This window comes from Bacillus sp. FSL R5-0654, from assembly GCF_038008745.1.
Classification (GTDB): Bacteria; Bacillota; Bacilli; order Bacillales; family Bacillaceae; genus Bacillus; species Bacillus safensis.
In genome coordinates this window covers 918,930-1,034,272 of record NZ_JBBOZV010000001.1, presented here as the reverse complement: position 1 = coordinate 1,034,272, position 115,343 = coordinate 918,930, and the positions used below count along the sequence as shown (strand labels likewise).

The 115,343-nt window shown below is 41.3% G+C and carries 107 protein-coding genes, 17 tRNA genes and 3 rRNA genes (2 of these 127 cut by a window edge); 39 read left to right on the top strand and 88 right to left on the bottom strand.

What is annotated here, in order from left to right; all coding sequences use genetic code 11:
* Positions 1 to 481, bottom strand: partial view of an enoyl-CoA hydratase gene (locus tag NSS76_RS05035; RefSeq protein WP_133744027.1) — the 5' portion only. 293 nt of this gene lie to the left of the window's left edge; the window shows 481 of its 774 coding nt (coding positions 1–481); its start codon is at positions 479 to 481; its stop codon lies off the left edge, out of view.
* Positions 482 to 662: 181 nt separating this feature from the next.
* On the opposite strand from NSS76_RS05035, the gene NSS76_RS05030 reads away from it, so the two are divergent.
* From NSS76_RS05030 to NSS76_RS05020, 3 genes are all read left to right on the top strand, one after another.
* Positions 663 to 989: a potassium:proton antiporter gene (locus tag NSS76_RS05030; RefSeq protein WP_224426399.1), complete on the top strand. Its 327-nt coding sequence runs from the start codon at positions 663 to 665 to the stop codon at positions 987 to 989.
* 64 nt (positions 990 to 1,053) lie between these two features.
* Entirely contained in the window at positions 1,054 to 1,551 is a 498-nt protein-coding gene (locus NSS76_RS05025; protein ID WP_024425442.1) for a cation:proton antiporter regulatory subunit, read from the top strand.
* 3 nt (positions 1,552 to 1,554) lie between these two features.
* Positions 1,555 to 2,778 (top strand): cation:proton antiporter, encoded by a 1,224-nt coding sequence (locus tag NSS76_RS05020; RefSeq protein WP_034282218.1) that lies wholly within the window; start codon positions 1,555 to 1,557, stop codon positions 2,776 to 2,778.
* A 37-nt stretch (positions 2,779 to 2,815) separates the two neighbouring features.
* Here the strand turns inward: NSS76_RS05020 and NSS76_RS05015 are convergent, their stop codons facing one another.
* From NSS76_RS05015 to NSS76_RS04995, 5 genes are all read right to left on the bottom strand, one after another.
* On the bottom strand, positions 2,816 to 4,090 hold the full coding sequence (locus NSS76_RS05015) for a lysine N(6)-hydroxylase/L-ornithine N(5)-oxygenase family protein (protein WP_151039236.1): 1,275 nt from the start codon (positions 4,088 to 4,090) through the stop codon (positions 2,816 to 2,818).
* A 75-nt stretch (positions 4,091 to 4,165) separates the two neighbouring features.
* Entirely contained in the window at positions 4,166 to 5,665 is a 1,500-nt protein-coding gene (locus tag NSS76_RS05010; protein ID WP_103132125.1) for a coproporphyrinogen III oxidase, read from the bottom strand.
* A gap of 113 nt (positions 5,666 to 5,778) precedes the next feature.
* Positions 5,779 to 6,645, bottom strand: a complete 867-nt coding sequence (locus NSS76_RS05005) for a Cof-type HAD-IIB family hydrolase (RefSeq protein ID WP_341081081.1) — start codon at positions 6,643 to 6,645, stop codon at positions 5,779 to 5,781.
* 451 nt (positions 6,646 to 7,096) lie between these two features.
* Positions 7,097 to 7,453 carry a YlbF family regulator gene (locus NSS76_RS05000; protein WP_151039235.1) on the bottom strand — a complete coding sequence of 119 codons (357 nt, stop codon included), beginning with the start codon at positions 7,451 to 7,453 and terminating at the stop codon, positions 7,097 to 7,099.
* 121 nt (positions 7,454 to 7,574) lie between these two features.
* Complete coding sequence (locus NSS76_RS04995; RefSeq protein ID WP_151039234.1) at positions 7,575 to 8,708, bottom strand: DUF445 domain-containing protein; 1,134 nt, start codon at positions 8,706 to 8,708, stop codon at positions 7,575 to 7,577.
* Between the two features lie 213 nt (positions 8,709 to 8,921).
* On the opposite strand from NSS76_RS04995, the gene NSS76_RS04990 reads away from it, so the two are divergent.
* The 7 genes from NSS76_RS04990 (at position 8,922) to NSS76_RS04960 (ending at position 15,201) form a co-directional block, all read left to right on the top strand.
* The gene (locus NSS76_RS04990; RefSeq protein ID WP_151039233.1) at positions 8,922 to 10,034 is read left to right on the top strand and encodes a YheC/YheD family protein; all 1,113 of its coding nucleotides are present in this window, start codon (positions 8,922 to 8,924) and stop codon (positions 10,032 to 10,034) included.
* A complete protein-coding gene (locus tag NSS76_RS04985) occupies positions 9,991 to 11,349 on the top strand; it encodes a YheC/YheD family endospore coat-associated protein (protein ID WP_151039232.1) in 1,359 nt (452 codons plus the stop codon). The genes NSS76_RS04990 and NSS76_RS04985 overlap by 44 nt, the downstream gene beginning before the upstream one ends.
* Before the next feature lie 152 nt (positions 11,350 to 11,501).
* Entirely contained in the window at positions 11,502 to 11,711 is a 210-nt protein-coding gene (locus tag NSS76_RS04980; RefSeq protein ID WP_151039230.1) for a YheE family protein, read from the top strand.
* A 20-nt stretch (positions 11,712 to 11,731) separates the two neighbouring features.
* Positions 11,732 to 12,607 carry a helix-turn-helix domain-containing protein gene (locus tag NSS76_RS04975; RefSeq protein ID WP_024426580.1) on the top strand — a complete coding sequence of 292 codons (876 nt, stop codon included), beginning with the start codon at positions 11,732 to 11,734 and terminating at the stop codon, positions 12,605 to 12,607.
* Positions 12,608 to 12,751: 144 nt separating this feature from the next.
* The gene (locus tag NSS76_RS04970) at positions 12,752 to 13,858 is read left to right on the top strand and encodes an ABC transporter ATP-binding protein (RefSeq protein ID WP_212048195.1); all 1,107 of its coding nucleotides are present in this window, start codon (positions 12,752 to 12,754) and stop codon (positions 13,856 to 13,858) included.
* Positions 13,859 to 14,094: 236 nt separating this feature from the next.
* The gene (locus NSS76_RS04965) at positions 14,095 to 14,298 is read left to right on the top strand and encodes an alpha/beta-type small acid-soluble spore protein (RefSeq protein WP_024425744.1); all 204 of its coding nucleotides are present in this window, start codon (positions 14,095 to 14,097) and stop codon (positions 14,296 to 14,298) included.
* Positions 14,299 to 14,583: 285 nt separating this feature from the next.
* Positions 14,584 to 15,201, top strand: a complete 618-nt coding sequence (locus NSS76_RS04960) for an NAD(P)-dependent oxidoreductase (RefSeq protein WP_073204529.1) — start codon at positions 14,584 to 14,586, stop codon at positions 15,199 to 15,201.
* A gap of 117 nt (positions 15,202 to 15,318) precedes the next feature.
* On the opposite strand, the gene NSS76_RS04955 is transcribed toward NSS76_RS04960, so the two are convergent.
* Positions 15,319 to 17,334, bottom strand: a complete 2,016-nt coding sequence (locus NSS76_RS04955) for an ABC transporter ATP-binding protein (protein ID WP_111927066.1) — start codon at positions 17,332 to 17,334, stop codon at positions 15,319 to 15,321.
* Entirely contained in the window at positions 17,331 to 19,088 is a 1,758-nt protein-coding gene (locus NSS76_RS04950) for an ABC transporter ATP-binding protein (protein ID WP_034282232.1), read from the bottom strand. The genes NSS76_RS04955 and NSS76_RS04950 overlap by 4 nt, the downstream gene beginning before the upstream one ends.
* A 556-nt stretch (positions 19,089 to 19,644) precedes the next feature.
* Here NSS76_RS04950 and NSS76_RS04945 point away from each other — a divergent pair.
* Positions 19,645 to 20,151, top strand: coding sequence for a universal stress protein (locus NSS76_RS04945; protein ID WP_024425740.1), 507 nt, complete (start codon positions 19,645 to 19,647; stop codon positions 20,149 to 20,151).
* A gap of 46 nt (positions 20,152 to 20,197) precedes the next feature.
* Here NSS76_RS04945 and dat read toward each other — a convergent pair whose 3' ends face one another.
* Positions 20,198 to 21,055 carry a D-amino-acid transaminase gene (dat, locus tag NSS76_RS04940; protein ID WP_185854207.1) on the bottom strand — a complete coding sequence of 286 codons (858 nt, stop codon included), beginning with the start codon at positions 21,053 to 21,055 and terminating at the stop codon, positions 20,198 to 20,200.
* A gap of 296 nt (positions 21,056 to 21,351) precedes the next feature.
* On the opposite strand from dat, the gene NSS76_RS04935 reads away from it, so the two are divergent.
* Positions 21,352 to 22,206 (top strand): polysaccharide deacetylase family protein, encoded by an 855-nt coding sequence (locus NSS76_RS04935; RefSeq protein WP_024425738.1) that lies wholly within the window; start codon positions 21,352 to 21,354, stop codon positions 22,204 to 22,206.
* A 40-nt stretch (positions 22,207 to 22,246) separates the two neighbouring features.
* On the opposite strand, the gene NSS76_RS04930 is transcribed toward NSS76_RS04935, so the two are convergent.
* The 3 genes from NSS76_RS04930 to NSS76_RS04920 form a co-directional block, all read right to left on the bottom strand.
* Positions 22,247 to 22,978, bottom strand: coding sequence for an NAD-dependent protein deacylase (locus NSS76_RS04930; RefSeq protein WP_372714003.1), 732 nt, complete (start codon positions 22,976 to 22,978; stop codon positions 22,247 to 22,249).
* A 29-nt stretch (positions 22,979 to 23,007) separates the two neighbouring features.
* Positions 23,008 to 24,096 carry a mechanosensitive ion channel family protein gene (locus NSS76_RS04925; protein WP_151039224.1) on the bottom strand — a complete coding sequence of 363 codons (1,089 nt, stop codon included), beginning with the start codon at positions 24,094 to 24,096 and terminating at the stop codon, positions 23,008 to 23,010.
* A gap of 164 nt (positions 24,097 to 24,260) precedes the next feature.
* A complete protein-coding gene (locus NSS76_RS04920) occupies positions 24,261 to 24,362 on the bottom strand; it encodes a YhdX family protein (RefSeq protein WP_017360338.1) in 102 nt (33 codons plus the stop codon).
* 305 nt (positions 24,363 to 24,667) lie between these two features.
* Between NSS76_RS04920 and NSS76_RS04915 the strand changes: the two genes are divergently transcribed.
* The 3 genes from NSS76_RS04915 to crcB (NSS76_RS04905) are packed head-to-tail and all read left to right on the top strand — an operon-like array spanning position 24,668 to position 26,148.
* On the top strand, positions 24,668 to 25,384 hold the full coding sequence (locus NSS76_RS04915) for a glycerophosphodiester phosphodiesterase (RefSeq protein WP_073204510.1): 717 nt from the start codon (positions 24,668 to 24,670) through the stop codon (positions 25,382 to 25,384).
* A gap of 5 nt (positions 25,385 to 25,389) precedes the next feature.
* A complete protein-coding gene (gene crcB / locus NSS76_RS04910; protein WP_044333773.1) occupies positions 25,390 to 25,785 on the top strand; it encodes a fluoride efflux transporter CrcB in 396 nt (131 codons plus the stop codon).
* Complete coding sequence (crcB, locus tag NSS76_RS04905; protein ID WP_044333775.1) at positions 25,786 to 26,148, top strand: fluoride efflux transporter CrcB; 363 nt, start codon at positions 25,786 to 25,788, stop codon at positions 26,146 to 26,148.
* Here the strand turns inward: crcB (NSS76_RS04905) and NSS76_RS04900 are convergent.
* Together NSS76_RS04900 and NSS76_RS04895 are read right to left on the bottom strand one after the other, a co-directional pair.
* A complete protein-coding gene (locus NSS76_RS04900; RefSeq protein WP_024425732.1) occupies positions 26,145 to 26,537 on the bottom strand; it encodes a hypothetical protein in 393 nt (130 codons plus the stop codon). The two genes, crcB (NSS76_RS04905) and NSS76_RS04900, sit on opposite strands and share 4 nt — an antisense overlap.
* A gap of 89 nt (positions 26,538 to 26,626) precedes the next feature.
* Positions 26,627 to 28,009, bottom strand: a complete 1,383-nt coding sequence (locus NSS76_RS04895) for a hemolysin family protein (RefSeq protein ID WP_341081055.1) — start codon at positions 28,007 to 28,009, stop codon at positions 26,627 to 26,629.
* 337 nt (positions 28,010 to 28,346) lie between these two features.
* Between NSS76_RS04895 and NSS76_RS04890 the strand changes: the two genes are divergently transcribed.
* Both NSS76_RS04890 and NSS76_RS04885 read left to right on the top strand, forming a co-directional pair.
* On the top strand, positions 28,347 to 28,787 hold the full coding sequence (locus tag NSS76_RS04890) for a MerR family transcriptional regulator (protein ID WP_073204506.1): 441 nt from the start codon (positions 28,347 to 28,349) through the stop codon (positions 28,785 to 28,787).
* Positions 28,788 to 28,845: 58 nt separating this feature from the next.
* Positions 28,846 to 30,177, top strand: coding sequence for a hemolysin family protein (locus NSS76_RS04885; RefSeq protein ID WP_151039222.1), 1,332 nt, complete (start codon positions 28,846 to 28,848; stop codon positions 30,175 to 30,177).
* Positions 30,178 to 30,423: 246 nt separating this feature from the next.
* Here NSS76_RS04885 and NSS76_RS04880 read toward each other — a convergent pair whose 3' ends face one another.
* Positions 30,424 to 31,026, bottom strand: coding sequence for a lysophospholipid acyltransferase family protein (locus NSS76_RS04880; protein WP_270125582.1), 603 nt, complete (start codon positions 31,024 to 31,026; stop codon positions 30,424 to 30,426).
* 371 nt (positions 31,027 to 31,397) lie between these two features.
* On the opposite strand from NSS76_RS04880, the gene NSS76_RS04875 reads away from it, so the two are divergent.
* The 3 genes from NSS76_RS04875 to NSS76_RS04865 are packed head-to-tail and all read left to right on the top strand — an operon-like array spanning position 31,398 to position 33,218.
* A complete protein-coding gene (locus NSS76_RS04875) occupies positions 31,398 to 31,889 on the top strand; it encodes a sigma-70 family RNA polymerase sigma factor (protein ID WP_024425287.1) in 492 nt (163 codons plus the stop codon).
* On the top strand, positions 31,882 to 32,940 hold the full coding sequence (locus NSS76_RS04870) for an anti-sigma factor (RefSeq protein ID WP_024426591.1): 1,059 nt from the start codon (positions 31,882 to 31,884) through the stop codon (positions 32,938 to 32,940). The genes NSS76_RS04875 and NSS76_RS04870 overlap by 8 nt, the downstream gene beginning before the upstream one ends.
* Positions 32,928 to 33,218: a hypothetical protein gene (locus tag NSS76_RS04865; protein ID WP_024425288.1), complete on the top strand. Its 291-nt coding sequence runs from the start codon at positions 32,928 to 32,930 to the stop codon at positions 33,216 to 33,218. Before NSS76_RS04870 ends, NSS76_RS04865 begins: the two co-directional genes overlap by 13 nt.
* Positions 33,219 to 33,282: 64 nt before the next feature.
* Here NSS76_RS04865 and NSS76_RS04860 read toward each other — a convergent pair whose 3' ends face one another.
* Entirely contained in the window at positions 33,283 to 34,683 is a 1,401-nt protein-coding gene (locus NSS76_RS04860; RefSeq protein WP_044333781.1) for an amino acid permease, read from the bottom strand.
* Positions 34,684 to 35,135: 452 nt separating this feature from the next.
* A complete protein-coding gene (locus NSS76_RS04855; RefSeq protein ID WP_024426592.1) occupies positions 35,136 to 35,966 on the bottom strand; it encodes a C40 family peptidase in 831 nt (276 codons plus the stop codon).
* Between the two features lie 353 nt (positions 35,967 to 36,319).
* Here NSS76_RS04855 and NSS76_RS04850 point away from each other — a divergent pair, with 353 nt between their 5' ends.
* Positions 36,320 to 37,684 carry an alkaline phosphatase gene (locus tag NSS76_RS04850; protein WP_024425291.1) on the top strand — a complete coding sequence of 455 codons (1,365 nt, stop codon included), beginning with the start codon at positions 36,320 to 36,322 and terminating at the stop codon, positions 37,682 to 37,684.
* 47 nt (positions 37,685 to 37,731) lie between these two features.
* Here NSS76_RS04850 and NSS76_RS04845 read toward each other — a convergent pair whose 3' ends face one another.
* Positions 37,732 to 39,153, bottom strand: a complete 1,422-nt coding sequence (locus tag NSS76_RS04845) for a SpoVR family protein (protein ID WP_370880851.1) — start codon at positions 39,151 to 39,153, stop codon at positions 37,732 to 37,734.
* 67 nt (positions 39,154 to 39,220) lie between these two features.
* The gene (locus tag NSS76_RS04840) at positions 39,221 to 40,420 is read right to left on the bottom strand and encodes a globin domain-containing protein (RefSeq protein WP_024425293.1); all 1,200 of its coding nucleotides are present in this window, start codon (positions 40,418 to 40,420) and stop codon (positions 39,221 to 39,223) included.
* A 183-nt stretch (positions 40,421 to 40,603) separates the two neighbouring features.
* Here NSS76_RS04840 and NSS76_RS04835 point away from each other — a divergent pair, with 183 nt between their 5' ends.
* The gene (locus NSS76_RS04835; protein ID WP_024425294.1) at positions 40,604 to 41,035 is read left to right on the top strand and encodes an Rrf2 family transcriptional regulator; all 432 of its coding nucleotides are present in this window, start codon (positions 40,604 to 40,606) and stop codon (positions 41,033 to 41,035) included.
* Between the two features lie 159 nt (positions 41,036 to 41,194).
* The gene (locus NSS76_RS04830; protein ID WP_024425295.1) at positions 41,195 to 42,670 is read left to right on the top strand and encodes a catalase; all 1,476 of its coding nucleotides are present in this window, start codon (positions 41,195 to 41,197) and stop codon (positions 42,668 to 42,670) included.
* A gap of 111 nt (positions 42,671 to 42,781) precedes the next feature.
* On the opposite strand, the gene NSS76_RS04825 is transcribed toward NSS76_RS04830, so the two are convergent.
* A complete protein-coding gene (locus NSS76_RS04825; protein WP_374756292.1) occupies positions 42,782 to 43,102 on the bottom strand; it encodes a YqzG/YhdC family protein in 321 nt (106 codons plus the stop codon).
* Positions 43,103 to 43,293: 191 nt separating this feature from the next.
* Between NSS76_RS04825 and NSS76_RS04820 the strand changes: the two genes are divergently transcribed.
* Positions 43,294 to 43,542, top strand: coding sequence for a YhdB family protein (locus tag NSS76_RS04820; RefSeq protein ID WP_024425297.1), 249 nt, complete (start codon positions 43,294 to 43,296; stop codon positions 43,540 to 43,542).
* A gap of 413 nt (positions 43,543 to 43,955) precedes the next feature.
* Here NSS76_RS04820 and NSS76_RS04815 read toward each other — a convergent pair whose 3' ends face one another.
* From NSS76_RS04815 to NSS76_RS04750, 14 genes are all read right to left on the bottom strand, one after another.
* Complete coding sequence (locus NSS76_RS04815; protein ID WP_024425298.1) at positions 43,956 to 44,606, bottom strand: response regulator; 651 nt, start codon at positions 44,604 to 44,606, stop codon at positions 43,956 to 43,958.
* A complete protein-coding gene (locus tag NSS76_RS04810; protein ID WP_341081033.1) occupies positions 44,603 to 45,748 on the bottom strand; it encodes a GAF domain-containing sensor histidine kinase in 1,146 nt (381 codons plus the stop codon). Before NSS76_RS04810 ends, NSS76_RS04815 begins: the two co-directional genes overlap by 4 nt.
* 155 nt (positions 45,749 to 45,903) lie before the next feature.
* Positions 45,904 to 47,649 (bottom strand): phospho-sugar mutase, encoded by a 1,746-nt coding sequence (locus NSS76_RS04805; protein ID WP_341081030.1) that lies wholly within the window; start codon positions 47,647 to 47,649, stop codon positions 45,904 to 45,906.
* A 194-nt stretch (positions 47,650 to 47,843) separates the two neighbouring features.
* Positions 47,844 to 49,505 carry a glycerol-3-phosphate dehydrogenase gene (gene glpD, locus NSS76_RS04800; RefSeq protein ID WP_024426602.1) on the bottom strand — a complete coding sequence of 554 codons (1,662 nt, stop codon included), beginning with the start codon at positions 49,503 to 49,505 and terminating at the stop codon, positions 47,844 to 47,846.
* A gap of 139 nt (positions 49,506 to 49,644) precedes the next feature.
* A complete protein-coding gene (gene glpK / locus NSS76_RS04795) occupies positions 49,645 to 51,141 on the bottom strand; it encodes a glycerol kinase GlpK (protein WP_024425302.1) in 1,497 nt (498 codons plus the stop codon).
* Between the two features lie 15 nt (positions 51,142 to 51,156).
* Positions 51,157 to 51,972 carry an MIP/aquaporin family protein gene (locus NSS76_RS04790; protein ID WP_024425303.1) on the bottom strand — a complete coding sequence of 272 codons (816 nt, stop codon included), beginning with the start codon at positions 51,970 to 51,972 and terminating at the stop codon, positions 51,157 to 51,159.
* Positions 51,973 to 52,187: 215 nt separating this feature from the next.
* Positions 52,188 to 52,745 (bottom strand): glycerol-3-phosphate responsive antiterminator, encoded by a 558-nt coding sequence (locus NSS76_RS04785; protein ID WP_024425304.1) that lies wholly within the window; start codon positions 52,743 to 52,745, stop codon positions 52,188 to 52,190.
* Between the two features lie 159 nt (positions 52,746 to 52,904).
* Positions 52,905 to 54,245, bottom strand: a complete 1,341-nt coding sequence (locus NSS76_RS04780; RefSeq protein WP_341081027.1) for an aspartate aminotransferase family protein — start codon at positions 54,243 to 54,245, stop codon at positions 52,905 to 52,907.
* A 255-nt stretch (positions 54,246 to 54,500) separates the two neighbouring features.
* A complete protein-coding gene (locus NSS76_RS04775) occupies positions 54,501 to 56,093 on the bottom strand; it encodes a PucR family transcriptional regulator (RefSeq protein ID WP_341081025.1) in 1,593 nt (530 codons plus the stop codon).
* A gap of 33 nt (positions 56,094 to 56,126) precedes the next feature.
* Positions 56,127 to 57,044, bottom strand: a complete 918-nt coding sequence (locus NSS76_RS04770; RefSeq protein WP_341081020.1) for an AEC family transporter — start codon at positions 57,042 to 57,044, stop codon at positions 56,127 to 56,129.
* Positions 57,045 to 57,123: 79 nt separating this feature from the next.
* Complete coding sequence (locus tag NSS76_RS04765; protein ID WP_122632197.1) at positions 57,124 to 57,540, bottom strand: VOC family protein; 417 nt, start codon at positions 57,538 to 57,540, stop codon at positions 57,124 to 57,126.
* Between the two features lie 199 nt (positions 57,541 to 57,739).
* On the bottom strand, positions 57,740 to 59,278 hold the full coding sequence (locus NSS76_RS04760; protein WP_012009394.1) for a bifunctional GNAT family N-acetyltransferase/carbon-nitrogen hydrolase family protein: 1,539 nt from the start codon (positions 59,276 to 59,278) through the stop codon (positions 57,740 to 57,742).
* Positions 59,279 to 59,293: 15 nt separating this feature from the next.
* Positions 59,294 to 59,959, bottom strand: coding sequence for an HAD family hydrolase (locus tag NSS76_RS04755; protein WP_024425309.1), 666 nt, complete (start codon positions 59,957 to 59,959; stop codon positions 59,294 to 59,296).
* Positions 59,960 to 60,270: 311 nt separating this feature from the next.
* Positions 60,271 to 60,618, bottom strand: a complete 348-nt coding sequence (locus NSS76_RS04750; protein WP_024425310.1) for a DUF5365 family protein — start codon at positions 60,616 to 60,618, stop codon at positions 60,271 to 60,273.
* A gap of 109 nt (positions 60,619 to 60,727) precedes the next feature.
* Here NSS76_RS04750 and NSS76_RS04745 point away from each other — a divergent pair, with 109 nt between their 5' ends.
* The gene (locus NSS76_RS04745; RefSeq protein WP_341081012.1) at positions 60,728 to 61,636 is read left to right on the top strand and encodes an RluA family pseudouridine synthase; all 909 of its coding nucleotides are present in this window, start codon (positions 60,728 to 60,730) and stop codon (positions 61,634 to 61,636) included.
* 37 nt (positions 61,637 to 61,673) lie between these two features.
* On the opposite strand, the gene NSS76_RS04740 is transcribed toward NSS76_RS04745, so the two are convergent.
* The 3 genes from NSS76_RS04740 to NSS76_RS04730 all read right to left on the bottom strand — a co-directional run bounded on the left by NSS76_RS04740 (position 61,674) and on the right by NSS76_RS04730 (position 68,657).
* A complete protein-coding gene (locus NSS76_RS04740; RefSeq protein WP_041089565.1) occupies positions 61,674 to 62,240 on the bottom strand; it encodes a class D sortase in 567 nt (188 codons plus the stop codon).
* A 46-nt stretch (positions 62,241 to 62,286) separates the two neighbouring features.
* The gene (locus NSS76_RS04735; protein WP_341081011.1) at positions 62,287 to 65,190 is read right to left on the bottom strand and encodes a 5'-nucleotidase C-terminal domain-containing protein; all 2,904 of its coding nucleotides are present in this window, start codon (positions 65,188 to 65,190) and stop codon (positions 62,287 to 62,289) included.
* Between the two features lie 86 nt (positions 65,191 to 65,276).
* Positions 65,277 to 68,657 carry a CheR family methyltransferase gene (locus tag NSS76_RS04730; RefSeq protein WP_341081008.1) on the bottom strand — a complete coding sequence of 1,127 codons (3,381 nt, stop codon included), beginning with the start codon at positions 68,655 to 68,657 and terminating at the stop codon, positions 65,277 to 65,279.
* A 144-nt stretch (positions 68,658 to 68,801) separates the two neighbouring features.
* On the opposite strand from NSS76_RS04730, the gene NSS76_RS04725 reads away from it, so the two are divergent.
* Positions 68,802 to 69,446, top strand: a complete 645-nt coding sequence (locus tag NSS76_RS04725; protein ID WP_041089559.1) for a spore coat protein — start codon at positions 68,802 to 68,804, stop codon at positions 69,444 to 69,446.
* Between the two features lie 24 nt (positions 69,447 to 69,470).
* On the opposite strand, the gene NSS76_RS04720 is transcribed toward NSS76_RS04725, so the two are convergent.
* On the bottom strand, positions 69,471 to 70,343 hold the full coding sequence (locus NSS76_RS04720; RefSeq protein ID WP_332284738.1) for a hypothetical protein: 873 nt from the start codon (positions 70,341 to 70,343) through the stop codon (positions 69,471 to 69,473).
* Positions 70,344 to 70,499: 156 nt separating this feature from the next.
* Positions 70,500 to 71,006, bottom strand: a complete 507-nt coding sequence (locus NSS76_RS04715) for a YhcN/YlaJ family sporulation lipoprotein (protein ID WP_034623898.1) — start codon at positions 71,004 to 71,006, stop codon at positions 70,500 to 70,502.
* A 151-nt stretch (positions 71,007 to 71,157) separates the two neighbouring features.
* On the opposite strand from NSS76_RS04715, the gene NSS76_RS04710 reads away from it, so the two are divergent.
* The gene (locus tag NSS76_RS04710; protein ID WP_341081004.1) at positions 71,158 to 71,556 is read left to right on the top strand and encodes a spore coat protein; all 399 of its coding nucleotides are present in this window, start codon (positions 71,158 to 71,160) and stop codon (positions 71,554 to 71,556) included.
* 34 nt (positions 71,557 to 71,590) lie between these two features.
* On the opposite strand, the gene NSS76_RS04705 is transcribed toward NSS76_RS04710, so the two are convergent.
* On the bottom strand, positions 71,591 to 71,971 hold the full coding sequence (locus NSS76_RS04705; protein WP_024426614.1) for a hypothetical protein: 381 nt from the start codon (positions 71,969 to 71,971) through the stop codon (positions 71,591 to 71,593).
* A gap of 96 nt (positions 71,972 to 72,067) precedes the next feature.
* On the opposite strand from NSS76_RS04705, the gene NSS76_RS04700 reads away from it, so the two are divergent.
* Both NSS76_RS04700 and cspB read left to right on the top strand, forming a co-directional pair.
* Positions 72,068 to 73,159, top strand: a complete 1,092-nt coding sequence (locus NSS76_RS04700) for a GGDEF domain-containing protein (protein WP_149125824.1) — start codon at positions 72,068 to 72,070, stop codon at positions 73,157 to 73,159.
* A gap of 211 nt (positions 73,160 to 73,370) precedes the next feature.
* On the top strand, positions 73,371 to 73,571 hold the full coding sequence (cspB, locus tag NSS76_RS04695; protein WP_008349061.1) for a cold shock-like protein CspB: 201 nt from the start codon (positions 73,371 to 73,373) through the stop codon (positions 73,569 to 73,571).
* 113 nt (positions 73,572 to 73,684) lie between these two features.
* On the opposite strand, the gene NSS76_RS04690 is transcribed toward cspB, so the two are convergent.
* The 9 genes from NSS76_RS04690 to queG all read right to left on the bottom strand — a co-directional run bounded on the left by NSS76_RS04690 (position 73,685) and on the right by queG (position 83,528).
* On the bottom strand, positions 73,685 to 74,044 hold the full coding sequence (locus NSS76_RS04690) for a hypothetical protein (protein ID WP_025093303.1): 360 nt from the start codon (positions 74,042 to 74,044) through the stop codon (positions 73,685 to 73,687).
* A gap of 13 nt (positions 74,045 to 74,057) precedes the next feature.
* On the bottom strand, positions 74,058 to 74,582 hold the full coding sequence (locus NSS76_RS04685; protein ID WP_024425322.1) for an NAD(P)H-dependent oxidoreductase: 525 nt from the start codon (positions 74,580 to 74,582) through the stop codon (positions 74,058 to 74,060).
* A 17-nt stretch (positions 74,583 to 74,599) separates the two neighbouring features.
* Positions 74,600 to 76,219 (bottom strand): DHA2 family efflux MFS transporter permease subunit, encoded by a 1,620-nt coding sequence (locus NSS76_RS04680; RefSeq protein ID WP_024426617.1) that lies wholly within the window; start codon positions 76,217 to 76,219, stop codon positions 74,600 to 74,602.
* A 39-nt stretch (positions 76,220 to 76,258) separates the two neighbouring features.
* Complete coding sequence (locus tag NSS76_RS04675) at positions 76,259 to 76,891, bottom strand: HlyD family efflux transporter periplasmic adaptor subunit (RefSeq protein WP_024425324.1); 633 nt, start codon at positions 76,889 to 76,891, stop codon at positions 76,259 to 76,261.
* A 364-nt stretch (positions 76,892 to 77,255) separates the two neighbouring features.
* Positions 77,256 to 78,419, bottom strand: a complete 1,164-nt coding sequence (yhbH, locus tag NSS76_RS04670; protein ID WP_341080994.1) for a sporulation protein YhbH — start codon at positions 78,417 to 78,419, stop codon at positions 77,256 to 77,258.
* Between the two features lie 139 nt (positions 78,420 to 78,558).
* Complete coding sequence (locus tag NSS76_RS04665) at positions 78,559 to 80,454, bottom strand: PrkA family serine protein kinase (protein ID WP_341080992.1); 1,896 nt, start codon at positions 80,452 to 80,454, stop codon at positions 78,559 to 78,561.
* A gap of 444 nt (positions 80,455 to 80,898) precedes the next feature.
* Complete coding sequence (gene trmL, locus NSS76_RS04660) at positions 80,899 to 81,372, bottom strand: tRNA (uridine(34)/cytosine(34)/5-carboxymethylaminomethyluridine(34)-2'-O)-methyltransferase TrmL (protein ID WP_034282301.1); 474 nt, start codon at positions 81,370 to 81,372, stop codon at positions 80,899 to 80,901.
* Positions 81,373 to 81,415: 43 nt separating this feature from the next.
* Positions 81,416 to 82,318 carry an amidase domain-containing protein gene (locus NSS76_RS04655; RefSeq protein WP_073204454.1) on the bottom strand — a complete coding sequence of 301 codons (903 nt, stop codon included), beginning with the start codon at positions 82,316 to 82,318 and terminating at the stop codon, positions 81,416 to 81,418.
* A 61-nt stretch (positions 82,319 to 82,379) separates the two neighbouring features.
* A complete protein-coding gene (queG, locus tag NSS76_RS04650; RefSeq protein WP_024427417.1) occupies positions 82,380 to 83,528 on the bottom strand; it encodes a tRNA epoxyqueuosine(34) reductase QueG in 1,149 nt (382 codons plus the stop codon).
* A gap of 83 nt (positions 83,529 to 83,611) precedes the next feature.
* Here queG and NSS76_RS04645 point away from each other — a divergent pair, with 83 nt between their 5' ends.
* Entirely contained in the window at positions 83,612 to 84,208 is a 597-nt protein-coding gene (locus tag NSS76_RS04645; RefSeq protein WP_225315577.1) for a hypothetical protein, read from the top strand.
* 98 nt (positions 84,209 to 84,306) lie between these two features.
* Here the strand turns inward: NSS76_RS04645 and NSS76_RS04640 are convergent.
* The 12 genes from NSS76_RS04640 to NSS76_RS04585 all read right to left on the bottom strand — a co-directional run bounded on the left by NSS76_RS04640 (position 84,307) and on the right by NSS76_RS04585 (position 93,550).
* A tRNA-Gly gene (locus NSS76_RS04640) sits at positions 84,307 to 84,380 on the bottom strand.
* A 127-nt stretch (positions 84,381 to 84,507) separates the two neighbouring features.
* A complete protein-coding gene (locus NSS76_RS04635; protein WP_073204448.1) occupies positions 84,508 to 85,164 on the bottom strand; it encodes a hypothetical protein in 657 nt (218 codons plus the stop codon).
* 79 nt (positions 85,165 to 85,243) lie between these two features.
* Positions 85,244 to 85,525, bottom strand: coding sequence for a hypothetical protein (locus NSS76_RS04630; RefSeq protein ID WP_024425332.1), 282 nt, complete (start codon positions 85,523 to 85,525; stop codon positions 85,244 to 85,246).
* On the bottom strand, positions 85,522 to 86,427 hold the full coding sequence (locus NSS76_RS04625) for a PqqD family protein (RefSeq protein WP_044333672.1): 906 nt from the start codon (positions 86,425 to 86,427) through the stop codon (positions 85,522 to 85,524). Before NSS76_RS04625 ends, NSS76_RS04630 begins: the two co-directional genes overlap by 4 nt.
* The gene (locus NSS76_RS04620) at positions 86,411 to 87,877 is read right to left on the bottom strand and encodes a hypothetical protein (RefSeq protein WP_073204446.1); all 1,467 of its coding nucleotides are present in this window, start codon (positions 87,875 to 87,877) and stop codon (positions 86,411 to 86,413) included. The genes NSS76_RS04625 and NSS76_RS04620 overlap by 17 nt, the downstream gene beginning before the upstream one ends.
* Positions 87,855 to 88,601 (bottom strand): ABC transporter ATP-binding protein, encoded by a 747-nt coding sequence (locus NSS76_RS04615; protein WP_025093295.1) that lies wholly within the window; start codon positions 88,599 to 88,601, stop codon positions 87,855 to 87,857. Before NSS76_RS04615 ends, NSS76_RS04620 begins: the two co-directional genes overlap by 23 nt.
* A gap of 115 nt (positions 88,602 to 88,716) precedes the next feature.
* Entirely contained in the window at positions 88,717 to 88,929 is a 213-nt protein-coding gene (locus NSS76_RS04610) for a hypothetical protein (RefSeq protein ID WP_012009371.1), read from the bottom strand.
* Between the two features lie 540 nt (positions 88,930 to 89,469).
* Entirely contained in the window at positions 89,470 to 90,612 is a 1,143-nt protein-coding gene (gene ssuD, locus NSS76_RS04605) for an FMNH2-dependent alkanesulfonate monooxygenase (protein ID WP_103132154.1), read from the bottom strand.
* Positions 90,613 to 90,629: 17 nt separating this feature from the next.
* A complete protein-coding gene (locus NSS76_RS04600) occupies positions 90,630 to 91,460 on the bottom strand; it encodes an ABC transporter permease (RefSeq protein ID WP_073204440.1) in 831 nt (276 codons plus the stop codon).
* Positions 91,457 to 92,434, bottom strand: coding sequence for an aliphatic sulfonate ABC transporter substrate-binding protein (locus NSS76_RS04595; RefSeq protein ID WP_445662191.1), 978 nt, complete (start codon positions 92,432 to 92,434; stop codon positions 91,457 to 91,459). The genes NSS76_RS04600 and NSS76_RS04595 overlap by 4 nt, the downstream gene beginning before the upstream one ends.
* Positions 92,435 to 92,463: 29 nt before the next feature.
* Entirely contained in the window at positions 92,464 to 93,231 is a 768-nt protein-coding gene (locus NSS76_RS04590) for an ABC transporter ATP-binding protein (protein WP_024425340.1), read from the bottom strand.
* Positions 93,232 to 93,394: 163 nt separating this feature from the next.
* On the bottom strand, positions 93,395 to 93,550 hold the full coding sequence (locus NSS76_RS04585; RefSeq protein ID WP_029706872.1) for an FbpB family small basic protein: 156 nt from the start codon (positions 93,548 to 93,550) through the stop codon (positions 93,395 to 93,397).
* Between the two features lie 265 nt (positions 93,551 to 93,815).
* Between NSS76_RS04585 and NSS76_RS04580 the strand changes: the two genes are divergently transcribed.
* Entirely contained in the window at positions 93,816 to 95,111 is a 1,296-nt protein-coding gene (locus NSS76_RS04580; RefSeq protein ID WP_024425342.1) for a homocysteine synthase, read from the top strand.
* A gap of 41 nt (positions 95,112 to 95,152) precedes the next feature.
* On the opposite strand, the gene lepB is transcribed toward NSS76_RS04580, so the two are convergent.
* Both lepB and NSS76_RS04570 read right to left on the bottom strand, forming a co-directional pair.
* Positions 95,153 to 95,719: a signal peptidase I gene (gene lepB / locus NSS76_RS04575; RefSeq protein WP_024425343.1), complete on the bottom strand. Its 567-nt coding sequence runs from the start codon at positions 95,717 to 95,719 to the stop codon at positions 95,153 to 95,155.
* A gap of 155 nt (positions 95,720 to 95,874) precedes the next feature.
* The gene (locus tag NSS76_RS04570; protein ID WP_024427404.1) at positions 95,875 to 97,818 is read right to left on the bottom strand and encodes an LTA synthase family protein; all 1,944 of its coding nucleotides are present in this window, start codon (positions 97,816 to 97,818) and stop codon (positions 95,875 to 95,877) included.
* Between the two features lie 541 nt (positions 97,819 to 98,359).
* Here NSS76_RS04570 and NSS76_RS04565 point away from each other — a divergent pair.
* The 5 genes from NSS76_RS04565 to NSS76_RS04545 all read left to right on the top strand — a co-directional run bounded on the left by NSS76_RS04565 (position 98,360) and on the right by NSS76_RS04545 (position 101,152).
* A complete protein-coding gene (locus tag NSS76_RS04565) occupies positions 98,360 to 99,163 on the top strand; it encodes a DUF2262 domain-containing protein (RefSeq protein ID WP_341080971.1) in 804 nt (267 codons plus the stop codon).
* A gap of 18 nt (positions 99,164 to 99,181) precedes the next feature.
* Entirely contained in the window at positions 99,182 to 99,871 is a 690-nt protein-coding gene (locus NSS76_RS04560; RefSeq protein WP_341080968.1) for a DUF1963 domain-containing protein, read from the top strand.
* Between the two features lie 65 nt (positions 99,872 to 99,936).
* On the top strand, positions 99,937 to 100,206 hold the full coding sequence (locus NSS76_RS04555) for a hypothetical protein (protein WP_111927036.1): 270 nt from the start codon (positions 99,937 to 99,939) through the stop codon (positions 100,204 to 100,206).
* A 140-nt stretch (positions 100,207 to 100,346) separates the two neighbouring features.
* Positions 100,347 to 100,544 carry a hypothetical protein gene (locus NSS76_RS04550; protein ID WP_041109825.1) on the top strand — a complete coding sequence of 66 codons (198 nt, stop codon included), beginning with the start codon at positions 100,347 to 100,349 and terminating at the stop codon, positions 100,542 to 100,544.
* A 62-nt stretch (positions 100,545 to 100,606) separates the two neighbouring features.
* The gene (locus NSS76_RS04545) at positions 100,607 to 101,152 is read left to right on the top strand and encodes a histidine phosphatase family protein (RefSeq protein WP_341080962.1); all 546 of its coding nucleotides are present in this window, start codon (positions 100,607 to 100,609) and stop codon (positions 101,150 to 101,152) included.
* 30 nt (positions 101,153 to 101,182) lie between these two features.
* Here the strand turns inward: NSS76_RS04545 and NSS76_RS04540 are convergent, their stop codons facing one another.
* From NSS76_RS04540 to NSS76_RS04430, 23 genes are all read right to left on the bottom strand, one after another.
* Positions 101,183 to 101,887 carry a hypothetical protein gene (locus NSS76_RS04540; protein WP_341080960.1) on the bottom strand — a complete coding sequence of 235 codons (705 nt, stop codon included), beginning with the start codon at positions 101,885 to 101,887 and terminating at the stop codon, positions 101,183 to 101,185.
* Positions 101,888 to 101,903: 16 nt separating this feature from the next.
* On the bottom strand, positions 101,904 to 102,698 hold the full coding sequence (locus NSS76_RS04535) for a phosphotransferase (protein WP_044335930.1): 795 nt from the start codon (positions 102,696 to 102,698) through the stop codon (positions 101,904 to 101,906).
* A gap of 421 nt (positions 102,699 to 103,119) precedes the next feature.
* Positions 103,120 to 103,545 (bottom strand): hypothetical protein, encoded by a 426-nt coding sequence (locus NSS76_RS04530; RefSeq protein WP_044335991.1) that lies wholly within the window; start codon positions 103,543 to 103,545, stop codon positions 103,120 to 103,122.
* 414 nt (positions 103,546 to 103,959) lie between these two features.
* Positions 103,960 to 104,041 (bottom strand) — tRNA-Leu (locus tag NSS76_RS04525).
* Positions 104,042 to 104,078: 37 nt separating this feature from the next.
* Positions 104,079 to 104,167 (bottom strand) — tRNA-Leu (locus tag NSS76_RS04520).
* 14 nt (positions 104,168 to 104,181) lie between these two features.
* Positions 104,182 to 104,252, bottom strand: a tRNA-Cys gene (locus NSS76_RS04515).
* A gap of 5 nt (positions 104,253 to 104,257) precedes the next feature.
* Positions 104,258 to 104,332: transfer RNA gene (locus NSS76_RS04510), tRNA-Gly, on the bottom strand.
* Between the two features lie 7 nt (positions 104,333 to 104,339).
* Positions 104,340 to 104,411 (bottom strand) — tRNA-Gln (locus NSS76_RS04505).
* A 9-nt stretch (positions 104,412 to 104,420) separates the two neighbouring features.
* A tRNA-His gene (locus NSS76_RS04500) sits at positions 104,421 to 104,496 on the bottom strand.
* Between the two features lie 29 nt (positions 104,497 to 104,525).
* Positions 104,526 to 104,599: transfer RNA gene (locus NSS76_RS04495), tRNA-Trp, on the bottom strand.
* Between the two features lie 14 nt (positions 104,600 to 104,613).
* A tRNA-Tyr gene (locus tag NSS76_RS04490) sits at positions 104,614 to 104,698 on the bottom strand.
* A gap of 15 nt (positions 104,699 to 104,713) precedes the next feature.
* Positions 104,714 to 104,786 (bottom strand) — tRNA-Thr (locus tag NSS76_RS04485).
* Between the two features lie 6 nt (positions 104,787 to 104,792).
* Positions 104,793 to 104,868 (bottom strand) — tRNA-Phe (locus tag NSS76_RS04480).
* A gap of 18 nt (positions 104,869 to 104,886) precedes the next feature.
* Positions 104,887 to 104,963, bottom strand: a tRNA-Asp gene (locus NSS76_RS04475).
* 4 nt (positions 104,964 to 104,967) lie between these two features.
* A tRNA-Met gene (locus NSS76_RS04470) sits at positions 104,968 to 105,044 on the bottom strand.
* Between the two features lie 15 nt (positions 105,045 to 105,059).
* Positions 105,060 to 105,135 (bottom strand) — tRNA-Val (locus tag NSS76_RS04465).
* 33 nt (positions 105,136 to 105,168) lie between these two features.
* Positions 105,169 to 105,243 (bottom strand) — tRNA-Glu (locus NSS76_RS04460).
* Between the two features lie 17 nt (positions 105,244 to 105,260).
* Positions 105,261 to 105,351: transfer RNA gene (locus NSS76_RS04455), tRNA-Ser, on the bottom strand.
* Between the two features lie 4 nt (positions 105,352 to 105,355).
* Positions 105,356 to 105,430: transfer RNA gene (locus NSS76_RS04450), tRNA-Asn, on the bottom strand.
* A 9-nt stretch (positions 105,431 to 105,439) separates the two neighbouring features.
* Positions 105,440 to 105,555: ribosomal RNA gene (gene rrf, locus NSS76_RS04445) — 5S ribosomal RNA — on the bottom strand.
* Between the two features lie 109 nt (positions 105,556 to 105,664).
* Positions 105,665 to 108,595, bottom strand: a 23S ribosomal RNA gene (locus tag NSS76_RS04440).
* Positions 108,596 to 108,777: 182 nt separating this feature from the next.
* Positions 108,778 to 110,326, bottom strand: a 16S ribosomal RNA gene (locus tag NSS76_RS04435).
* The 16S, 23S and 5S rRNA genes sit together here with 16 tRNA genes alongside, the layout of an rRNA operon.
* A 316-nt stretch (positions 110,327 to 110,642) precedes the next feature.
* Positions 110,643 to 111,521: a nucleotidyltransferase-like protein gene (locus NSS76_RS04430; RefSeq protein WP_024425790.1), complete on the bottom strand. Its 879-nt coding sequence runs from the start codon at positions 111,519 to 111,521 to the stop codon at positions 110,643 to 110,645.
* Positions 111,522 to 111,710: 189 nt separating this feature from the next.
* Here NSS76_RS04430 and NSS76_RS04425 point away from each other — a divergent pair, with 189 nt between their 5' ends.
* Entirely contained in the window at positions 111,711 to 112,058 is a 348-nt protein-coding gene (locus NSS76_RS04425; RefSeq protein ID WP_024425201.1) for a YgzB family protein, read from the top strand.
* 35 nt (positions 112,059 to 112,093) lie between these two features.
* On the opposite strand, the gene perR is transcribed toward NSS76_RS04425, so the two are convergent.
* Together perR and bcp are read right to left on the bottom strand one after the other, a co-directional pair.
* Entirely contained in the window at positions 112,094 to 112,531 is a 438-nt protein-coding gene (gene perR / locus NSS76_RS04420; RefSeq protein WP_012009347.1) for a peroxide-responsive transcriptional repressor PerR, read from the bottom strand.
* Positions 112,532 to 112,688: 157 nt separating this feature from the next.
* Positions 112,689 to 113,156 (bottom strand): thioredoxin-dependent thiol peroxidase, encoded by a 468-nt coding sequence (gene bcp / locus NSS76_RS04415; RefSeq protein ID WP_024425791.1) that lies wholly within the window; start codon positions 113,154 to 113,156, stop codon positions 112,689 to 112,691.
* A 129-nt stretch (positions 113,157 to 113,285) separates the two neighbouring features.
* Between bcp and NSS76_RS04410 the strand changes: the two genes are divergently transcribed.
* Complete coding sequence (locus tag NSS76_RS04410; RefSeq protein WP_024425792.1) at positions 113,286 to 114,581, top strand: glutamate-1-semialdehyde 2,1-aminomutase; 1,296 nt, start codon at positions 113,286 to 113,288, stop codon at positions 114,579 to 114,581.
* A gap of 247 nt (positions 114,582 to 114,828) precedes the next feature.
* Positions 114,829 to 115,343 carry the beginning of an FUSC family protein gene (locus tag NSS76_RS04405; RefSeq protein ID WP_024425203.1) on the top strand. It continues 559 nt past the right edge of the window, so only the first 515 of its 1,074 coding nucleotides appear in the window; its start codon is at positions 114,829 to 114,831; its stop codon lies beyond the right edge, outside the window.

The following is a 115,343-nucleotide window of genomic DNA, read 5'->3' as shown; positions in this document are numbered from 1 at the left end:
AAATCAATTGTTTAGCGGTTTGCTCACTCACTCTTTTTGTGAGGAAAAAATGCCCCCCGCCATCTGGAATTAATCCTACTCCATTAAAATTCATGGCGAGTTTTGCATCCTGATGCATAAACAAGTAGTCACAGCTTAGAGCAAAGCTAAAAGCGAGGCCTGCTGCTGACCCGTGGACAAGCGCAATCGTCACTTTTTTCATACTAGCTAGAGAAAGTGTAATTCCCTCGATCAAATCCATCACACGATGGAAATCTTCTTCACTTTCCTGCTTGAGCATCATCCCAATATCTCCGCCTGCTGAAAATCCTTTTCCCGCTCCCTTGATGACAACGACTTTTGCACTGCTTTCCTCCGCTGCATCACATGCTTCTTTGAATTCAGCAAACATGTCCACATGAAAAGAATTATAAGCTTCAGACCTATTGAAAACGATTTCAAAAACATCCCCGTCTAACTGACAATTGATATATGTCATCATCCATCCCCCTCTTCTTTTAAAAGCTCATAACATACTTCCATTTCCATCATGTAAAACCTTTTTCTCTAAATAAAAAATTTCAAGATCAATTGATACTAAAATAAGCATAATGATTGAAACAAGAAATATATTTTTATATAGTAAAAAAAGAAAGAAAATAAATTTGAAAGGAGGAGGATGATTGATCAGATGTTCCATCATGATATTGGTTAGCTTCATCGTCATGTTTTCTCCTTTTTCAAATGTCGTTTTTGCTTCACAGGCAGAAGCGAGCACACCTAGCCTGATTTCTCCATCCATTTATGATGAAGAAATCAATGCTGTGAAGACACCTTCGTTTTCAAAAAAACATGCTTCATCCATTCTGTTGAAGGACAGATTATCAATGATGGATGCCAAGACTTTTCTACCAAAGCCTGCCCCATCAGCTGCATTGTCCATTGATCTATGTTTTTTGGAAATGAAGTGTGCAATCCCCGTTATGTATCAATCTAATTACCTCTACTGATTCATTTTATTTCATCCGCATTTACTATTTAAAAAACACAGACTATCAAATTCGGAGGGATAAAATGAACATTAAAGAGAATGATCTTCCTGGGATCGGAAAGAAATTTGAAATTGAAACGAGAAATAGAGAAAAGATGACGATTGTGATTCATGATGATGGCAGACGGGAAATTTATCGTTTTGACGACGATGATCCAGATGAAGTGCTGTCTACCATTTCACTCGATGATGCTGAATCCCGGCAAATCGCTGCTATTATCGGCGGTATGGTGTATAAACCGCAGGCACTAGAAACCATTGAAATGGCCTTCAACGACTTGATCATTGAATGGTTTAAGGTGGAAAAAGGTGCAAAAGCGGTTGGACATACACTCGGTGATTTAGATGTGAGACAAAATTATGAAGTCACCGTGATTGCGATCATTAAACATACAAATGAAAAATTACTCAACCCTGGTGCCGATTCAATTATTCAAGCAAATGATACGATGGTCATTTCGGGCGAAAGAAAACACTTGAAACGATTGGTACGTGATTTTCTTTCTAGAGGGGGAGAGTGATGAATGGATCATTTAGTCTTTGAAGTTGGGACGGCGCTAATTCTTATCGCCATCGCCAGCTTAATCGCCAATAAAATTAAATTTTCTATCATCCCTTTTCTCATTGTCCTCGGAATGATTGTTGGGCCGCATGCTCCAACTATCGGGATCATTGATTTGAAATTTATCGAAAGCACGGAGATCATTTCGTTTTTTGGCAGAATGGGCGTCCTGTTCCTTCTTTTCTATCTTGGACTTGAGTTCTCTGTCGGAAAACTCATTAAATCGGGTAAATCTATTGCAGTCGGCGGATCTATTTATATTTTGATCAACTTCAGCTTAGGACTGCTCTACGGTTTTATCACAGGGTTTGGATTCCTTGAGGTTCTCATTATGGCAGGGGTGATCACCATTTCATCCAGCGCCATTGTGGCCAAGGTCCTTGTCGATTTGAAACGGACGGCAAACCCTGAAACAGAGTTAATTTTAGGGATTATTATGTTTGAGGATATTTTCCTTGCCGTATATTTATCCGTCGTATCAGGTCTTGTTCTTGGAGATGCCACTACTGTTGGCGGTGCCTTATTATCGATTTTAATCGCTTTTGGTTATATGATGCTTTTCTTTATCATTGCGCGGAAGCTGCCAAAACTATTAAATAAGTTGTTTGATATCCGTTCGAACGAAGTGTTCATCATTGTGATTTTTGCCGCTTTGTTCTTTGTCGCTGGTTTTTCAGAAACAATTCATGTAGCAGAGGCTATTGGGGCTCTCTTACTTGGTCTTGTTTTCTCAGAAACAGAGCACTCAGACCGCATCGAGCATCTCGTGGTTCCGTTTAGAGATTTCTTTGGAGCGATGTTCTTTTTCAGCTTTGGTCTCAGTATCGATCCGTTTACATTGGGTGATGCCTTCTGGCTTGCGATCGGCGCTGTGATTCTTACCTTAATTGGGAACTTCACTGCCGGAATGTTCGCTGGACGCAGAGCTGGATTTTCTCATAAAGCCTCTTCTAATATTGGATTAACCATCGTATCGAGAGGAGAGTTTTCAATCATTGTTGCCGAGCTTGGCATCGCCGGCGGACTTGCCGCTACTTTGAAGCCCTTTGCTGCATTGTATGTCTTAATCCTTGCGATCTTAGGACCGCTCGTAACGAAAGAATCTAAGAAAATCTATCAAATCCTAAACAAAATCTTCAAATGGAAACCTGAAAAACCAAAAGTAAAAAAAGAAACGACAATCTAATGAAAAAGGGCCCTATGCTTGGGCCCTTTTTTATGTTTTATTCAAATTGCTGAAATGCAGTTTCTTGCTTGACTGGCGCTTCCTCGGCCCCGCGAATGGTTCGAATGACTTTCTGGTTGCGGTAAATCGATAGTTTCAAATTTGTCGCCGCTGTTCCATGAGAATGATCAAGATTCGTGAATGTAAAGAAATGATTTGAACGCTTGTCTTTGAACACAAGCCTGAAGTCGTCTGTCACTTTAAAATGCTCATCACTTTCCCATTCAATCAAAGGTTCATATGCGCTAAACCATTTAGGAATATTCGGTGTATACCCTGTAGCCAATACAGCATGATCTACAGTTATAATTTTTTCTTTCTTCAGCTGCCACTGTTTGAGATGCAGCTCCAAAGGCTGATGCTCTCCTCTTTGAATCGCTTCAAGCTCGGTCATTGGCTGAATGAGCACAGATGGCTCTTCACCTGAAACAGAGCGATGATATAGCTCCTGATAAATGCGCGAAAGCGTTGATGCATCGATGCCATTTCTTAATCCTGTCAGCCTAGGCAATGTGTTCATACGTTCTTCATAAGGAAGCGAATGAAAATACTCGACATACTTTGGTGTAAAAAGTTCTTGGCCCAGCTCTGCCGTCTCCAGCTCTCTAAATTCACTAGAACGCGTAAACCATGAAAGCTGCTGTCCTTTCTTTTGATGCTGAAGCAGGTCTAAGAAAATTTCAGCTGCACTCTGCCCTGAGCCGATTACCGCCACCGACTCAGCTTCGTGAAGTGCTTTCTGCTGATCTAAATAACGGCTGCTATGGGTCACATATGGGTATGCTGCTTCAGGCACATCGACTGGAATCATTGGTTTGCTTCCTGTACCTAACACGACATGCTTTGCACGATACTCAGAAAGCGATCCATCGTTCAGCCGTCTGACTTTCACAAGGTAGCCATCTTGGCAGTCCGTCACTTCTTCTACCTTCATCCCGAACTGACAGCTGTCTAATTCTCCTGCCACCCATGATAAATACTCATTGAATTCTCTCCGAGGGATATCAAACTGTTCAAATGTATAGAACCGGTGAAGTCTATTTGATTCATGTAAATAATTTAAAAATGTATACCTGCTTCTTGGATTCGCCATTGTGACAAGGTCTGCTAAAAAGGAAACTTGCAAATCCGTTCCTTTGATCAGCATACCAGGATGCCAAGCAAACTCAGACTCTTGTTCAAAAAAACAGCATGAGACATCCTCAAACTCCTCTAACAAAGCGGCCAATCCTAAATTGGCGGGCCCAATCCCAATTCCGATCACATCTATCATATGTACACCTGCTTTACCTTTTTATCACTTATATACCCTTTTACAAATGAAAAAAACACTGCGTCATCGCAGTGTTTAAACGTGAGAAACAAATAATGATTCAAGGAATTGAATTTTCTCTTCTGTATAGTGTTCATACCGGTCATTATACGATTTTGGATCTTTTGGATTGGCATACTGCGTAATTTTTCCTGATCTTGGATCAATGAATTTACTTGCTGCACCGCATCCAATGCCAATGATTGTCTGTACTTCTTCCATGATAATGATATTATACAAACTTTCCTGTCCATCTAATGAATACCCGACATTTTCGAGATTTCCCAAAATATTTTTTTGTCTATATAAATAATACGGGTGATATTGATGTGCTTTCGTCCAAGAGACCGCTTCATCCATCATACGCGTGATTTCTTCTCGGTCTGCTACTTGGTATTTCTCCTTATTGCGCGTCATTTCAGATGCTCTTTTAAAGGAGAGTGTATGCACGGTTAAAGATTCAGGCTTGAGCTCTTCAGTCTGCTGCAAGGAGTGCTGAAATTCTTTGAGCCCTTCTCCCGGCAATCCAATGATTAAGTCCATATTGATATTATTCATGCCGTACTGTCTTGATAAGTGATACTTTTCAATCGTTTCTTCCACACTATGATGCCTGCCAATAGCCTTTAGTGTTTCATTCTCATACGATTGCGGGTTAATGCTAATCCGGTCAATATTGTAGCGGTTTAGCACCTCTAGCTTATCAGGCGAAATCGTATCAGGACGCCCTGCTTCGACAGTCACTTCCCGTATATGCTTCACGTCTGGGAACGAGCGATACATTTCTTCATACAGCAAGTCCATTTCTTCCGCTGTGATGCTCGTTGGCGTGCCTCCGCCAAAGTAAACGGTCGTCACTTTGATCCCATGTTCTTTTAGCCATGCGCCCATTTTTTGCATTTCATAATGCAGACCAAACAAAAACGTTCCCACTCTGCCAGCTTGTCCTTTAATGGCGTAAGCAGGGAACGTGCAGTAAGCACATTTTGTGGGGCAGAAAGGAATGCCAATATAAATACTCACTTCCTGCTGAAGGTCATACAGATCTGGAATGGCTTTAAGCTGACGGTCGACGATTTCCTGCATCAAATTGATTTTTTCATCATGAATCAAGTAATCACGCTTTAATGCCGCATGTGCATTTTCCTTTGACATGCCTTCTCTCAGCATCTTATGGAGCAATTTCGTCGGACGTATTCCTGTGAGAATCCCCCACTTTTGTGTCATTCCTGTGTGCTCCTGAAGCAAGTGTAAATAAACAGACAGCACTGTGTTTTTGATTTGTTTCCAGCGCTCCTTATCGTTCAAGCTCTCTGGGACATCCCGCGAAAAACGACTGGTGATGTCTGATCCATCGATATGACCAGATGCTTCCACCATGCCATTTTCTTCCTTCCAGCTAAATACCATGATCAAACCATCATCCAGTTCACTTGGTTCAAACATCACTTCACTATCTTCTTCAAATAAATTGGCTATATTGACAAGCGGGCGATGAAATCGTTCATCTGACAGCCCTTTAATTAAAATTCGCATCATATCACCTTTATCTTCAAACTTGTTTCATTTTACAAAATTCATGTAGGAAAAGCAATGAAGGGAACAGACGAAGGCCCTGTCATTTCTTGATTGACAGGGCCTTCACTGTATTATCTCTTAATATCAAATTGATGTAAAAAACCTTCTCTTTGCTGCATTCTAAAGTATTCCTTGATCATATAAGCCACACCCTGTTCATCATGCGAGCGTGTCACCCAATCGGCTTTACGCTTGACATCATTGGGGGCATTTCCCATAGCAACGCCTAAACCAGCCAATTCAAGCATTGGAATGTCATCTGTTCCATGACCAATGACAACCGTATCTTCTAAAGTAAAACCGAGTGCAGAGGTTAAAAGAGAAAGTCCCGCTTCCTTCGAAACCCCTTTGCATGCAATATTCATTTTCTCATCACTGATCCTAATAAGATCAACAGATGGGAATGCTTGTTGAATGGTCCTGTGAATCTCAGGCTGAAGCTCCGCGGTCGAATATACTTCAATCACTGGTGTACTGACTGGTTCATCCATCAGCATATCACTTAACGATTCAACAAATTGGACGGGATAGAAAATGGGATCAGACGGATGAATGAGCGTCTTTCCCATCAGCTGAGACTGCGTTTTTTTCCGGTTGCCGATCGAGAATTTTTCATGCAGCAAGCGGACATTACAATCGAAGCTTTCAAGGATTTGCACAAGATTAAATGTCTTTTCTTCCGTTAATTTTTTCACATGAAGCGGCTCATCGAGTTTATCGGCGATAAATGCACCACTATGCGTCACAAGGGTTGATGTTGGAATCTTCAACGCCTTGGCAATTTTTTGAGCGGAACGAAAATGCCGGTTGGTGACAATCGTCACGTAAACCCCTTTTTTCTTTACATATTCCACAGCTTCTTTTGTAGCAGAATGGATTTTACCATTGGAACGGAGTAACGTCCCATCTATATTGAGTGCAAGTAGTTTTTTTGACACTGAGGCATCCCCCTTCTTGATGACTGTACTTACGATGAGGATATGCCCTAGCTTGGTGCTTTAGAACATGCAGTTGAAAGAGCCCCAGGTTATGAATAGATGGATAAATAAAAAAAGCCTACCCCTAGGCTTTTTTTTATGTATGGTTTGGATGCGTTACAATGGAGTGATGAAGCTCCCCATGATCCCCTTATCATTTACACACCAAAGCATTGCTTATATCAGATCCCCTTATGATGCTTTGCGTTTCTCCCAGAAGCGCTTCTCTCTCATTTGGCTCAACGCCATAAATCCCAAGTGAAACGCACCCAATTGTCCCTTGAGAGCGCCTTTTGAAAGCACTTTCAATATAAGTATTATCGCAGAATTTATGTGCTTCGACAACCTTTTTTTAAAAGATATTGAGGAGAAAAGATAAAACAAAAAAGGGCGAATGACATCGCCCTTTCCATTAGTTTTCTTCTGGATTCCCATAAAGCTCTTCAAGTGGCTTCATGATAATTTTATTTAATTCACCGATAAGAATACTCACACGTTGTTCTGCTTCCATCAACTGAGAGATTTTGTCGTGCTGCTGAACAAGAGCAACTGTTTTTTGAGCTTGCTCCACTTCTTCTTGTGTGATCTCTTGACCAGTCATTTGTTTTTGTTGAAGGTTTACTTGAATGTCACGGAAGTTCTCAAACATTCTTTTAGAGGACTCATCCGCGTTTACCTCATCATAAAGATTTCTTAAAGTTGAATATTCTTCGCTATGACGCAATGCTTTTTCAAGGTCATATGCAACATCATAAAGATTTACAGACATGTTATGTCTCCTTTCTATCCGTTATCACCGATATGATCGGCGGACACCACTCCACTATAACAAACTATGGCTTTCGTTTCACATATATACAATGAATTCATTAAATTTTCTATAGCTTGTCTTAGAATATCGCCACAAAAACAGCCTGGATAGCACCAATCATCCCGCCTAAAAGACCGCCTAGAAATGTGATCATCTTCAGCTCCTTATTAGAGATGCTGACTACAAGCTCTTCCATTTTTTCAAGCGGGAAAAGTTCAATTTGTTCACGAATGATATCTTCAAATTGCAGCTTTGCAAGCAGACTCTCTAAAGCATTTGAAGCCGCTTCAATCCCCTTATCAATCAACACTGGCGCAAAATGTGTTTTAAGGTCATCCGCTACAGCACTGACATATGTTCCAACTGTTTTGTCTAATATCAGCTTTGTAGAGAAATGAGAAAGCAATTGATTTTTCACACTAAAAATAAGTTCCTTCACATTCCATTTTTCATCAAGCTCATGAAGAGAAAATAGCTTCACCTTGTCCCATTCTTGAACAAGTAAATCTGCTAAAAATCTTTTTGTTTCTGCATTTCTTAAGAACTTGATAATTTCTGGATGCACACGGTCAATTAAGCTTGAATTCCCTAGAAACATTTGGACCATACTGCCAAGCATTCCCCGTTCTTTTAAGAAATCATCAATCATATTGCCAAGCCTGGCTTTGCCTTCATCACTTTCAAAATAATGAATGCCTCTCTTTAAAATATAATCTGCTGCATCTGGAATTTTTGATGATATTTTGGTTTCCACTTCTACCGGGAGCAATTCAGATAAAGTTTGCTCGTTATATGTTTCAAGCAATGAAGCGAGCTTCTGGTCAGACCACTGATGGAGCCATCTATCTGCTTTGACATCAGCCTGTGAAAAGCCGAATTTTTCTAGCAGTGAGAATACGGTGATCTCCATATTTGCGCCTTTGTCAATATATCGATGGAATGTACGCAGGATCTCCTGCTTTGCCTCCGATGATTCAAATCGCCTTTGAATACCTTCTGGCGTGAGCAAATGCTCCATAACCATGACACCAACCTGCTTGGCTACTTCGTCTCTTCTTTTAGGAATAAGCCCTGGTGTAAATGGAAGCTGTTTTCCGAATAAGTAATATGGCTTATAAGGCCGAAAAAGCATTTTAATTGCAAGATGGTTTGTCGCTGCTCCTATGACTGCGCCGATAACAATCATAAAGATAAACGTTGTGAATATATTCAAAGTCGTCATCTACCTTTCAAACAACACCCGAGGTTTATTGTTTTGATCTATACGTATTATAGTTGTTGTCAAGTTCCCAAGCAAATGAAGCATGCAGCGAGACATATGATCAAGCGATCTGTCGTAATGATAAAGGAGCGTAAGCTTTATGTAAAATCATAAAAAAATGTTTTTTGATGGTAAAAAAAGAAGTTGAAAAGAAGGTGTTTTTTAATGACAACATTAGGTATTGCGAGCCTTTCTCCGCAGTATGAAGAGGCATTCACACGGCAGCTCGCCAAAGCTGCCTCTTCTTATCGTTTAGAGGTTGTTCGTTTTACACCATTTGATTTAAAGCCGGCTTCAAATTTGATACAAGGCCAAGCATATACGAATGGCCAAGGGTTTGCCGACGCACAATTTCCGATTCCCGACTTGATTTATGACCGATGTCTTTACCGGCATGACGCACAATCTAAAAAAGCAAAACCCATCATGGAATGGCTAAAAAAATATCCAAAAACAGTTTTTTTGAATACCGGCATTTCAAATAAAATGGTGCTATTTGAGCAGCTCCGTCTCCTCTCTGCTTTACAGCCATATTTACCTGGCTGCTTTTTATTAAAAGAGCCCTCAGACCTGATCAATATGGTAAGGGAGTACGGTGCTGGCGGTTATTGTAGAATGCAGCCTCTCTCCCCTCAGCATGCAGCATCTACTTACTTCATTTCCTTTGATGGCAAATCAACATTTACTGTTCAACTAAGTTCCAATCAAACCATTACATTTTCTCGTACGTCAGAGCTGGAGCGCTGGTGCAAAAAATATGCAGGTCGGTATTTCCTTCAATTTTTCAACACGAATGATCAAAAAGAAATTTTATTCAATGAAATCAAGATTTTCCTTATGAAAGATTCACAAAATCAATGGAAACGCATGGGAATTCACACAAAATCACCTGCAGAAAATTGTCTTTTAAGTTATACACAAAAATCAGCTCCTGTGATAGGCTTTGAACACTATCTAAATACATTGCAGCCACACATCAAGGAACTCCTTTTAGATGATATTGCATCCATTCAGGCATCAATCCCAGCTTATATAGATAAAACTTACTCTCCTTGCTTTGAATTCGCAGTAGACTTACTTCATACAAGTGAAGGCAGACTTTTCATATCAAATATCAGATCAAAGCCAGGGCGGTCCGCTTTTTTAAATGTTTATCCTGAGAAGGAACACGAATTGATTCGTATCATTCTTGAACATGCGCAATCGACAAAGTCTCAACCGAAGGAGGTTTCTTATGAACAGAAAGCGTTGCATCATCGCCCCACACCTTACAAGTGAAAAAACAATTCATCTTCCCGTCCATTATAAACAGAAAGATGCCATCTATTCTCTTGCTCTAGGGTCTCGTTTAGTAGATGGCTTCAACATTTCCTATCATCAGCATCCAAATAAAATTTTATTATCTGAAGATCTATACAGAGGTTTACTGATTCCTTACCAATCAAAAGCTGATGTGATCATCATTGACCATACACTTTTTATAGGGCCGTTGGTTGGCATTTTCACTGCAGGTTTTGAGCAAAGTACACAGCCATTAGGAACGAGATCAGAATTTTTTATCAAACTGCTGCACTCTTTCAGGCAGCATCCTGGTTTTGCCTATCTTTTTGGGTCACATTCTATTGATTGGGAAAAAGGAATTGTAGAAGGACTGTTGTACCACGAAGATTCATGGGTTAAAAAACAGCTTCCCCTTCCGTCAGTCATTTATGACCGGCTTCCAAATAGAAAAGCTGCTCAGTCGGCACTCATTCAAGAAACGAAGCGAAAGCTCACCCAAGACTATGATATCCCTTGGTTCAACCCTTACTTTTTTAATAAATGGGAGATTCATGAACAGCTATTAACAGATGAAAAAACATGGTCCTTTCTCCCACATTCTGTACAATTAGATCCCGTGGACGCTCTTAGTAAAATTGAAACACTCCTCCATCTGCATCAAGTTATATACTTAAAACCGACAAACGGAAGTCATGGAGACGGGATTTATCAGTTAAAAAAGGAAAACGACGGAATCACTGTATTCTCAAATTTCGGAAATTCTATTCCATATGATTCAATAGATCAGTTTGTTCAAAGGCTGCGAAAGGATCATGCAATTCATGATTTTATTGCACAACAAGGCATTGAGCTTCTTCAAATAGACAATCAACCGATGGATTTCAGAGTTCATACGAATAAAAATAAAGAAGGTGATTGGACAGTCACAGCAGCAGCAGCAAAGGTTTCTGGAGATCATACCATTACGACTCACCAGTTACACGGGGGGACGGTGAAAACACTTTATGCTGTCTTTCCAGAAGAAAAGAAACGTTTGCAGATTTTACAGCAGCTTTCTCATACTGCCATCATGCTTAGCCAGGTGATAGATAAAAAAATGACCGGGCATATTGGTGAAATCGGTTTTGACTTAGGCATTGATCAAACAGGTGCAATTTGGATGTTCGAAGCAAATTCTCGCCCTGGCCGAGAGATTTTCCAGCATGTCTCTTTGAAAAAATCAGAATGGCTGATTGGAAAAAGAATCATGGATTACGCATCTTACCTTTCAAAAACGGCACTCACCACTTCAGATCACGCGAACGTCTACTGACGCTTTTTTGTCACATGTCAGTGCTCATAAATCTATGCTTTTTCTATGCTCTTTTCATGAGATGAGATACAATAAAATCAAGTTCAAGGTTGTTTCCGTGTTGTCGTGTTTGTTTATTGTTTCATCAATAAAAGCAAGGAGGCAATGATGATATGATTTCTCATTTTCAATGGAAACCCCTTTTTAAGAAAGCACAATTGCCAGGCTGGAAAATATCCTTTTTCCACAATGGTGCGCACTATGAAGGCATCTACCACAAAACAGGTGACATTGAATGGGGCTCTCACCTTCCGCCTCATGAAGTTGAGCCAACTTTAAAAGAAGAAATCCACGAATTAATGCTGTACCATGTCTATGATTAAACTGTTTAAGGAGCCCCGCCATGTTAGAAAAATTAAAACTTGTTTACGGAGACCATATCATCAGCACACCTACTCATGACAAACAAATTCTTTGGTATCAAACAGACGAAGGCGAAATATTTGGAGTAAACAAATCGGAGCTTTCAGAAAGAGAAACACTTCTTCTCAACTCTTTTCTTACACCAATTGATCTATTTCAAAAAGCGCAGACCGAGGATGAACAAAAATGGTTCAGCTATCTTTTTGAAAACAAGCCACTAACTGTCCAACATCCCGTCCGTGTTTATTATTTTCAAATGATCCATCAAGAAGAACAAAGACAGCAAATAAAAGAGGCTGTGAATAACAGCCTCGAACATACTCATTTCATATGGACAGGCCCTGAAACAGCTATGCTGATTCAACCAAATGCCACATCAGAAAACAGTCAATTAGATCAGTTAAATGATTTGTCTCTGGCTATTACAAGTGATTTTTTAACAGACTCAGTCTTTATACAAGGACAGCTGCATTTGCCAAATGACCATTTACAGATGAGGTTATTAAATGAACAACAGCTATTTTTATACCATATGCAGCGAGAAAAGCTTAGATCAGGGGCTGCCACATTTTATCAATGCCTGCCTTCGTTCATTTGTTATGATGCATCCGCACTCTCTCATGCTATTTCAGATGCTTTTAAAGAAGCGGTCTTTGACCGGGATGTTTACCGAACTCTCATGACTTATATGCAATGTAATTTAAACGCATCCAAGGCAGCAAAAGCGTTATATGTTCACAGAAACAGTCTTCAATATCGAATTGATAAATTTATTGAGCGCACTGGGCTAGATATACGACATTTTCCAGAAGCATCCGCTGCTTATTTGATGATGACTCTACTCGATCTTTCATAAAGAATGAAGACATGAGCACCCTGCCCAAAAATGAAAATAGGATGTTGTGCACGTTGTCCATTTACAGACTCTTCCTCATTTTATACACTTTATTTACTAGTAAAGCGCTTTCAAAAAAAGAGGGACTGGGGAGGCTGACATCTAATGGCTGAAATGATGCTCAATCAAATTTATAAAGTATACGATAACAAAGTAACAGCAGTAGACAACTTTAATCTACATATAGAAGATAAAGAATTTATTGTGTTTGTTGGTCCATCAGGCTGCGGAAAATCAACAACCCTTCGCATGATTGCAGGTCTAGAAGAAATATCACAAGGAGACTTTCTGTTAGATGGAAAACGGATGAATGATGTAGCGCCGAAAGACCGGGATATTGCAATGGTTTTCCAAAACTATGCATTATATCCTCATATGAATGTATACGATAATATGGCTTTTGGATTAAAGCTTCGGAAGTTTCCGAAAGCAGAAATTGATGAGCGGGTTCGAAATGCCGCTAAAATATTAGGGCTTGAGCAATATTTAGACAGAAAACCAAAAGCACTGTCTGGCGGTCAAAGACAGCGTGTTGCACTTGGCAGAGCGATTGTACGTGATGCAAAGGTTTTCCTTTTGGATGAGCCGCTTTCTAATTTAGATGCAAAACTCCGTGTTCAGATGCGTGCTGAAATTTCTAAGCTTCATCAGCGTCTGCAAACAACATTTATCTATGTGACACATGATCAGACTGAAGCCATGACAATGGCAACACGCCTTGTTGTCATGAAAGATGGTTTTATTCAGCAGGTAGGAGCGCCGAAAGATGTATATGAAAACCCAGAGAATGTGTTTGTAGGTGGATTTATCGGCTCACCTGCGATGAACTTTTTTACAGGAAAGCTCTCTGACAGTGCCATTGCGGTTGGAAAAACTCATATTCGTGTACCAGAAGGAAAAATGAAAGTATTACGCAGCCAAGGCTATATTGGAAAGGATGTCATTTTAGGCATCAGACCAGAAGATTTTCACGATGAACCAGTATTTATAGAGGCGTCTGAAGGCACAAAAATTCATGCTGACGTAGAAGTAGCTGAATTAATGGGGGCAGAAACGATGCTTTATTCTTCTATCGATGGTCAATCGTTTATTGCACGTGTGGATTCTCGTACCGATGTACAGGCCGGACAGTCTATCCCTCTTGCGATTAATATGAACAAAGCCCATTTCTTTGATTCGGATACGGAGCTGCGCATCCGCTCAGCAGAATAAATAGATATATAAGCAGCACCATCACTCATCATTGGGTGATGGTTTTTTGTATGTTAACACAACATTTACCATGTTCTTTTTTCGTATGTTTTTTTCGGAAATAACCATAATACTTAGTACAAAGCAGTTACTGCATTGGGTTTCGCCAAGTGGCAAATGACTTGATCATTTCGCTGGTGCGATTCCAGCAAACCCAACCAAAAAAACAAATCATATACAAAAAGGAGAATCACATCATGGCTAATTCTAATAGTTCAAACCAATTACTAGTTCCTGGAGCAGAGCAAGCGATCGATCAAATGAAATACGAAATCGCTTCTGAATTTGGTGTAAATCTTGGAGCAGAAACAACATCTCGTGCTAACGGTTCAGTTGGTGGAGAAATTACAAAACGTCTTGTGTCTTTCGCTCAACAAAACCTTGGCGGAACAAAAGCTTAATTTCATATCTGGATCATAGAAGGCACCTCTTATGGTGTCTTCTTTTTTTGTTTTTATCCCTCACCAAACTCCTTTCAGCTCATATCATGTAGTAGAAAGGAGCGGATCTTCATGGACATTTTTTCTGGTATGAACTTTGAACTTTTACAATTTGTAGGGATCTCTCTATTATGTGAATATGCTCATAGTATTCGGTCCTTTCATCTTTATAAAAAAAGCATCACATAAAAGTTGTACCAATTTGGGTTCTTTTCACTTATAGTATGTAGTGGAGGGATCGAACAGATGAAAATAGCTCTTTTCGGTGCTCATGGACGTGTAGGACAAGCATTTCTTCGTTTCGTTCAAGTAGATGAACGTTACATGGTTCGTTCATTGATTCGGACAAACCGAGAAGAAATGCTTGCGGGTATGTTTCAAGTCACCGGCAATTCAAGAAATCGAGAAGATGTGCTTGAGACAATCAAAGGAGCAGATATTGTTGTAAGCTGTCTATCAACAGATGGTGATGATACATTATCTGTTTCAATGGAGCATATCGTACAAGCCATGAAGCAAACAAATACATCAAGAATTATTACAATTGGTACAGCAGGTATTTTAAAAGCAAGGCAGCAGCCGGAGCTTTACCGTTTTGAAACAAATGAATCAAAGCGGACCACTTCCCGAGCAGCTAAAGAGCATGCGAAAGCGTTTGAAATCCTTCAATCGACTGATCTAGATTGGACCATTATTTGTCCAACCTATTTACCAGATGGAGAAGTGACACGGTCATATCGCTATGAGAAAGATTTTCTCCCTATAGATGGAAAGAAAATTTCAGTTGAAGATACCGCACACTTTTTATATCAGCAGTTAAATTCGAAGGAGTTTGTACATCAACGCGTCGGCATCGCTTATTGATGATGATGCCTGTCCAAACAATATAACCAGTAAAAGTCGAGGACATAACCCTCGACTTTTTCATGCAAAGGAAAGAGCCTCTTCCAATTGAATGAGGCTCTTTTTTTCTACTATTCATCAGCTGTTTGCAACAGCACCTTTTTGCAGTTCATACATTTGTGCATACAGCCCTTCTTGCTGCATGAGTTGTTCATGACTGCCACGCTCGACGATTTCACCTTTTTCTAACACCAAGATCATATCGGCTTTTTTAATAGTGGATAATCGGTGAGCGATCACAAAAGTTGTTCGTCCTTCTTTAACTACATCAAGCGCCCGCTGAATGATCGCTTCTGTTTCTGTATCAATGTTCGCGGTGGCTTCATCTAAAATTAAAATCGCTGGATCGTACGCCAATGCGCGCGCAAATGAAATCAACTGACGTTCCCCTGAGGAAAGGGTGCTTCCCTTTTCAACGACTGGTTCATCAAAGCCTTCTGGCAGGTGCTTCAATAACTCTGCGGCACCTACTTGCTTTAATGAGGATTCAATCGTTTCTCTTTTGATGTCTTCATTCCCTAAGCTCACATTGGAGGCAATCGTTCCAGAAAATAAATACGGGTCTTGCAGCACAATGCCCATTTGTTTACGCAGCGTTTGACGCGACTGATCATAAATGCTTTCGCCATCTATGAGAATGTCTCCTTGCTGAATGTCATAAAAACGCAGCAGCAAGTTCATGATCGAGCTTTTCCCAGAACCAGTATGCCCCACAAGTGCAACCGTTTGACCTTTCTTCGCTTCAAACGTAATGTTCTTTAAGACATTTTTCCCTTCATTATAAGCAAAGGTGACATCTTTGAACTGAACGTGTCCCTCCAGCTTCTTCTGAACAGGTTCTTCCACTTCTGTTCCTGGTTCATCTAATAATCGGAAAACCCTTTCTGATGAAACCCTTGCTAATTCCAACCTAGAGAACTGATTCACAATGCCTGTAATCGGCTGGAACAATCGATTTAAATAATCGACAAACGCATAGAGCACACCAATAGACACAATGCCTGTCGCACTTAGCGAAGCACCACCAAAATACCAAATGAGCGCCACATATGCTAAATTTCGCAGCAAATTAACCAAGTTATGTGAAAGAAGTGAATTTAAATGCAGCATCTTTCGCTGATATCGAAAGTGATTGTTGTTCAGCTCATCAAATTCCTCCTGCGTCGCTTTTTCATGACGAAAGGCTTGAATGATTGTCATCCCTTGAATGGCTTCATTTAGTTTGGCATTGATTTCACTGATGATCGAACGAATGCGGTGATTGTACACCGATGCAAACTTTCTATAAGTCATCGACCATAGGAAAATAATCGGTACAGCGACCAAACAGATGAGTGCCAGCTTCACATTTAATAAAAACATGGCAATGTAAATCCCAATCATGTAAATAGCACTTGTCACGAAATTTGCAAGGACTGTTACATATAAATCACGAATGGTTTCCGTGTCATTTGTTATCCTTGCGACAACCTTTCCAGCCGGTAAATTATCAAAATAGCGGATCGGCAGCGTTTGGATGTGCTCAAATACGTCTACCCTCATTTTTTGAATAATTCGATTTGCAATCCTCTGGAGCAAATAATGCTGCCCATACTGAAAGAAAATCGCAACGATGAGCAGTCCTAGATAAAATAGAACAAGCTGCACCAAACCACTGATTTCTGGCTGATAAAAAGCGAAAATCTCCTCTTTTGATAAACGCTGTACCTCATATGTCTCACGCTCGTTCCCATTATCAATGGTGAGCTGATCTCCCGATATTTTTCTGTTTCCATCAAAACGAATCGGCTCATTCACAAAATAGTAACCGAACCCGACTTGCACTACATTGATTTGCTTTCCAGAATCCATTCCATTATTTAATCGATCGCTTCGTATATAGTTATTTCCCTGGTAATAAACGGTTTTGTCTGTCTTTTCATTGACCTCGACATACGGTTTTTCTACACCTAAAATATGATCATCAATCATTTTCTTCCCAATAAACGGCCCTGTCAGCTCAGCACCAACTGCAATCATCAGAAAGATTAAGGCAACAGACAATACTTTCTTATATAGGAGTGCGTAGGCAAGGAGTCTTCTTCCTGTTGTCATGCCTCATCCCCTCCTTCCAGCTGATTTGTTAGCTGCTGACGCAAAAATTGTTCTTTGTACCACCCATCCTGCTGGATGAGCTCGTTGTGGGTGCCCTTTTGGACAATGCGCCCTTCTTCCATAACAAGAATGAGATCGGCATGTTCAACAGCTGATAGGCGATGAGTTGTAATAAACGTCGTTTTGCCATGACGGTTTTGCCTTAGATTTTCTAGGATAGCGGTTTCTGTTTTTGCATCTACCGCAGACAATGAGTCATCCAGAATTAAAATGTCTGGATCAATTAATAAAGCACGTGCAATGGATATTCGCTGTTTTTGTCCGCCTGACAGCGCCACACCTTTTTCCCCAACCATAGTTTCCAGACCCTCTGGTAAAAGGCGTAAATCCTTTTCAAAGTAAGCATCTTTGATTGCTTGTGCTAACTCATCTTGTTTCGCGTCACGATGACCAAAGCGCATATTCTGTTCCACGCTTTTTGAGAAAAGTATATGATCCTGCGGTACATATCCGATCCATTGAAATAACTGATCTAATTCAATGTCTTGGATCGGAACACCTGATAGCAAGATTTGCCCATCACCTGCCGGGTACTGGCGCAGAAGCTGTTTGACAATGGTCGTTTTGCCGCTTCCCGTTTTGCCTGTAATCCCAATCGTCTGCCCCTTTCGAACGGTAAAGGACACATCAATGAGATTATCTTTAGATGAGGTTGGATATCTGAATGTCACATGATCAAACTCAATATCTCCAGGCTCTTGTAACGTTTTCGGCTGAGCAGCATCTGTTACGTCCGGCTTGTAGCTGAGTGTATGATTTAACCGGTCTAACGACGCATTTCCTCTTTGCATAATATTAATCAATTCGCCGATCGCAAACATTGGCCAGATCATCATGCCAAGATAGACGTTAAATGCAACAAGCTCCCCAATGGTTAAATCACTTTGGAACACGAGATAGGCTCCGTAGCCGATTCCGATTAAGTAGCTGATCCCCACAAGTAATTTCACTGTCGGCTCAAACAAAGAATCAATGATCGCCACTCGCATGTTTTTTTGAAATACATCATCTGTCATTTCTCGAAAGCGTTCGACATCTTGTTTCTCCTGCACAAAAGACCGAATGACCCGGACACCTGCCACTGATTCAAGAACGCGATCGTTCATATCACCAAATGCATCTTGAGCGACTGTAAAGCGCTCATGAATTTTGCTTCCATAAAACGCAATCAAGAGCGCCATCAGCGGCATAGGAATAATCGCCATTAAGGTTAATTTCCAGCTAATCGTCAGCCCCATCGTAAAGAAGATCATCAGCATATAAGCAGTGGAATCAACCAAGGTCAGAACGCCAAAGCCTGTTGTTAAGGCCACAGCATTCAAGTCGTTTGTACCTAATGCCATTAAGTTGCCGGTTTTTTTCTTTTCATAAAAGGTAGGCGTCATCTTAAGCAAGTGGCGCATCAGTTTCCCACGCATCACACGCTCCATGACATTTGCGCCGCCAAATAACTGATACATCCAAAAATATGTAAGTGTATAGACGACGACACCTAGTAAGCAAAAAATGGTCACATAAAACACAATACTGGATGTTGTAAATTGACCAGAACGAATGTCATCAACTGCCTGGCCAAGGTATCTTGGCGGCAGCATTTCAAGCACATTCACAATTAGCAGGAGCGTAATAGCAATCGTATAACGCCTCCACTCTTGTTTAAAGAACCAGCCTAATTTCGCAAATACTGAAAACATGTTTGTCTCTCCTTTTCAAGCTAGCCGCTTTCTAAATTTTCCTGCAAGTCACCTTGTTTCGTTTTTTGAGCTTTTGTCATTTGTCTTGATTTTGGCATGTTCACATGCTTTCACTCCTCTTCATTTACTTGTTGTTTTTCATCCCTTTATTTCGAAATGCGAAATGAATTCAACAAAAAAAGAGGCCACCAGCTGGCTGGTACGCCTCTTTTCGTCATGTAAAAAGGCGCATGTTGACAAATACGCAACATACGCCTTGATTCATCCGATCAATTGGAACAGACGAGTTCCTTTTCCATGACCAATGAAGGTGTAATTGTCACGTGAATCAACCCATTCATGCAGTTTGATTTCATTCTTCCAATGTTGCACATGACATTTCCTCCTTTTGGCTCTTGAATCTTTTTTTATCTTATAGTGGCTGTCACTATTTTGTCAATAAATATTTTTCAATAAATGAAATTTTCTAACAAAAATCATTCTCCTTCATGTGTATCTTTTTCTATTAACGGGTATACCATGAGTGTAAAGACTCCTTTTGAAAGGAATGAGGACATTGTTTCAAGCTGATCGGATGGTCGTAGCGTTTGATGGACATGAAGACAGTAAGAAAGCATTAAAAAAGGCAATCGCTTTAGCTAAAACCTTACATGCCAAGCTGACCGTTACCTATGCACATGATGGCAAAACAGACAGACAGGTGTTTGATGTGCCGCGCCCAATGACTGGCGGAGCTTATATCGGCGGCGGTACGGCAGATCTTCAAACACCCCCTGTATATGTACCTCATGACGAACAGCAAAGTCCCTTGATTTTTGAAGACCATACAGAAGAGGTCGTTGCGGAAGCAAGAATGCTTTTAAATGAGGAGCAGTTTGAGGCTGCCATTGAAATTGTAGAGGGAGAACCAGCGGAAGCGATTATCGAATATGCGGAGGAAATATCAGCAGACCTCATCGTCATGGGAGCACGTGACCAAAGCAGATTGAAAAAAATGCTGTTTGGCAGTGTGAGTGAAAAGTTATCAACAAAATCAGATATACCTGTGCTTATTGTGAAATAAATGCATCACAAAAGGCTGTAAACATTAGTTTACAGCCTTTTTTTATTTATGAAGAGATCGATGCTTCACTTTCATGGTTAATTTTTTGCTGGAAGCCTTCCTGTACGCGCTTTGTCAGCTTGCCCGGAACGCCTTCCCCTACTGGCTCGCCATCTATTTCAACAATCGGAATGACTTCAGCTGTCGTCGAGCTGATGAAGATTTCCTGAGCGCGCAGCAGTTCTTCTTTGCTTATACGAGTTTCTTCAACAGTACACCCTTCTTCCTCACATACCTCCAGCAGCTTTCTACGAGTAATGCCGTTTAAAATGAGATTGTTTGCAGGGTGAGTACGAATCACGCCATCAATCACGGCATATACATTCGAGGAGGTTCCCTCGGTCACAAAACCATCTCTCACAAGGATTGCTTCAAACGCACCAGCTTCAGATGCTTTCTGCTTTTCCATGATGTTATATAAAAGGTTTAAGCTTTTGATATCACATCTTAACCAGCGAAGATCCTCAGATAAAATGGCCTTTGCCCCATCTTTCTGCTCTTGAACAGGCTTTTTCACCTGGAACGTATATGCCGTGATTTGAGGAGTAAGAGAATCACTATATTGATGTTTACGAGGGGCGACACCCCGCGTGACTTGAATATACACACCGCCATCTGTTAATTGATTGTGAGCGACGAGCTGTTGTAACTTTTCTTCCATATCTGATACTGTACCTTGCAGATGAATGCCAATTTCCTTTGCACTCTTGAACAGACGCTCTGTATGTTCCTTTAACGTAAACAAAGTACCATTGTATACACGGATGACCTCATAGACTCCGTCACCAAATTGATAGCCTCTGTCCTCAATATCAACATGTGCATCCTTTTTTTCAATGAAATCTCCATTGTACAATATTTTCATATGGAATCTCCCCTTCGCTTTGCAATAATGGTTGAATCTGATGCTATCTTAGCGGATAAATGGGTTCGTTTCAATGATTATTCAGAATTATTTCACATCATATGAAATGGATAACCTTTCATTGTAACAAATATAGATTGATAACCAAAAAGATTCCAATTTTTTAGCATCTTCTATATTCATAGGCTCTTTTTTCCTGTATACTTACTCCATATAAACACGACAAAAAACAGCGAAAAAAGACAGAATCCACTACATGATTCGACACAAATTTTTGATTTATTGGAGCGATTGTAATGCAACGGGTTAAAAAAAAACAGACACCTTCAAACACAATGCTGCTCTCAAAGGCGATTGGTTTTGTCATCCTGACACTGATCCTCTTTTTTATTTGGGATATGTCCAAAACCAATATGCAGGCAGCAGATCAGCCGGCGAAATTATCTGCAAGCAGTCAATTTAGAGACACAAGCACTAGTATGAAAGCAAAAGATGCTTCTCGGAAAACATTAGATGCACATTTTAAGATCAATTCAGATAAACATATAACGGATCAAACGATCTTTTTAACCTTTGATGATGGTCCATCAGCGACTTCAAATCAGCTGTTAGATGTGCTAAAAGCGCATCAAGTGAAAGCCACATTCTTTATGCTCGGACCGCAGATTAAAGAACACCCGGCAGCTGTGAAAAGACTCCATCAAGAAGGTCATCAATTAGGGCTTCATGGGATCACCCATGATGTGAAACGCTTTTATCAAAAAAAAGATTCTCCTGTTAACGAGATGAAGGAAGATCAGCGCATTTTGGCTTCTGTCACAGGTGAGTATACCCATCTTGTGAGAACACCTTATGGCAGCACCCCAAATTTAACCGATCAGCAAAAAGCACGTTTAAAACAAAAAGGCTTTGTCTACTGGGACTGGACCATTGACAGTCTTGACTGGAAATATAAAAGCTCAAAATATGTACCAGAGGTATTAAATCAGCTGCAAGTGCTGGAGACAAAATATCCAAAAGAACCAAAAATCATCTTAATGCATGATCAGCCGGCGACTGCAAAATACTTAAGCAGCTTAATTACGCAGCTAAAGGCAAAGGGTTATACATTTGAAGTCCTTGATGAAACAATGAAGCCGCTGCAGCAATAAAGTAAAACCCGCACCTTTAGGATGCGGGTTTATTAATGATTTATAAAGCTTTCACGAGATCGCCAATCCGCTCATGAAAGACAAGATCAAAAAGCGGATCGAATTCTGTTTCACTCAAGTTCATCATCACCATGAAGATGGAAGGATCATGGGCTGCATCCTCTGGAATATATCTTGCTGGCGCTACTTCTAAAGAAGTCCCCATGACGAGCAGCATGTCCGTTTTCTGAAGTGATGTCTCCACTTGATCAAGATGTTTGACCATATCTCCAAAAAGAACAACATCTGTTTTTAGCACACGTCCACACGTACTGCCGTCTGAGGAAACCCTTTGACAGACCGGCACCTCTTCTTTTAATAAATAAGGCAGATCATATTCCGCCTGACACGATGGACAAGTGGCCGTTTGAATGGAGCCATGGAGTTCATATACATGCTGGCTTCCCGCCTTTTTATGAAGGCCGTCAATATTTTGGGTGAAAATATCCACATGCTTCCCTTGTTGCTCAAGGCTGGCTAAAAAGGTGTGCCCGCTGTTTGGCTCGTATTCTCCACTCATTTTCATCTGAAACAATTCCTTAAATTTCGGCCAGAATTGATGAGGATTTGATAAAAAGTAGGATCGGCTCATCGCCTCCATGCGGGAAGTATCTTCTGTCCACAGACCACCCGTTGATCTAAAATCAGGAATACCCGATTCTGTACTCATACCTGCACCTGAGAGTACTGTGATATGTGAAGCCTGCGATAATTTCTCTCTTAACACATCCACCTTTGTTTGGTCCACACACCATTCCTCCTTTATTCACCCAGCTGCTTCTCACCTTTTTGTTTCATATAAATGGCCTGACCAGGGAAAGCAAATTCTACCCCTTCCTCGTGGAAAATATCTATGATGCGATAGTTAATATCCTGCTTAATATCAAGGTTTTCAGACCAAGCTGTCGTGTTTGTGTAAAAGTTGAAAAACAAGTTCAAATAGCTGTCTGCCAGTACATCGAGATTTACCATGATTGTCTCCTTATGCACACCATCATGCTCGTGAAGCATCTGTTTGAGACGCTTAATACACTGATCAATGTTTTCCTTTGGTGTATTGTAGGAAACGCGAACAGAGAACGTAATCTGACGTTTATTCATTCTTGTCCAGTTTGTGATTGGCTCCTTTGAAAGCGTAGAATTCGGAACGGTCACGACGGCTTCAGCAGGTGTTCGAAACCTTGTACTTCGAAATGTAATGTCCTCCACAGTCCCAAGAACACTTGGTGTCTCCACAAAGTCGCCCATCGTAAAAGGCTTCTCTGTAATGATGACAATCCCTCCAAAAAAGTTAGCCACTGTATCCTGAGCGGCGAGCGCAAAGGCTAGACCACCTAGACCGAGACCTGCCACAAGTCCATTTACGTCATAATTAAATTCTTGTGCAATGACACTAATACTCAGTGCAATAATAATGAAGCGAAGTACCTTTGATAAAAATGGTGCTAAAATATCATCCATATCTAATTCAAATTTCGAATTGACCTTTTGAAACAAGAAAGAAGATGCAGCGGTTAAATTACAAAGCCCCCACGTCAGCATCAATATAATAGAAGATCTATACAATTTAATGATGACATCCATATGATGCTCAAAGTATGGTGCCTGTCTTAACGCAAAATATAAACCAAGTGCCACGAAAAACAGCCTCGCTGGTTTTTCAAATGCCACAACAATTTGGTTAATGACCTCCGTTTTAGACCGATTCGTCAGCCTAAACAGAAGCTGAAATAAATACTTCGTAAATACTTTCCGAAGCAATAAAAAAAGCAATAAAATACAAAGGCTAATACCAATTTGGATCGCAATATCTACTGTAAAATATGTATCCAGCCATTTTTGTGTAAACATGTCTGTCTCTCTCCTTTAAAACAATCCTCTCTAGTTTATAATATAACCTTCGTTCATGTCCTCTCTTAAATGTCTGACCTCTACATAAAAAGCCTCGGGACTGATCCCGAGGCATGAAGTTCAAATATGAAATTTTGGCTAGAGACATATCGACGGGCAGCAAACTACTTTTTCTTCTGAGCCTGATCAAGGAGAGTCGCTTTAAACATTTCAGCATCCGTTTCGGCCTTAATACGTTCTTCCACTCTAATTCTCCCTTTACCCAATCATCTCGCCTCCTTTTCATCATTATAAAACATCAGAATTTTCAGTCAACATGACGAAAGCACTAATATTTTGACGAACGCTGACGATTTGGACAAAATTGATCGAAGAAAAAATGATGTAGTTCAGATTTACTCAATAAGAGCTTGGGATATTCCTGCAACTTTTCACCTTTCATACACGATGCTTACTCACCATATGCCATGTTCCATTACATACAGCTCTCCCTCGTACCATATAGTAAAGAAGGAAAAACTGCAAAAATTTGATATGATAAGACCAGAACTTATGTCAGGAGCTGGAGCATGTGTATATTATCGCGCATAGAGGGTCTTCAAGCGCTGCCCCAGAAAATACAATCGCCGCATTTGATTTAGCCGTTCAGCAGGGTGCGGATTATATTGAGTTGGACGTCCAGCTGACAATGGATCAGCACGTAGCCGTCATCCATGATGATACTGTTGATCGAACGAGTAACGGAAGCGGTTTAGTGAAAGGTTATACACTTGATCGGCTGAAGAAACTGGATGCAGGAAGCTGGTTTCATTCTCAGTACGCCAACGAACGAATTCCCACCTTACAGGAAATTCTTGAAAGATACAGTCAGCGTGTCGGGATACTGATTGAGATCAAGCATCCAAAACGGCAGATTGGGATTGAAAAGGCAGTTGTCGACATCATCAACCGGTTTGCCTATTCTCGTCACATCATGGTTCAATCTTTTGATGCCAATGCACTTCAAAGAGTCAAAGCTTACGCCCCTTCTCTTCGAACAGCTTTTATTATAAAACCCTCTGCCTTCAAACTGACGAAAAGGAAATTAGCGGAGTACAGCTCCTTTGCGGATTGCCTTAATATGAAGAAAACGATGATCAACAGATGGTGGATTGATCGCATCCACTCATTTGGAATGGATGTCTTTATATGGACAGTGAAAGATCAAAAAACAGCCGACAGGATGAAAACATACCCCATTGATGGAGTGGTGACGGATCACCCGCCATTTTTTCTAAAGGAGAAATGATGTAAATGAAAGCATATCTCGCCGTATTTATCGGTGGATTGGTTGGTACTCTTTGCAGATATGAACTTAGCCAATCCGTTGTCAGCCAGACATTCCCCTATGCAACACTGATTGAAAACATGACAGGCAGTCTGCTTCTTGGCTTTTCAACAGGTTATTTTATGTTTCGGAAAGGAAAAAAATATCTTGCTGCTTTGATCGGAACAGGATTTTGCGGTGGTTTTACGACAATGTCCACTTTTTCTAAAGAAACGGTTCTCTTATTACAGGATGGACTGTTCACATCAAGTATCATGTACATTGTACTCTCAGTGATTGCTGGAGTGGGCGCTGCCTTATGTGGACTGATCACCGCTCAGCGCCTCTTTCAACAAGATGAGCAGCCGAAAGGAAGCAGATAAATGATTGTATTTTATACAGCTGTGGCCGGCGGGATGGGCAGTGCCCTTCGATTTTTCCTCAGTCAATCGATTCAGAAAACCAAGTTTCATACTCGTTTTCCGTATAGTATTATTCTCATCAACTTACTCGGCGCTGCCGGTTTAGGTTTACTGACAGGTGCAGTAACTGACAATGATCCGCTGCTTATGATCATTGGGACTGGTTTTTTCGGTGGTTTTACAACCTTCTCTACATTTAGTGTAGAAGCTGCGGCCATGCTGCATGAGCGGCAAATTGGACAACTTGCTGTCTACTTATTGGTCACAATCATCGGATCTTTATGTCTCTTTGCTGCGTTTTATCAAATAGGACAGCATCTTTAAATATTGGTGATGGCGGCTAAGCTGATGAGCAGCTGATCCATGAGCTGGCGCTTCATCAAAAAGAGTGTTTTTTCACTATAGCCAATTTCCATAGCACACTTTGCCATCCGCCAATCTCGAAAATATTTGTAATCGATGAGCTGCTGCTCTATTTCGTCCAACTCTTTTAATGCCGTTTCAATACAAGCAACGATGAGTTCATACTGATTTTTTTGCTCTTCTAACTTTTTCCGTGTCATGTGGTCGAGATGATGCGGGCTTCTTTTTTCAAGCTGCCTTTCGATATTTAAGATTGCTGCTTGATAATTTTTGAAATTCTTTAAATGAAACTCAATTCGTTTCATTGAGGTTTTTTTCTCCGTGATACTTGCTGTTTCATACCAAAGCATGTCCATCCCCCTCTATCGAACGTTTGTTCTTATTATATACCGAACATACATTCGTGCAAAAGAGACTAAATACCTAAAAAACCTTGAGCTTATTTTTCGCTCAAGGTCATTTCGTTTACTAGCAGCGGCTCCTTTATATCAAGTCCAGTGCGTGTACTGCTTTTTTCTGACGTTGTGACGCCTTTTTTCAAATCGATCTTTTTAACGTAGCGTCCATCCATTTCCAGCACTTTCATTCGAATATCATCAAGATAGACGGATTGTCCTTCTCTGATATCAATATTCTCTTTTAAGATGAGTCCGCCGATTGTATCAATTTCCTCATCATGATAAGAGATCTCGATCAAATCTTGAACTTCATCTAATCTCACTTTGCCATCTAAAACATAATGATGATCGGCTCTTTTTTGAATAACTGGCTGTTCATCTTCATCGAATTCATCTCGAATATCTCCGACAATCTCTTCTAAAATATCTTCCGTTGTGACAAGTCCAGACGTTCCGCCATATTCGTCAGTTAAGATCGCCATATGCATTCTATCACGCTGCATCTTGACGAGAAGCTCTTGAATAGGAATCGTGTCGATAACCTCAATCACTGGATATATATAATCTTGAATTTTCAGTTGATCTTTTTCACCTTGATACACAAGATCTGCAAAGAGCTGCTTTTTGTTCAGCATGCCGATGACATGGTCTTTATCTCCTGAAAACACAGGGAAACGTGTATACTTTTCCTGCGTCATGATGGCGAGGATATCATCTAACGGCATATCTTCTGGAATCGCACAAATTTCTCTCCGCGGTACCATGATCTCTCTGGCAATTCGATTATCGAAATCGAAAATCTTGTTCATATAATTATATTCTGATGGGTTGATTTCCCCATTTTTTAAGCTCTCAGATAATAAAATCTTCAATTCCTCTTCAGAATGGGAATGTTCTTTTTCAGACCCCATATCGATGCCCATCATTTTAGTTAGCAGACGTGCTGATCCGTTTAACACATAAATGAAAGGGAACATAAGGATATAAAATGCATGCAGCGGGCCTGACAGCCATAGCGTCATTTTTTCCGCCTTTTGAATGGCAAGCGTTTTTGGTGCAAGCTCACCTACAACTACATGCAAAAAGGTAATAATAGAGAACGCAAGTGTTGCTGAGATCAGGCTGATTGCTGAATCAGGAATGCTTGTCAAACCAAAACCTCGAACCAAAAGTTCTTTCACAGCCGGCTTACCAATCCACCCTAAACCAAGGGATGTCACTGTAATACCGAGCTGACAGGCTGACAAATATTCATCTAGCCTTGATGTCACCTTTTTCGCCATGATGGCCTTTTTGGACCCTTCGGCAACAAGCTGATTAATTCTTGAACTTCTCACCTTTACTATGGCAAATTCAGATGCAACAAAGAAAGCTGTTAAAGCAATCAAAACACCGACTATACTCAGATTAACAATATCGTCCATTTAACCTTGCTCTTTCTTAGAAGAACAAGGAGTCACCTCCTGATTGATGATGTTATGTTTTGCAAAACGGTTAACTGATTAAATAAGACGACTTTGAGGGCCCCACTTAACCACCTCCGGTTCACGTAAAATTCCGCCTCTCTACATATATATGAAACGGTATTCATTTTATCTTACCATAAATAATCTGAAAATTCCTGTATCATCATGCTGTTTTTGACATGACTGACTAAATCGAGGGAAATCCTCCTCTGTTTCTTCTTATTGGCAGGAAATATGAACAATTAACTTGTGTTTCAGACTAGAATTATATTAAACTATTTTCATAAACTATAACGTGACGGTTAGGAGGAGATGTTCAGATGGGGCTGAGAAAAAGTATCGTATTGGTGAACTAGCACAGATTGCACAGGTGACGAAACGAACTGTAGATTATTATACAAATCTAGGTTTGCTTTCGCCTGTTAGATCTTGCTCAAATTATCGTTATTACGATGAATATGCTTTAAAACGATTACAATTAATCGTTCTTTGCAAACAGCAGAGATTGGCTCTTTCTGACATCAAATCCAGATTAGATGAACAATTCCCTTCTCAAAAGGAAGATTATGATGAACTTGTCCATTTAACCTCTGATATCGATCGGATGAATGAGCATATGGACCGCATTTTGGCACGTTGTAAGCAGCTTCAGCCAGAACAACGTGAAAAACTAAAAGAGCAGCTTACTCCTGAAAAAATGACGGCTGTCCAATCATTTTTACTGCTGTTAAGTTAAAATTTTTACTAAACAGGAGGTGTTACCTTCGTTCTCAAAGTCAGAACGAAGGCCTTAATTGGACATAGTTAATTTACTCATAGTTGCTTTACTTATAGCTTTAACCGCGTTTTTCGTTGCATCAGAGTTTGCGATCATTCGCTTAAGAAGCTCAAGAATTGATCAGTTAATCGCAGAAGGTAATAAAACAGCAGTTGCTGTCAAGCATGTAACGACTCACCTTGATGAGTACCTATCAGCCTGTCAGCTTGGTATTACCATTACCGCCCTTGGTATTGGTTGGTTAGGGGAAGAAACAATTGCACATATGCTTGCGCCGCTCTTTGTAGAGCTGTCCATTCCTCAATCAGCTAGTTCTATTGTCACTTTTATTATTGCGTTTAGTATCATGACGTTTTTACACGTTGTCGTTGGAGAGCTTGCACCAAAAACACTCGCCATTCAAAAGGCGGAGCAAGTATCTCTTCTATTTGCTAGACCACTGATGATCTTTTACAAAGTGATGTTCCCGTTCATTTGGGTATTAAATGGTTCTGCTCGTTTGTTAACAAAAGCGTTTGGTCTTCAGCAAGTATCTGAGCATGACATGGCGCACTCTGAAGAAGAATTGCGGATTATTTTATCAGAGAGCTATAAGAGCGGCGAGATTAACCAGTCTGAATTCAAATATGTAAATAAAATTTTCGAATTTGATGACCGTCTGGCGAAAGAAATTATGATTCCTCGTACCGAAGTTGTCAGCTTTCCGTATGATATTACCATTGAGGAAATGCTGAAGGTAACAAAGGTAGAGAAATATACACGTTATCCAATTGAAGATGGCGACAAAGACAACATTATCGGTGTTCTCAATATTAAAGAGGTTCTCACTGCCTGCATTAGCGGTGAGTGCTCTACAAGCGATACGATCGAAAAGTTTGTCAATCCGATTATTCATGTGATTGAAACGGTTCCTGTTCATGATTTACTGCTCAAAATGCAGCGTGAACGTGTACACATGGCCATTTTATCAGATGAATATGGCGGTACAGCAGGTCTTGTGACCGTTGAAGACATCCTTGAAGAAATCGTTGGTGAAATTCGTGATGAGTTCGACATTGATGAAATCAATGAAGTACGTAAACTTGGAGAAGACCATTACATCTTTGATGGGAAGGTCCTTGTTGATCAAGTCAACCTGCTATTAGGTACACAGCTTGATAATGAAGAGGTCGACACAATCGGCGGCTGGTTCCTTACTCAGAAATATGAAGTCGAGAAAAATGACGCCATTCGTGAACAAGGCTATGAATTTATCATTAATGAAGTCGATGGACACCATGTGGCATACATCGAGGTAAAAAAGTTAAATGAACAATTATTAGAAGCAGCTGAAGAAGGCGCTTCGTAACAAAAAACGCCCACTTGCTTAAGCAAGTGGGCGTTTCACATTGTGGACAAAGGGCTAAAATGATTTTTATTTTAGCCCTTTGTCTTCTTTTTCAGCGTGATAGAAAACCTTTGAAGTCTAGGAAGGACGAGTACCGGAGCGGAGCGAATTGAGCATTCGTGAGCACCGGCACGCAGGACTGACACCGAATGCGAGGGTTTGTCTACACGCTGAAACGACCCTTGCCTAAGCAAGCGGTCGTTTTTCTTATGCCTTTTCCATTAATTGAGCTTCTAGCTCTTTGATTCTTGTGTTTAATACTTCTGTCATGGCACCTAATCTTTCTTTTGGCGACAGATGGTCAAATTCAGACAGCTCAATCGGTTCACCGATGATTAAGCGCATTTTCCCTTTTTTGAAAAGACTTTTCGCATTTGAAGGTCCTTTGTATGCGGCTGGAACAATTGGCGCTTTACCGAGCTGCGCAATGGTAACCGCCCCTCTTTTTAGAGGAACATCCTCTGTTGTACGTGTTCCGCTTGGAAAAATCCCAACGATCTTTCCCTCTTTTAATAATTTAATGGGCGTTTTAATACTGCTTGGCCCAGGATTCTCTCGATCAACAGGAAAGGCATGAATCTTTTTTAAAAATCCACCGATCCATTTATTTGCAAACAATTCTTTTTTCGCCATGTAGTGGATCTCAAACGGAAGAATTCCTGCGCCTAATGCAAGAACATCCACAAAACCCTCATGTGTACAAGCAATGACAAAACCCCGATCAGTTGGCAGATTCTCTTTTTGATATACTTTGATTCCACCTCGGAGACCAAATAATAGTTTGACGGTATAGCCTGAAAATTTATACATAGTGCACTTCCTTTGTTTGAAGAATGAAGGATTTGTCTCTATTATAACAAATTTTTTATTACCTGGTACTAAAAATTTGTATACAGTCCAATCCTCCCTATTTTTTTCGTTTAAAAATGAACGTTCTGCCTGTATTCAAGCACCAGGTTTTAGGGGAGAATAGAATAGGAATTGTGTCCAATTTTGTCGTTTTTCGATGTTTTTTCCTGATTTGTTCTATTGAAAATACTTTATAAATGATGCAAATTTCGCTATGATAAGGAGAAATGATTTTGATTCGGCGAAAGAAATGAGTAATGTACGGTAATGAGAAGTTTCGTGCAACTTTATGCCTTTCTTATGCGTGTATAACATAGAGGGGAGAAAAATCAGTGACGATCGATGAAATTTATCAAATGTATATGAACGATGTTTACAGGTTTCTGCTCTCCATGACAAAAGACAAACATTTGGCAGAAGACTTATTGCAGGAAACCTTTATGCGTGCGTATATACATATTCATTCCTACGACCATAGCAAAGTGAAACCTTGGTTATTTCAGGTGGCACGAAATGCTTTTATTGATTATGTCAGGAAACATAAAAAAGAAGTGACCATATCGGATGACCTCATTGGCGGTCTTTTACAAACGTCTGTACAAAGCCCTGCTGAACAGGTTGAAATAAAGGAAGTCCTTACCATGTATTTAGAGCAGCTTCCAGATAACTACAAGGAAGCGTTGACATTGTATTATTTAAAAGAACTAAATTACAAGGAAGCATCCAAGGTCATGAATATTACTGAAGCAAATTTCAAAAGTGTTTTATTTCGTGCAAGGCAGCGCCTAAAAGCACTTTACAACAGAGGTGTTAATGATGAATGAAGAGTTTAACAAGCGATGGGAACAATATAATAATGGTGAGATGAATGAGGAAGAAATGATAGCGTTTGAGGAAGAGCTTGAAGAAAACGAAAAACGCTTAAGCCAGGAACTGAACGACTCGGATTGGACAGATTTTTCCATCAGTCCTGAGAAGCAAAAAGCCATTCTACAATACGGAAAAAGAAAGTCATATTTACGTATTTCCGTACTTGCTGTCATATCGACACTCATTATTTTACCGCTTTGTACATTAGGAAGTTATTTATATTACGGCGTTGGCGGAGCCGAGAGCAAAGGCAATCACTTCATGGAAACAGCCGCTGTCACCGTCGCTTTGACCAAACCAAACGTGGCCATTGATATGAAGGATTTAAAAGGTCAGGTCAAGCTTTTTGGGATGAACACCGAATTGAAGCTGCAAAAGCAAATTGGCAATAAAACAGAAGCCATTGGCAGTGAACAAATCGAGATGTTTTTCGATAAATTAAAGCAGCCTACTATCTCTTATTATGGTGACAGCGCACGCGAAACGGAGGGTTTCTTTACCCATCCTTCGGCGCAGGCAGATGCCTCAAAAAAACAAACACTCACTACGTTAGACAAACTTCCTGAAGGAACAGTAAGTGAAGTGTATGTATCCTATGACAGAGCTTACACACCAAAGGATATTTATTCCTTTGCTAAAAAATATGATATGAAAGTGCTGTGGAATGCGATTAAAACAGAGGATTCATTAAGTGGAAATCAGCGGCCAATCGGCTTTCCTGGGAAGGACTCTGAATTTTTAAAAGAGCTTCAGCACACATCAAAAACTGAGGTAGATCAATTCAAAGATGCCCTTGCTTATGTTAATCAGCACCCGACATGGGCAACAACGATCTCTGGCAGACCTGATCTTGATCTGTCTAATCGTATACGCTATATCGATCAAAATGGCGTCACCGTTTATGGCTCTGTGGTCACTGGACCTTCTAAAGAAATTGAGAAATTTGTAAAGACAAAACGCATTAAAACGGCAAAAGTGAGCGAGGTGGAATTATGGAATTGGTAAGAATTTTTAAAGAGCATAATGTATTTGGCTGGATTTCTGTCGGCACAGCGATATTATCCCTGCTCATGCTAAACCTCGCCATTATCAGCAACGTGACATTTTATTCTTTTCAAATGCTTCCTTTTGCAATGGCCGCAGTTCCATTTGGCATTATTGAACTGTTCATTAAAAAAGGTCGTACGGGTCCAGGTTTCCTCGGTGTCGTACTGAATATCTTTGTTATTGTTTGTGTCTATGCCATCGTATCAATCGATGTCGATCTTCAGTTAGGTTTTTAATCAACACTCAAAAGCAAAAGCCCGTGTTACTTGACTAATGCCAAGCAGCACGGGCTTTTTTCATTTACTTTTTATTCAATTCTGAATGCTTTCTTGAATATAAGAAATACACAACCAGCCCAATGGCAAGCCAGATTAAGAAACGAACAAAGGTGATTGCACCAAGCTTATAAATGAGCAATCCGCAAGATAGAATAGCTAAGATTGGAATGAGCGGAACTGCTGGGCATCTGAAAGCTCGTGGTAAGTCCGGCTGCGTTTTTCTCATCACAATGACCGCCACTGAAATCAAAATGAATGCTGAAAGTGTCCCGATGTTCACTAGGCTTGCCAGCTCATCAAGTGGAATAAATCCACCCATTAATGCTGACAATGTACCGAAGAACAGTGTATTGATGTAAGGAGTTTTATGCTTTGGGTGAACTTTTGATAATACCTTTGGCACCAAGCCATCACGAGACATAGCAAACATCACGCGTGTCTGGCCGTACAGCATGACAAGCATTACGGTTGTCATCCCTAGAATCGCTCCGACATCCACAATACCAGCCACCCAGTTTTGTCCGGCTACTTGTAAAACGAGAGACACTGGATGTGATACTCCTTCAAAATTCATGAAAGGAACAATGCCCGTCATAATCGCACTAACAATGACATAAAGCAGTGTACAAATCAATAAGGAAGTAATAATCCCTCTAGGCAGGTTGCGTGATGGATTTTTTGTCTCCTCTGCCGCAGAAGCAACTGCATCAAACCCGATAAATGCAAAGAATACTAGGGCTGCTGCACTTAAGACCCCTGATGTCCCAAATGGTACGAATGGTGTCCAGTTTTCAGGTTTTACATATTTCACAGCGACTAAAATAAAGAGCAGAATCACAGCAATTTTCATAATAACCATGATGTTATTTACTCGTTTTGATTCTTTAATACCAAAGTACAGCAGGAAGGTGATGACCATTAAAATAATAAATGCTGGAAGATTAAAATATGTCACTTGCCCCTTTAAACCACCTGGTGCTGCTGTTAACTCAACTGGTATATGAATCCCTATCCCATTTAAAAATGACACAAAATAGCCTGACCAGCCCGCTGAAACGGCACTAGCGGCCAACATATATTCTAATATTAAATCCCAGCCAATGATAAACGCTAGAAATTCCCCCATTGATGCGTACGTAAATGTATACACAGACCCTGATACAGGCACTGTGGAAGCAAATTCCGCATATGACAGTGCTGCAAACAAACAAGCAAGACCTGCGATGACAAATGATAGCACAAGTCCTGGCCCCGCAGTGACGGCTCCTGTACCTGTTAGAACAAATATCCCTGTCCCGATTATGGCTCCAATGCCAAGCATGGTTAAATCAAATGAACCCAATTCCTTTTTTAATGCTTTTTCCCCTTGTGTTGCCGCAATGAGCTCTGAAATGCTCTTTTTTCTAAACAACGAATTGCTCATACCATCACTCCCAAAACTTAGTATCAGTCTAAAGACGCCACATTCATATAATTCACAATATTTTCTGAATATTTAGATTAAATTTAGCACAATAAATTGGTGGCGTAAAATTATTATATATGAAAATTAAAAAATGAAAACACTTTTTTTAAAAATAGAGTGAAAATTCTTATATATCAACGAAAATATTGTCAATAAAACGGTTAGATTTTCTTCAATCCTTATTCAATTGATAGTTTGTCTCCCTCTATTTATTATACAACATGGAAGATTATATTTTTTTCATATACTTATTATTCAACAAAAATAAGACCCTTTTTTTTAAAAGCGGGTCCACAATTATGTTATTTTAAAGTCTTTAGACTGATAGTGATCTATGAGAAAAGACCAGTTCCGCGGCACAAATGATATATGAAAAAAGAGACTGCTTCATAGCAGTCTCTTAAAATGAATTAGTTTACAAATGTTTTCGCTCCAAGATAAATAGGCTTCCAATAGCTTGATGTCATATCACTGATCGTTACACCGTCAGAAGCAGCATGGATAAACTTATTGTTCCCAAGGTAGACACCCATGTGAGATGGACCCGATTTATACGTTGTAAAGAAGACAAAATCTCCAGCCTTTGGTTTGGATACACTTTTCATCGATCCCCAGAAACCTTCAGTTGTTTGTCTTGAAATCTTTTTTTGTTTGTTAATGATATACCACATAAATCCGCTGCAATCAAAGCCCTTCGGTGTCGTTCCACCCCATCTATATGGAGTACCGTTTTGCGCTTTAGCATCTGCTATAAGCTTAGACGTGTTTAAGGAAGAAGTAGAGACTGTTTTTTCTTTCACAGGTTTCGTCTTTACTTTAGACGTCTTTTTCACCTTTAGCTTTTGCCCGATTTTAATGAGGTCTGTTTTAAGTTTATTTAACGATTTCAGCTCTTTCACAGTCATCCCGTATTTTTTGCCAATCTTAGATAATGTATCACCTTTGACAACTTTATGAGTGGCAGTTGCTGAAGCCGTTTTTACTTTTGTTGTTGTTTTTGATGTCTTCACTGCTTTTTTCGAAGAAGTGCCATTCACTTTTAAGGTTTGTCCAACATAAATCACGTTAGATTTCAGCTTATTGTCTGATTTAATTTTGCTCACGCTTGTTTTGTATCTTTTCGCTAGAACAGAAAGAGAGTCACCTTTTTGAACTTTTACTGATTGTGCTGAGGCAGCTCCGGCAAATAATGTCGTCCCAAGTAGAACTGCACTTGCAGCTGTGATCAATTGTTTTTTCATTTGTTCCTCCTGTATGTATCTATCTGATCCGAATTTTTATCTACTCCCTATTATAAGGATCAAATACCAGAAGAAATAGTCTTGACTTCCTACGACATTATGCTTATTAATTCGGCAAAATTTATTTTTTTTTAGGGTTCTTTTTATTTCATTTTTATTACACAATCATGACAAAATAATCGCATCTTGTCATGGATAAATGATACATTCATTTCTCTTTTTGGTTCATTCTATGTAAAGTGGACCTTTACAATTTTAAAGTGAACTTTACGGTGCTGTAAAAAGGAATCCACACTTCTGCTCTACCATTGTAAACGTAAGAGCGATACATAAACAATGAGGAGGCAAAATGAATGAGTGTGTTGAAAAGCTCGAAAACGAAAATCGCTGCAGTGGCAGCAGCATCTGTGCTATCGATTGGCATTTTTTCAGGGATTGAATTTGGACAAGCTGACAAAGCTGAGGCTAAAAAGAAGCCGAAAAATGACGTGCAAAATGTGATCGTGCTGATTGGAGATGGCATGGGAACACCTTATCTTTCAACTTACCGCTCATTTAAACACAACGGTGACCTTTCAAAGCAAACAGCGTTTGACCCTTACCTCACTGGCATGCACAAAACATACCCTGACGACTCTAAAAATAACATTACCGATTCAGCAGCAGCTGGTACAGCCATGGCAACTGGTAAAAAGACATACAACAATGCCATTGGTGTAAACAAAAACGGCAAAAAACTAAAAACCGTTTTAGAAGAAGCCAAACGAAAAGGAAAATCGACGGGTCTTGTCGTGACATCTGAATTAACAAATGCTACGCCTGCTGCGTATGCCGCTCACGATGTGTCTAGGAAAAACACTGCAGCCATCGCCGATGACTTCTTCGATGAGAAAATCGGAAAACAGCATACAGTCGATGTCATGCTTGGCGGAGGACTTGTCGACTTTGTCCGAAAGGATCGTGATCTGACGAAGGAATTCAGACAAGCCGGTTATGATTATGTCACCAATAAAGCCGCCTTACAAAAAAACAAAAATGAAAAAGTGTTAGGCATTTTTGCCGATGGAGGTCTCGATAAAGCCATTGATCGTGATCAAACGACCCCTTCCCTGCAAGACATGACATCCTCAGCCATCAAACAGCTGTCTAAAAACAAAAAAGGATTTTTCCTTATGGTCGAAGGCAGTCAAATTGACTGGGCTGGACATGATCATGATATTGTCAGTGCGATGAGTGAAATGAAGGATTTTGAAAAAGCATTTGAAGAAGCGATTCGTTTTGCGAAAAAGGATAAAAACACGTTAGTCATCACGACCGCGGATCATTCAACTGGCGGACTTTCCTTTGGAGCAGATGGTTCAGGCAGCTGGGATTACAAACCGGTAAAAGCAGCGAAAAAAACGCCTGACTTTATCGCAAACAAAATCGTCAGCGGCATGCCTGTCGAGTCAGCCCTGAAACAATATATCAATCTTGATTTCACAAAAGAAGAAATAGCATCTATTCAAAAGGCCGCTGAAACAAAGGATACTGTTAAAATTGATGATGCGATTGAAGAAGTGATCAATACAAGGTCACATACAGGCTGGACAACATCTGGTCATACCGGTGATGAAGTTCCATTCTTTGCGTATGGCCCAACAAGCCAGCAGCTAAAAGGTCTAATGGAAAATACCGATCAAGCAAAACACATTTTCAAACTCCTGAAAAACCAATAAAATGGACAAAAAAGATGTCTGCTAAGAGACATCTTTTTTGGTCTTTTTCATGCAAGATATTTCCTATGAACCCCTTTTCCATCATAAGAAAACATCACTTCTTTTCCTTCAAGAACGGACTCGATATGCACACTTCTTCCCCACAGCTGATATAAATACGGAAGGACTTTTTCTAAGTATTTCAGATCAAGTTCAATGCCTTCATACCAATGCTTGATATAAAGTTCGTTATTTTTTAAATAGTCGCCATCGATCACGGTCAAATACGGAAAGCCGCCATTCACTCTCATACTGACTAACTGATCACGAACCGCCTTCCATTCTTTATCAATGACTTTATAGTCCCTCCCCTGCTTTTGAAACAAGTACAAATCTTCTCTCATCACAAGGTCTTTCGTTAAGTAGTTTCGAATAAAGGAAATATCTGACTCAATTTCTCTGACTTCAAACATTTTACTGCGGCCAGATCCTTCTGTGACCCCTGCTTTTTTTAATTCTTCACACGGGTTGTTATAGCGCTCTTCGATATCTTCAAAAATCTTCAGCCCTAAATAGTAAGGATTGATGCCTGTTTTAGATGGCTGCACCACACCTGCATTTAATTTCGCAAACTCTATCGATTCACTTGAATCCAAATCAAGCTCCCGCATAATCCGCTGGTGCCAATACGATGCCCAGCCTTCATTCATAATCTTTGTTTCCAACTGCGGCCAAAAATAGAGCATTTCTTCTCTCAGCATGGTAAGGACATCCCGCTGCCACGGCTCCAGCTCGCGGGAATGCGCCTCAATAAAGAGTAAAAGATCCTTTTCCGGCTTTGGCGGAAACTGCTTAACAGTTTTCTTTTTCTCACGCGTTTTCGGCTCATCCATTCCCCACAAATCATCATATGGCGTTTGACGTTTTGGTTTATCATCTTCACTTTCTTCATCGTCCATATTCCAGCTTAATTTTGATCGAACAAGAGATGGATCAATATGCTCTTGGATAGCCAATACGGCATCTAAAAAGGACTCGACTTCTTTTGTTCCATGGATATGCTCATATTCTTTGATCCGCTCTGCCGCTGCTGACATACTTTCGACCATATCTCGTTTTGTGTTTTGGAAACGGCAATTATTTTTGAAGAAATCACAGTGTGCCAATACATGAGCCACAATTAATTTATTTTGAACGAGCGTATTGTTATCAAGTAGAAAGGCGTAGCAAGGATTTGAATTGATGACCAGTTCATAAATTTTGCTTAACCCTAAATCATAATGAAGCTTCATTTTATGAAATTGCTTTCCAAAGCTCCAGTGGCTGAATCGTGTTGGCATTCCATATGCACCGAACGTATAAATAATTTCCGCGGGACAGATTTCATACCTCATCGGATAAAAATCTAGACCAAATCCTTCTGCAATCTCTGTAATTTCATCAATCGCTCTTTGTAAAAGACGTTTTTCAGATACGCTCAAGGAAACCATCCCTCCTCATCGGACTTATCCCTACTATATGAGCGTATGTAAAAAAACATGATGTTCCGCCAATCGTTTAGACGACTTCTATTTCTTTCGTGGATTGCCCGCCGAATGCTTCGAAATGAATATGGTGTGCTGGAATTCCCAGCTCTTTTAGATGATGAATGATCTCCTGTGTAAACACCGGGGAACCGCATAGATAAAATTGGCCTTTCCCTTCTCCGATTACCGATTGAAGAAATGGACGGTCAATGCGGGAAGCCGCTTTCTCAACAAGTTCACCCTTTCCAGACTGCGGAAATTGTTCGTTACATAGGATGATGCGTCCATAGGAAGCTGAAGCTAGAACGCGTTCAAACTCATTTTCAAAAGCGATGACATCCTCTAATCGATCTGCATGAATCATCGTGAATGTCTGGCTGTTTTGTGCGGCAGTTTTCACTAAACCAATCATTGGAGTGACACCAGACCCAGCACTGATGAAATAAACAGGCTCTTTTATGTCATCTTGCAAACAGAACATTCCCTGCGGCATACTCACTTGAAGAACGTCCCCTTCTTCCATTTCATCATGCAAAAATGTAGACACATGACCGTCACGCTTCACTGTAATACGATAATAAGATGGATGATGCTCGTCTGATAAGCTGTATTGTCTGCTGCACATATAGGCTTCTCCTGGCATATCTGCCTGAACCGTAATGTATTGGCCTGCTTTATACATTGGCAGCTCTGATTCATCTTCTGGTACTAAATAAAAAGAGATAAGCGAAGGAGATTCTTGCTTCTTTTTCTTAATTACAAACGGCTTCACATCTGCCCATCCGCCTGTCTGTTTCACATTTTTATCCATCATTTCTGCTTCTATGGTCATGAAAATATTCGCAATGATGTCATATGCAGCTTTCCAAGCTAATAAAGTGGCATCTTCTTCTCTTAAACCAAACACCTCTTTCATCGCTTCAATCAGGTGATATCCGACAATTGGGTATTGTTCTTTTTTGACCATGACACTGACATGCTTATGGGCAATTTGTTTGACCGCAGGAAGTAATTCCTCTAATCGATCGATGTGCAGTGCAGCTTGATATAGTGTCGCAGCAAGTGCCTCTGGCTGACTTCCGTTCATCAGATTTGTTTTATTAAATTGATTGAGCAGCTCCGGGTGCTGGCGAATCATATTTTGATAAAAAACAGTGACAAGCTTGGTTCCCTCGGCTTTTAGTAGAGGAGCTGATTGCTTTATTGCATTCATTTGATCTTTAGATAACATCGTCATTCCTTCTTTCAAAAGAAGTATTTTAAATACATCTTTATCGTAATAGATGACAGTCTCTAAAAGCAATATTTATAATACATGTTTTAAATGTTGTCACATTTTACACTTTCTCGAACAGTTTTTGTCTAAAATGTGTTACGATGATACAAAACTCTATTAGGTTTAGAGGTCGTCAAAATGAAACTTACGAATTACACAGATTTCTCATTAAGGGTACTCATTTATTTAGCTTCGAGAGAAAATAATGAACTGTCAAATATTCAGCAGATCGCCGATGTTTATGGCATTTCTAAAAATCATCTGACGAAGGTGATTTATCATCTTGGAAAACGCGGGTATGTGGAAACAATTCGCGGAAGAAATGGCGGGATCAGGCTTGGAAAAAGCCCAGAAAGCATCAATATTGGAGAGGTTGTCCGTTATACAGAGGATGATTTAGTCATGGTTGAATGCTTTGATCCAAAGAAAAACAGCTGCATCATCTCCCCAATTTGTTCATTAAAGCATGTACTTCATGAAGCACTCACTGCTTATTTAAGCGTTCTAGACCGATACACACTAAACGATTTAACACAAAACAAAGATGCTCTTAGAGAGCTCCTGCTTTAAGGCGAAAGAATTTATTCTTTCGTCTTTTTCTTTACCTTCTTGTAATAATAATTTATTTAAAATTATTATAAATAAATATTGACTATCATGTTTGATTCAATATAATTAGGGTATATAGATTGCTAGAAAACACTTTTTTGTTTACAGGAGGAGAAAAGAATGACAAATTCAAATCATAAAAATTTGACAACGAACCAAGGCGTGCCTGTTGGCGATAACCAAAACTCAAGAACAGCTGGTCACCGCGGACCTACCTTTCTTGATGATTACCATTTGATTGAAAAACTCGCACACTTTGATCGTGAACGTATTCCAGAGCGCGTCGTTCATGCAAGAGGCGCCGGCGCTTACGGTGTGTTTGAAGTAGAAAACAGCATGGAGAAACATACAAAAGCAGCTTTCTTAAGTGAAGAAGGAAAACAAACAGACGTTTTTGTTCGCTTCTCTACCGTTATTCATCCGAAAGGTTCACCTGAAACATTGCGTGACCCGCGCGGATTTGCTGTCAAATTTTATACAGAAGAAGGCAACTATGATCTCGTTGGTAACAACTTGCCGATCTTCTTTATTCGTGATGCATTGAAATTCCCTGATATGGTTCACTCTCTCAAGCCAGATCCTGTAACCAATATTCAAGATCCTGACCGTTATTGGGATTTTATGACCTTAACGCCTGAATCCACTCATATGCTCACATGGCTTTTCTCTGACGAAGGAATCCCTGCAAGCTACGCTGAAATGCGCGGTTCTGGTGTGCATACATTTAGATGGGTGAACAAATACGGCGAAGCAAAATATGTGAAATATCACTGGAGACCTTCTGAAGGTATTCGCAACTTATCTATGGAAGAAGCAGCGGAAATTCAAGCAAACGATTTCCAGCATGCGACAAGAGATTTATATGACCGCATTGAAAAAGGCAACTTCCCAGCATGGGACTTATATGTTCAGCTTATGCCGCTTAGCGATTATGATGACCTTGATTATGATCCATGTGACCCAACAAAAACGTGGAGCGAGGAAGATTACCCGCTTCAAAAAGTAGGACGCATGACACTCAACCGCAATCCTGAGAACTTCTTTGCTGAAACAGAACAGTCTGCTTTCACGCCAAGTGCATTTGTTCCAGGAATTGAGGCATCTGAAGATAAACTACTTCAAGGCCGTCTGTTCTCATATCCTGATACGCAGCGCCACCGTCTTGGTGCGAACTACATGCGCATTCCGGTTAACTGCCCTTATGCACCTGTACACAATAACCAGCAGGATGGCTTTATGACAACGACTCGTCCAAGCGGTCATATTAACTATGAACCAAACCGTTATGCCGATCAGCCAAAAGAAAACCCTCACTACAAAGAAAGTGAGCCAGTTCTTCACGGTGACCGTATGGTGAGACAAAAAATTGAAAAACCGAACGATTTCAAACAAGCTGGAGAAAAATATCGAAGCTACTCTGAAGAAGAGAAACAAGCATTGATTAAAAACCTAACAGCTGATTTGAAAGATGTTAATGACCAAACAAAATTACTTGCAATCTGCAACTTCTATCGTGCCGATGAAGATTACGGCCAGCGATTAGCAGATTCACTTGGTGTGGATATTCGTGCTTATCTTCAAGGTAGCATGAAGTAATTCCATTTCGAAAAAAAATTGTTGGACAAAGGGCTAAAATGATCTTTATTTTAGCCCTTTGTCTTTTTTGACTGAACGCCTCAAGCACCCTTTACAAAAAAAGGGGCTTTTTTATAATCGAAACACGTTAATACTAATCAAATGACCGGTCACCGGATGAAAATAAATTTCTGCATGTGCGGCAAAGCGAGTTGAGCCTTCCTTTACAGTGACGCGAAACACATCTTTTGTCTGCTCATCATTCACTTCTGTACGGCCAATGTAATGATAATCGTTTAAAGCGGCACCTTTATATTCATCTTTCAGCGCTGTGTACGCAAGTCTTTCCCAATTTTCAAACGGCTGCACCGCTGCTTTTGATGCAGGATGAATCATCAAACTGCCAAGCAAAACGATTCCTGCTGCAATAAGCATCCACCATTTCGGCTGCATGATATCATTGAACTCACTTTCATATATGTTTTGTTTAGGTTTAGCTGGCCGGTCCTTTTTCATACATGAAGCAATTATTCAGCCTATAATTCCCGGTACACGATTGATGCGGACACCAACTTTTCCCCTGAAAAAGTCGATATGATCCGAGCAAACTAATGAGGACTTCTCAAGGGAAAGGAGAAGGTTTAATGAATGTGGCGGATTATGATAAAGCACTTTATTATACGCATCGCTCGCAATGGGATAATTTACTTATTCTTATGGTACGTACGCAAGATGATTTGCTCTCGAAACGTATTGAGCATTTCTTACATGCGTATCAATTTAACCGGAACGATGCAGATGTTGAAAAATGTTTATATGGGCTCCTGCAGTACATTGACCATGCTTCAGAGGCTGCTGCCGCTGAAGTTTATTCACAACCGATGTACACATAAAGAAAAAGGGCTAAAATGAATTTTTTTAGCCCTTCCCTTTTCCATACAATTAGCAGTGCGCTGTGATGGGAAACATAAAGTGGCTGACATGAAATAGACGGAAGCGTTAGAGATAATGTATGGACCGCAAGCTTATTAAAGCTCTAATTTGTCATCCTAACGAAAATCACTTACTAATTCATATGCCTCCACTTGATCCACATTCACCTTTGATTGACCAGCTCATCACCTCCTTTAAAATAAAAAAAGACTTGATGAGCATACTCTCATCAAGTCTTTTATTTGTTTTTCTATTAGAAATTAGGCTGTTCATGCTTTTCTTTTTACGCAAAAGGGCACGTCAAATAACCAACATCTGTGCTCTTTTTTATTCAATTCATTGAATTGAATGTGCGCTTAAAAGTTTTAGTCTGTCATAGCAGCTCTTTTGGCTGATTTTTTTGATAATCCACTGCATACAGAGCCGCTTGGGTTCGATCTGCCAGCTCTAATTTTGATAATACATGGGATACGTGCGTTTTGACAGTCTTTTCAGAAATAAACAGCGATGAGGCAATTTCTTTGTTGCTTTTGCCTTTTGCAATCTCAAATAAGACATCTCGCTCTCTATTGGTGAGCTCTTTCATCAATGCCCATTTCTGCTCTTTTGGCTCTGTCAGATGCTGCACAAGAAAGGTCGTGATATGACCATCTAACTGATAGGTGCCATTTTGCACTTCAATCATGGTCGAAAGCAGCTTTTCTGGTGCCACATCCTTTAATTGATAGGCCTTCGCCCCTGCTTGAATGGCGGGGATAACATAATCTTTATCCGCATAGCTTGTCAGGATCACAATGCGGGAGTCCGGCATTTCCAGCGTCATTTGTTTCGTTGCCTCAATGCCATTCATTACAGGCATAGACAAATCCATTAAGACAATGTCAGGCCGGGTTTCTCTGACAACCTCTAATGCCTCTTGCCCATTGGACGCCTCACCAACGATGTCCACATCAGACTGTGTCTGCAAGAAAAACACAAGCCCTTTTCTCACAATATGATGATCATCTGCAATGACAACCCTCATGACGATCCCTTCCTTTCTTGTGAAAATGGCACTTTTACATGAATCGTAGTTCCTTTACCTAACTCTGAATGGATACAAAATGTACCATCTGCTCTTCGGATGCGGTCAGACATCCCTTTTAGCCCAAGTGAAGGAAGGCTCATCTGCTCGTCATATTGAAAACCTTTTCCGTGGTCAATGATTTTCATCTCCAACATGTCTTTTGATTGCTCAAGCTTGACCTCGACTTCTTCTACTTCCGCATGTTTTTGACAGTTATTCAGCGCTTCTTGACATACCCGAAACAAAGTTTCATTGTGAGAATGATCCATTTCTATACAGCCTGATAAAGATAAAGTGCAGCGTAATCCTAAAAGCTGTGCATACTCTTCAATTGCTGTCGTAAACCCCTTTTCAAGGCCTCTTGGTCTCAGCTGCCAAATGAGTGACCGCATTTCAATCAGAGCGTCTTGTGACAAATGCTGAATAAAATCAATCATTTCCCCTAAATTCTGATCACTTGTCATTTGCCGTGCAGCCTTAGCCGTCAGACTCACAGAGAACAGCATTTGGTTGACAGAATCATGCAAGTCCTGTGCGAGCCGGTTTCTTTCTTCCAGAAGTGCGTGCTGCTGTTCATTTTGCACAAGCTTCATCCGCTGAATGGCGGTGCCAATTTGAAGTGCAATGCTTTCAAGCAAATTCAGCTCTTCTTGCGTAAACGTGACTTTTCCTTTTGCCGCCACATTTAATAAGCCGAACGTACGCTTACACGCTTTTAGCGGTACGGTCGCATGATGAGTAATTCCTTCTGTATCCCCAAGCTTTTCTTCTATTGCCGTTTCAATCCGTTTGCAATTAATAATATTTGTGGCTGATTGCAGTGAACCTTTTGTATATCGGTTGATGCAATAACAATCATTTTGACACATGAGCTGCTTTTGATGCTTTGCAAGTGCTTCAGGTAAGGAAACCTCTGCCATCAGTTCATATGACCCGTCTTTTTCTATAAAATAAATCCATGCTGAATGAAAGCCTGTGACATCCATCAGCATATGGAGCACTTCATGGAGCGTTTCTTTCATTTCCATGCCTTCATTAAGCTTTTCAGCAATTTCTTTTAACATTTTTAATGTTTCAACCTTCTCTTGGTATTCTCCCATACTGTTTACCCCCGGCATTTGCAGCCTTCACTTATTATTACGCTCATTATACCATGAGCCCCCTCGTCGCTCTTTCTCCAAAAGAATGATTTCTTCTCATCCTTTTGGCTGAGAAAAAGCCATCATGTATTCATACACGACGGCCTTGTCTTTCGTTATTTCGCTGTTTCTTCCACAATATCATAAACGACTTTCATCACTTCTTCTGACAAATGCTTTAGCTTTTCTTCACTATCTGTTAAAGACGTGCCTTTGACTGCAATATAAAATTTCACTTTAGGCTCAGTGCCAGAAGGTCTTAAGCAGAACCACGAACCATCCTCAAGGAAATATTTCAGCACATTTGATGCTGGCAGGTGAATGGTTTCCTCTTTCTTTTCAGCCACAAGTTGTCTTTGACTTGATTGATAATCCTCAATCACTGTGATGCGCTGCCCTGCGATGGCAGCTGGCGGATTTGTTCTAAAGGTATGAAGGATCGCTGAAATCTGCTCTGCTCCTTCTTTTCCTTTTAAGGTTAACGACTTTAATCCTTCCCGGTAAAATCCAAACTGCTTGAAAATATCGACAAGCGCATCGTACAAGGACTTGCCCTGCTTTTTATAGAAAGCAGCGACTTCAACGGCTAAAAGTGCCGCTTGCACCGCATCTTTATCTCGAGCAAAGTCACCAATCAAATAGCCATAGCTCTCTTCATAACCGAATTGAAACGTGTATTCTCCACTCTCTTCAAATTGCTTAATTTTTTCTCCAATAAATTTAAAGCCAGTGAGTGTGTCTATCGTGTCGGCACCAAAAGCTGATGCTACAGCGCGCCCAAGCTCACTTGTAACAATGGTTTTCATTACAACCGGACGAGGCGGCAATTGACCCAGCTTTTGTTTTTCAGACAATAAATAATGGAGCAGCAGAGCGCCTGTTTGGTTACCTGTTAAGACGGTAAATTCACCTTCGTGATCTCTGACCGCAATGCCTAACCTGTCAGCATCTGGGTCTGTGGCAATGAGGATATCGGCATTTTGTTTTTCGCCAAGCTTGATGGCGTACTCAAATGCGGCATGCTCCTCTGGATTCGGCGAGGTCACTGTTGAGAATTGTGGATCTGGTTTTTCCTGCTCAGGCACAACAGTGACATGCTGATATCCAAGAGCATGCAGCCCGTTTCTGACAGGGTGATTGGCTGTCCCATGAAGCGGAGTAAACACGACTTTGACATCGACCTCATGTGCCAGCTCAGGGTGCACACTAATGGTTTTTAATTTTTCAATATAAGCATGGTCGATTTCTTCTCCGATTATTTTGATCAGCCCTTGCTGTTTCAACGTTTCTTCAGAATCAACTGAAATCGACAGTTCATTTTCAATTGCATCTACTTCTTGAATGACTTGATCTGCTTCAGATGGAGGCAGCTGCCCGCCATCTTCACCATACACTTTATAGCCATTATATTCTGGTGGATTATGACTTGCTGTCACGACGATTCCAGCAAATGCATGCAGCTCTCGAACCGCAAAGGAGAGCTCTGGTGTCGGACGCAATTCATCAAATACATACGTTTGAATGCCTTGTGAAGCAAGGGTTTTGGCTGCTTCCATCGCAAATTCAGGCGATTTATGGCGTGAATCATATGCAATGGCGACGCCTCTATTTTTTGCATCCTCTCCATGTTTCGCAATATACGCAGCAAGACCTGCTGATGCTTTACGAACAGTGTACACATTCATTCGGTTCGTGCCTGCACCAATCTCACCGCGCATTCCTCCAGTGCCGAACTCAAGGTTTTTGTAGAAACAGTCTTCAAGTGCCTGGTGGTCATCTTGATGCGTCTCCAGCCATTCCTTTAGTTCAGTATCCAGGTGCTTCTCATTGATCCATCGCTCATAATTCGTCTTCCAACTCATGGTCGTCCTCCCCAGCTCTTATCATCAATAAAATAACATCTACTGTTATTTTATATGGAATCATCCTTTATGTCATGCTATATCATTAGCAGTTAGAAAAAATGTTGCACAAATAAAAAAAGCCGATACATGATCGGCTTTCAGATTGTTGACAAAGGGCTAAAATGATCTTGCTTTAACCCTTTGTCTTCTTTTTATTCAGCATCAAGCGGTACGACTGCTTCATGGAATAGTTGATCTAATTCTGTTTGATGTTTCTGTTTTGCTGCTTCATCCCAGCCAAAACGCTCTGCCATGTAGTCAACAACAGGCTGTGCGTATTTTTTTGCCCAGTTGATATTAAATAATAGGCTTCCTGTTCTTCTTAAAAAGAAATCAACAGGTGTTACAGCTAGTTCTTCTTCGATCGCATAGACAAGCTCTGCCAGCACATATGCTGGAATGTTTCGTTTGTCTGCTTCCCCTTGAAGCTGCTCTACTCGTTTGTAGACACTGCTGACGTTTGAACCATATTTTTCAGCTAGTTTTTGTGCAATCGGTTCTGTTAAACCAACAGATGCGCCTTCTGCTGTTTTCGCTTGAACAAAGGCTGCCATGTTTTTAGATCCGCCTACATGGCCGCCTGAGATTGGCATATGTTTTGTTTTACATGGTCCGTAATCTTTGCCCGTTTCCTGTTTCAATCCATCACGTACTAGATCGACAATATGCTCAGCCATTTTACGGTAGCCTGTTAATTTACCACCAGCAATGGTGATTAAGCCTGAAGATGATGTCCACACTTCATCCTTACGAGAAATTTCTGAAGGGTCTTTGCCCTCTTCATGAATGAGCGGACGAAGACCGGCCCAGTTCGATTCTACATCTTTTTCTGTAATATTGAGGTCAGGGAACATGTACTGAATCGCTTGGATGACATAGTCACGATCGGCTTTTGTCATACGCGGGTGTTCCAGCTGTTTTTTGTACACTGTATCTGTTGTTCCAACGTACGTTTTGCCTTCTCTTGGAATGGCAAAGACCATACGTTTATCAGGCGTGTCAAAGTAAATCGCTTGTTTTAATGGGAAGACCGATTGGTCAAATACTAAGTGAATTCCTTTTGTATGCTGTAAGTGTTTTCCTTCTTTTGAGTGGTCCTTGTCTCTCAGCTGATCTACCCATGGACCTGTCGCGTTGACGATCTTCTTCGCATACACATCATATGTTTTCTGCGTCATGACATCTTCAATGACAACACCAACCACTTTGCCTTTATCATAAATAAATTCTTTTACTTTCGCATAGTTGACCGCTTCCGCTCCGAATTTCACAGCCTCTTTCATGACTTCAATTGTGAGGCGTGCATCATCTGTACGGTATTCAACATAGTAGCCGCCGCCTTTTAAGCCGTCCTTTTTGACAAGCGGTTCTTTTTCAAGTGTTTCTTTCGCACTTAGCATGCTTCTGCGTTCGCTATGCTTTACGCCAGCTAAAAAGTCATACACTCTAAGTCCAATAGAGGTTGAAAACTTACCAAATGTCCCGCCTTTATGCATCGGAAGAAGCATCCATTCTGGCGTTGTCACATGAGGACCATTTTCGTATACAATGGCACGCTCTTTACCGACCTCTGCGACCATTTTCACTTCAAATTGTTTTAAATAACGAAGTCCGCCGTGCACTAGTTTCGTTGAGCGGCTAGACGTACCTGCTGCGAAATCCTGCATTTCTGCAAGACCGACACGCATTCCGCGTGAAGCCGCGTCAAGTGCTGTACCAGCGCCTGTTATACCCCCACCAATGATAAACACATCATATGGTTTTTTTGTCATTTCCTGCAGCATTTGTTCTCTTTCTAAGCTAGAAAAAGTCATCTCTTGTTCCTCCCATGTTGTACGGTAAAGAAAAAGAGACCGCAAACACCCAAAGCGTATTTCTACACTTCGGTGCCTGCGGTCTCTCCAGTTCTCCAACCGTTCTATTAACTTACTTGAAGTATACCATACTTTTGGTTTATTTGAAAGCTTGAGCTGCTTTTACAGCCTTTTTCCACCCGCTGTATAACGAGTCACGGCTGTCCTCTTCCATTTTAGGGTCAAAGCGCTTGTCAAGGTTCCATTGTTTTGCAATGTCTGAACGGTCGTTCCAGAAGCCAACTGCTATTCCCGCAAGATAGGCCGCACCGAGTGCCGTCGTTTCATTAATTTCTGGACGCTCTACTGGTACATCCAGCAAATCACTTTGGAAGCCCATTAAGAAATCATTCTTTACAGCTCCGCCATCCACACGCAAAGTTTTTAATGAGATGTTTGAATCCTTTTCCATCGCATCTAAAACATCCTTCGTTTGATAAGCAAGTGATTCTAACGTTGCACGGACAAAGTGCTCTTTAGAAGTACCGCGTGTTAATCCGAATACAGCGCCTCTGACATCACTGTCCCAGTATGGTGTGCCTAGACCAACAAATGCTGGAACGACATATACGCCATCTGTTGACTCAACGCGCTCCGCATAGGCTTCGCTGTCTTTTGAGTCTTTAAACATTCTCAGTCCATCGCGCAGCCACTGAATCGCTGAACCAGCTACGAAAATACTTCCTTCTAAAGCATATTCAACTTTACCGTCAATGCCCCATGCAATTGTCGTTAATAAACCATGATCCGACTTAATTGCTTTTTCCCCTGTATTCATCAACATGAAACATCCTGTGCCATACGTGTTCTTTGCCATTCCTTCTTCAAAGCAAGCCTGACCGAATAGTGCAGACTGCTGGTCTCCCGCGGCTCCTGCAATCGGGATATTTCTGCCGAAGAAGTGATAGTCTGTTGTTTCACCATAGATGTGTGAAGATGGTTTCACCTCTGGAAGCATAGAAGCAGGTACGCCAAGTATCTCAAGTAATTCTTCATCCCATTTCAGATCGTAAATGTTGAACATTAACGTTCTTGACGCGTTGGAGTAATCTGTGACGTGTGATTGACCACCTGTCATCTTCCAAATGAGCCATGTATCAATTGTGCCAAACAGCAAGTCGCCATTTTCTGCTTTCTCACGAGCACCTTCTACATTGTCTAAAATCCATTTTACTTTTGTCCCTGAGAAATAAGCATCAATGAGAAGACCTGTTTTATTTCTAAACGTTTCATTGTGTCCTTGCGCTTTTAACTCTTCACAAATGCCAGACGTTTGTCTAGACTGCCAAACAATTGCATTATAAACGGGTGCGCCTGTATGTTTATCCCAAACAACAGCTGTCTCACGCTGGTTCGTAATTCCGATACCGGCGATTTGATCTGCTTCAATGCCTGATTCAATTAAAGCAGTTGAAATGACGGATAGAACAGAGCTCCAAATTTCATTTGCATTATGTTCTACCCAGCCTGGGTTCGGAAAATATTGATTAAATTCCTTCTGAGCTGTATGTGCAATTTTGCCTTCTTGATCAAATAAGATCGCTCTTGAACTTGTTGTCCCTTGATCTAAAGCGAGAATATATTTTTCTTTTGCCATGGTGTTTTCCTCCCCTTACATACTTTCATTTACAGCATTTGTTTGATTTTTCGTAGAGACATAGAGTCCTAACAATACCACAACTAAAATAACGCTTACAATCCAAAAGGCTGGTGTGATGTTCGCTTTAAAAGCTGCATTGTAGAAAACACCGCCAAATGCGCCGCCTAAAATTGGACCAACGACTGGCACCCAAGCATACTTCCAATTCGATGGACCTTTACCTGGAATCGGCAGAATCGCATGTGCAATTCTCGGACCTAAATCACGTGCAGGATTAATTGCATAACCAGTGGTTCCACCTAAAGAAAGACCAATTGCGACAATTAAGAATCCAACAATCAGCGGATTGATTCCGTCTGCGAATTTATTTGCACCAATCGCTAAGATTCCTAGAACCAATACAAATGTACCGATGACTTCACTAAGTACGTTTGCAAAAGTATGCGGAATCGCAGGACCAGTTGAGAATACACCCAGCTTTGCACCTGGATCGTCTGTTGCTTTCCAGTGCGGTAAGTAATGTAAAAAGACAATAATAGCTCCTATTAATGCGCCAAGCATTTGGCCGGCAATATACATTGGTACATCAGCCCAAGGAAAACTTCCTTCTAGCGCAAGCCCAATTGTTAGTGCTGGATTCAAATGTGCTCCGCTGATTCCACCTGTTGCATAAGCTGCTATGGCTACTGCAAATCCCCATCCGAAAGCGATTACAATCCAGCCGGACTGATATGCGAGCGATTTCTTTAAATTGACTGCCGCACATACACCGCCTCCAAAAATAATGAGAAGCATTGTACCTACGACTTCACCCCAAAATGGTGTCATGAAAATTCCTCCTCTGGTTCAGTTGCCATCCCCTATGAATGTGTAAAAAAAGATAAAGAAAAAAGATCCACAACAAACATACTTTACATCAGGGTCATTTGTCACCTAGTAAAGCGCTGTTGTGGATCTCCATTTCTCCATCACATGATATTAACTTAGTGCTATAGTATCAGAGGATGAAAACGTTGTCAATCAATTTTCACATTTTATCTTTTTCACTTTTGGAACGCTTTCCAAAGGGCTGTATTCGATGTTGTCACAGCTGTAGCTCCTGCTTCAAGCGCTCTTTCTACGTCTTCTTTTGTACGGATAAACCCGCCTGCAAATATTGGAATCCCAGCTCGCTCGCGCACTTCTGTAATTAAATCCGGTACGACTCCTGGCAATACTTCAATAAAATCTGGGCGGTGTTTTCCTACGAACTCCATGCTTTTTTCCATCGCACTTGTATCAAGTAAAAACATTCGCTGAATGGCATATACCTTTTTTTGCTTGGCTTTTACTATGACAGAAGACCTAGTAGAAATAATTCCTGCCGGCTTCATTTCCTGACAAATAAATTCCGTTCCATACTCATCATGTTTGATCCCATGAATGAGATCGACATGGACAAACATTTTTTTATGATGGGCATTTGCCTCATTCATGATGCCCTTTAGCCGGCCTAAATGCACATCAAGTAAGACCCCATATGTAAATGGACTTTTTAAAAATTCCTCAAATTGCTTCATATTGCGAACAGCAGGTAGAATGGGTTGATCATGAAAACTCATATGCCGTCTCCTTCTAAAGTGTATTGGTTCAGTCTTCTCCTAACAGTAATAGAATCTCTTCTATTTTTCAATACACCTAGTGTATCCAATGCTGATTTTACCTAGTAGCATCTTAACGTATGTGCCTTTCCCATAGAAAAAAGCAGAGAAAGCTCTCTGCTATAACTGTGCCATACTTTCTTTTAACGTGTTGATAATAAATGAGGCGTCTTCATTTGTTATATTTAGCGGCGGTGCAAGCTGGGCAACGTTATTATAGCCGGCAACCGTATCACCATTTTTCCCGATGATCAGTCCGCGTTTTTTACATTCTGCAATCAATTGACCGACAACCTGTGGATCAGCCGGTTTTTTAGACTGTTGATCCTGAACAAGTTCAATACCAAACAGCAGGCCCTTCCCTCTGACATCGCCGACAAATGGATGCTCTTTTAACTCTTGCAAACGTTCAAGCATGTCTTGCCCCAGCGTGTCAGACCGTTCTACTAATTTCTCGTTTTCCATGATCTCTAGGTTGGCAAGGGCAACCGCACAAGAAGCAGGGTGACCGCCAAATGTATTTACATGGCGCAGCCTGTCATACGTATCTTCCCCTGCGTACGCTTCATAGATTTCTCGTTTCACGCACGTTGCAGAAAGAGGTAAATAGCCGCTTGTGATCCCTTTTGCCATTGTGATAATGTCCGGCTTTACTTCCTCATGCATAAAACCAAACCGCTTCCCTGTCCGGCCAAATCCGCAGATGACTTCATCCACAATGAGAAGTGCTCCATGAGCCTCACAGATGTCTTTGACCCTCTTCAAATACCCTTTCGGAGGCATTAAGATACCGCCGCCTGTAATAATCGGCTCCATAATGACCCCAGCAATGGTCTCACTTAGTTCCCACGTCATGGCTTGATCGATTGCCGCTGCACTTGCCAATGTATCTTGATCCTCAGGATGACGATACATATCAGGCGGTGCGACATGGATAAAGCCTTGACCTAATGGTTCATATTTATATTTACGCTGCGCCTGCCCCGTTGCAGCAAGAGCTGCTGCGGTATTACCGTGATACGACCGATACCTGGAGATGAACTTTGTTCTTGTGCTCTCTCCTTTTTGCGCATGATATTGTTTGGCGATCTTAAATGCGGCTTCATTGGCTTCAGAACCGCTGTTAGAAAAGAAGATGACATAGTCCCCGCCAAGCCATTCATTTAGCTTTTCAGCCAGCTGAATCGCTGGCACATGGCTTTGCGTCAGCGGATAGTAAGGCATTGTATTTAGCTGCTCATATGCCGCTTCTGCAAGCTCTTTTCTGCCATAACCGGCATTTACACACCAAAGACCTGACATCCCGTCTAAATAGCGATTCCCATGAATATCAGTCACCCATGCGCCTTCTGCCTTGTGAATGACCATGCTTTCATTTTCCTTGTTTGTCCCTTTCATATGATGCCAGATCAACTGATCATCTTTCGCCTGAAGATTTTGAGCCTGCTCATGTATTTTCATCTTCCCGACCCCCATGTATCCGTTTTCATCATTAAAGAAGCTTAAACCGCTTCAGCAGCACATTGCCCCTCTATTCATTATATGGCTGAAAAGGGAGGCATATGAAACTGAAACTAGGCCGCCCGTAAGAGAGAACCAACCATTACTTTCATTATAAAAAAGGGGCCGGGCCCATTACATTAGACAGATCGTCAACTGATTGAAAAGAATCGTAAGACACTCTACTCGGATGCTTAGCAAATCTAACATACTTCGTTAACGGTCATTTCCTTGCAGGAATTCATATGCAAGAATCGCAAATTCAAGCGCCTGTCGTTTCGGTGCCTGCATCATATCCTCGCCAAGCAATGCTTGCAGTTTATCTAGTCTATGATAAAGCGTCTGCCTGACAATATAGAGCTGGCTTGCAGTTTCCTTTTTAGAACCGTTTGTCTGTAAAAAGATATTCAGCGTTTGATAAAGTCTTCCGCTATTTTGCTTATCATATAAAATGACAGGCTCCAAATACTCTTTCACCATACATTCAAGCAGTCCGCTTTCCTTCATGACAGGCATGAGACGGAGCATATGCAAATCTTGATAAAATGGGCTTTCCACACGCTGGGGCATCACTTTCTTTAAATGCAGCACTTCTTTGGCTGCTTGAAAGCTTTTTCTCATATGCTGAAACTGTTCACAATATGGACCGATGCTAAAATTGATCACAGTTCCGCGGGGCTGCTCGCGCTCATACAATTGTTTGATATCACTCGCAGCCCTCTCTGCACGCTCTTTCCAATCCTCCTTCTTTCTCGTGTTCAATAAAATAAACAAGGTTTGTCCTTGATGCTCATAAGGAATCAAATGGAAACCCGCTCGCTGAAAGATAGAGCGGCACGATACGAGAAAATATAGATTTCCTGCGATTTCTTCGATTTGATGATGCTTTTGAAAGAGCATCACCACACAGCCGGTTGGCTTTTTCAATCCTTCTGTTTCTTCAAGATGCTCTAAAATATCTCTTTCTGTATGCTCTTCTTGGAACCATTTTTGCAGCCATTCGTTCTCTTTTGTCTTCTTCAGCTCTTCTGTATAAAGCTCTCTTAGCGTTTGCTGGGCAAGAGCATTTGCCCCTTTATCCATTACGAGCAGTTCGAATTCTGAGAGTGTGTTTGTTTGATGAATGAGCACAAGGTCTGCAAATGTCTGCTTGAGTGCAAGCACTTCTTTTTTGGTCACTTCGTATCCTTTTGGCAAGGAAGCAAACTGTAAATAATTCATGACCATCTCTTCGGTTTGTTTGGAGGAATCACATAAAATAATCGGCTCCCCCTGAACAGGAATGAGTAAAAGAATGCCCCTTACGTGCTGATACACTTGATCCAAAATATCCATCTGCGGATGGGGAGTCAGCAAAAGCTCATTCAGCTTTGATGATAGTGCTTCTAGATCAGCCATCATTTGATACTGGCGTTCAATCATCATCGTATGGAGATGCTGTGTGATGTTGACGAATTTCACTTCTTTTGTAAACAAAATCAGCGGAAAATCTCTTTCTTCTGCATACGCAATCAGTTCTTCCGGCACATCGAATCTGAGCGGAACAAATTCAATACATAAGCCTGCCGCACCAGAATCGATCAGCTGTTTTAAAAATGCTTGAAACACATCCAATTGATCATGAAAGCCTGCGGCTGTTGTTAGGATGAGCTCTCCCCCATTTAACAAATCTTCTACAGCAGGTACTTCTAGCACATGGACCCATTTGACCTGCCGAAACAATCCCTTTTCTCCTGCTAACACTTTTGCATGGGCAAAATACTTTGTTTTCAACACATCACTCACTTGAAAATGAACATCTGCATTCATTGATATGTCCCCCTTTGTTTTGCCGTCTATCCCCTATCCCAGAGGGTGCATAGATAAAATCCATAATAAAACTGGTAATGTCACGATGCTTAAAACGGTACTGAGAAATGTCGTGCTTGAGACAAACTCAGGCTTCGTTCGAAATTGTACAGCCATGAGCGTGGTATTTGCTGCTGTCGGCATGGCTGCAACTAAGATCATAATTTGTTTCACTAGATCATCTACCGGTAAAATGAGTGTAAAGCCAAATGCGATGAGTGGTGAAATAAACAGCTTCAGCAATACAGCATAAGAAATATTGCGATAATCCACTTGCTTAAAAGAAATGACGGCGAGCTGCATGCCTAAAATAAGCATAATCGTCGGTATGGCGGCATCTCCCACAAGCTGGACACCCGTCATTACCTCTTTAGGTAGTGTAAGACCCATCAGCTGAAATAATAGACCGAGGAGTGCCCCATATGCAACCGGCATACGCAGCACTTTTTTCAGCACGACCTTCCCATCCCCTGCATCCTCTCCGCCCTTTGCTGCATAATACATACCGATCGTACTCATAACAAGCTGCTGCAGCACCATTAAGACGATGGCAATATCTAAACCTGCTGCTCCGAAGACAAGCAGGACAACAGGCGTGCCGTAATTCCCATTGTTCATAAATGCTGACGACAGAATCATGGCACAATACATTTCCTTCGAATAACCATAAATACGAGATAAAATAAAGACACATAAAACAAGTGAAAGACAAAGTCCGACGACAAAAATAGATAGGTACACATAGTCCATCGATACTTTGTTTTGATAAAAGGTTTCAAACGCAAGAAATGGTGACATTAAATATAAAGACATTGATGAGAGCGTATGTATGTCAAAACCAATAGCCTTCTGCCCAATATACCCGATAAGGAAAATACCGAACACTGGCAGTAAGACAAGTAAAAACTCCATGCTGCACCTACTTTTCTCTAGATGAATTCCTATTCTCCCTCATAATCATACCACTGTTAAACAATAAAAAAGAAGCACCCTATGAAAGGCCGCTTCTCTCCTCATCCAAATAGAACACTTCCCACAAATGACCATCAAGATCCTGAAAGCTCCAACCGTACATGAACCCATGATCCTGCTTTTCCTTAAACGGTGACCCGCCTGCTGCCATCGCCTGCTCCACCAGCTCATCGACCTCTTTTCGTGAATCAACCCGCATAGAGACAATGACCTCTGATCCCTGCCTTGCATCCACCAATTGTTTTTCTGAGATGGTTTGAAAATGCTTATGGGTTAACAGCATAACCGTAATGGTGTCACCAATGACCAAACAAGCTGCCTGATCATTCGTCAGCTGCTCTTGAAAGTCAAAACCCAGCTGCTCAAAAAAAGCCTTTGATTCCTTGACATTCTTTACCGGTAAATTGATATACAAATGTTTAGCTTGTCGTCCCATGTTCCTCTCCTTTTTGAACACATGATCTCCTTTCAGTATATTCAGATTTTGCTCCGGCATCCCTTTATCGCATGAAAAAATAAGCTCTCCATCTTATTTAAGCAAAAAATGATGATGAATCTTGAACAGGTAGCAGCGCTCGTGCTACTACTATGTCTCTTAATCAAAAAAAGCGCCTTGTGATAGGCGCTTCTTTTCATTATTTCTTATATTCAATATGGTACACGTCTCTTCTTCGGTCTTTGAGCTGACGTACCGTTCCATCTTGCCGCTGTCTTCTTAAAATTTCTAAATCGACATCGCCAACGACAACCATTTCTATATTTGGATTACATTCTCCTACAATCCCATCTCTTGCAAATTCAAAGTCAGATGGGGCAAAAATTGCTGACTGTGCATATTGGACATCCATATTTTCGGTTTGCGGAAGGTTTCCGACAGTTCCTGAGATTACGGTATAAATCTGGTTTTCAACCGCTCTAGCCTGAGCACAGTAACGCACTCTTAAATAGCCTTGGCGGTCTTCTGTACAGAACGGAGTAAAAATAATTTTCGCTCCTTTATCAGCTGCAATCCGAGCAAGCTCAGGAAATTCAATATCGTAGCAAATTTGGATCGCAATTTTACCACAGTCTGTATCAAATACCCGAACCTGATCACCTGCTGAAATCCCCCACCATTTTCTTTCATTCGGTGTGATATGGAGCTTATATTGCTTTTCAATTGTTCCATCACGTCTAAATAAATAAGCGATATTGTAGATTTTCCCTTCCTCTTCAACGAAATGGGATCCGCCAATGATGTTAATGTTGTACTTCACAGAAAGGTCTGTGAACAAATTAATGTAGTCCTCGGTATATTCTGTGATCCTTTGTACTGCAAGACTTGGGGAGCGCTCCTCTAAGTAAGACATGAGCTGCGTTGTAAAAATTTCTGGGAATACGGCAAAGTCAGCTGACGCATCTGATGCGACATCAACATAATACTCCACCTGATTCATGAATTCCTCGAAGGAATGAATTTGTTTCATCGCATATTGAATGACGCAAATACGAACTGGGAATGCCGATTTATAATATCTCTTCGATTGCGGACGATAATCGACGTTGTTCCATTCCATTAACGTCGCATATGTGCTCGATGCCTTATCATCCGGCAAGTAATTCGGATTGATCCGCATGAGGCTGAATTCATTTAACAGCTGAAAAGATAAAACAGGATCATAAATTTGGTGAAGCATGACCTGCTCCACATATTGACGAGGCGTCATTTCCTCTTGGTATTTATGATAATTCGGGATGCGTCCGCCAATGATAATGCTTTTTAAATTTAATCTTCTCGCTAAGTCTTTTCTTGCTTCATATAAACGATGGCCAATTTTCATGCGGCGGTATTCAGGACTAACCATCACTTCAATTCCATACATATTCATCCCATCTGGATTATGGTTAGTGATGTACCCATCATCTGTGATGTCCTGCCAAGTATGACGGTCATCGTATTCATCAAAGTTAATTAATAAACTTGAACAAGAGCCAATGATTTCTCCCTCAAATTCAGCACAAAACTGACCTTCTGGGAAATGCTCAAGATGACTTTCAAGGTGCTCTCGTTTCCAAGGGTCCATGCCCGGAAAGCATACCTCCTGCAAGGCGATGATTCGGTCAATATCTTCTTCCCGGATATTACGGATCACCATTCTTTTTTCAAACCGCGTTAAATCGAGTTTTTCTGCCATGATGTTTTTGCCCCCTTACTGATCCTCTTTTTCAAGCTGATGGAATAGCTGGAGCAATTCGATTTCAGCCATGGATTCTAATCTGACATCATATTCTTCAAACTGCAGCGTGCTCGTCACTTTGTTTGGGACGATGACGCATTTCATGCCTGCGCGTTTGGCAGCAATTGATCCATTCACTGAATCCTCAAATGCCACACAATCCTTTGGCTCTACACCTAAGCAGCTTGCGGTCTGCAAATAAAGCTCTGGATTTGGTTTGACTTCTTCCACATCATCTGACGTGCGGATACATTCAAAGTAATCGAAAAGACCAATTTGCTTCAGGTGATCAGACACCCATTTATAGTCTGAGCTGGAAGCAAGTCCAATCTTGATCCCAAGCTCCTTCGCTGCCTGTAAATAAGCTTCTACGCCAGGCCGTGCTGATTCATCCTTCATTCTCTTTTGAAAACGAGAACGCCGGTCCGCTGTAAGTGCCTCATGATCGAGCGTCTTTCCTAGCTGCTTTTCTAAGTATTCAAAAGGCTTAAAGCCTGCCTGCGTCCCGATGACGTTGCCCCATACAGAAAGAGGCAGCTCCGACTCATGCTCTGCAAACATTTCTTGTAAAACTTCATATTCATGTGTTTCTGTATCTAAAATTAATCCGTCAAAATCAAATATAATCGCCTTTACCAACGAGGCCACTCCTTTTTTTTACAAAAGTCTTTAATATGATACTCAATGCTATCATATCGTGAATAAAATTGACTTTCAAAGATGAATGTCTGCTAAAATAATTATGTATAAAAGGAGCCTGTACCAATTTTGTCAGGCTCCTACCCGTGTTCGGTTTATTCTGCAAGAGATCCAAGCGCTCCGATTCGTGGAGAAATAGGCAATGTTGAAAAAGAGCGGGTTTGGTATTACAGATCTAAAGGTTTCTCCGTTCCCTTAAAAATAGTATGTGCGGCAGCCTTGTAAGTTAACAAGGAAGTTCACACCAACTTTTACGCATTTTGAAGACGGCGGCTGGCAAAATCGTCTAAATCAAATGGAAAAGAAAAGCCGCATGCATTGACCTGCTCACGGTTTCGCTCGAATAGCTCACGATCACGCTTTGTAATATGGCGTTTAGGTTTTACAATAATGGTATGTAATAGCTGAAGTCCCGATAAAATACGAAAAGCATCGTCCATCGTTCCGTTATAAACCCCTTCAACAAAGGTCAGCGGGCGTTCTTGTTGACGCGCAGCTGGGTTTTCACCGACAGCATGGGATAGAAGATCTTCAACATCCTTTGATATTTCTTCAATTGCCTGCTCTTGCAGGTCTGTAGCAGCTTTCATTATTCTCACGTGGCATCTACCTCTCTGTCGTTATTTCTCCATTCAGAATAGCACAGAAAAAAAGGCGTTCGCCAAGGTAAGTGTTTCCTATATATACCCAAAGAGAGGAACGAATATCATGAACATTAACGGACACACGCTCTCGCTAAAAGCAGGTGAGCAGGATCATGACACTTCACTGAGTCAGTTTTTAAAAACAGCCGTGTCGGCCTCAAAACCGATTATCCATTTTTGGATGGAGCATCAAAAAATACGTTTAAATCAAAAGCCTGCCCATCACGCGGCAAAAGTCAGTACAGGCGATCACATCCTGATCGATTTATTTGAAACGGAAGAAAGTGATGTGACGCCTGAATATGGTGAATTAGAGGTGCTCTTTGAGGACGAGCACTTATTGATTGTGCAAAAGCCCGCTGGACGACCAACGCACCCGAATGAAAAGGGACAAACGGGCACACTGGCAAACCTTGTGGCCTTTCATTTTCAAGCAAATGGCGAGGAAAAGCGAGTGAGACATATTCACAGACTAGATCAAGACACAAGCGGCACGGTCATTTTTGCCAAACACAGATTAGCTCATGCTGTGCTTGATCAAATGCTTTCTAAAAAAACGATCAGCCGAACCTACATCGCCATCGCAGAAGGACTTTTCAAGAAAAAGAAAGGCACTATTGATGCAGCGATCGGTCGTGACAAGCATCATGCCGTCAGACGAAGAATCTCTCCTACTGGTCAAAATGCTGTCACTCACTTTCAGGTCATGGACATCAATAAACGCCTGCAAATGACAGCCGTCAAGCTGCAACTTGAGACGGGAAGAACACATCAAATTCGAGTCCATCTTAGCAGTCTTGGGCACCCTTTAGCCGGAGATACACTTTATGGCGGAGCTCGTCATCATATCAACAGATGCGCTCTCCACGCCAAACAAGTAGACATGACACATCCTTTTACAGGTGAGCAACTGAGCATAGAAGCACCGCTTCCACTAGATATGTCCCAGCTCATGGACGAGATCATTCATTAAAAAAGAGCCTGCTGATTAAATGCAGGCTCTTTCTTCATTAGACAGATGCTCTTTTTGCATAAATAATGTACCGCTCTGGTGCATTGCCGACGAAATGAAATGGATAGCATGTCGTTAACACGAGCTCTTCCTTTTTATTCTGCAAAGTAATAATGGATGTATCATGCTGATCCACGATTTTCGTATGTGTGATTTCATAAACAAACTCACCATACGGCACAGTGATTTTCAGCTGATCGCCAATATTCAATTCACCTGTTCGGCGAAATACCGTGTCACGATGGCCAGATAGGACGATTTGTCCCTTTTGATCAGGGTAATAACTGCCTTTGTAATGCCCGACTCCTTTGGCAAGATCATCCGCATCTGTCCCTTCGACAATGGGTAGGTCTGCTTTTAATTTCGGAATCGTCAGGATGCCAGAGGCTTTCCCCACATCAGGAGAAAACTGCTTCTTTGACATCCCCTGATCGTCCGCTACCGCTTTCTTCGCGTCTTCTAATGATTGTGCTGTTTGAAGGTGCGTAGAGGCGATTTGCCAAATTCCCCAGCCGAGCAAGACAATTCCTGCTGTCATCACAGTAAGTGCAAGCCACTTTTTCATGCTTAAACTCCTTTACCTGTTACATTTCTCTTAGATGATACGCTCTTTAGCTTGCTGCTTTTTCTTCTTGTTTTGCTTTTTGAATGCGTCCCTCTTTTTGATACACAATGGAAGCTCCTTCAAAGCTCTTCACAAAAGCGACAGTGGCTTCTAAATCCTCTGGGCCTGTTTCAGGATTTTTCCCCAGCCTTCCTATCGGTGCATACTTACTGCCAGTTGCAGTTGCCATAAAGTTATTCACCGTGAGTGTATATGTTTGATCGAGCGCAACGGCTGATCCATCTGGCAGCTTTAAGTCGACTACTTTATATGTTACCGGATCATAGGAATATGAAAAGCCCGAAATGCTATAATCTGGTCCAAATTGAGGAGAAATTTGCGCTTCAATGATCTCAGCCAAGTCTTTCCCCTTAATCTCAAGTTTAACTAATACGTTGCCAAAAGGCTGAATATTAAACAGATCTCCCCACGTAATCGGCCCTTTTTCAAGGTTTTGTCTGATGCCGCCGCCATTCATCATGGCAAAATCACTTTTCATAGAATACCTCATGCCATCAGCAATCAAATTACCGAGCGGCGTGTCTCCATCATTTGAATAGCCGCCTTCCATTTTGATACCAGCTTCTCCAACTACCTCACTAATAATCGGCTCAACTTCTTTCCCGTAATGAGCCAAGATGCCGGCTGCTTCCTTGTCCTTTTCAATACCAGATTGGTCTACATACTGGATATTTGCACTCTTTTTGACAATATTCTTCGTTTTGCGGTCAAGTGTTACATTGACCTCACCAATGGCCTTCCCATATTCAAAGGCTTGAACAATTAATTTCCCATTGACCTCTCCGTTTACCACTTCGTGATTATGCCCCGCAAAGATGACATCAATTTCATCATCGCCTTCTTTGGCAAGCTTCGCATTTTCTCCAGTGATGGTGTCTCCATTTTGTGAGGCTGTCATATGAGCTAAAACCGCTATGGCCTTGATCCCTTTTTGTTTTAGTTCCTGAGCGGCTTCATTTACGGCTTTGACTTCATCTGTAAACTGAATGTCTTTAATCCCTTCTGGCATGACCATTCCTGCGGCTGACTTTGTTACAACACCGATAAATGCTACAGGAATTCCTTCGACATCCATGATTTCATAAGCAGGTAAAAGTGGTTTGCCTGTATCCTTGTATTCACAGTTTGCACAAACGAGCGGAAAATTCTGCCCGTCATATCCCTTTGTGCCTTTAGGATGATCTCCACCATTTATGATACGTAATAGCTCGTCCACCCCTTCATCAAATTCATGGTTGCCGACGGTGCCAACATCAAAGCCAATGTTCTCCATGAGTTCAACTGTTGGTTCATCTTGCAGAAGAGACGATATTGGAGAGCTGCCGCCAATCATATCTCCAGCATGGACTGTAATCGTATTTTTGTTTGCTGCTTGTTTCTGTTTCATATAAGCCGCCACATAATCCATCCGTCCGTACGTCCCTTTATTGCCATCACCTTTCAGATCCAGTTCGTATTGTTGATCAATTTTTCCGTGTAAATCATTCATGCTTAAAATGGTTAATGGGACTTCCCCAGCTTCCTCTGCCGGCTGATAGCCAGCCTGTTCTGCTTCTTCTTTTGAAGCAAAAAAGATGCGTTTATCTACAGCGATTTCTTTCCAGCTGTCAGGCGATACGTACGTTTTCGCTGATGAATCACCGACGTAGCGTGTCAGTCCTTTTTTCTGTTCACGTGCTCTAAATTCAAACGGCTGTTCCAGCAGCGGGTCCGCTTCGTTCCATATGCCCAGCCCTTTTTCTTTTGCCTCTTTGACAGCTTTTTGGAACGTCTGATAGTCCTTTTCATCTCCAACCGGCCAGATGAAATACGTAGGGGCATATCCTTTTTTTACAAGCTCTAAATTCGTATTAACCCCTTTTTTGGTTTTCACTTGAGCTAAAAGACGTCCATAGCCGTCCTTCGCTTCAGGACCAATCTTTAATGTGACTTTATCTCCGCTTGAAAGAAGCGTATTTAAATAGTCCGCCGCCTTTTGTCCAAAACGCAGCTGGTTTTGATCTAATTCATTTTTTGGCTTATGGTACGTTTCCGGCGTGTCCATATTCACAAAGCGCACTTTTGTTGTACCAAGCACAGGCTTCTTTAAATGAATCGTATCTCCATCTACCACCCGGTCAACCGTTGCATCGTATTCTTTCTTCATTTTTGGCGGCTTTGGCTGGCGTTTCAGCAGACTGACATCACCTTTGTGTCTTGGAAGCACCTGCAGCGTATCATATCTGCTTAACACTCCTGTAAACTCATACCATTTCCCTGTCTTTACTTCATCAATGGCACTTGTATCCACCATCACTCTAAGGATGGTGCTGTGATATTTTTTATCAATGATCACTACATTGTATCCACCGCCAGCCGGCTGCTCTGGTTTTGATTCAACATAGCCTTTGACCTTCACAAGTTTTCCTTCATGTTTACGTGCCTGATCCGTTTCTAGTTGTTTCACGGAGACTCGCTTCGGTTTTGGCAAAGTTTGATTCACACCATCGATCTTCAGACGGTCTCGATCCGGCACAATTTCAATCAGTCCTTTATAAGACGTGATCTTCCCCGTTACTGTCACCTTCATGCCTGCTTTTAGTTCTGGGAAATTGCTTTGCTGTGCTGAATAAATATTGATTCCAGCTGATTTGTCTTGAATGTACGTTGACAGTTTCCCATTGCCTATAGCCGATTGGTCTGCTGTCACAATTCCACTCACCGTCACCGTCTCTCCGATCAGCTGACGGGCTTTCTTGATTTTCATTGGCTTCTTTTGGTTCCAAACCGTTTCCTTCTTTTCAGACGCAATGGCTTGTTCTGCTGTGATCATGCCAGGCAGTAAGGATTGCAGACTAAAGATCACTAAAACCAGACAGCAGATCATTCGAATGGATTGAACACGTTTCATTAGACCCTCCCCTTCCGAGCTTTATCTCTCATAGTGTACTAAGTAATTATTGATGGTAGATGGATTTCTTGTAAATCTTATGTCTTTCAGCTCATTGGAAACGTAATAATCACTCGTGTCCCCTCAAAGCTTTTGCTTTCAAAACGAATGCTGCCGCCATGGCTTTCAATGATTTTAATCGTCATCATTAAACCAAGGCCAGTCCCTTTTTCTTTCGTTGTATAAAAAGGTTCACCTAGTTTCCCTATTTCGTCTTCTGGTATGCCCTTTCCCTGGTCTTCAAAAATCAGCATCATCTGATTATGTTCCAATACGGATGTGACTTGAATGACACCTGTCACACCATCCATCGCTTCAATACCGTTTTTAAGAATGTTTAAGAAAACTTGTTTCAGTTCATTCGGTATACCTTGAATGTTTGGCAGCGACGGAGACAAATTCTTCTGAATAGACACGCCTTTTAAAACCGCCTGTGATTCAACGACCATGATCACTTCTTCGAGCAGAAGATTGACATGTACCGGCTCAAATTTCACCGATTTGCTTCTAGAGAGCACAAGGAATTCATTAATAATCGCTTCAAGCCGATTAAATTCAGACATCATGACATCTGCATAATCCTTCTGATATTTCTTACTTTGAATCATCAGCTGTAAAAATCCCTTTAACGACGTCAGCGGGTTCCGTATCTCATGGGCGATGCCGGCTGCAAGCTGACCAACTGCGGACAGCATCTCTGACTTCATCAGCATCTTCTCTGACTGCTTTTGATTGGTAATGTCCTCTGAAATCCGCATCACGGTTGACTGCATTTTGTCAGGATCATCAATTCGGTGTAAAGAGACCCTCTCCCATCGTTCACGGCCTGATATATCCTGAAAGTACAGCTCACCAGTCCAGCTGCCTTCTTTTAAACAAACGTCCCATTGCTTTTCTAAATCATCACATTGACACAGCGAATGATAGACAGAAAAAATATCTTTGCCGATCAGGTCATATTCATGCTGCTGTACAAACTGGCAAAAGCGCTGATTCACGCATTGGATGACCCCTTCCTCAGTTGCAACAACAATATGGATATGGCTGTTATCCAGTGCTGTTACCGCTAGATGGAGTGACTGTTTGATTTTTGTCATTTCCGTCATTTTAATCCACGTCATCACCGCTCCCTCATGATCTTGATCAAAGATAGGTGTGATGTGAACAGTGAATTGTTCTCCTTCATTCGTCTCAATTTCTCGTTCGATGACGCGCCTGTTCAAGATAACCGATTGTATGTCATGATAGAGCGTTTCCTGCGTAAGCTTCTTAGCCATCGCCTGAAAGGATTGCTGTTGCCTTATTTGAGCTGAAGTAAATAAAGAGGCGGCTGTAGGAGTGTAATAGCGAATATTCATGTCCCGGTCCACAAACAACGTCGCAAGCTGAGGCTTAACAGAAGGTCTATACAGTTCTTCCCTTGTTACCCTTAAGTTGTTTATGATATTAATAAAATGTTCATGTTTTTTCTCAAGCTCCGCTATTTGCGTGTTTTTCACTTTTAATTGAGCCCTTGCCTCCTGCTCTTTTTGTTTAATTTCATTGAGTTCATTTTCTAAATCGACAATACGCTGTTGATAAACTGAATTCTGATCTGGCATCCCTTTTTCCCTGCTGTTCTCTTGAATTTTCCCTCTCTCATTCATTCGAATGAGAATGACGTATACCCCTTTAAAACGGTGATCAAAACTCTTTACAATAAAATCCGCATACTGCTTTTTTCCTTTTTCCGAAATGAGAACATGCTGAAACACAACCTCTGTCTCGTCCGTCCATACCTTTTGAAAGGTTTGACTCAACATCTCTTTCAAATAATCAGGTGTGACATATTCACATGATTGATCTGACACTTCTGTACGGTCTAAGAAGGAATAGGCCCCATTTGACATCGCCAGAATTTTGTCACAATCATTGATCACCATGCATGCGTCATATTCTCCGCTCACTTCTTCCATATATTGTGCAGCTCGCTTTTTTAACTCGGCATCACGAGCGTCATATACCCAAGGGACACTAGATGCAGGAACATTTGAATAGGTGTAAATGTTCCACTTCTCATTGAATAATTGAAACAATCGAGGAATATTGGGAACAGTTTCATTTGGCCCTAAGATTAACACCCCTTGCTCTTTTAAAGCATATTGGAATCGGGATAATACTCGTTTTTGTACTTCTGGCTCAAAGTACATCAGAACATTTCGGCAACTGATAAAATCGAGGTGGATAAAAGGTGAATCAATCAATAAATTGTGAGGAGCAAAAACAATATGTTTTCTAAGCGACTGCTTCACAATAAAAGCGTCACCTTTTTTTTCGAAATATCGCGCCCGCCATTTTTCCGGTATGCTTGCCATAGACTCTATCGAATAAAGACCTTTACTAGCTATTTGAATGGCTTTTCGGTTGATATCTGTCGCAAAGACTTGAAGTTCAATGGACACATCTCTTCGCTTCATTTCTTCTAAAACTAAAATCGTAAAAGAATAAGCTTCTTCCCCTGTCGAACATCCCGCAATCCAAATTCGGCATCGAGATTTCCCGTTGTTCATCGAATGGTCAATGATTGACGGGATCACCTTCTGTTCACATACTCGAAAAGCCTCCATATCTCTAAAGAAAGCAGTCGTGCCGCTTAGGAGCTGGGCATGCAGGCGGTCAAGCTCATCTGGTTCTCTTTCTAATAGACGATCGTACTCTGTTAATAATGACATCGGTTCGTCTGCGGTGCGCATGCGTTTTTGAATAACAGAAAGCAGCCTTTTCTTTTCATAGGTTGAAAAGGCAATCCCTTTATACATTTCAAGACGTTCAATGATTCTTAGTAAAGCTGGATCCGCCTCATCCACATGCGGGACATTGATGATATTGGCCATATAAGCTGCAAGGGTGGATGGATTTTTGAATGTGTGATGATACATGCTGTCAAAACCACTCTCTACCTCACTGCATGATAAAGCTGTACCGCCTTGCTCAACCAACCGAAGCAATCCACTCCCCACACAATGACCTTTTTGAAAAAAGATCGCAAACGCCTCTTCCTTTTGAACACTGGCAAGTGACTTAAAAAGCGAGTCAACAGAGCATGCCTTGTTTGTTGGCAGCTGCTCTGATACATGAAGCCGATGATCTTCTGTTAACGTCACAGCCGCATGCTGCGGACAAAAATAGATGGTCTTCTTCATGACTTTCTCACCATGTTTAATCGTTTTTGCCCGGTAGCCAATCGGTAAAACAAGTGCTTCTAAATCTGTTATACAATCGCCTGTCACATGATTTTGCACAACAATAAAAGAGGCATTTAATTCAGGTGGCAACGATTGAAAAAAAGCCTCAAGATGATGCTGTTCAAACGGCGAAACACCGATGCCGATCACTGGTGCCTGCACATGTTCGTCTTCTATCAAACGATTAATGATTTTGTCCTGCATCTGGTACCCCCATGTTCATTCGTCTGATACTTTTTTTCGACAAAAAGAAAGAAAACCCTCTAATTGTAAATAATGTTTTTTGCATGAAAACGAGAAAACATCCTCACATTAAAACAGAATGTATAAACAAAAGGAGGAATCTCAATGCAAAACGATCAGCAGCCAATGTTTCAAGGAAGCGCTCAGCAGCCTGAACTCAACCATGGCGGGCATGAATTATTCGATTTACATGAAATTTTAGCCGGCACGATTAATATTTTGGATCAATATATGATCCTGCGGCAATTTATTCAAGATCCTGCATTATCCGACATCTTGGATCGACAATATCAATTCGTTTTATCTCAGTACAATGTCACTGTAGATTGTTTTTCTACAGGCCAAAAGCCTAGTGAAGAAACCGCTACTTATATGATGAAAGAACACACACAAGTGACATACGGAATCAAACCTTCTCAACCGAAGAAGCCGAATCAATCATTACAGGATGTAAAAGACTTAGGCATCACAGGACATATGCTCAGCCTAGTCAAATCACACGCTGGGTTACTTTCCATGTCCGCTTTAGAAGTTACAAACCCTGTCGTCAGACGTGTGCTAGCTGCGCAGATTCCAAACTTTATCGAAATGGCCTATGAAATTTTCTTGTATCAAAACAAGCATGGCTACTATCAAGTTCCTCAGCTTTCCAAACAAGACATGACAGCCATGACATCAGCTTTTGCACCGCTTCAGGGGCAGGTTCAAATGCCTCCTAGCAAGGCCGATCAACAAAAACCGCTTCATTAAAAAAACGGCTGACCCCTACTCTGGTCAGCCGTTTTTTCTTTGATACATCACTTTAAACTGTTCTTCAAAATCTGTGAGCCTCTCCCCAGTCGCCTGTTCAAAGCCGCTAGCAAATTGGCCCGTTTTCGAAGTTTCCTCCATGATCTCATGTATGATGTCTCGTCCGTAAAGCTGCACCAGCTCATAGATCATATAATAGCTTTGTAAATAAACATCTGTCTCATACGTTACCCGGGAGTTCTGCCAGTCCTGATCAGAATGAAGAGAGTGAAATGGAATCACGTCGAAGCGTTCAGACGTAGCATTTAACACGTCATAGGCCGTCCACTCTGCTGTTCCTTCGTGGAACCAAAGCGGAAAAATGCCTGGAGATACTTCATATGAATGGACCTTTTCATAGAAAACAAAATGAGCATACTCATGAATAAAAAGCGAATTGAAAAAGTATAAAGGCAGTGTCTCTTTCTTCAATAATGCTTCCCGTTTATCTGGATATAACCCAATCATTTGATCATGATCAGAGTAAAATCCGGTTATATGCTTAATTCCAGCCATTTGTTCGATCGTCTCTTTATCATCAAAATAAATAACGTCTAAAGGTCTGTCAGCTTCAAACTGAAACACTGACGCTGTTCTCTTCTCTGCCTGTTTCATGGCCTCTATGGTCAGATCAACAAAAGCATCCTCTTCCTCTGCATAGTAGATTCGAATATGTTCATAGACTTGCTTATTGAGTCCCTCCGTGATAACCGTTTTAGGAGAAGACTGCTCCAAATATTGTCCTGTCAGCTGAAACGCAACATAAATCAAGTACGCGGTGAAAGCATAAAAAATCAGACCTGCTGCAATCATCCCGCTTACAAGTTTTTTATGAATCAATGACGGCCTTGCTTTCATTTGCTCCCCACCTGAATTCATCCTGCACCCTCTTTCTCTCTCTATGAAGAAACAAAGATCAACAAGAGGTGATATATTTTTTACTTTATGCAGTCAGGTGCGCGAGGTGCGGTTCCAAACAAAAAAGCCGCATATGACATACGGCTTTTGTCGTAGCTATTTTGATTCAGGGAAGACACGTCTAACCGTTTCAGTAAATTCATCGAAAAATCCTGAAATCGGCTCTCCGCTTTTAATACGTTTTCCATAACCTTGCATACGATCGACAAAGTCTGGATTAGCAGATACATACACGTTGTCGATTTGTTGATCCGTTGATTTGACTTTGTCTGAAATTTTCTTTTTCAGATCGTCCGTCACATCACCGCTTTTATTGCCTTCAAGTACAACGGCAACAAATGCATTTTTTCCTGTGACAAGTACGTTCGCTGTTTTCACTTCAGACATATTGGCTACGAGCTCTGACGCCTTATCTGACACTTTGACCTTCTGAGGTGTTTGAACATCTGGCTGATCCTGCCTCATGTTGTCATTCTTATATGTGACATTTTCATACTGCCGTTTCATTGTTCCTCTACGCTCATCGCCTTGGTTGTTCATTCCACACCCAGCGGTGATTAATGTTGGCACGAGCAGTAAAGATAGCATCCATTTCTTATTCATCAATTATTCCCTCCTTTTGCTCATAGGTTTTTCATCCAGACGGCTTTTTATGCACATATCCTCTCTTTCCGCAAAATGAATTCATAATTCAGCTGTGATTGGTCATCCTAAACTTGATGAAAGATCATCACGATCAAATGGAGGGATTCGTTTGTTTAAAAAAAGAAAAGGTATGAGCACTGGCGCAATGATCGCAGTATCAACAGCAATCATTGCATTATTCTCCCCGGTTTTACAAAGAAGGCTGAAAAGCATGACACAAATGAATATGTCTTCAATGATGAAAGGCGCAAACCATCAGCACCAAGATTCATCTCGTCATGAGTCCCGCTCACATAAGGAATCAAAAGGAACAGGTGAAGTTGGCCAAATGATCAAGCAGGCATTCACAGCTGTCCAGCCAAATCAAACGAACCAGCACCAATCACCATCAAGAACTCATCAGCCAAGAGAGTCTTATGCGCAATCTCTACACATTGATGAAAGTGTGATGAATGTGATGGATGATGAATCGATCCAGCAAGTCATCAATGACATCGAGCACAAATAATAAAACAGGAGCCTTCATAAAAAGAGGCTCCTGTTTATTCTCCTGAAAAATGTTCTTTGACCATAAGACAAAAGGAAGGTAGAAATGTGATTTCGATTGTTGTGATGAAGTCGTCATGATGCTCTAATATCAGCAACAGCTCCTTTTCTTCCTTCCGATCTTTTTTAATCTCTACATGCTGCACTGTTTTAAAATCATATATTCCTAAAACGGATTCGGTCTTTTTTCGAACGACGTTTAAGCTAAACTCCTTCATAGCAAGCGACATGTTCACAACAAATCGCTCCTCTTGATTCTCGAACCGAAAAGTCAAATCTTGATATTCAACCGGCATTTCTTTTTCAAATCCGGCATCTGGCATTTTTTCAAAAAAAGAAAGCCAGTCTGTTTGATCTGGAAAGCGCTTTCCTCGCATTTTCTTCAATTCCTCATCATTAAAATTTTTATTAATTATCTTTTTTCCCCTTTTCTTTTGCAACAAATTTTAGTAATTTTAAAAAGGTGATTCTATTTGCTAAGAGACCTCTTTATTAATTTAACAATTCTTGTTACTTTCCATTACTTATTTATACTTGTGTTTAAAGAGAATTTTCTAAAGAAAGAAGATACCTTGCTCAGACAAATATGCAAAGGCATGCTTTCTGGGTTACTCGGTGTCCTTTTAATGTTCTTCTCTATTAAAACAGGACCAGCGATCATCGATTTAAGACATATTCCCCTTATTTTAACGGCCTTTTATGGAGGCATCGCCCAAACAATGATTGCAGCTTTTGTTGTGATCATTGGCCGATTATTAATTGAAGCCAATATCGCTTCTTCCATCAATATTTTTTCCATGATGTTTATCGCAGCCGCTTCTTTTTTGATTGCAGAGCGTCATATGAATCATGTTGTGAAAATGCTGTTATCCATTACGATTGGTAATGTTGTTGCCACAAGCCTGTTCATCTTGATCGTGCATGAGACATCATTTCAGCTGCATTCTACTTATTGGATTTTCTCATATATTGCTGGATTGTTTAACTTTTATGTCATTGAGCATCAAACAAAAGCATATCAGCTGTTAAATTTGTATAAATTCCAAGCTCATTATGACTTTTTAACAGGTGTTCTAAATAAACGGAAATTCGATGAGGTATTAAGTGATGCTTTTACTAAGAAGCTGAAGCAGCCTTACCATCAAATGTCCCTTATTTACCTAGACATCGACTACTTCAAAACCATCAATGATCAATATGGGCATCATGAGGGAGATATCGTTTTAAAAGAAATCGGTACAAGGCTGATTAAAAACACAAGAAGCTCTGATTATATTGGGCGGATTGGCGGTGAGGAATTCGCTGTCTTTCTACCAAATTGTACAATTGAAAAAACATGGCAGATTGCAGAACGCTTGCGAAAAAAAATAGCCGATCAGCCGATTTATTTAAAAAACGGTCTGTCCATTCACACTACGGTATCAATTGGATGTGCTTATTCTCATGGAACTGGTGCAGACATCAAGCAATTACCGATTATAGCTGATCAGGAGCTCTATAAAGCGAAGGAGTCCGGCCGAAATCAAGTGAGCTTTTCAGAGAGAAAAAAAGACCATTTGACATAGGCATTTTCCTCAATTTGTTAGCACTAATTATTTTTAAAAAAGTTTTCGTATAACAGTTGTTTTTTCCCGCAAACACTGGTAAAGTAAAGGTAATTATTTTTGTTCGTATCATCTTTAAGAAGAAAGTTTTGAAAGAGTTTTCGTCTTTGAAGTTTGTGTAAGAGCAAGAATAGTGAATTTAAGCGTTAAGATCGCTTTAGGAGGAAATTTCATGTTAGAAGGTAAAGTAAAATGGTTCAACTCTGAAAAAGGTTTCGGATTCATCGAAGTAGAAGGTCAAGACGATGTATTCGTTCACTTCTCTGCTATCCAAGGCGAAGGCTTCAAAACTTTAGAAGAAGGTCAATCAGTTTCTTTCGAAATCGTTGAAGGTAACCGTGGACCACAAGCTGCTAACGTTAACAAAGCGTAATTTAAGAGCATCTGCTCTTTTAGCACTTTATAGAGTGAAGGAAAACCGCCCGGCTTCTGCCGGCGGTTTTTTTGTACCATAAAAAAAGAGAACCTGATGAGAGGTTCTCTTTTTTATTTGTCCTTCTGCTTTAGCTTCTGCAATGCAGAACGATACATATCATCATTCATTTTTGTCTCTGGTTCTTCTTCTTTGACAGGTGGTTCTGGCTGCTTAAACTTTTGAAGCGCCTGTCTATAGAAATCGTCGCCAGACGCAGCATCATCCGTTTGAGAAGGCTCTGACGCTTTTTTTTCAACTTCAGGCTCTACATGTCTCGCCACAGCTTCTGGCTCGCTATGCGGCACGTCAGGCTGTTTGGAGACATCTTCTTTGATCTCTTCCTTATCGGCTGATGCGTGTCTGACATTGAACGCTACTAATCCAATAATGACTAGAACAGCAGCTACTAACGCTACAATAATCGTCGCCAAAAGAACCCTCTCCTTATCGCTTAAATGATGCAGTGACTGATGCTACACGTCTTCCTAGTGCTTTTCCAAGTTCAATGCCTTCAGTCGAAATCAATTCATCTGAATCGATCGGACATGTCACACCAGCTCCATAGTAAGAGCCGTATAAAGCATTCTCTGGAACATTTCCAGGAAGACCGACAACAAGCATTCCTTGGTGGAACATTGGTGTGATCAAATTATGCATTGTCATTTCTAAACCGCCGTGTGTTGTAGCAGTTGTACAGAAAACAGCACCGACTTTATCGATTAGTTTTCCTTCTGCCCATAAGTAGCCGAGACGGTCAATCCATGTCTTTAACCCAGAACTAATGGTACCAAAGTGACCAGGGCAGCCCCAAATGATCGCATCCATTTGATCAAGCTTGCGAATATCCGCATCTTTCACGTGATCAATGAATACTTCAGCTTGCTCTGTTTCACCCGCGCCTGCTGCAATCGCTTCTGCAAGTGCTTTTGTATGGTCACCTTCACTATCGTATACAACATAAATTTTCATGTACGGTCCCTCCACACTTATCTTGCATCTTGGTTTGCTTCCTTAGGTGCTGGAAGCAGTGATATTTCTTGTTTCTTATGCTGCTGTTCTTTTCGCTTTTTATCCTTACGAACATCTCGCAGGAACAAGCTGAGAATGACACCAGCCGCACAGAATAATGTCACCCACATATAAGCATCATTGATACCCATCACGTTTGAATCAATCTGTGCTTTCGTAAAGAGCTGGGTGGATACATATTTTTGAGCAGCTTCTGCTGTCATACCCATATGATGCATCACATTCGATACAGCCGCCTGGAATGAATTCATAAAGAACGGGTCCGCTGTATTTGTTTGATCCGCCATATTGGAATAATGGAATGTCGTCCGATTCGTATAAATCGTTGTGATCAAACTCGTACCGATGGAACCGCTAATTTGTCTTAATGTATTAGACATCGCTGTACCATGGCTGTTTAAGTGCTGCGGTAATTGGTTCATCCCTGCTGTCATAACTGGCATCATCAAGAGTGACATACCAAATGCACGTACTGCATACATGAGCACTATGTGACTATAGGAAGTATCAATGGTCAGCTTTGTAAACTCATATGTCGTGACAACGGTAATGAGCATCCCCACTATGGCAAGCGGACGAGGTCCAAATTTATCAAACAAGATTCCTGAAATCGGGGACATAATGAGCATCGCAAGTGCCCCTGGAAGCATTAATAGCCCAGATTGCAATGCCGTAAACCCAACGAGGTTTTGCAGATAAATCGGAAGTAAGAACATCCCCGTATATAAGGCAACCGTAATAATGATGTTAATGACACTTGATAATGAGAAAATGCTGTATTTAAATACGCGGAAATCAAGCATCGGATTATCAACTTTCAACTGTTGGAAAATAAAGAGAATGATCGCAATCGCACCAATAATAATCGTAGATAAGACGATCGGATCTGTCCAACCATCACTTCCTGCTTCACTCACTCCGTATAGAAGGGAGGCAAAACCGACGATTGAAAGAATTGCACCAAGACTGTCCAGCTTGATTTTTTTAGGCTCTACAATATTTTTAAACATAAAGAAAGCCGCGATAATGACAATCGCACCGATTGGCACAAGTCCATAAAACATAATACGCCAAGAATAATGTTCAATAATGTAACCAGATAATGTTGGTCCTACTGCAGGAGCAAACATCATCGCAAGACCAAAAATCCCCATTCCTTTCCCTCTGTTTTCCGGAGGGAAAATAAAAAGGATTGTTGTCATGACAAGCGGCTGTAAGATACCGCCGCCGACAGCCTGAATCAAACGGCCGATAAGCATCGTTGAAAAGTTTGGCGCAATGCCGCAAATAAATGTACCTAGTGTAAACGAGATCATAGCCACTAGGAATAAGCTGCGCTGCCCAAAACGTGTGATTAAAAACGCAGACAACGGAATCAGCACACCGTTGACAAGCATGTAGCCTGTTGTCAGCCACTGAATCGTCGTTGCACTCACATTAAATTCTGTCATTAAATGGGGCATGGCTACGTTCAAAAGCGTTTGGTTTAAAATCGCTACGAACAAACCGGCCATTAAAATGATCAGTAAAGACAAGGAGCCTGTTCCCTGTTTTGTCGCTGCAGGTTGATTTGCCATCTCAGACAACCTCCTTTCATTTTTTGATATCAATCATCATTAAGATGAAATTTTGACAGAAGCATTCATACCTGGAAGTACTTTGTCTGATGGGTTTTTAATTGAAATTTTCACTGCTACTTTTTGCGTTACTTTTGTATAGTTGCCACTTGAATTAGTTGCTGGCAGCATATTGAATGTTGAGTTTGTCGCATAACCAATTTGTTCAACAGTTCCTTCAAATGTTGTATCAGGATCTCCATCTACAACGATGTCGACTTTGTCGCCTTTTTCAATGTTTTTAATATCTGTTTCTTTAATATTTGCTGTAATGTAAAGCTTGCTTAAATCAATTGTTTCACCAAGAACTGTACCAGGCTGCACTTGTTGATTGTTTTGTACTTCTTTTTTGACTAATGTGCCATCAGCCACTGCTTTAATGTTTGTTTTTGTTTGTCCTTCAACTTTTGCAACTGTGCTGTCTTTTTCTACTTCGTCACCTTCGTTGATATCCCAGCCTTTGATTTGTCCAGCTGCTGGTGCTGTAATTTGGTACATGTCACCTGTCACTTTTGCCTCGTCTGTTTTAACAAAGTTTGTGCTTTCGTAGTAGTAATAAGCACCTCCGGCAATAATGGCAAGAATCACAATAAGGCCAATAATGTTCGTTAGCAATAAACGCCCTCTGTTCATGTTTTGTTTCTCCTTTCATGTATAAAAATATAGTGTCATCTGCTTTAGCAAACTTAGAATGCCCATCATCTGACAGAATATGAAACAAGCTCAACAATCTGTCCTTTTCCCTTCATCTACTCCCGCCCCTATCATGGTGTGCAGCCCATTTATACTTATTGTTCACTTATGAGCAAAGAGCAGAAAAAGAAGAAAAGACGATCGGCATCTTTTTTGAAAAACTTATATTTAACAAGATTAAATATTAATAAATGAAAATTGAAATGTCAAAGAGAAAGTTTTACTTTTTTTTTGGCGATCCTTTCCTTCTCCACACAAAAAACCTTTCAGCCCTTATGCTGAAAGGTTTTTTCAAATGTGCTCGTTATGAAAGAACTTCTTCCTGCTGAAAAAATTTTTTTAGTGCGAGAAAAACGTCTGATTTTTGCTTCAAAATATAATGCTTAAATTTCTCATCCTGAATGTGCTTATATGCTGACATTAACGTAGAATGCCGGTTGTATTGATTGACTTCACCATAGCAGAATAAATTGGCTTTTTTCATGATCTCAGAAACAAGTTTCACACACCGGGCGTTGTCTGAGGTCAAATTGTCACCATCAGAAAAATGAAAAGGATAAATATTATATCGCGACGGCGGGTATCGTTCGTCTATGAGCTCTAGTGCCTTTCGATAGACAGACGAGCAAATGGTCCCCCCGCTCTCACCCCGTGAGAAGAAATGTTCTTCGTCTACCACCTTCGCCTCTGTATGGTGGGCAATAAATTCAATATCGACCGTCTCATACTTTGTCCGTAAGAAACGTGTCATCCAAAAGAAAAAACTTCTCGCCATATATTTTTCCCAAAGTCCCATACTTCCGCTCGTATCCATCATCGCCAAAACGACGGCTTTCGACTCTGGTTTGGTCACTTCATTCCACGTTTTATACTTGATATCCTCTGGGTAGATTGGATAAAAGGAAGGACTGCCTGTCATCGCATTTCGTTTAAATGCCGACAGCATCGTTCGTTTTTTGTGGATATTTCCTGTTAACCCGGTTTTGCGAATATCGTTAAACTCAATTTGTTCGACAATGATGTCGTCAAGCTCCTTTTGCATGAGGTTTGGCAGCTCCAGTTCACGAAACAGTGCTTCCTCGAGATCCATTAATGAGACTTCTGCTTCATAATAATCCTCACCAGCTTGATCTCCAGCGCCCTGCCCCTTTCCTTGGCCCTGCTTACTGTCTGAGCCGTCGCGTGCAACAACATCGCCAACCTCACTATCACCATCGCCTTGACCCACATGCTTATTTTTGTCGTAGTTATACCGAATTTTATATTCATCTAATGAACGGATCGGAATTTTGACAACATCTTTTCCATTCGACATGATGATGCTTTCTTCTGTGACAAGATCCGGCAAATTGTTTTTAATCGCCTCTTTGACTTTTTTCTGATGACGCTGCTGGTCGTCATAGCCTTTTCGATGGAGGGACCAGTCTTCCTGAGACACAATAAACTGACTTTTTTCTTGCCGGGACATCCATCCCCCTCCTCACCTATTTGCACAATTCTTCTAACCATCGATTCCTTTATCGTATGCTACTCGTCATCCAAGTTGACGTTCATTTTTAAAAAAGACATTACCGGTGCTGATGCGCCAATAATGCCTCCTTCATTTATTAACGATTCAGAAGACTGCCTACATATTTTAAAAGTTCATTTGCACTTGTTGAATTATAGCCATGCTCATCAATCAATCTAGCCACTACTTCATTGACCTTCTTCAGCTGCTGTTCATCCGGTGTCTTCGTCGATGTCGTGATTTTCACCACATCTTTTAGATCAGCAAACAGCTTCTTCTGAATGGCCTCCCGCAATCTCTCATGCGAATTATAATCAAAGCGTTTTCCCTTTCTCGCATAGGCCGAAATACGAATCAGAATTTCTTCTCTAAATGCTTTTTTGGCGTTTTCAGAAATACCGATCTGCTCTTCAATTGAACGCATGAGCTTTTCATCAGGATTCATTTCTTCACCCGTTAACGGATCACGCAGCTTGTTTTTATTGCAGTATGCCTCGACATTATCTAAGTAATTATCCATCAGCGTTTTCGCAGACTCCTCATAGGAATACACAAAGGCCTTTTGCACTTCCTTCTTCGCAATATCATCATACTCTTTTCGCGCGACTGAAATGAAATTCAAATAACGCTCCCGGTCCTCGCTGGAGATAGACGGATGCTGATCAAGCCCTTCTTTTAAGGAGCGAAGAACATCCAGTGCATTGATCGATTCCATATTCTTTCGAATAATGGTAGATGAAATTCGGTTAATCACATACCGCGGATCAATTCCGCTCATCCCTTCGTCATGAAATTCCTTTTTCATCTCATCAATGTCGACTGATTGGAAGCCTTCGACACTTTCTCCGTCATACAGACGCATTTTTTTCACCAAATCAATATCAGAACGCTTCGGCTCTTTCAATCTCGTCAAAATGGAGAACATTGCTGCTACCTTCAGCGTATGCGGGGCAATATGCACATCTGAGACATCACTTTCTGAAATCATTTTATGATAAATGCGTTCTTCTTCTGTGACCTTTAAGTTATAAGGAATTGGCATCACAATAATTCTTGAATGCAAAGCCTCGTTCTTTTTATTTGAAATAAACGACCGGTACTCGGTTTCATTCGTATGGGCGACGATCAATTCATCTGCACTAATCAAGGCGAATCTTCCTGCCTTAAAATTCCCTTCCTGTGTTAATGACAGGAGGTGCCAGAGAAATTTCTCATCACACTTTAACATCTCCTGAAACTCCATCATCCCTCGGTTTGCTTTGTTGAGTTCTCCATCAAAGCGGTAGGCGCGGGGATCTGACTCTGATCCAAATTCAGCAATGGTTGAAAAATCGATGCTGCCTGTTAAATCGGCAATGTCCTGAGATTTCGGATCAGACGGACTAAAGGTACCAATGCCGGTCCGTTTATCTTCAGAGAAGAAGATCCGCTCGACCCTTACATCCTCAATTCTGCCGCCATATTCCTCTTCCAGTCTCATCATATTCAGAGGCGACAAATTCCCCTGCACACGAATCCCATATTCTCTATAGAAATCCTCCCGCAGATTTTGCGGAATGAGATGAAGCGGATCTTCATGCATAGGGCAGCCTTTGATCGCATAAACTGCGCCATGATCTGTCAATGAATATTCTTCAAGTCCTCTTTTCAATCTAGTGACAAGCGTCGATTTCCCCCCGCTTACTGGTCCCATCAGTAATAAAATACGCTTCCTGACGTCTAGCCGCTTTGCAGCAGGGTGAAAATATTCCTCTACTAATCTTTCGAGTGATTCCTCTAACCCAAACAGCTCCTGATCAAAAAATTTGTAGGTTCTGACCCCATTCTCCTCTTCAATCCCGCTGTCTTTAATCATATGATAAGCGCGAGAATGAGCAGATTGAGCGACAAGTGGATTTTCCTTAATAATGTCTAAATAATCGCTGAATGTGCCTTCCCATTTGAGACGCTGCTCTTCTTCTCTGTGCTGTTCGATTTTCTTTAAAATATCCATATGAACCTCCTCTTTCAAGATTGAAGCTAGAAATCAGATACTGTTTTACAATCTATGCGGAGGCGTCCTATTACATGCTTTCGTTCTTCAAAATGACGAATTGGCAAACTGAATTGACAACCATCCGCAAGACCCTTCATAATAAAGGAAAAATAGGAGAAAAATGATTTTCTTCTCCTGCTTTTCAAGGTGAACTTCACATCATATGAAACAGGCAGCGAACGGAACAAAGGGATAAGGGGGAGCTTATATGAGAACGGTCATTATGATGGGCGTCATCATTACGTTTTTAGTATCCATTTTCACTGCTGGCTACGAAGGCAAGCCTGGTAAATGAAAAAAAGGATGTTCCATTTGCGGAACATCCTTTTCATTTTCAACATGTCAAAAAAAGTGATTTCACATAAAAAAGCCGAGTTCAGTATCTCGGCTTTTATCATGATCTTATATGAGATCGCGATATTGCTGCTGGCGAAGTGCCTCATATACAAGAATGGCTGCCGTATTCGACAGATTCAGAGAACGAACATGCTCTGTCATCGGTAAACGAAGACAACGGTCCATATTTTGTTCAATCAAATCTTTCGGCAATCCACTTGTCTCTCTTCCAAACACAAAGAAATAGTCTTCATCCAGCTGAGAGTAATCAAATGTTGTGTGCGGCTTTTGACCAAATTTAGTGATATAGAAAAATTGCCCCTTCGGATGTGCCTCAAACAATTCATCAAGTGAATCATGATAGACCACATTGGCATATTTCCAATAATCGAGTCCTGCACGCTTCAGCATTTTGTCATCTGTCGAAAAACCAAGCGGACGAATCAGATGAAGGGTTGTATTTGTTGCTGCACATGTACGCGCAATATTTCCAGTATTAGCTGGAATCTCTGGTTGATATAAAACGACATGAAGTCCCAAGAAAGTTCACCTCTAATTTTCTTTTCCGCTCAACATTATACCACTAACTATCCTTCGCGGCATCGTCCAAAATGTGAAAAAACATATATCGAATAGCAGGTGTATAGGCAGTCGAATCCTCATATGACCAATAACGCATGCGGGAGTCATACGTCTGTGCATTCACAAGAGGCATTCCGCCTTTGTCATGATCAACGACAATGGTTGTATGATTATACCTTCCATCACCTTCAAAATCGTAGCAAATGACATCACCAATTTGAAGCTCGTGCGCTTCTTTGAGTTTCTTTGCTCTCAAACCCGCTTTTGAATTCGCTAAATAATTTTTCATCGAATGAGCCACCGTCCAGCTATAGCTCCACGTATGCGGACGCACCCACCAGCCAGACCCGCGGTTCGGATACCCTCTCGTTGGCGCATTCCCTGCTTTCAAACATTGTGAAATAAAATTTGTACAGTTATCTTCAAAGTTTTTATAGGCTGGATTCCGTTTATTCCAATATGTCTCCGCATACTTCACGGCAGCCCGCCGGTCATAATGAAAGGCTCTCCCGAATTGATCTTCGGTCTGAAAGCGCTCATCCAAATGCTCTTCCCTTTGCCGCTCTTCTAACATCATCCGATCCTTAACAAGCATGTTGTTATAAAGAAATGCTTCTCTTTTTTCCACCTGTTCCTCTAAATAAAAAGAATCGTCTACATCCTTGCATACATATGTGAGATGAGCAAGGTACTGCACATGCTGAGCCCCATCATCTTGAATAGCTGAATCGAGAAGTTTTGTTTTTGCTTTTGCCTTCACAATCTCAACCTGTCTTCTAGCAAAAAGCTCTTTTTTCCGCTCTACTGCTTCCACATCAGACATAAGCTGCGGCTGTTTGATTGCACGGTCATTGATTAAATACGCCAGCCTGTCTTCTAAAGTTTTCTCTAATAATTGTTTCACACAGACACCACCAAACATTTTTTAAAATCTTTGTTTGGTTCATTCTATGTTCACAGGGATGTTATTTAGTATTTAAAGGTGTCTGCAGGAGCTCAATCCCTTTCACAATCTCCTCTTTCGCTTCTTCATCACTTTCCCGCTCAAGGGCCTTTTCCAGCTCTGGGAGCTGCTGATCATCGCCAATTTTGCCAATTGCCCATGCAGCCGTTCCCCGAATGACCGGTCTTGGGTCCTTGTGCATCAGCTCAATTAATACTGGTAAGGCAGATGTATCTTTAAAATGAGCGAGTGCCAAAATCGCATTCCGCTGAATGGGCTTTTTCCCCCGCCATGAACCTGAAACATGACCGTATTTTTCCTTAAACTCACGATTGCTGATCGTCAGAAGTGGCTTTAACAGCGGCTTCGCAATTTCAGGGTCCGGCTCCATTTCAGGATGCAGATGAAAGTCTTTTCCTTTATTGATCGGGCAGACAGTTTGACATGTATCACACCCGTACAAACGATTCCCTATTTTCGAACGAAATTCGTCAGGTAAAAAGCCTTTTGTCTGCGTTAAAAATGAAATACACCGCTGAGAATTCAGCTGTCCTGGATTCACCAGCGCACCCGTTGGACACGAATCCACACATTTATTACAAGTTCCGCACTGATCTTCAATTTTCTCATCCGGTTCAAATGGGACATTTGTGATCATTTCAGCCAAATACACATAAGATCCAAACTCTGGCGTGATAATCATACAGTTCTTTGCACTAAAACCAATGCCAGCACGTTCTGCTACAGCACGATCAGACAATTCTCCTGTATCCACCATTGATTTTGTCCGTATATCAACATGTTTGCTTCGCAAAAATTCTTCGAGCATATCAAGCTTTTTTTTCAGCACAACATGATAATCCGTTCCCCATGAAGCCCGGCAAAAAATCCCCCGTCTCGCATCCTTTGTACTTCGAGGAGCATCTTTCATTTTGGAAGGATACGCGAGCGCTATCGCAACAATTGATTTGGCCTTCGGAAGAAGCAAAGAAGGGTTTGTCCGTTTTTCAATGTCAGGTTCTTCAAAGCCTGACAAATACCCTAACGATTCATGTAAGATGAGGCGATCCTTTAATGAATCAAATGTATCGGCACTTGCAAATCGAATTTTATCGACACCAATTTCTTTCGCATATTGAATCAATTCTTCTTTTAATTCTCCAACATGAATCACCTTGCAAACCTCCTTTCTTTGTTTCTTCTGTTGTTTTCAGTATAATACGAGTGTATCATGACCGATTGGAGTGAGTCACTGTGAAGATACATATGGAAATTTCTCATCCTCAAAACCCGTCTATCCATGTTGGACAGATTGAATATTCGCATATTGAAGTGGGTACATCACCTCAAATGTTAAAAGGCCGCTTACGCCTGTTTCAAGAATCTTTATTTTTTGAATACGAAGATAAAGTTTTAGAAGAAGTACCAGCCATCAAAGAATGGACGGATATTTTAAAAGACGTTCCTTTCCTTCCACTTCTTTCTAACATCCAAAAGGAACAATTTATTGACTCGACCAATTCCGTACAGGATTTGTCGATATTTTTCTCACTAAAATATTTCTTACCTATCCTGACTTTAGATGCCGATCGCATCAAAGGACCGCTTTCACTGGCAAAACATGAGGCTGGTCACATCGAATGGCAGGACAGCGCAGGACTGAATGGATTATTTTCTCAAGCAAGTAAAGCAAAAATTTCTCAAGACACAAAGAACATTCTTCAAATCATCCTTTTCCCGCCATCTATTTCCCGGGAAAAGAGTGAAGCTCTTATTCAATCCTTGACGAAGATGTTTGTACAAATACATGGCGGAGAAAGCAAATATGAACTCATTGAAAAAGCACTGTAGCCTGACAGTGCTTTTTCACATTATACTGACATAATAAAAAACGCAACACTTCGTTTATCTAAGAAACGAAATACTGCGTTATAAACAAAATTATGTATTGGAGCGGGTGATGAGAATCGAACTCACGACATCAGCTTGGAAGGCTGAGGTTTTACCACTAAACTACACCCGCATCAATCTTTTAAAAGCAACGTCATCGCGTTGACTTTTATTATGTTACAACTTTCTTAACAATTCGTCAAGAGAATATGAAGATTTTTCGTCAAAAAATTTCATATTCTCCGTATATATTACGATAGTTATTTATCTAGCTGGATATAAAATAAGTATGCCTGTGACTTATTTTTCAGCGCTTGCTTTGGATTCTTCTGAATTTCCTCAAGCATTGGTGAACTTCCATCCTTCCCCATTGCCGCTGTATACGCAATCAGTGCCTTTCCTCCAGAAGCAACTTTGACAGTTTCAGATTGTGCAGAAAATACATAGTCACTTACTTTGAACGGAAAGCTTGATGTCGCTTTCGTCATTCCATCATTCTTTTTATTTGACCAAATACTAAATTGTGATTCATATGTATCTTTCTCATGATGTAATTGAAGAAGTACATTCACCGTTTGGTCGGTTCCATCCTGGTGTAAAGTAAAGGTAGCAGATGATGCTTCCTTATTCACTAATCGTCCATTTTTGTAATGACTCCCGATAAACGTAATACTCTTATTCTTCTTCGTTAATCCTTTCAGTGTCAGAGCCACCTTTTCATTAGTCGTTGCTGCTTCTAGTAAGTTTTTTTCTTTTTTTGAGAGTTTCATTTGTTCGATGGTTACTTGGTTTTTAGTGGCAGACTCTGTTTTAATTGTCGAAACCGTCTTTTCGGTTGTCGTGGTTTCTTTGGCCTTCTCGCCGCATCCTGCTAATAGAAAAACTGTGAATAAAAGAATGCTCCATTTTTTAACCATTGTGATCCCCTTTGATGTTTTTTATTTCTTATTATACTAAAATTTGGTCGTAACACAAAAAAAGGTTAGGAGAATTCTCCTAACCTTTTGCTTTTTTCTGTTTCATGGCTGATAGGAATGCCACAATGAGAAAACTCACAGCAAAAATCACCATCATATAAATAAAAAAGTTTGGCTTGATCTGAAAAGTAAATGCGGACGAGCCTTCCATCTCAAAAGCGAGACTGTTAAATAATAAAGCATCATTCGTTTTTGATTGAAATAAATGATAGAACAGTACACCGATTGTCAGCATCGGAAAGCCTAAGAATCCTAGAAAACTACCAACTATCGCGCCTTGTTTCATCGCCTGAACGTTCATGATCGTTGTCCTCCCATTCCCCCAAGCAATAGCTGCTTCATAATGGACTTACCATCCCCCATAAACGGAAGAAGATAGAGTAATTGAATAAAATACGTGATTGAAAAGATGAAAAAAGCTGTCGAAACCGGGTTTTCTTTTAGAAATAAAATGGTCACAATGATGCCTGCTGCGCCAATCACACCGGGAACAAGCGGTCCAAGCAGCGTAATCCATACCTGCTTTTTCTGAAATGGATCTAATACGGGCCTTACAAACTTCACTGACATCATGTCACTCGCAAAAAAGCCTTGAGGACCATCCCGTCCTGCAAATTTTCGATGCGCATAGCCATGTGCCGCCTCATGTAAGGCGGTTCCGGTAATTAACCCGAAGTAAATAATCGTAAAATAAATCGCAATGGCTGCAATCGACGGATCAGGAATGAATAAAAAAGCGATCCCTGCCATGACCATGAAAAGCATCCAGAAAAAGATGATTTTACGTGTCACCATGAGCAAAGCCGTCCCAAAAATGTGAAGGAACGAGTGACCAGTACAATCAAATCGTTCCTTCATTTTGACTTGATACTGCTTGAAAAATTGGCAGCACGCTGTCACAATCCGATATGGTGAATGATAATGAATAGACAGCAAGTGATGCTGATTCAATCCCGTCATCAGCTGATAAAAATCACGAGCAATCACCGACTCATCGACCTGAAACAAATCGGCGAGCTCTGCGGTAATACTCGCTTCTGTTCTTTTACCGTCCACTTTCGTTAACATATGATAGGCACTTTCATTGATCGGGAGGGTGCTTCCATACTGCGTATCCGTGAGATGCCTCTTTTGTAAGGTCACATACGGCGCTAGTGCCGGTACCCGCTCAATCTTTAGCTTATTGTTAAGAAGTTGAATCATGTGAATACCTCCATGAAAAACCTTTGTATATGGCAAAGATGAGCAGACCCTCAAATGCAGCCACAAGCAGCCATTGAAGCGTTTGACTCGACGCCCCTATGACATAGTTTCCAATAAAAACAATCGGAATCATGAGTAAAATAAGCGCTCCAAATGAAAAAATGCCTGTATAGGGATTGTTTCGATCAAGAGGAAGTAAAATACCTACCATATAAAAGAGCGCAGTCGCATTGCATAACACAGCGGCACCAATCAATGCGTGCCAAATCTGATCAGGAAGCGTCAGCGTTGTCAGCATGAATAAAACAATTTGCAGTACACCTACGAGCAGAAGGCCGATAAACTTATACAAAGCCACTTCCCACGATCTCAGACCAAATGTTTTATACATGCCCAGCATTCGTTTATCATTGCCAAACGAATTGAAGGCTGTTAATCCAGCAAGAGCGCAAAGAACAAAAAACGCTTCTTCTTCAAATCGGAATCCAAACTGATAACGAACGAATAAGATCACAATAAGGAGAATAAGAAAATTTAAAATATTTTCTTCATTTCGCACCTGTGATTTCATTTCCTTCACAATAAGTGACCACTTTTTTGAAGAAGAGAATGGCAGCTTGTGTAAAAAGGTTAACGCTTTTTTCTCTGCCATAATCGGCATCATCGCCAGAGAAACAAATGCGCCGCCTGCCGATAAGAGGATGATCAGAATCAAGATGGCATAATTCACCTCTTCAGGAGGCATTCCTTGTGCCGCTAGGAAAAACGGAGCTGTCAAATACATCAAATGATAATCAAACTGAATATATGATTGCTGAATTTGGCTAATATCAAAGTGCGTCAATCCATACGTGACAACCAGTGCCAATAAAACAAATATCGCTGCAAATTTTTGCAACGGTAATCTTAATTTCAAAACGAGCAAATAAGTGATATTGTAAATAAACTGCAGCAGCATTAAGACAAAAAGCGACTGCAAAAGCACCATCAAAAAGAAAGTGAAGATAAAGAAAATACCTATTCCCTGGGCAATAAAATTAGGTAAAAGCAGGATGCCGATAAAAAATAAAACAAGCCCTGCCACCACTGTTACCATCGGAATGAAGTATCCAAAACTTTTCTGAAAGGTAGAGAGCGGGAACCAGCTGAGCTGCATAGAAAACCGGTCTTGTTCAGGTGTTCTGACCTTGATCAAAACGAATAACAAGCTTGTAAAAATAGAAGCATTGATCGCCATTGACACGACAAGTAATCCAAGTGAACGTTCATCTCCATTTAAGAAAGCCTTCATAAAGACACCTGTAAAGCTGTATCCAATAATGGCTCCCATTGTGACGGCAAACAAAAAGAATAAGACCACAATGATCCGCTTCGTTTGAGTATCAAAGAGCTTATACATCTCCTGCTGCCACATTTTAAGCATCATTTTAGAAATGATTAATGATTTCATCAAAATGTGCACCCCTATCACTTAACATTGAAGCTTTCAGAAACACCTGTTCCAGTGTGCTTGATTGATACTTCTCCTTTAAGGCTGAGACCGTCCCTTCATCCATTTTATTTCCTTTAGAAATAATGGCGATTTTATGGCACAGCTCTTCCGCTGAAAGCATATCATGCGTTGAAAGCAAGATCGCACCATGGTGCTCGGCATACCGCTTCATCAGTTTCTTTGTGTTTATAACCGCTTCAATATCAAGTCCTCTAAAGGGCTCATCCATGATCACCAATTGACTATCAAGCATAAATGCAGCAATCAGCTGTGTCTTTTTTTTCATTCCATGTGAATAGGTTTCGATCGGTCTTGATAAAGCCGAGTCCATATCAAACAGTTCAATTAGTTGATTTCTTCTGTGAATTGTTTTACATTCATACATAGAAGAAACAAAATCTAAATATTCAGCACCAGTCAATGCTTCAGGGAGCAGCAGGTCATCTGGAACATAGGCTACTTGTTTTTTAAAGGATGGTTCATCATTTGGGACGTCCTGCAAGTGAATCCTTCCTTCTGTATGCTTAATAATGCCGAGTATACAGTTAATCATTGTTGTTTTACCCGAACCATTCGGTCCAGCAACAGCAACGATTTGATGAGGGTCGATCTTTAAATGAAAATCATTGACAGCAGTCACGTTATTTTTATACGTCTTGGTTAAATTCTCGATCGTAAACATATAACCTCCAAGTGTCTGCATATTCTTTAAAAACAGATCAGGCTAAACCGCCCGCCACAGACGGTTTAGCCCTGGTGTCTTATCTAAGAAGTAAAAAGATGAATCCTAAGTATAGCTACTTACATTCAATTTGGACTTTTAAGCCACTTTCCCACTGAACGGCTCCTGTAAAGCTACCCTTGCCGTTTGCGATACACCAAACTGCTGCTCCTAGAACAACTGTTGCTCCCAATCCAAGAAGGACAGCAACAAATACTAAGAACCAAGCTTGGTCCATAATAGCAGGTTCCATAGTGGAATAGTCAACTTGCGGCGCTGCATAAGTCATACTTTTCACCTCCCAGCTTATGATGATCGTATCATAGGCGTCACACTCCAAACATCTACAGAACATCCCATTTTTGACCGAACATACATTTGATTAAAATGTGACTTTTTATTCAATTATTCCCTTTCATCTGTTTAAACCCTCTCTTATTTACTAGATTTTGACACCCCATAAGAACCACAATACCCATTTAATGTCATTTCCACCATCTTTTTTCTCCTTTTTTTCAAATAGTCCATATTTATCATCAATCATATTTATTCTTTCTTTTTTGTGAGATAGAAAGAATTCCCCCGATATATCAGATAAAAAAGTCCTGATTATATGTCGTAATAACGCCAATTATGAAAAATTTACTGATCATTCTGATAAAAGAGTGGGCATATTTCCCTTCTTTTCTTGACTCTATAAATGTGTATATACAAGAAAAGCGATTGGGAAAAAAGCCCTTACTTTGTTCAGCAGTACACAACATAAGACTCCCGCTATTCTATGAAAAAAAGCAAAGCAGCCATCGCAGACTGCTTTGCTTTTTCATATTTAAGAGGAACTAGCAGCAGAGGCTGCATCTGGGAAATGATTGTTCCCAATGATTTCACCAGCTGGCACAGAGAGTCCTGTAGCCCCTGATCTCTTGAATGGAAGGAGCGGGAAAACAAGCTCTGCTAAATAATAAGCTTCTTCTAGATGCGGGTAGCCAGAAAATATAAATGTATCAATGCCTAGAGACTCATATTCTAGGATACGTTCTGCTACTGTTTGCGGGTCTCCGACGAGTGCTGTTCCTGCACCGCCGCGTACTAAACCAATGCCTGCCCAAAGATTTGGGCTGATTTCAAGTTGGTCTTTCCTCCCTTGGTGCAATTCCACCATTCGTCTTTGACCTACTGAGTCCATCCTCTGTAACACTTTTTGCGCCTCATCAATTGTTTTTTGATCCAAATGACGAATCAGATGTTCCGCTGCCTGCCATGCCTCCTCTTCGGTATCTCTCACAATCACATGAAGACGAATGCCAAACTTCACCGTTCTTCCTTCCTTTTCAGCCTGTTTCTTCACTTGTGCAATTTTCTCTTTTACTTGTGCAGGCGGTTCGCCCCAAGTTAAATAGACATCTGTATGCTTGGCGGCTGCTTGAATTCCTGCTGATGATGATCCGCCAAAAAAGACTGGTGGATGGGGTGTTTGAGCTGGTGGGAATAACAGACGGCCATTCTCCGCTTGTAGATGTTTGCCATGAAATTGTACATTTTCTCCTTTCAATAACCGCTTCCAAATTGTCAAAAATTCTTCTGTTGCCTCATAGCGTTCATCATGAGAAATGAACAGCCCATCCCCTTCAAGCTCCTCTTTACTTCCCCCTGCTACCACATTAATCAGCAGTCTCCCGCCTGAAAGACGATCTAATGTAGAAGTCATTCTAGCAGCAACAGACGGTTGCATCAGCCCTGGTCTAAGAGCCACGAGGAACTTTAAATGAGTGGTTTCCGCAGCTAAAGCAGCTGCCGTCAGCCATGGATCTTCACATGATCTCCCAGTAGGCAGCAAGACCCCTGTATAACCAAGCTGATCAGCTGCTTGAGCAATCTGTTTAAAATATGGATAGTCTGCCTGTCTTGCCCCTTTTGCTGATCCTAAATAACGGCCGTCTCCATGCGTTGGAATAAACCATAAAATATTCATAACATCGCCCCCTGTTATTATTCACCTTGATAACTAGTGCGCCACTTGAGCAGACGCTTTTCTAACAGACGTACAAATGAATCTGTCAGCTTACCAACTACTGCAAAGATGATAATTCCTACAAACACTTTATCCGTTTGAGAGAATTGCCTTGCATCCATAATCATATAGCCTACGCCGCTGCTTGAACCCATCAACTCAGCTACCACTAAACCAAGCCAAGCAATTCCTAATGACAGCCTCACGCCCAGAAGAATATGAGGAAGAGCAGCCGGTAAAATCAGCTTTGTGATGCTTTGATACACATTAAACTCTAAGGCGCGAGCCACATCAAACAGCTTATTGTCTACACTGCGAATACCTAGAAAAGTATTAATATAAATCGGAAAAAAAGCCCCAAGTGCAATCAATAAAATTTTCGCCGTTTCATCAAAGCCAAACCAGAGGATGAATAAAGGAGTGACCGCTAAATGTGGAACGGTTCTCAACATTTGCAATGTCGGATCTACATACTGCTCTGTGTTTTTAGAAAACCCTACGCATACGCCCAGCAAAAGACCTAAGCCTCCCCCTAGTAAAAATCCACATATCGCTCGATAAAGGCTGATGTATAGATGGCCAAACAGTTCACCAGAACGAATCAACTCTCGAAAGGATTCTGCAATTAAGACAGGCGAAGGAAGTACAGTGGAAGAAACGAATTGAGAACCAGCTATGATCTGCCAAACTGCAATAAGTAGGAGAGGTAATACCAATCCCTTTAACTTATATAAAGAAGAAGCTTTTCTCCTTTTTTTCTTTGACCGCTCAATTTTAGATGCTAAAGCCGGGTTCGAAATAGCTTTCATTTATTCATCTCCTCTTTTAGCATTTTTTCAATAAACGAATTATCTACAACCTGATTGACATCAATTTTCCGCTGGATCGCTTTTGTTTGATATTGAAAATCAGCGGTATGTTGCTGAGCATTAATGATCTTCTTCGAAATGGGCTTATTAAGTGGTTCCGTATTGTTTAATACTTGTGTGACGACCTTCTTATCTAAATTTTTTAAACGCGCATATAGCGTAACAGCCCCTTCTGGATGTGCTTTTTGCCACTTCACTGCATGGTCATATACCTTTAAGAATTTCACTACTAGTTCAGGATGCTGATCAGCAAACTGAGTTCGAACAAGTGTGAAACCTGGAGAATATAAATCGGTCGCTTCCCCATTCACCAGCAGCTTTGCTCCTTTCTTTATCGTTTCAAGTGATAAGAACGGCTCCCAGATCGACCAAGCATCAACGGACCCATTTTCAAATGCTGATATCGCTTCATCTGGCTGAAGCTGAATAATCTGAACATCCTTCGCAGATAAACCTGCCTGATCTAATACTTTGTATAAAAAGTCAAAGCCGCTGCTCCCTTTAGCGACAGCAATTTTTTTCCCTTTTAAGTCTTCTACTTTTTGAATCTTACTGTTCTTATTCACTAAAATACCGTTCGCTTTCAGCCCATCCTGAGATAAACCAATTTCCTTAAAATCAATACCTGCTGCCTGACCTGCTATGACAGGTGAGTTTCCAACTTGCGAGAAATCTAATTGATTTGCAGCAAGTCCTTCAAATTGGGGAGGACCACTTTGAAACTCCACCCACTTTACCTTCACTCCTTCTTTTTCAAATGATTGTTCAAACCACCCTTTTTCCTTTGCTAAAAGCAGCGGGCTCAAACTTTGCTGAATCCCAATCCTAATTTCTTTCACCTTGTTTTCTGAGCCGTCTGCTGCTTGATCACACCCTGCTAAAACAAGGAGAAGACTCAAAAAGATAACGATCATCTGTTTCTTTTTCATGCGATTTCCCCTCCCTAAATCCCTGATCCATCAGTTAGTAACAATTCATCTGTTTTCTCAAATTCTGAAAGCACCTTTTGTCTTAAGCTTTGAAAAGCAGTTGACGTTCTATCACGCGGAAAAGGCAGGTTCACAGGAAGAATTTTATGGATTCGGCCAGGTCTCGCTTGCATTAGCACAATTTCATTTCCTAAATAAATCGATTCATCAATATCATGAGTAACGAGAATCATTGTTGTTTTTTTCTCCTGCCAAATGTCCAGCAGCACATCCTGCAAGTGCTTTCGTGTGAATGCATCCAGCGCACCAAATGGTTCATCCAGCAATAAGATCTCCGGATCACGAAGGAGTGCTCTCGCAATGGCAACCCGTTGCGACATTCCTCCGGAGAGCTCATGTGGATAAGCGTGTGCAAATCCTTTTAAACGAACAATTTCAATCAGTTCATCCACTTTGCGGCGTACATCCTGTTGTTTTAAATTGAAATTGGCCGCTATATTTTCTTCGACTGTCAGCCATGGAAACAGGCGGTGTTCCTGAAAGATAAAGCCCTGTTTCATTCCTGGTTCTGTGACCTGTCTGTCTCCTATCAAAATTTGCCCATCATACGCTGTGTCGAGCCCGCCTATGATTTTTAGCAACGTACTTTTCCCGCATCCGCTCGGACCTATTACTGTTATAAATTCACCAGGAATGATGCTCAATCTTAAGTCTTCAAGTACCCGAATGGACTGTTTGTCTTTCCAAAAGGATTTATCCACAATATCAATTGAAATCGTCATTGAAGCCTTCACTCCTCTTGCGATCAGATAAATACACAGAAAGGCCCTTATCCCAAAAAAGAGATAAGAGCCTTCGCGTTGTCCGATCAGCTAATCATATTGATTTGTTAGCACCATCCTAAATCATATTAATCCCATAAATCAACTCAAATTTATAAAATGGTTATTTTGTCCTTGTATGTTTTTCATCGATCCGATCGTAAATCGCTTCTATTCGTTCCTTGCTGCTGTAAATCTCATATTTGTTCCGCTCAATCAATATGTCTAGTGTGAGATCCATGTGTTTTCTGTATTTTTTTCGTTTTTTCTTTTTTTCCATTTTCATCATCCTTTCTTTTTCAAATAAAAAAAGGCTCTTCACTCATGCTTGAGTGATAGAGCCTTCGGTTGACCGATCAGCCATTCTTGTTCGTGTTTTCAGTATGCTCATGTTAATACACACTATTCCTACCTGTCAACTATATTTATTGTTTTTTCAGATTTATCTAAAAAATGATTGACCGAGCAGAGAACAAGATTTATAGTCTTATTAAATATTTCTTATCAAAACAGTTGGTTTTATCTAACAAAAGGAGGATACACACATGTCAGAAGAACGTCCATTTCGTTTAGAAACAAAAGCCATTCACGCAGGTCAGGAACTTGATTCAGCGACCTATTCAAGAGCCGTTCCTATTTACCAAACAAGCTCCTTTGGTTTTAGAGATAGTGAGCATGCAGCGAATTTATTCGGTCTTCAGGAACCGGGAAATATTTATTCACGTATTATGAATCCTACAAATGACGTATTTGAAAAGCGTATCGCTGAGCTTGAAGGTGGAATTGGTGCACTTGCTGTTTCTTCTGGGCAAGCAGCGACGACTTATTCTATTTTAAACATTGCAGGAGCCGGAGATGAAATCGTTTCCTCAAGCAGTCTTTATGGCGGCACCTACAATTTATTTGCCCATACACTCAAAAAACTTGGAATTACAGTAAAATTCGTCGATTCATCCAACCTTGAAGAACTCGAAGCGGCGATCACAGACAAAACAAAGGCAGTGTATGCAGAGAGCATTGGAAATCCAAAAGGCGACATTTTACATATTGAAGCCATCTCAGCCATTGCACACAAGCATCATATCCCGCTTATTGTGGACAATACGCTCGCCAGCCCTTATTTATTAAGACCTATCGAGTTTGGTGCAGACATTGTCGTCCACTCAGCAACCAAATTTATTGGCGGTCACGGTACATCAATTGGCGGTGTCATCGTTGATAGCGGCCGATTCCCTTGGGCTGACAGCGATAAGTTCAAAGGACTGACTGAACCAGATCCAAGCTATCACGGTCTGACATATACAGAAGCGATTGGAGAAGCGGCTTATATCACAAAAGCACGAGTACAGCTCTTACGTGATTTAGGGGCAGCTCTGTCGCCATTCAACTCATTTTTACTTCTGCAAGGCTTAGAAACATTACATCTTCGTCTTGAGCGGCATAGTGAAAATGCCTTGAAAACAGCACAATTCTTACAGGATCACCCTCTTGTCGATTGGGTAAGCTATCCAGGTCTTGAAAGTCACGAATCCTATGAGCTTGCTCAAACCTATTTACCAAAAGGACAAGGCGCAATCCTCACATTCGGTATTAAAGGTGGACGCGAAGCAGGTAAAAGGCTCATTGATTCTGTGAAGCTTTTCTCCCATCTCGCAAACGTGGGCGATTCTAAATCCCTCATTATTCACCCTGCCAGCACAACGCATCAGCAATTAAGCGAAGCAGAACAAAAAGCGACAGGTGTCACACCAGAGCTCATTCGTTTATCTGTTGGAACAGAAGCGATTGAAGATATTCTTGCAGATCTTGAACAGGCGATTACAAAAAGTCAGTCTGAATGACATAGAAAAAAGCACACGGCTGTGTGCTTTTTTATTGTTTATTAATGATTGAGTAGTCGAATGTCTTGGAAAGGATAAAATACAAATGAGGTAGTTCCTTGAATATCACGCTTTGTAAAAAGACCTAAGCCGTTGCGGCTGTCCATTGAATTTTGGCGATTGTCCCCCATGACAAAGTACTTTCCTTTTGGAACAGTCAGAGGGCCAAAATCAGGTGTCAGCAAAGTGCCATCTGCCGCTGCTTTCTTTTTGTTTGATGCTAAGTAAGGCTCCGCCACTTTTTTTCCATTAACATATAGCTGATCATTTTTCATTTCAATTTTATCACCAGGTAAACCAATCAAGCGTTTGACATAATGCGTGCTGCGGTCTTCCCCATCAAGAACAATGATCTGTCCCCGTTTATAATCACCGAAATAATCAACCGTTTTATTCACAAACACCCGCTCTGTATCATGTAATGTCGGATACATGGAAGATCCTTTGACAATGTATGGCGCGAATAAAAAGTTCCGAATGATAAAAACAGCAATAAATGCGATTAAGATGGCTTTGATCCAGCCCCATAATTCTGATTTCTTTTTTTGTGTTTTTGTATTTGTTGTCATAAGCTCCTCCTGAATTCCCCAAGGACGAAATGTGTGTCACCAGCTGCCAGCCGGCGTCACGCTTGTTTCTCCCTAAATATAAACATATTTTGCCAACAAATCAAGCGAAGAGAGAGAAAAAGGCAAGCACCTTTCTGTGCTTGCCCAAAACTCAGTTAGTTAGCAGAAGAATCCGCTTCTTTTTCTTTGTTTGCTTTACCATAGAAATAATCCGATGGATTCACTGGTTTGAAATCAGATAACTTATGGAATCGAAGAAGATCCCTATAGAGCACTTTATCTGAAAGACTTAACTGATTATCAACACGGGCTTTAATCGCCTCTGTCTTTTTATTTTGTTTCACCACTTTACCCGTTTTCGTATCATAAACGGTATTATCGACAAGTGTGTATTTCGGTGTCACATAGTTTCCATTACGGAAGGCAACAGTCTCATCATGCTTTTTAGAGAATAAGTCTGTTCCAAAATTCACGAATTCATTTGAATCGATACCTTGTAAGTGAAGAAGTGTTGGCATAACGTCGACTTCACCACCATACGTATGGTTCACGCCGCCCTTCTTACCAGGAATACGAATCATGAGCGGAACACGCTGGTTTTGTGCATTTTGATAAGGAGTGATTTCTTTCCCTTGAATTTCACTCATTGCACGGTTATGGTTCTCAGAAATACCGTTATGGTCACCATATAATAAAATGACTGAGTCTTTATACATACCTGATTTTTTCAAGTCTTTGAAGAATTGCTCTAATGACTCATCTAAATATCTTGCTGTTTGGAAATAGTTATCGACTGTTTTATCGCCAGTTGTTGCCTTAGCGATTGTCGCATCTTTTTCATCTAAATTAAATGGATAGTGATTTGTCAGTGTCATTAAATGTGCATAAAATGGCTTTTTCATTGATTCTAGCATTGGAATTGATTCTTTGAAGAACGGTTTATCCTTCAGACCCATATTCACAAGGTTTTCTTCATCCATGTTGTAATAGGAAGCATCAAAGAATTGATCAATTCCCATATGTTTATAAATCGTGTCACGGTTCCAGAAAGATTTATAGTCCCCATGAAGTACTGCACTCGTATAGCCTGCTTTTTGATCTAGGATGGCAGGTAGTGATTGGAAGGTATTTTCACCCTTTGTCACAAATGCTGCTCCCTCTGGCAAGCCAAACATACTATTATCCATCATCAGCTCAGCATCTGATGTCTTCCCTTGACCTGTCTGATGGAAGAAGTTATCGAAATACGTAAAGTCGTCTTTCCCATGAGCCAGTTTGTTTAAGAATGGAGTCACTTCTTCTCCATTTAATTTGTAGTCAATTAAGAAAGACTGGAAGCTTTCTAAATGAATTTTAATAATGTTTTTGCCTTTTGCTTTACCAAAATACTCTGCATTTGGCTTCGCATAGTGAGAGGACGTATAGTTCACAACATCCGTTAAATCTTCACTGCTTGCATTGGCTACCTGTGTTGCGTTTTGTGCTGCTTGTACCCCATCATAAATCGTATAGTTATAAACACCTAAGTATTTGACAACATACTTATGATCAAAGGTTCTCGTTAATAATTCTGGACGATCCTTTTCAGCCAAATGAAGGTTTACAAAGAACAGTCCAATACCTGCAGCTACAATCAGCAGTGCAAACGTCTTTTTCATTTGGAACTTCTTCACTTCTGGTCTCCAAATGACAATCGCAATCAAAATGATAATATCAAGGAAGTATAAAAGGTCATGCGGCTTAATGCTTGCTAGCACACCGCCAGTCATGCCTCCCCCAAGATTTCCTGCCTGCTTCATTGTTGAGAAAGTCAAAAAGTCATCAAAGAAACGGTAATACGCTACATTTGCATATAAAAGTGCGGTCATAATAAAATCAATAACAATTAAAACAATGGCAGATTTACGCCCCTTCAAAAAGAGAGCAAGTCCAAAAAACACGATGGCTGAACTAAATGGATTCAATAAGAGAAGCCCCTCTTGAAAAGAACCTTTTACTCCTAAATTAAAGTCCATTTTGTAGGCTGTGTACGATTTAGCCCAGAATAAAAGGACAGCCAAAACAAAAAAGCTATATTTGTTTGCAAATATTTTTTTCATAAAACCTCTTCTTTCTTATCATCGTTCTGATATAAATGAAATCATAAAAAATTTACATTCATTTTGCAAATGTAAATCTTCTTCGCCAAGCATGCCGATGCTCTGTCTCCGCCGGATACATGCGCTCCTTTAATATAACGAATGAGAAGCATCATAAGTTTCAAAAAAAATACGAGTAAATAAAAGGAAAAATATCCATTTACATTAAATTTACGCACACTTCATGTTTTAGTGGATGAAGAAGGTTTTGTAAATCACTCAGTATTACTTTACTTTTTTCATCTATTCGTGTCAAAGTAATTATAAAGAAAAGGAAGAATCACCTAGGCTTTCCGACTCATTTACCCAAATTTATACAAAATTCGATCCATGCTTCTTTTATTGTGACTCAACCTCCATTAATCCATGTATCTCCCTAAAAAAACAGTTTAAAACAAAAAAAGCTTGATTTCCCCTACTGATGTGCGGTGTGATAAAGAGGTAGAACTTGATCACAACACTTATATGTTCATGACAAAAAAATCAGGCTGGAGGACATCACATGAAGATTAACAAACAAATCAACACTTTTGAAGAGAGATTTTCAGAAGATGTAGTCACTATCATTGCTGTTACAGGACCTTCTGGCGTAGGGGCAGGAAAAGCAGGCCAGGAACCTCTTTGGACCGCTTCTATTCCACTGATTGCTTGGAAAGAAAACGGTCATATCATAACCGAAAATGTAAGACTTTGCTGGTTAACAGATGACGAGGGATTAAGGGAAAAACAGGCACAATTACATAAAGAATCAATCGTTACACTTCAGGTTCGAAAAGGCGAAGGTGAATTCATGCTTGTATCTTTGATCAATACAGATACACAGGATCAAGCGCTTCAAGAAATTTTAGAAGAAGCCCAAAAGCCTGTGTATTATCATGATGACATACTTGGCACCTTTGAGTTAGTAAAAGGACTAGACTTATTTGAAAAAACGATCCAATGGAGCAATGAAGAGTGCCTTCTCTACTTCAACCTCGAAGAAGATGAAAAAATAAAGGACTCTCTTCGAACAGCAAACCAACTTATGCAAGAGCAAGCCAAATGGGATTCTTCTATTAAATCATTTGCCGCGAATCAGCTGATAGATCTAGCAAAGGATTGGCAGGAACAAGACGAATCAGCTGAAAAGCAAGAAGAACTCACACTGAATCAATTTATGAGCCGTATTTCACTTGAAAGCCTGCATGTTTACCCTGAGGGAGAGTTTGAAGTCTACTATCATGACGGTGATTTATTTTGGGGTCATGTCATTATTGTTACAGGAAATATAAATGGCACATTTCATGATGCACACATTGCAGGCTAAAGGCTGGAGGAATAACCCATGGAAATCAAAGCTTTTCAAGAATTAAATCTAATCGGGAAAAAGCCAGCCATCGCCAAAATTGGCGGCTTCCGTCCTGATCCAGCTGTACACAGCTGGTTTGCCGGCCATTTTTTCATCGATCCTCATCAAGGCTGGCCGACAGATCAAGATGGGGCCATGATTCCGATTTTACAAATTTATTTACCAGAAGTGCCAGGAGGAATAAACGGCTTCAATGAATGTAAGCTGATTCAAATTTTTCTTAATCAGAAAACACTTCCGATTGATATCACCAAAAACGGTGAAGGCTGGAAGCTCATTGAATATGCATCAATCGAAGGTTTAGAAGTAGCTGAAACTCCTGAAGAAGTGAGAGGGCTCAAAGCCTTTCAAATCCAATGGAACGAAAGTGAGCAAAGGGACTTCCCTTGCTGGGAAGAAGCATGGTCATATGTGGATCTAACAGAAGTAAACGAAAGTGAAGAAGCGACAAACCACTTCTTTGATCAATACACAAATTATTCGTTCACAAAAATCGGTGGATATGGGGCGTATATTCAATCCCCGCCCCATCAACAACAAGGCGAATTCATGCTGCAAATCGCCTCAGAAGAAAAACCTCGTTTCATGATTGGTGATAACGGCACGATGTATTTCTATTATGACAAAGAATCAAAAGAATGGTTTATGCACTGGGATTGTTTTTAACGTTTATTGAATGAAACCTCGCCTTCTCCTAAGCGTAATGAATAACAATGAAAGGAGGAAGCAAAATGGGATTCATTTTAGACATCTTTTCACTTGCTGTGTATATCCCTTTTCTACAAGTGGATGAAGAGGATATCTCGAGGAACGCAGCACATCTCAAAAAATATTACTGGTTTCAAACACTATTACATGATCAAACTTGCAGAGAGCTCATCATTTATGATCCCGATGTTCGACGTGTCATAGGCAGGTTTAAAACGGAGAAACTCCATAAGAAGCGCTACAACTTAAGATGCAAACGTAAATTACTGCAAGCATTACAACGCGCAATGTAAACTGACAACAAGAGCCGCACTTTCCTGTGGCTCTTGTTATCAATTGAATCGTTCCTTTTGAAGAAAACATTTGACGCCTGGACAACTCTCCCCGTATATTATGTATAAATCCATCTTTTTCAAAGAAAAGGGGGCCTCACATGCGCTTGTTTAAGAACTGGAGAAAAAAGCAGCCTGCACAGCAAATCACTTCAGAAAAGCAAGAAGACAGCATCCCAATCAATTTCTCCACACTTCCCTTTGGCACAGACACCGTCGATGATTTTTTGTTCAACCTAGACCTGACCTCCAAGCTCACAGATCCCTATAAAGAAACAGATACGAACAAGCTTACCTAGATCTTCGTAAATCCTCATCCAATACTGGATGATTTTTTTATACTCAATGAAAGGTGTATCCAATGAAAACTTATTATATCGTCAGACACTGCCAAGCAGATGGACAATCTAAAGATGCAGCTTTAACACCACAAGGCATCACTCAATCTCATGAACTGGCACAGTTTTTTTCCAGCATTCATCTCAATCAAATTATCTCAAGTCCTTATAAACGAGCGATCCAAACTATTGAGCCTCTTGCTCATGCAAAACAACTCGAGATAAAAATCGATCAGCGCCTCTCTGAACGTGTATTAAGCAGCAAACCAATAGACAATTGGCATGAGAAACTAAAGCTCAGTTTTACAGACTTACATATGACCTGTGAAGGCGGAGAATCGAGCCAAGAAGCCATGAATCGTATTGTAGAAGCACTCCACGAACAAATAAAATTAGAAACAGATCATACCCTATTCGTCACACATGGCAATATCATGAGCCTGCTTCTTAAACACGCCGATCCAACACTTGGATTCGAGGAGTGGAAGAAACTAAGCAATCCAGATGTCTATATCCTGAGATATTTTAGTCCAGATCATATAGAAATAGAACGAATATGGCATAAATAAACGGCAGAATGAACTCTGCCGTTTTCTCATCTATTGCTGATAATAAAAGGACTCTACCCACTCATACGGTTTCTTACGCTCCGCACACCATTTCATAAAGCCCCTTGTCTCCGTCTGCTGAAACGTCATCCAGTCCGTTAAAAGCTCGTCATAATAGACAGCTTGTTTTTGAACATTCGTACGAGTTCTTTGATCTTGAATCAGCATCATAACACGTTCAATCCCTTGAATTCGCTCTTGGTCTTTCTCATAGGTGCTTAAATAAAGATCTTCATGTATATGATGAAACGAATACCATAAAGCCGATAAATAGGTTTCGCAAATTTGAACAATGACACGCTGCTCACTGCTGCCTCCAAACTCTAGCGCTTTCAATAAATAGGGCAGCCCTTCTCCCTGATGTACAAACAAGCCCTGCCAGCGATATGGTCTCACATCCATTGGGTCAACCTTCTCCCACTCTTGCAGAACAGGCTGAATCACCCCAATTATCAATGGATACACAAGCAAATGATGACCATCCTCAAACCGTTCAATCTTCTCAAACAGCCAAGCAACAAATAAACGCTGTACTTCAAAATCGTTCTCTTTCATCTCTTCAATAAAGGCCTGAAGAACTTTTAGCGCATCTTTACGCAGGCCCTGTTCTTTTTTCACACAGTACTGTCTAAAAAGAGGATAATCATGTGATCCCTCGTCTTCAATCATGGTCTGTAATATCGTATTCTTTTGCAATAACAACGCCGCCTCTTTACATCCAATCTTTTCTATGTTCATGAATGAATTGAATGTCTTTTTGATAATGCTCAAGATGCCCCTCATGAATCATGTTTTGAAAAGCGATATCCCCTTCACTCGCTTTTCGTTTCATGTACTGACATAACCTTTTTAAACGCAACAGCACCATATACAAATAATCTTCTGCTATTTCCTCACCATAAGATTCAAAAAACAGTTTCACTCTATGCTTTATCTGGTCTGCATGTTCTAATGAAGAATATTTCACGATCTCTCCTGTTTCAGTGCGAAAAAACCTACTGATAGGTACACATGTATACAGAGTATATGCGATATCCCAAAGCCTTGGACCAGGAGCAGCTACATCAAAATCAATAATTCCTACTGGTTTTTCATTATTGAAAATGATGTTGTACATTGCAAAATCATTATGGCAAACAACCTCTAAGTTGTTAGGCGTATTGTCCATTCGTTCCCAATCGTCTGAAATGGGAAAATCACAAACAGCATCATGATACAGTCTAAGCATTCTCGCTATTTCTTTTAAGGCATGGTGAGAGCACATGTATTCTTTTAAAGGATCATGACCGGCTACGCCTTCAATGAAGGACAATATCTCTCTACCTTGTTCATCAACCCCTAAAAACTTTGGAGCATAGGAGAAATTCTTTTTTTCTAAATGCTTTAGCAGCTTTTGTATATTGATATTGTCTGACTTTACTTCTCGACGAACCGTATCTCCCGAACGATATACGTTTGAGACATTTCCACCTGTCAATAACTCCTCATGATCATTTTGTTTTTTCATAAATTCTCCCCTTAAACTGGGTCACCATGTTGATGTCAGCTAAAGATGTGTATGTACCCACAAATATTCATTTAGTTACTCAAAGGTAGTACACTGTTTTATGTGAATGTGCTGCCCCATTTTGTTTCCTTACATGGTTAAATGTATCTTATCAAATGTTGCAAATCATCTAAAGATTATTCTGCCAAAAGAAGTACATACTCATTATTTTCTAATAGGTTCCTATTTTTTATCTAAATAACTCATTTAAACCACAAAAAAACGTTTTACCACGAGGGTGAAACGTTAGGTTCATGGTAAAACCAATCATGAAACTTTTAATAGATACCGGTGGCCGGGGTCGAACCTGCACTCCGTGATAAATTATTCCAAAAAGGCAAGGTATACCCTCTTAAAGTAAAGCCCCTGTTAATGAAAAGAATTAAAGCTCTTCCTGATATATTTCTGATTTTATCGGCTTTAAATTCAAAGGTATTTTAAACTCATGAATACTTTCAATATGATTAAAAAAATGCTCGATATCGTCATAATCCATTGACCATTCTTCTACCACCTTTAACTTTTTTAACTCGCTTGTTGGTTTAAATAAAAATTCACAGTGTAGTTGTTCCATGTGAGAATAATCATCTTTTTCATAAACTGTAAACTGACGTACAAAGTCAAAATGAAATAGTTCCTCTCCTGTAAAATCATAGACACCACACTGAAATAAAATTTCTTTATCTTCTTCGCCCTCAACTGTCTCCTTTGAAAAAGCCTTAAATGTTTCCCAAACCTTTTTTATATCATCGGTATCTTCACCAATGCTATCTTTAAAATAACGTTCAGCATTTTTAACCGTAATCATTACAACACCTCTTATGTACAATTTATATCCAATCCTTCTTCAATTATCCTGCCTCTTTAGTTTAATCATAAGGTAACCATCAATAAAGTAAAAATAATCTCCTTAATATGTTCCTCTGTCATATCGTAAGGCTTTAATTCAGCAATACTTATTCCTTTTGCTGTTAGGGAATTAAGAAACGCCTTAAAAATTTATTACTCACAGTCCTAAACAAATAATTCAATAGCTTCCCGATTGCCATTTAGCTAGGCCCCTTTCAGCAGTGAACACGATTTGAAGTAATTTTATTGTGTGAAAAATCAACTAAAAAACAAATAAAAAACGCCCTCCTACAATTTGTAGAAAGACGTTTTAAACGTTGATATTCCTTAATTCTTCTGTGATTGACGATAATAAAGAATATTTAAAACTAGATACCGGTGGCCGGGGTCGAACCGGCACTCCGTGAGGAACACGATTTTGAGTCGTGCGCGTCTGCCAATTCCGCCACACCGGCATGATCATTAAAGAGCGCATCTTATATTAAAAAACAATGGTGCCGAGGGCCGGACTTGAACCGGCACGGTAGTCACCTACCGCAGGATTTTAAGTCCTGTGTGTCTGCCAATTCCACCACCCCGGCAGTCTTTTCAAAAAAGGCGACACCCGGATTTGAACCGGGGATAAAGGTTTTGCAGACCTCTGCCTTACCACTTGGCTATGCCGCCATTATTGGAGCGGAAGACGGGATTCGAACCCGCGACCCCCACCTTGGCAAGGTGGTGTTCTACCACTGAACTACTTCCGCATATCAACTGGGCTAGCTGGATTCGAACCAACGCATGACGGAGTCAAAGTCCGTTGCCTTACCGCTTGGCTATAGCCCAATAATAAAATGGGGCGATTGATGGGAATCGAACCCACGAGTGCCAGAGCCACAATCTGGTGCGTTAACCACTTCGCCACAACCGCCATAGATGTAATGAATTATAAAATATAATTGGCAGGGGCAGTAGGAATCGAACCCACACCGGAGGTTTTGGAGACCTCTGTTCTACCGTTAAACTATGCCCCTATGAAAACAAAAAATGGTGGAGGGGGGCGGATTCGAACCGCCGAACCCGGAGGGAGCGGATTTACAGTCCGCCGCGTTTAGCCACTTCGCTACCCCTCCACTTTTGAAAAACAGTGCCGGCAAGAGGACTTGAACCCCCAACCTACTGATTACAAGTCAGTTGCTCTACCAGTTGAGCTACACCGGCAAATAGTGGTGGCTCGGGACGGAATCGAACCGCCGACACACGGATTTTCAGTCCGTTGCTCTACCAACTGAGCTACCGAGCCAAGTATTCTTTTGAAAAATGGCGGTCCGGACGGGACTCGAACCCGCGACCTCCTGCGTGACAGGCAGGCATTCTAACCAACTGAACTACCGGACCATTTTGGTTGCGGGGGCAGGATTTGAACCTGCGACCTTCGGGTTATGAGCCCGACGAGCTACCGAACTGCTCCACCCCGCGACGATATAAAAGATATGGTGGAGGATGACGGGCTCGAACCGCCGACCCTCTGCTTGTAAGGCAGATGCTCTCCCAGCTGAGCTAATCCTCCGAATAAAAAATGCTGGTGTGTATTCTATAAAAATGGTGACCCGTACGGGATTCGAACCCGTGTTACCGCCGTGAAAGGGCGGTGTCTTAACCGCTTGACCAACGGGCCCTTTATTATGTAAATTGTGGCGGAGAGCAAGGGATTCGAACCCTTGAGACGGGGTTACCGCCTACACGATTTCCAATCGTGCTCCTTCGGCCACTCGGACAGCTCTCCAAATTGGCTCCGCAGGTAGGATTCGAACCTACGACCGATCGGTTAACAGCCGATAGCTCTACCACTGAGCTACTGCGGAATGAAGAAAGCCTGGCGATGTCCTACTCTCACAGGGGGAAACCCCCAACTACCATCGGCGCTGAAGAGCTTAACTTCCGTGTTCGGTATGGGAACGGGTGTGACCTCTTCGCCATCATCACCAGACAATTTAGTGACAAAAGATATTATACTATGTATTGAAAATAAATCAAGAGATATTTTAAAAATGTTCTCTCAAAACTAGATAACAATGTTCATGCTTCACATTAGAATATAGGTTAAGTCCTCGATCTATTAGTATCTGTCAGCTCCACGTGTCACCACGCTTCCACCTCAGACCTATCAACCTGATCATCTTTCAGGGATCTTACTTCCTTGCGGAATGGGAAATCTCATCTTGAGGGGGGCTTCATGCTTAGATGCTTTCAGCACTTATCCCGTCCGCACATAGCTACCCAGCGATGCCCTTGGCAGAACAACTGGTACACCAGCGGTGCGTCCATCCCGGTCCTCTCGTACTAAGGACAGCTCCTCTCAAATTTCCTGCGCCCGCGACGGATAGGGACCGAACTGTCTCACGACGTTCTGAACCCAGCTCGCGTACCGCTTTAATGGGCGAACAGCCCAACCCTTGGGACCGACTACAGCCCCAGGATGCGATGAGCCGACATCGAGGTGCCAAACCTCCCCGTCGATGTGGACTCTTGGGGGAGATAAGCCTGTTATCCCCGGGGTAGCTTTTATCCGTTGAGCGATGGCCCTTCCATGCGGAACCACCGGATCACTAAGCCCGACTTTCGTCCCTGCTCGACTTGTAGGTCTCGCAGTCAAGCTCCCTTGTGCCTTTACACTCTGCGAATGATTTCCAACCATTCTGAGGGAACCTTTGGGCGCCTCCGTTACATTTTAGGAGGCGACCGCCCCAGTCAAACTGCCCACCTGACACTGTCTCCCTGCCCGATAAGGGCAGCGGGTTAGAAGGTCAATACAGCCAGGGTAGTATCCCACCGATGCCTCCACCGAAGCTAGCGCTCCGGTTTCCAAGGCTCCTACCTATCCTGTACAAGCTGTACCAACATTCAATATCAGGCTGCAGTAAAGCTCCACGGGGTCTTTCCGTCCTGTCGCGGGTAACCTGCATCTTCACAGGTACTATAATTTCACCGAGTCTCTCGTTGAGACAGTGCCCAGATCGTTGCGCCTTTCGTGCGGGTCGGAACTTACCCGACAAGGAATTTCGCTACCTTAGGACCGTTATAGTTACGGCCGCCGTTTACTGGGGCTTCAATTCGCACCTTCGCTTACGCTAAGCGCTCCTCTTAACCTTCCAGCACCGGGCAGGCGTCAGCCCCTATACTTCGCCTTACGGCTTCGCAGAGACCTGTGTTTTTGCTAAACAGTCGCCTGGGCCTATTCACTGCGGCTTCTCGGGGCTTTAACACCCTAAGAAGCACCCCTTCTCCCGAAGTTACGGGGTCATTTTGCCGAGTTCCTTAACGAGAGTTCTCTCGATCACCTTAGGATTCTCTCCTCGCCTACCTGTGTCGGTTTGCGGTACGGGCACCTCTCACCTCGCTAGAGGCTTTTCTTGGCAGTGTGGAATCAGGAACTTCGCTACTAAATTTCGCTCGCCATCACAGCTCAGCCTTTACGGGAAACGGATTTGCCTATTTCCCAGCCTAACTGCTTGGACGCGGATATCCAATACCGCGCTTGCCCTATCCTCCTGCGTCCCCCCATTGCTCAAATGGTGAGGAGGTGGTACAGGAATATCAACCTGTTGTCCATCGCCTACGCCTTTCGGCCTCGGCTTAGGTCCCGACTAACCCTGAGCGGACGAGCCTTCCTCAGGAAACCTTAGGCATTCGGTGGACGGGATTCTCACCCGTCTTTCGCTACTCATACCGGCATTCTCACTTCTAAGCGCTCCACCAGTCCTTCCGGTCTGGCTTCACAGCCCTTAGAACGCTCTCCTACCACTGTTCGTAAGAACAGTCCGCAGCTTCGGTGATACGTTTAGCCCCGGTACATTTTCGGCGCAGAGTCACTCGACCAGTGAGCTATTACGCACTCTTTAAATGGTGGCTGCTTCTAAGCCAACATCCTGGTTGTCTAAGCAACTCCACATCCTTTTCCACTTAACGTATACTTTGGGACCTTAGCTGGCGGTCTGGGCTGTTTCCCTTTCGACTACGGATCTTATCACTCGCAGTCTGACTCCCAAGGATAAGTCATCGGCATTCGGAGTTTGACTGAATTCGGTAACCCGGTAGGGGCCCCTAGTCCAATCAGTGCTCTACCTCCGAGACTCTTACCTTGAGGCTAGCCCTAAAGCTATTTCGGAGAGAACCAGCTATCTCCAGGTTCGATTGGCATTTCACCCCTACCCACACCTCATCCCCGCACTTTTCAACGTGCGTGGGTTCGGGCCTCCATTCAGTGTTACCTGAACTTCACCCTGGACATGGGTAGATCACCTGGTTTCGGGTCTACGACCACGTACTCATGCGCCCTATTCAGACTCGCTTTCGCTGCGGCTCCGCATCTTCTGCTTAACCTTGCACGGGATCGTAACTCGCCGGTTCATTCTACAAAAGGCACGCCATCACCCGTTAACGGGCTCTGACTACTTGTAGGCACACGGTTTCAGGATCTATTTCACTCCCCTTCCGGGGTGCTTTTCACCTTTCCCTCACGGTACTGGTTCACTATCGGTCACTAGGGAGTATTTAGCCTTGGGAGATGGTCCTCCCGGATTCCGACGGAATTTCACGTGTTCCGCCGTACTCAGGATCCACTCTGGAGAGAATAACATTTCAGTTACAGGGCTGTTACCTTCTTTGGCGGGCCTTTCCAGACCTCTTCGCTTATATCATTCCTTTGTAACTCCGTATAGAGTGTCCTACAACCCCAAGAGGCAAGCCTCTTGGTTTGGGCTGTTCCCGTTTCGCTCGCCGCTACTCAGGGAATCGCATTTGCTTTCTCTTCCTCCGGGTACTTAGATGTTTCAGTTCCCCGGGTATGCCTTCTCATACTCTATGTATTCAAGTATGGATACTACTCCATTACGAGCAGTGGGTTTCCCCATTCGGAAATCTCCGGATCAAAGCTTGCTTACAGCTCCCCGAAGCATATCGGTGTTCGTCCCGTCCTTCATCGGCTCCTAGTGCCAAGGCATCCACCGTGCGCCCTTTCTAACTTAACCATTTCTTACTTTAGAAAGAATCACTATGTGTGATGAACTTTGCATTGCATTCAATGTGAATGTATTACTTATTGTTATCTAGTTTTCAAAGAACAATCCTGTCTCGCTAGAGACATGTTTTGAAGGAATGATCCTTCAAAACTAAACAAGACGAAAACGTACGCTGCTCCATATATCCTTAGAAAGGAGGTGATCCAGCCGCACCTTCCGATACGGCTACCTTGTTACGACTTCACCCCAATCATCTGCCCCACCTTCGGCGGCTGGCTCCATAAAGGTTACCTCACCGACTTCGGGTGTTGCAAACTCTCGTGGTGTGACGGGCGGTGTGTACAAGGCCCGGGAACGTATTCACCGCGGCATGCTGATCCGCGATTACTAGCGATTCCAGCTTCACGCAGTCGAGTTGCAGACTGCGATCCGAACTGAGAACAGATTTATGGGATTGGCTAAACCTTGCGGTCTTGCAGCCCTTTGTTCTGTCCATTGTAGCACGTGTGTAGCCCAGGTCATAAGGGGCATGATGATTTGACGTCATCCCCACCTTCCTCCGGTTTGTCACCGGCAGTCACCTTAGAGTGCCCAACTGAATGCTGGCAACTAAGATCAAGGGTTGCGCTCGTTGCGGGACTTAACCCAACATCTCACGACACGAGCTGACGACAACCATGCACCACCTGTCACTCTGTCCCCGAAGGGAAAGCCCTATCTCTAGGGTTGTCAGAGGATGTCAAGACCTGGTAAGGTTCTTCGCGTTGCTTCGAATTAAACCACATGCTCCACCGCTTGTGCGGGCCCCCGTCAATTCCTTTGAGTTTCAGTCTTGCGACCGTACTCCCCAGGCGGAGTGCTTAATGCGTTAGCTGCAGCACTAAGGGGCGGAAACCCCCTAACACTTAGCACTCATCGTTTACGGCGTGGACTACCAGGGTATCTAATCCTGTTCGCTCCCCACGCTTTCGCTCCTCAGCGTCAGTTACAGACCAGAGAGTCGCCTTCGCCACTGGTGTTCCTCCACATCTCTACGCATTTCACCGCTACACGTGGAATTCCACTCTCCTCTTCTGCACTCAAGTTTCCCAGTTTCCAATGACCCTCCCCGGTTGAGCCGGGGGCTTTCACATCAGACTTAAGAAACCGCCTGCGAGCCCTTTACGCCCAATAATTCCGGACAACGCTTGCCACCTACGTATTACCGCGGCTGCTGGCACGTAGTTAGCCGTGGCTTTCTGGTTAGGTACCGTCAAGGTGCGAGCAGTTACTCTCGCACTTGTTCTTCCCTAACAACAGAGCTTTACGATCCGAAAACCTTCATCACTCACGCGGCGTTGCTCCGTCAGACTTTCGTCCATTGCGGAAGATTCCCTACTGCTGCCTCCCGTAGGAGTCTGGGCCGTGTCTCAGTCCCAGTGTGGCCGATCACCCTCTCAGGTCGGCTACGCATCGTCGCCTTGGTGAGCCATTACCCCACCAACTAGCTAATGCGCCGCGGGTCCATCTGTAAGTGACAGCCGAAACCGTCTTTCATCCTTGAACCATGCGGTTCAAGGAACTATCCGGTATTAGCTCCGGTTTCCCGGAGTTATCCCAGTCTTACAGGCAGGTTACCCACGTGTTACTCACCCGTCCGCCGCTAACATCCGGGAGCAAGCTCCCTTCTGTCCGCTCGACTTGCATGTATTAGGCACGCCGCCAGCGTTCGTCCTGAGCCAGGATCAAACTCTCCGAGGTATGCAGGATGCATATCACACATGCGTTGCTACACGATGTAGCGAACTTAGCATGTGATCACTTCCTGCCTCGCCAGTTTGACTGACTACCTATGAAGTATCATAGGATTTTTTTATAAAAACTCGAATTAACAGGTACGTTTTGTCTTGTTTAGTTTTCAAAGATCATCTTCGTTATCGCTCAGAGGCGACTTTCTTAATATAACATTTGAGCACCGTGTGCGTCAAGCGTTTTTTAGAATTTCTTTTTGTCAGCTTTTCTTTCAAAGCAACTCAGTTGCTCGTTAGCGACGTTTAATAATATACCATCATAATATTCATGCGTCAATATCTTTTTTCACAAAATATCCTCGATGATAGATTTTTTGTCCCTTTGTCTCAATCGGCTCCACTTGAACAATTCCTTTTTCCACAAAGAAATCAATCATAACGCTAAGGTCAGGCGTGAAATACTTTAGATCAGGGTGTGCAAGAAGCTCACCAAAAAGCCATATATCCTTCTGTTCCATGACATGACGCAAATGAGCGGCACCAATTTCTGCTTTTGAATGGATCAAAAAATCATTTGCTAAAAATAAAAGTTCCAAACGTTTATGCAGGCTTTCATGGCTTTCAATCAGTTCTGAATAAAGTTTGTATACTTCCGGCTCCATATGACGCACTTGGTTCCAAACGGTCACTTCTGGGTGGAAGCCTTTATCAATTACTTCAATACGTGCTAAGTGATGCAGGGCATGCACAATGGAATTATATGCATCAAGGAATTGATTTGACTCAAAAAATGCTTTTCCTTCTATATATCTGCGAATGAGCTTGCCATATTCTAAACCGATTTTGAGTTTGCGGTTTGAAAACGGGAATGTACTTAGTTCATCAATTAAGTTGAAGATATATTCATTTCGATCAAACAGGACTTTGCCATTCAAAATCCAATCGATGATTCGGCGGTTAGTACCGAGGGTAATCCATTCCTTCAGTTGATCATCTGTGACAACATTTAAGGAAGCAGTTTGGTGATCGGATTCATAGTGCTTGATAAATAACGGCTCTTCCGCTTCTTTTACGATGACTAAAAGTGCTGCATCAAAGTTATCCGTCTCAGAAGATACTTTATGTCTTCTTTCTACTATAATCACAGCTAATGTGTCTGGATGGCTTGCTCTCTCTTGATAAATAGGACGGAGAAGATTTTCCATAGTGATTCCTCCAATACTCGGGTGTAAAGTTCTTCTCTAATGCTATGTATTTCTCCTCATAGAATCAAAATTCCTTCAATACATGAAAAAAGATCATTGAATCATTATAAGCAATTTATTCACAAAACTCTATAACTAATTCAAACGGAAAGGTAAAATGTGCTATATTGGAGATAAGGGGGACTAGGGATGGCGAAATACTCCAGTAAGATTAATAAAATCAGAACATTTGCACTTAGTTTGGTTTTTGTTGGCTTTCTGATCATGTATATCGGTGTGTTCTTCAAGGAATCGATCTGGCTGTCGACTTTCTTTATGCTGCTTGGCGTCTTATCGATTGGATTAAGTACAGCCGTTTACTTTTGGATTGGTATGCTTTCTACGAAGGCAGTACGTGTCGTTTGTCCAGGCTGTGAGAAGGAAACAAAAGTGCTTGGGCGGGTGGACATGTGCATGCATTGCAGAGAGCCGCTTACACTTGATCCAGCATTAGAAGGTAAAGAGTTTGATGAATCCTACAATCGAAAAAAGTCATAAAAATAAGCTGACCATTTAAACGGTCAGCTTTTTCATTAATGATTTTCTTTTTTCGCACATTCTTGACAAGTTCCATAGATCTCCAAGCGATGATGACTGACTTTAAAGCCCGTCACATGGGATGCAAGCTGTTCAACTTCATCAAGGCCAGGATAGTGAAAATCTACGATTTTTCCGCAGTTTTCACAAATCGCATGGTAGTGGTCAGATGTCGCAAAATCAAATCGGCTTGAGGAATCACCATACGTTAATTCCTTTACTAATCCAGATTCCCGGAAGACTCGTAAATTGTTGTAAACCGTTGCGACACTCATGTTTGGAAATTTTCCTTCAAGTGCTTTATATATATCGTCCGCGGTTGGGTGAGTCATAGAATTTACGAGAAACTCCAAGATGGCATGGCGCTGCGGAGTAATTCGAACACCGGTTTCTTTTAGAGCATCTAAAGCGTCTTTTAGTTCGTGAGCAGCCATTTCATCATGCACCTCTCTTCAAAAATATTCTTATATTATAATCTTTATAAATAGTGTACCCCCAGAGCCGAAACTTTGTCAATTACAATCCTCTTTTTTACCTATTCTTCTTTACAAAAAAGACCGGCATGACTGCCGATCTCATCCTGTAAGGATATTAAGCGTGAGCTTTCAATTCCTCAAGCGCTTCCTCTACGTGGTCTTTCACCTTTACTTTTCGCCATTCTTTCACAAGCGTGCCTTCTTTATTAATCAGAAACGTTGAACGCTCGATTCCCATATATTCTTTGCCAAAGTTCTTTTTCAGTTTCCATACCCCAAAGGCTTCAGACAATTTCTGTTCATCGTCTACAAGAAGCAGAAACGGCAAATCATGTTTTTCTTTAAACTTTTGGTGCTTGTCCTGACTGTCTGGGCTTACGCCGATAATGACAGCATCTAATTCTGCAAAGCTTTGATGGCGGTCGCGGAAATCACATGCTTCTGTTGTACAGCCTGGTGTCATATCTTTTGGATAGAAATAAAGAACAATATGTTTTCCTTTAAAATCAGAAAGCTTTACTTTCTCCCCGTTGTCACCGGTTAATTCAATGTCAGGTACTTGCTGTCCTACTTCGATTGTCATGACACAATCCCTCCAACCTATTTTTTAATTAGCCTATCCAATTTTGAGAGGATATTCAACTAAGGACGCTTGCATCGGCATGTTAAAATAATGTTAGACGACGTGATACGTTGAGATAGGAGGCTATTTATGAAATTCACAGAATCAGAAAAATTACATCAAGAGGCGCTGGAGCACATTGTTGGAGGTGTCAACAGCCCGTCTCGTTCATATAAGGCAGTAGGCGGCGGTTCACCCGTTGCGATGGAAAGAGGAGAAGGCGCTTATTTTTGGGATGTTGACGGAAACCGCTATATTGACTATCTAGCAGCATACGGTCCAATTATTACAGGACATGCCCACCCGCATATTACAAAAGCCATCACGAAAGCGGCTGAAACAGGTGTCCTTTACGGAACACCAACGAAGCATGAAGTCACTTTTGCTAAAATGCTGAAGGAAGCCATGCCTGCTTTGGACAAAGTTCGTTTTGTCAATTCAGGTACAGAAGCGGTGATGACAACGATTCGCGTGGCTCGCGCATATACAGGCAGAACAAAAATTATTAAGTTTGCCGGATGCTATCACGGCCACTCTGATCTTGTGCTTGTGGCAGCAGGCTCTGGTCCTTCCACTTTAGGAACACCTGATTCTGCGGGCGTACCAAAAAGTATCGCCAACGAAGTCATTACCGTTCCATTTAATGATATTGACAGCTATAAAGAAGCATTAGATCGCTGGGGTGATGAAGTAGCAGCTGTCCTTGTCGAGCCAATTGTCGGGAACTTCGGCATCGTAGAGCCTAAGGACGGTTTCCTGCAGCAGGTCAATGACCTCACACATGAAAAAGGCGCACTGGTGATTTATGATGAAGTCATTACCGCTTTCCGCTTTATGTATGGCGGTGCACAGGACTTGCTTCAAGTAAAACCTGACCTCACTGCATTAGGAAAAATTATTGGCGGAGGACTTCCTATCGGCGCTTACGGCGGTAAAAAAGAAATTATGGAACAAGTTGCCCCGCTTGGACCAGCCTATCAAGCTGGCACAATGGCAGGAAATCCTGCATCCATTCTTTCAGGTATTGCCTGCTTGGAAGTGTTAAAAGAAGACGGTGTTTACGAGCGTCTTGATCAGCTTGGCGCTATGTTAGAAGAAGGGATTTTAGCCCATGCCAAAAAGCATCAAGTAGATATTACAGTGAATCGCTTAAAAGGAGCGCTCACAATTTATTTCACAACAGAAACGATTGTGAACTACGAGCAGGCTGAAAATACGGATGGCGAAATGTTTGCCCGTTTCTTCAAATTAATGCTCGCCCAAGGCATTAACCTCGCTCCTTCTAAATATGAAGCTTGGTTCTTAACGATCGCACATACTGAAAAAGATATTTCTGAGACGCTAAAAGCAGTAGATCATGCATTTGCACAGCTAAAACAATCATAATGAAGTCCAAAACAGGCGTAAAAACATGCGCCTGTTTTTTTATTTACCAACTCTTGTTTGTCAAAAGCGTGCGAATCTGTTACATTTCTTCTCAATACCTTCTTTTGATGTTTTCATGAACTTTCAAAAATCACTTGAATATTTCGGAAGACCGCTGTATATTACTTAGTTGTTTCATCAAAATATGAATGATAAATGACGAGTGATCATCTATTATCGAAAAGAAAGGAATGCAGGGACAAAACCAATGAAACTTGGAGCCCGTATTTTAAAAACTGGTATTGCCATTGTACTCGCGCTTTACCTGGCAACATGGCTTGGGTTGCCAACGCCCGTCTTCGCGGGAATTGCAGCTGTATTTGCTATCCAGCCATCAATTTATCGATCTTTTTTAACCATTGTTGATCAAGTGCAAGCCAATATTATTGGAGCAGCGCTTGCCATTACGTTCGGTCTGCTTTTTGGCACAGGACCAGTCATTATCGGTTTAACCGCCGTCATGGTCATCGCCATTAATTTAAAGCTGAAGATTGAACACACAATTCCAATTGCACTTGTAACCGTCATCGCGATTTTAGAAAGTGCAGGGGATCATTTCCTTTCCTTTGCCTTAATTCGAACAGCTACTGTGGTGTTAGGAGTTCTTTCTTCATTTTTAGTGAATTTAATCTTCCTGCCGCCAAAGTATGAAACAAAGCTTGTTCATCACATTATGGAAAATACGGAGGAGATTTTAAAATGGATCCGTCTGACCTCCAGACA

What these genes read in the sequence shown, in the direction of transcription:
- NSS76_RS04825 (WP_374756292.1), bottom strand. Translation starts at nt 43,102, where the DNA reads ATGCAGCCGAAATGGTGGATGCTTATTGCAGCAGGAATCGTTTTGCTT.
- NSS76_RS04985 (WP_151039232.1), top strand. Translation starts at nt 9,991, where the DNA reads ATGAACAGAAAGCGTTGCATCATCGCCCCACACCTTACAAGTGAAAAA.
- NSS76_RS04590 (WP_024425340.1), bottom strand. Translation starts at nt 93,231, where the DNA reads ATGACGATTTCAATTGATATTGTGGATAAATCCTTTTGGAAAGACAAA.
- bcp (WP_024425791.1), bottom strand. Translation starts at nt 113,156, where the DNA reads ATGACAATCGAAGTAGGACAGCAAGTACCTGACATTGAATTAACCGGT.
- NSS76_RS04925 (WP_151039224.1), bottom strand. Translation starts at nt 24,096, where the DNA reads ATGTTTACACAAAAATGGCTGGATACATATTTTACAGTAGATATTGCG.
- NSS76_RS04840 (WP_024425293.1), bottom strand. Translation starts at nt 40,420, where the DNA reads ATGTTATCTAAAGATCAAATGAATGCAATAAAGCAATCAGCTCCTCTA.
- NSS76_RS04780 (WP_341081027.1), bottom strand. Translation starts at nt 54,245, where the DNA reads ATGAAAATACATGAGCAGGCTCAAAATCTTCAGGCGAAAGATGATCAG.
- NSS76_RS04830 (WP_024425295.1), top strand. Translation starts at nt 41,195, where the DNA reads ATGACAAATTCAAATCATAAAAATTTGACAACGAACCAAGGCGTGCCT.
- NSS76_RS04740 (WP_041089565.1), bottom strand. Translation starts at nt 62,240, where the DNA reads ATGAAAAAGTGGCTTGCACTTACTGTGATGACAGCAGGAATTGTCTTG.
- NSS76_RS04595 (WP_445662191.1), bottom strand. Translation starts at nt 92,434, where the DNA reads ATGATCGTTATCTTTTTGAGTCTTCTCCTTGTTTTAGCAGGGTGTGAT.
- NSS76_RS04760 (WP_012009394.1), bottom strand. Translation starts at nt 59,278, where the DNA reads ATGGCAGAAAAACTCGATTTAACGCGGTTTGAAAAAAGAATGGTGATC.
- lepB (WP_024425343.1), bottom strand. Translation starts at nt 95,719, where the DNA reads ATGACAACAAATACAAAAACACAAAAAAAGAAATCAGAATTATGGGGC.
- NSS76_RS04950 (WP_034282232.1), bottom strand. Translation starts at nt 19,088, where the DNA reads ATGTTTTCAGTATTTGCGAAATTAGGCTGGTTCTTTAAACAAGAGTGG.
- NSS76_RS04955 (WP_111927066.1), bottom strand. Translation starts at nt 17,334, where the DNA reads ATGACAACAGGAAGAAGACTCCTTGCCTACGCACTCCTATATAAGAAA.
- NSS76_RS04965 (WP_024425744.1), top strand. Translation starts at nt 14,095, where the DNA reads ATGGCTAATTCTAATAGTTCAAACCAATTACTAGTTCCTGGAGCAGAG.
- NSS76_RS04565 (WP_341080971.1), top strand. Translation starts at nt 98,360, where the DNA reads ATGAAGATTAACAAACAAATCAACACTTTTGAAGAGAGATTTTCAGAA.
- NSS76_RS04530 (WP_044335991.1), bottom strand. Translation starts at nt 103,545, where the DNA reads ATGATTACGGTTAAAAATGCTGAACGTTATTTTAAAGATAGCATTGGT.
- NSS76_RS04735 (WP_341081011.1), bottom strand. Translation starts at nt 65,190, where the DNA reads ATGAAACGTGTTCAATCCATTCGAATGATCTGCTGTCTGGTTTTAGTG.
- NSS76_RS04705 (WP_024426614.1), bottom strand. Translation starts at nt 71,971, where the DNA reads ATGCGAGGAAAGCGCTTTCCAGATCAAACAGACTGGCTTTCTTTTTTT.
- NSS76_RS04715 (WP_034623898.1), bottom strand. Translation starts at nt 71,006, where the DNA reads ATGAATAAGAAATGGATGCTATCTTTACTGCTCGTGCCAACATTAATC.
- NSS76_RS04620 (WP_073204446.1), bottom strand. Translation starts at nt 87,877, where the DNA reads ATGAAATCATTAATCATTTCTAAAATGATGCTTAAAATGTGGCAGCAG.
- NSS76_RS04635 (WP_073204448.1), bottom strand. Translation starts at nt 85,164, where the DNA reads ATGGTTAAAAAATGGAGCATTCTTTTATTCACAGTTTTTCTATTAGCA.
- NSS76_RS04770 (WP_341081020.1), bottom strand. Translation starts at nt 57,044, where the DNA reads ATGGAGTTTTTACTTGTCTTACTGCCAGTGTTCGGTATTTTCCTTATC.
- NSS76_RS04600 (WP_073204440.1), bottom strand. Translation starts at nt 91,460, where the DNA reads ATGAAAGCTATTTCGAACCCGGCTTTAGCATCTAAAATTGAGCGGTCA.
- NSS76_RS04870 (WP_024426591.1), top strand. Translation starts at nt 31,882, where the DNA reads ATGAATGAAGAGTTTAACAAGCGATGGGAACAATATAATAATGGTGAG.
- NSS76_RS04970 (WP_212048195.1), top strand. Translation starts at nt 12,752, where the DNA reads ATGGCTGAAATGATGCTCAATCAAATTTATAAAGTATACGATAACAAA.
- NSS76_RS04790 (WP_024425303.1), bottom strand. Translation starts at nt 51,972, where the DNA reads ATGACACCATTTTGGGGTGAAGTCGTAGGTACAATGCTTCTCATTATT.
- crcB (WP_044333773.1), top strand. Translation starts at nt 25,390, where the DNA reads ATGAAAGCATATCTCGCCGTATTTATCGGTGGATTGGTTGGTACTCTT.
- glpD (WP_024426602.1), bottom strand. Translation starts at nt 49,505, where the DNA reads ATGACTTTTTCTAGCTTAGAAAGAGAACAAATGCTGCAGGAAATGACA.
- NSS76_RS04550 (WP_041109825.1), top strand. Translation starts at nt 100,347, where the DNA reads ATGCGCTTGTTTAAGAACTGGAGAAAAAAGCAGCCTGCACAGCAAATC.
- NSS76_RS04785 (WP_024425304.1), bottom strand. Translation starts at nt 52,745, where the DNA reads ATGAGTTTTCATGATCAACCCATTCTACCTGCTGTTCGCAATATGAAG.
- NSS76_RS04810 (WP_341081033.1), bottom strand. Translation starts at nt 45,748, where the DNA reads ATGGGAGAATACCAAGAGAAGGTTGAAACATTAAAAATGTTAAAAGAA.
- NSS76_RS04935 (WP_024425738.1), top strand. Translation starts at nt 21,352, where the DNA reads ATGCAACGGGTTAAAAAAAAACAGACACCTTCAAACACAATGCTGCTC.
- NSS76_RS05025 (WP_024425442.1), top strand. Translation starts at nt 1,054, where the DNA reads ATGAACATTAAAGAGAATGATCTTCCTGGGATCGGAAAGAAATTTGAA.
- NSS76_RS04730 (WP_341081008.1), bottom strand. Translation starts at nt 68,657, where the DNA reads ATGCAGGACAAAATCATTAATCGTTTGATAGAAGACGAACATGTGCAG.
- perR (WP_012009347.1), bottom strand. Translation starts at nt 112,531, where the DNA reads ATGGCTGCTCACGAACTAAAAGACGCTTTAGATGCTCTAAAAGAAACC.
- NSS76_RS04615 (WP_025093295.1), bottom strand. Translation starts at nt 88,601, where the DNA reads ATGTTTACGATCGAGAATTTAACCAAGACGTATAAAAATAACGTGACT.
- crcB (WP_044333775.1), top strand. Translation starts at nt 25,786, where the DNA reads ATGATTGTATTTTATACAGCTGTGGCCGGCGGGATGGGCAGTGCCCTT.
- glpK (WP_024425302.1), bottom strand. Translation starts at nt 51,141, where the DNA reads ATGGCAAAAGAAAAATATATTCTCGCTTTAGATCAAGGGACAACAAGT.
- NSS76_RS04960 (WP_073204529.1), top strand. Translation starts at nt 14,584, where the DNA reads ATGAAAATAGCTCTTTTCGGTGCTCATGGACGTGTAGGACAAGCATTT.
- NSS76_RS04535 (WP_044335930.1), bottom strand. Translation starts at nt 102,698, where the DNA reads ATGAAAAAACAAAATGATCATGAGGAGTTATTGACAGGTGGAAATGTC.
- NSS76_RS04630 (WP_024425332.1), bottom strand. Translation starts at nt 85,525, where the DNA reads ATGAACGTTCAGGCGATGAAACAAGGCGCGATAGTTGGTAGTTTTCTA.
- dat (WP_185854207.1), bottom strand. Translation starts at nt 21,055, where the DNA reads ATGAAAATATTGTACAATGGAGATTTCATTGAAAAAAAGGATGCACAT.
- NSS76_RS05015 (WP_151039236.1), bottom strand. Translation starts at nt 4,090, where the DNA reads ATGATAGATGTGATCGGAATTGGGATTGGGCCCGCCAATTTAGGATTG.
- NSS76_RS04580 (WP_024425342.1), top strand. Translation starts at nt 93,816, where the DNA reads ATGTCAGAAGAACGTCCATTTCGTTTAGAAACAAAAGCCATTCACGCA.
- NSS76_RS04680 (WP_024426617.1), bottom strand. Translation starts at nt 76,219, where the DNA reads ATGGCAAATCAACCTGCAGCGACAAAACAGGGAACAGGCTCCTTGTCT.
- NSS76_RS04665 (WP_341080992.1), bottom strand. Translation starts at nt 80,454, where the DNA reads ATGGATATTTTAAAGAAAATCGAACAGCACAGAGAAGAAGAGCAGCGT.
- NSS76_RS04685 (WP_024425322.1), bottom strand. Translation starts at nt 74,582, where the DNA reads ATGAAAATTTATGTTGTATACGATAGTGAAGGTGACCATACAAAAGCA.
- NSS76_RS04895 (WP_341081055.1), bottom strand. Translation starts at nt 28,009, where the DNA reads ATGGACGATATTGTTAATCTGAGTATAGTCGGTGTTTTGATTGCTTTA.
- NSS76_RS04990 (WP_151039233.1), top strand. Translation starts at nt 8,922, where the DNA reads ATGACAACATTAGGTATTGCGAGCCTTTCTCCGCAGTATGAAGAGGCA.
- NSS76_RS04855 (WP_024426592.1), bottom strand. Translation starts at nt 35,966, where the DNA reads ATGAAAAAACAATTGATCACAGCTGCAAGTGCAGTTCTACTTGGGACG.
- NSS76_RS04430 (WP_024425790.1), bottom strand. Translation starts at nt 111,521, where the DNA reads ATGGAAAATCTTCTCCGTCCTATTTATCAAGAGAGAGCAAGCCATCCA.
- NSS76_RS04860 (WP_044333781.1), bottom strand. Translation starts at nt 34,683, where the DNA reads ATGAGCAATTCGTTGTTTAGAAAAAAGAGCATTTCAGAGCTCATTGCG.
- NSS76_RS04585 (WP_029706872.1), bottom strand. Translation starts at nt 93,550, where the DNA reads ATGGAAAAAAAGAAAAAACGAAAAAAATACAGAAAACACATGGATCTC.
- NSS76_RS04845 (WP_370880851.1), bottom strand. Translation starts at nt 39,153, where the DNA reads ATGGTTTCCTTGAGCGTATCTGAAAAACGTCTTTTACAAAGAGCGATT.
- NSS76_RS04720 (WP_332284738.1), bottom strand. Translation starts at nt 70,343, where the DNA reads ATGAAAGCAAGGCCGTCATTGATTCATAAAAAACTTGTAAGCGGGATG.
- NSS76_RS04815 (WP_024425298.1), bottom strand. Translation starts at nt 44,606, where the DNA reads ATGAGGGTTGTCATTGCAGATGATCATCATATTGTGAGAAAAGGGCTT.
- NSS76_RS04410 (WP_024425792.1), top strand. Translation starts at nt 113,286, where the DNA reads ATGAAATTCACAGAATCAGAAAAATTACATCAAGAGGCGCTGGAGCAC.
- NSS76_RS04745 (WP_341081012.1), top strand. Translation starts at nt 60,728, where the DNA reads ATGAACATTAACGGACACACGCTCTCGCTAAAAGCAGGTGAGCAGGAT.
- NSS76_RS04610 (WP_012009371.1), bottom strand. Translation starts at nt 88,929, where the DNA reads ATGACTTATGCAGCGCCGCAAGTTGACTATTCCACTATGGAACCTGCT.
- NSS76_RS04835 (WP_024425294.1), top strand. Translation starts at nt 40,604, where the DNA reads ATGAAACTTACGAATTACACAGATTTCTCATTAAGGGTACTCATTTAT.
- NSS76_RS04850 (WP_024425291.1), top strand. Translation starts at nt 36,320, where the DNA reads ATGAGTGTGTTGAAAAGCTCGAAAACGAAAATCGCTGCAGTGGCAGCA.
- NSS76_RS04425 (WP_024425201.1), top strand. Translation starts at nt 111,711, where the DNA reads ATGGCGAAATACTCCAGTAAGATTAATAAAATCAGAACATTTGCACTT.
- ssuD (WP_103132154.1), bottom strand. Translation starts at nt 90,612, where the DNA reads ATGAATATTTTATGGTTTATTCCAACGCATGGAGACGGCCGTTATTTA.
- NSS76_RS04805 (WP_341081030.1), bottom strand. Translation starts at nt 47,649, where the DNA reads ATGAGTTGGAAGACGAATTATGAGCGATGGATCAATGAGAAGCACCTG.
- NSS76_RS04820 (WP_024425297.1), top strand. Translation starts at nt 43,294, where the DNA reads ATGAATGTGGCGGATTATGATAAAGCACTTTATTATACGCATCGCTCG.
- NSS76_RS04560 (WP_341080968.1), top strand. Translation starts at nt 99,182, where the DNA reads ATGGAAATCAAAGCTTTTCAAGAATTAAATCTAATCGGGAAAAAGCCA.
- NSS76_RS04975 (WP_024426580.1), top strand. Translation starts at nt 11,732, where the DNA reads ATGTTAGAAAAATTAAAACTTGTTTACGGAGACCATATCATCAGCACA.
- NSS76_RS04555 (WP_111927036.1), top strand. Translation starts at nt 99,937, where the DNA reads ATGGGATTCATTTTAGACATCTTTTCACTTGCTGTGTATATCCCTTTT.
- NSS76_RS04765 (WP_122632197.1), bottom strand. Translation starts at nt 57,540, where the DNA reads ATGGGACGACAAGCTAAACATTTGTATATCAATTTACCGGTAAAGAAT.
- NSS76_RS04900 (WP_024425732.1), bottom strand. Translation starts at nt 26,537, where the DNA reads ATGCTTTGGTATGAAACAGCAAGTATCACGGAGAAAAAAACCTCAATG.
- NSS76_RS04545 (WP_341080962.1), top strand. Translation starts at nt 100,607, where the DNA reads ATGAAAACTTATTATATCGTCAGACACTGCCAAGCAGATGGACAATCT.
- NSS76_RS04725 (WP_041089559.1), top strand. Translation starts at nt 68,802, where the DNA reads ATGCAAAACGATCAGCAGCCAATGTTTCAAGGAAGCGCTCAGCAGCCT.
- NSS76_RS05020 (WP_034282218.1), top strand. Translation starts at nt 1,555, where the DNA reads ATGGATCATTTAGTCTTTGAAGTTGGGACGGCGCTAATTCTTATCGCC.
- NSS76_RS05000 (WP_151039235.1), bottom strand. Translation starts at nt 7,453, where the DNA reads ATGTCTGTAAATCTTTATGATGTTGCATATGACCTTGAAAAAGCATTG.
- NSS76_RS04865 (WP_024425288.1), top strand. Translation starts at nt 32,928, where the DNA reads ATGGAATTGGTAAGAATTTTTAAAGAGCATAATGTATTTGGCTGGATT.
- yhbH (WP_341080994.1), bottom strand. Translation starts at nt 78,419, where the DNA reads ATGTCCCGGCAAGAAAAAAGTCAGTTTATTGTGTCTCAGGAAGACTGG.
- NSS76_RS05010 (WP_103132125.1), bottom strand. Translation starts at nt 5,665, where the DNA reads ATGCGAATTTTAATTAAAGGGCTGTCAGATGAACGATTTCATCGCCCG.
- NSS76_RS04675 (WP_024425324.1), bottom strand. Translation starts at nt 76,891, where the DNA reads ATGAACAGAGGGCGTTTATTGCTAACGAACATTATTGGCCTTATTGTG.
- cspB (WP_008349061.1), top strand. Translation starts at nt 73,371, where the DNA reads ATGTTAGAAGGTAAAGTAAAATGGTTCAACTCTGAAAAAGGTTTCGGA.
- NSS76_RS04570 (WP_024427404.1), bottom strand. Translation starts at nt 97,818, where the DNA reads ATGAAAAAAATATTTGCAAACAAATATAGCTTTTTTGTTTTGGCTGTC.
- NSS76_RS04980 (WP_151039230.1), top strand. Translation starts at nt 11,502, where the DNA reads ATGATTTCTCATTTTCAATGGAAACCCCTTTTTAAGAAAGCACAATTG.
- NSS76_RS04880 (WP_270125582.1), bottom strand. Translation starts at nt 31,026, where the DNA reads ATGTATAAATTTTCAGGCTATACCGTCAAACTATTATTTGGTCTCCGA.
- NSS76_RS04625 (WP_044333672.1), bottom strand. Translation starts at nt 86,427, where the DNA reads ATGATTCAACTTCTTAACAATAAGCTAAAGATTGAGCGGGTACCGGCA.
- NSS76_RS04775 (WP_341081025.1), bottom strand. Translation starts at nt 56,093, where the DNA reads ATGAATGCAGATGTTCATTTTCAAGTGAGTGATGTGTTGAAAACAAAG.